This is a genomic window from Oribacterium parvum ACB1 (genome assembly GCF_000238055.2).
Classification (GTDB): Bacteria; Bacillota; Clostridia; order Lachnospirales; family Lachnospiraceae; genus Oribacterium; species Oribacterium parvum.
Genome location: NZ_KE148312.1, coordinates 379,201 through 494,543, shown reverse-complemented (window position 1 = coordinate 494,543; position 115,343 = coordinate 379,201). Strand labels below are relative to the sequence as shown.

Below are 115,343 nucleotides of genomic sequence, written 5' to 3'. Positions count from 1 at the left end.
TGTAGAAAGGAAAACAAATGGAGTTAAAGAAGGCAAAACAGCCTATAATGGGGGTTGCCGCCCTTTTCATATTTTTATTCCATTTGTTTCCAGTTTCAAGGGGAAGTGAAGCACTAAGCAGTATTGTAAGGTACATAGTTATAACTGGTTACATAGGAGTGGATATATTCTTTTTCCTCTCTGCCTACATGTCGTTTTTTTCAGATACAAGTGATTATTTTGGATATGTGAAAAGAAAGTTTATTCATATATATCCTATATTTATTCTCTCCTGTATCCTTTATATTATAATTGGTAAACTCAGTAAAACCCAAGCATTGCTCACTGTTTTAGGAGTACAATTTATCTTAAATGGTGGAGGTTCAATGATTTGGTTTATTCCTGCTATTATGATATTTTACCTTGCTGTACCGTTTTATCTAAAACTTGTTAGAAAAATGAATAACATAAAACTGCTTCTAATCAGTCTTACTATATGGATAGGAATAATGCTTATACTTGAAAAATTCACTGACAATCATAGCTTAAATATTTTTTTATGCAGGCTTCCTATTATCTTTCTTGGACTTTGCTTAGCAGGATATGAGGGAAAATGGAAACTAAATATAAAAGTTTACGTGGGGATTTTACTCATTGTAATGGGAGCAGTATTGAACTACAACTTTGGATATATGATAAAAGCAAACTTTCCTGTAAGTGATATCTTCTATGTGACAGCAATCCCTTATGTGATTGGGCTTGTACTATGTTCAGATGTGTTATTTGCCCGGATGGAATTCTATGTTTTTGACGCTTTGGGGAAGGTGTCTTTGGAGATATACTGTTTGCAAATGGTATTTGGAAGTCTGATATATGGAAGAGCCATTCACTATGTAAATAACAGCCTTGTGACATTTTGTATTGTATTTGCCATTGTGTACATCTTATCAAGGTCATTGAATATATTTTTCGTTTGGACTTATACAATATATACATTTTATCTGAAAAATTTGTTATAAAAAAGCTATAAATTAGAATTTGAAAGGCGGTTGATGCATATGAACAAGATTACCAAGATTACATTTAAACAACAAGTTTTCATTGGAATTATTCTTATAATTGCTGGGAATGTGCTTGCTTTAATTTTACACAAAGGCTTGTTTGCAAATATCGCATGGATTTTATACGGACTCATTCTCATACTGAACCCTGTTTACCCTGAAAAATACAGTAATGATGAAAAAAGAGCAAAATTGGGTTCAAGGATTGCCGGAATAATTTGTATTTTAACAGGAATACTTACGGGATATATTCCGTAGATCCCAGTTTGTAGAGATATAGCTTATTAGAGGACTATGATAAGAAAAATAGGTTTGACGTAGAGCGTTATATTAAACGAAAGGGGAAAGCAAAATCAGGTGGAGATACAGAGATTATTCGCCTATAATAATTGGAAATGGATATTATAAATAGTCAATAGCAAGGAGAGGCATTATGGAAAATATATTTAAAATGGATGGGGAAGACGAGTATCGTAAAGGACTGGAACAGTTAATCTCGAATGAGCAGTATAATTTAAGAAAGGCACTATGCTATTTTTGTGAAGCTGCAGAAAAACAGCATGTGGAAGCAATGTTCCAAGCAGGTTGTTTATATTTATTTGGTGAGCCTCAAATTGCTCGAAATGTTCTAAAAGCAACTGAATACATAAAAATGTCAGCAGATGCAGGCATATCTATTGCGAAAGACTATATGGCTATATGCTACTTATTGGGAATCGTGGTAGAAAAGAAAGAAGAATTTGCGATTCAATTACTTGAAGAAAACTTTAATTCAGGTGACACACTAGCTTCTTATATACTAAGTGACATTTATCAAAATGGTTGTGGAACTATTAATCAAGACGAGAAAAAATCAGAAATGTATAACTTTATTGCAAGGCAGAACAACATACCAGGGGCAGAGGAGCAGTTCAGAAGCATTTTACTACATAATATAAATCCTACTCTGAAAAAATAATATTTATATCTTCACAAGGCGATAGAAATACCCTATCGCCTTTTTTATGGCCTAAAAAGGAGGAAAAATGACAAGGAATAGAAGCCCTACCTAAAAAACGAAATACTAAGTTAGTGAGCGATTGGAAAGAAACACTTCCAGTCGCTTTTTTTATTTCAAGTAAATATCGCTTGCAAAACGTGCGGTATCTCATGGAAAAGGAGAATTTATAAATGAAGGAAGAAATGATTAACATCAATGCCAATCTGCTCGATGAGCCAAACTTTACAAGTTTTGAAAGAGATAGCGAGAGAGTGGAAGCTGTCAATTTCACGCTTGTAAAAAAGTATGGGAAGGGTAAGGAATACATCAATTGCTCAGCCTACGGTGACAAGGTGGAGAAAGCAAGAGATTTTCAGAAAGGTGATCTGATTCATGTCTTTGGCTATTTTAAGGAGCGTGAAAAGGAAGGAAAGAAGTACAAGAATTTTCTTGTAAAGTCTTACAACAAGATTGAAAAGAAGAAAGAAAACGAGGAGGAATAAATATGGATTTTTTTGTTCAAGCAGTCAATACATTACAGATTTTGGTTATGGCAGTAGGTGCCGGACTTGGAGCATGGGGAGTCATTAACCTTATGGAGGGGTATGGAAATGATAATCCCGGAGCAAAATCCCAAGGCATTAAGCAGCTTATGGCAGGGGGCGGTATTGCCCTTATCGGATTAAAGCTAATTCCGCTCCTTGCAAACGTGATTAAGTAAAAGGGAGAGAGTATGTTTGAGATATTAGACAAGATAGAAGAGTTTTTCAGAGAGCTTCTACTGGGCAGTATCCAAGCAAACTTAGAGTCTATGTTCCTTGATCTTAACGATAAGGTGGGGTCAGTGGCAACAGATGTAGGACAAACGCCAATGGGCTGGAATAGTGATGTGTTTCAATTCATTAAAAGCATTAACGATACCGTCATTATTCCAATAGCCGGGCTAATTATAACAGCAATCCTATGTATTGAACTTATCAACATGGTTATGCAGAAAAATAATATGCAGGATACCGATACCTTTGAGTTTTTCAAATACATTATCAAGATGTGGATTGCTGTTTGGTTAGTATCTCATTCCTTTGAGTTTTCCATGGCGGTTTTTGATGTAGCTCAAAACATGGTCAATAAGGCAGCGGGAGTCATCAATACTTCTGCTGTTGTTTCAGGAGATGAAATCGTAGCTATGGTGGATTCCATAAAGGGCAAAGCATTAGGGGAGCTTATAACAATTCTTTTTGAACTCTCTTTAATCAAAGTCGCTATGCAGGCGATTTCTATCCTAGTCATGGTCATTGTCTACGGAAGAATGTTTGAAATCTATGTTTATGCTTCTGTTTCTGCAATTCCCTTTGCCACTATGGGAAATAAAGAATGGGGTCAGATTGGAACGAACTACATTAAAGGCTTGTTTGCCTTGGGACTACAAGGACTCTTTATTATGGTTTGCCTTGGAATATACGCAGTACTGGTAAAAACGATAGAAATCACGGATATGCACAAAAGCACGATGATGATTCTTTGCTATGCCGTTTTACTCGGGCTCATGATGCTAAAGAGCGGAACATTAGCAAAGAGTGTATTAAATGCACATTAGGGAAAGGGAGAAAAGAAGATGAATAAAAGAAAAACAGGATTTTTAGTAGGAACAATAGCTTTGACAAGTCTGGCAATGATCAAATGGATTAGCTTGAATCAAAGGTTGAAAGATTTGGAGGAGGCTAAGGAGAGTCTATCCGCTTCTCAAACTAATCTTCACCTCATGCAGGAAAGACAGAATAGAAGGACGGAAGGAGATATTGCAAGAATCCAGGAAGAAATTGGAGCAGTATATGAGCATATGGAAGAATTATCCAAGGAAAGAGAAGAGAGGATCTAAGCCATGGCGTATGTACCGATTCCAAAGGATTTAAAGAGAGTGAAAACAAAAGTTGCCTTTAATCTTACGAAAAGACAGCTTATCGGCTTTTCCATTGCAGGATTGTTGGGCTTTTCAGCTTATATCTTTGTACGGAAACTGGTTCCAAACGATATTGCCGTCCTGTTTTTGATTACCGCTACCCTTCCGGTATTTTTTATTACGCTTTTTGAAAAAGATGGACTGGTCTTTGAACAGTATTTTAAGCTCATATATCTTCATAAGTTTTATCAGCCGGGGAAAAGAGTGAGAAAGGAGGTTTACCTTGCAGAACAAAAGAAGATTGCAAACAATCATTTTAAAGAAAAACAAAAAGGCATTAAAAAGAAGGCTACAAGAGAAAGACTATAGTAAGGTAAGAGTTCCTAAAGAAAGTAAGGGATTTTTAAAGTGTGTTTTAGGGAAAGAGCCAAAGCGTTACACTGTAGAAGATACATTGCCCTACATTAGGCTTCTAAAAAATGGCATATGCCAGCTTGATGAAAGGCATTTTAGTAAGACTATTTCCTTTCAGGATATTAACTACCAGCTTGCTTTAGATGAGGATAGAGACCTGATTTTTAATCAGTTTGCCAATTTCCTGAATTCCTTTGATCCAAGTGTTGCCATAGAGTTTTCCTATATCAACCAGATTGGAAGAAATGAGGAAGTTCAAGCGTCTATGCAGATACCGGATCAGCATGATGGTTTTGATGCCTTAAGACTGGAGTTTCGGGAAATGCTAAATAGCCAGATTGTAAAAGGAAATAATGGGCTGAAAAAGGCAAAGTACATCAGCTTTACCGTAGAAGCCGATAATTTGGAACAGGCAAGTGCCATGTTGGAAAGACTGGAAATTGACATTTTATCAGGTTTTAAAAATATGGGGGTTCGGGCAGAAAGCCTAAATGGAGAAGAAAGACTTAAGATTTTACATGATATGCTAAATCCGGATAAGAGTTTTACCTTTTCCTACAAGGATTTAAAGGGAAAAGAAAGCACGAAGACCTATATTACTCCCGATATGTTTAACTTTACACCGAACAGGTATTTCAAGTTTGGAAAGTTTATCGGGGCAACAAGCCATTTTCAAATCCTTGCCAGTGAGCTTTCAGACCGTATGCTTTCTGAATTTTTGGATATTGATGACAATATCAGTATCTCCTTCCACATTCAGGCGATTGACCAGTCGGAAGCAATCAAGATGGTAAAAAGAAAGAATACCGACCTTGATAAAATGCGAATTGAAGAAAATAAAAAGGCAGTAAGAAGTGGTTACGATATGGATATTTTGCCTTCCGACCTAGTCGCTTATGGGGAAGATGTAAAGAGCCTTTTAAAAGATTTGCAGACGAGAGATGAGAGAATGTTTGTGGTAAGCATTGTCTTTTTTAATTTTGCAAAAACAGTGCAGAAGCTGGAGAATACGATTGCAAAGATTAGTTCCATTGCCAACAAACATAACTGCAAGATTAAGAGACTGGATCACGCTCAAGAACAGGGCTTAGTGAGTGTCCTTCCCCTTGGACTAAATCAGATGGAAATCAATAGGAGCTTAACTTCTTCTTCCACGGCAGTATTTATTCCTTTTACAACGGAGGAGCTTTTTATCAATTCTGAAAATAGCCTTTACTATGGGCTGAATGCCCTTAGCCATAACCTGATTATGGCAGACAGAAAAAAGCTGAAGAACCCTAATGGGCTTATCTTAGGAACACCGGGTAGCGGTAAATCCTTCAGTGCCAAAAGAGAAATGGCAAATGCCATTTTGATTACCAATGATGATGTGATTATTTGTGATCCTGAGGGAGAGTACGGAAATCTCGTGAAGCAGTTTCATGGGGAAGTGATTAAGGTAAGCAGTAAGTCCAAGGATTATCTGAATCCATTAGATATCAATATGAACTATGGAGACGGAGATGCACCATTAAAGGATAAGGCAAACTTCATTATGTCTATGTTGGAGCTTGTGGTAGGAGGGAGCGGGCTTACGGCAGAGGAAAAGTCGGTTATTGACCGTTGTCTTCCCAAAATCTATGAGAGATATTTTGAAAATCCTTGTGCAGAGAATATGCCGATTTTGCAAGACCTTTACGATATGCTGAAAGGGCAGGAAGAAAAAGTTGGGAAGAAATTGGCAACGGAAATGGAAATCTATGTATCAGGAAGCTTGAATGTCTTTAACCATAGATCCAATGTAGACTTAAACAAAAAGCTTCTTTGCTTTGATATTAAAGAGCTTGGCAGCCAATTAAAGAAAATCGGTATGCTGGTTATTCAGGATCAGGTTTGGAACAAAGTTTCTTTGAACAGAGGAAATAAGGCAACAAGATATTATATTGATGAGTTTCATTTACTGCTAAAAGAAGAGCAGACTGCTTCCTATTCTGTGGAGATTTGGAAGAGGTTTCGTAAGTGGGGCGGTATTCCTACAGGCATTACGCAGAATGTGAAAGACCTACTGATGAGTAAGGAAATAGAGAATATTTTCGATAATACAGATTTTGTTCTTATGCTTAATCAGGCTTCGGGAGATCGAGAGATTTTAGCAAAGAAACTGAAAATCTCTGTACCGCAACTTCGTTATGTCACAAATTCCAATGAAGGAGAGGGGCTTCTTTTCTTTGGAAATACCATTGTGCCGTTTCTGGATAAGTTTCCAAAAGATACGATTCTTTATCAGAAGATGACCACTAAGCCGGAAGAGCAGGGGTAGCCTATGAGAAAAAGAGCCGACAAGGATTTTCGGGAGAAGATTCGTCATAATCATGAACGCTTTCAGGATAAAGTACGGAGCAAAGACAGTAAGTTGGTTTTAGGAAAGGATATTTCTAAAAAAGATAATCCAAAAGCTGAGAGAAGTCCAAATCAAAAGATTTCTCCTAAAACTATTGGGAAAGAAAGACAAAAAAGAGCTGAGCATAAGAGGCGGAACTTTAGCGAGAATCTCTATACAAGAAATACGGAAGTGACTTCCGGAGAAAAGCTTCCTTCTAAAGAAGATTCTAAGACAGTAGAGGAAGTTAAAGAAAAGCTTACGAAGACAGGGAAAAAACAAGCTTCGAAAAAGCTAAAGACAGCCACAAAGAAAAAGAACTTATCATATCTTAGAAGTTTTTCCAAAGGAAGTGAGGTGGTAAGAGACTACTTATCCCAGGGGAGTGAGGACAATCAAGGCGTTGAAGCAGGAGAAAAGACAGCTGATTTTAGTGCAAAGCTCATTCGGGGGACAAGGCGATATGCAGAGAAGAAAAGAGATAGGAAAGGCTTTCGACTTGAAAAGTACAATAGGAAGACCAAAGAACGGAAGTCTAAGCTTATTTTTGAAGAAAGTGAAGGGGTAAGAAAAGCTTCAGATGATTCTCAAAGGATAAATGCTTATAAGCGTTTTCAAAAGAAAAGGCAAATGAAAGAAAGCATACAGAGTAAATATAAGACAAGACTTAGGGATAGGCTGAAAGACGGACTGCTTGGAGCGATTAAAAGCTCCAAAGAAGTCATGATAAGAAATGCCAAGGGCTTCATGCTTATCTTTTTAAGTCTTATTATTTTGGGAACTTTCCTTATGAATTTTTCCGTAATGTCCTTATCCGGCATGATGAATTCTTCCAGTGGAGTACTTAGCACAAGTTATCTGTCGGATCCCAATGTCCTTACGGAAGTCAATCAGCAATTTGAAAGCATGGAAGAAGGATTGCATGACGAGATGAATTCCGTGCAGAAGAATCACCCAGGCTACGATGAGTATATTATTCAGAAGGATAAAGAAATCGGACACAATGTACATGAGCTTTTATCCTATGTTACTTCACGGTATGGAGAGGTAAAAAAGGCAAGAGATGTTGAGGATATCCTAAAGGATCTTTTTCAAAGAATATACAGCCTATCGTATCGGGAAAAGATAGAAATCAGATACAAAACAGTTAAAGAGAATTATGTAGACAGGGAAGGAAAAATACGAAGTAGAAGCAGGTTAGTGCCTTATGAGTATAAAAAGCTGTTTATAAGCTTAAAGAAAAAAGAGATGGATACTGTCATTAGGGAGATATTTGAAATGCATCCGAATAATGTAAGCCACTATGAAGCCTTACTTTCTGCAAAAGGAAATATGGAATCCTTTTTTGGCAGTGGAAATGCAAATACTTCCGAGTTGATTTTAAATCCTGATTTTGAAAATCCGGGAATTGCCTTTAATGAGGAATCTGTTAAAGCCTTGTTTAATGAAGCAGAGAAACATATCGGAAAGAAATATGTCTTTGGAGCAAATGGGCCGAACAACTTTGACTGTTCGTCCTTTGTGTGCTGGAGCTTTACCCATTCCGGGGTTAAAAATATGCCTAGGACAACGGCTTACGATATTTACAAATCCTACTGTAAGCCTATTTCCAAAAGTGAAGCAAAGGCCGGAGATATCATTTTCTTTAAAAATACCTATAAAAGTGGAACTCCCATTTCTCATGTCGGTATCTATGCAGGAGACGGCATGATGATTCATGCCGGAAATCCGATACGCTTTGTTAGTATCGATACACCATACTGGAAGGAGCATTTTTATGGTTTTGGAAGAGTTCGTTAAGTGGAGAAAGGACGGATAAAGTGAATAAGGAACTTATTTTAGTGAAAAATAAAATACAAAGATTAAAGGATAAAAGGGCTCTGATTGATGAAAAATTAGAGCCTTTATTTATTCGAGAAGAGGAGCTTGAAAATGAAGAAATTATTACGATATGCAGAAGCAATAAGATTACGATTGCTGACTTAATGGAAAAGCTAAGAAAAGAAAGAAGTGACGGGAAAATGCAAAGTGAAGAAAAAATGCAAAGAGAGATGATTGAGGAAAAAATAAAGGAGAATGGCGATGAAAACTAAAAAGTGGAGAAGACTTATTGTGGCTACTGTACTTTCTTCCATGCTAACCATGCATGGATATCCAATACTGTCTTATGCCCAGGTTAATGAGCAGGAAGCTGCAGAGGAAAGTGTAACTAAAGAGGAAGAAAATGCAGAAACTACAGTCACGCAGGAAGTAAAGGAAGAGATAGAGAGAGAAGTACGCTTTCCCAACAAACTGGAGGCAAAAGATCCTGAAAACGGAAAGCAGGGGAGCAACGAAGAAAAAAACACCAATAAAGGAATTGCCACCTTACCGGGAGAGGCTAGGGCAACTGTTACGGAAGATGTTGATAATGCTAACAATGCCTATCCGATTCATCATGGAAACGAAACAGAAGCGAATGACCAATTTTCTGCTGATGCCAGACAGTTTATTAGCTTTAAAACCAAGAGCGGAAAAGTATTTCATCTGATTATTAACCATGATGAGCAGGATCAAAACGTAATGCTTCTTACGGAAGTTTCGGAAGATGATTTGTTAAATATGGTAGAACAGAAAGAAAGCAAGCCGGAGATTACAAAAGAGGAACCGGAAAAAGAGGAAAGTAAGAAAGAGCAAAAGCCAAAGACAATGGAAGAAAACGGGAGCATGGGAAGCTATGTTTTACTGATTTTTGTAGTGGTTTTGGTTATGGCAGTTGCCTATTACTTTAAGGTAGTAAAAAAGAAAGAAGCAGAGGCGGTAGAAAGCCTTGAGGAAGAGGATAATTTCTTCTCAGAAGCTGACAGTAGTGAAGAGGCTGGGGGGAATTTGGAAGCAGAAGACATGGACATGGTAGAAGCAGAAACGGAAGCAGAAACGGAAGCAGAAGACATGGAAGACGATGAGGAAGAGGAGTAAAGCTTGGGACTTTAGTCTATGTGTTTAAAAAGAATGTTTTATGGATTACAGGGTGGAAGATAATCATACTTCCACCCTATTTTTTTTGAAAAAAGGAGTAAGAAAAGATATGAAATTAGTGATTGCAGAGAAACCTTCGGTTGCCTTGTCTATTGCCAAAGTCTTAGGAGCGAATGCTAAAAAAGATGGTTATGTGGAGGGGAATGGATATAAAGTTTCCTGGTGTGTTGGGCATCTAATTCAGATGGCAAATCCTGATGCCTATGATAGTAGGTATACAAAATGGAATATGGAAGATTTACCGATTTTTCCAAAAGAGTATAAATACGAGGTCACAAAGGCAACGAAGAAACAGTTTTCCATTTTAAAAAAGCTGATGAATGAAAGCAGTATTGACACGATTATCAATGCCTGCGATGCAGGACGAGAGGGAGAAGCAATTTTCAGACTGGTCTATACTGAAGCTTCTTGCAAAAAGAAGGTGGAAAGACTTTGGATTTCTTCCATGGAAGACAGTGCCATTAAAGAGGGATTTTCTCATTTAAGAGATGGCTCGGAGTATAATTCCCTTTTTGCTTCAGCTCAGGCAAGAGCCATTGCAGACTGGCTGGTGGGTATGAATATCAGTAGACTTTATTCCTGCCTTTATCAGCAAAACTATTCCGTAGGACGTGTTCAGACACCAACCCTTGCCATGATTGTAAAAAGAGACGATGAAATCGCTCATTTCAAAAAAGAAAAGTACTATACGGTAGAGCTTTTAACCGATGGCTTTTCTTTGTCCAGCGAAAGAATAGATGATATAGAGACTGCAAAGAGACTAAAAAACAAGGTCGGAAATACAATTCAAGTGAGTGATGTTACGCAGAAAGAAAAAATCACCAATCCGGAATTGCCATTTGATCTTACGACTTTGCAAAGAGAGTGTAACAAGTTCTTTGGATATAGTGCCAAGCAAACCCTTGACTATGCACAAAGCCTTTATGAAAAGAAGCTTATCACTTATCCAAGAACAGACAGTAGATGCCTTACCGAAGATATGATTACAAATACCGTCAATAACATTTTGGGCAAAAACGATTTTGATACAGGTCGTATTAAGACGGTATTTAACTCTAAAAAGGTTACGGATCACCACGCTATCATTCCAACCATTAGTTCCCTACAAGAGGATTTATCGAAACTTCCTGAAAGTGAAGCGAAGGTATACCGGCTTATCCTAAACAAGCTTCATGCCAGCTTAGGATATCCCCTTAAAGAAAGTCTTACTAAAGTAATAGCAGAAGTTGAAGGATTTTCCTTTAGCTGTACAGGTAAGGTAATTATAGAAGAAGGCTTTACGAAGTACCTGAAAGCATATAAGACGAAGAAGAGCGAGGAACTTGTCTTACCAAGTGTTTCGAGTGGAGACATTTTACATCTTGAAAGTTCAGAGCTTAGAGAAAAATATACTGCAGCACCGAAGCATTATACGGAAGATACCCTTTTAAAGGCAATGGAACTTGCAGGAGCGGAAATGATAGACAAGGCAGTAGAAGTAGAACGAAGAGGCTTAGGAACTCCGGCAACAAGAGCAGGAGTCATTGAAAATCTTATTTATAAAGGTTTTATAGAAAGAGATAAAAAGAACTTACTGGCCACACATAAAGGGATTAACCTAATCACAATTGTAGCGGAAAAGTTCAAGTCGGCTGAAACCACTGCGAAGTGGGAATTGGAGCTTTCAGATATTGCTTCTGGGAAAGAGAATAAGGAAGCGTTTCTTCGAAGAATTGAAAAAGAGATTCAAAGTCTGGTGGAACAATATAGAAACAGCATTTAGGGGAACGAGAGAAAATCTTGTTCCCTTTTTTTATTGGAGGTGGTGAAGATAGAAACATTGAATGTATTGGAACTATTTGGAGGCATCGGAGCGATTCGAAAGGCATTGATTCGGCAAAAAATACCGCATAAAGTTATAGACTATGTTGAAATCGATAAGAATTGTGTGAAGAGCTATAACGCCTTGTATAATGCGAATTTTAAACCAAAGAGCATTATTGACTACAATCCCCCGGAGAAGAGAATTGATTTACTCATGCATGGAAGTCCTTGCCAGGACTTTAGCAGAGCCGGTTTAAAACAAGGAGGGAAAAAAGGGAGTGGCACAAGAAGCAGTCTTTTGTTTGAGACAATACGGATTATTGAAGAAATGGCCATGCGACCGAAGATAGTCATCTGGGAAAATGTAAAGGGAGTTCTCGATAAGAATTTGAGAGCTTCCTTTTTTCATTATTTAACAGAAATGGAAAGGCTGGGCTATAAAAATAAATATGCAATCCTAAATGCTATGGATTTTGGGATACCTCAGAAAAGGGAGCGAATCTTTGTGGTGAGTATGGTAGGAAAAAATGATTTTGACTTTTCTAAACTGAAGCCTGTTCCCACAAGAGATATCTCTGAATTTTTAGAAAAAAATGTCTCGGAACTTTATGAAGTAAGACAAGAGTCCATGCTTTGCTACCTAAGAGGACAGCCTAAGAATAAAAACTTCAAAGGTAAGCTTAATGTGATAGACAAATATGCTTATACCATCACTACAAAGCAGGTAAGAATCCCTAATTCCGGGATTGTGGACTTAAAGAATGGAAAGTATCGCTATCTTACGGAAAAGGAATGCTTCAGACTTATGGGCTTTGATGAAGAAGACTTTGAAAAGCTTAGGACGGTATTTCCGGAGAGAAAAGGTATGACTTCATCTATCCTATACAAACAGGCTGGGAATAGTATTGTGGTGAATGTCTTGGAAAGCATTATAGGTGTTGCTTTGAATGAGGGGGTATGATATAAGAGAATTGGTAGGAAAATAGCTGAAAAGAGGGGAGCTTAAAGCATAAAATCATGGAAAGTTCTAAAAAGTGTGAATTAGAAATTACTGAAGATGAGTTAGATGAAATACAAGTAACAATTAATGATATTCAAGAAAATCTGGACAGTGCAATAAAAGATATTAATGATACAAAATCTGCACTTGAAAAAGAAAAAAACGATTTTGAGAAAACTTTGGGGTTAGTGACACATGTAAAGGATCAATTAGAGAAATGGTTACAAGCCTCTATGGAAGCTCAAAAAAGTAAAGCTGAGAAATGCACGTTGACGCCTCAAAAGATTTTTTATGGAGTTTAGTGAAAAATATGAAGATAAAAAAACCGTTATAAATTGGCTACAGGGGATAGGAAAAGGATTTTTTTCCCCAATGCCATTCTTAATGTGCTTCTATTTAGTTGTTTTTGACTTCTTTTATTGTGACCTTCACATCCCTTATATATTAAAAATAAATAAGAATATACAAATTATTGCTTTCTTTATTATTTTATTTATTCTTGGTATATTGATAGTAAAAAAAATACAAAGTCACACTGCAGAAGAGAAGAAAAAACCTAGCCGTACCTTAAATTTTATGTATATTATTTTTTTCCTATTAATTTCATATGAACTCGCACTTATATTTCAAATTGATTTTTCGGACATAAGAGATAAGATAACGGAAAGGTTTAATTGTATATCTGTAATATATCTTAATATTATAACTATTATGATGATGATTTTTGATTCTATAAGGGAAATAAATAATTTTTTTACGGAAGATGAAGAGAAAAAAGCAGAAGAAGTTATAAACGAAGTATTGAAAAATAATAGTAAAAGTATAGATGTTCTTACTATGATTATAGACTCTATGGGGGAATCAAATAGTGATTTAATAAAAATATTTGCAAACTCGTCATTGTCTGCCATTATTTCTGTGCTTGGCAGCTATACAATTTTGAAGATAATTATTAAACTGTTTGAAGTGGATACCATCGAACAAAAGTTATACTTTTTTTTGTTGATTTTATTTGGAGTGGATATTATCTGTTTTTCAAGTAAAAGAAATAATCGTAAAGAAGAATTATTTATTAGTGTATTAAAGAAAATGAGATTTAATCAAGCATTAGAATAAAAAATGAGTGCTAAGTAAAAAAAGGCGATAATCTATCGCCTTTTTTTATTGCAACAAAAAGGAGGTCAAATGAGGACAAACGATTTTTATACTCTGATTGAGCTTGTAAAAAGAGAAGTTTTGGATTCTGAAAGAGAGTATCTAAAACTCCTGAAAGTTATCGGCAACAATCAGAGATATGATTTTTTAAGTCAGTTAAGTATTTACGATAGAAATCCCAAAGCAGTAGCTTGTGCAAGCTTTGATATGTGGCGAGATAGGTTTCATCGAACGGTTATGCGTGGTGAAAAGGGGATTCCGATTCTCTACGAAAGTGAAGGGAAACAAAAAATAGCTTATGTTTTTGATATCAGCCAGACTGTCTCTATAGACCGAAACGTCAACGAAGTAGAACTATGGTCGTTTGATAAAGAGAAAGATACGGATACATTGAAAGAAATGATTAGGCTTGAGGGCTATACACCTCATGACAGTTTATTAGAAAATATCTACTTTCTTAGCAGAATATATGCAGATCAGGATATTTATGAACTTGTCAATAATCTGCGAGTTCCGGCTGAGGATAGGAATGCTTTTGTGCATTTTATGAGAGAGTCTATTAGCTATGCCTTATCTGACCGATTTCATGTGGAATATCCTATAGATATAGAAAAGGGCAAAGAAAACTTTCTTTATTTAGATAGTGTTTCTTTAATGTTTGCAGGAAATTGCATTTCCAATGCTTGTAATAGGATTTTAGAGGCAACTATTGAACGCACAAAGAAATTATCCCTAAGTCATGGGCTGACAAAAAATAGGAGTGAAGAATATAATAAGAGCAATCCTGAAGAAGTAAGATTAGAGACTGAAAGAAATGGTGAAGCAGAACAAGGAGGTATGGGAGATGCTGTTCGATCAAATGATGAAAGAGATGATGATAGAGGAGAACGAGTTTTCTCAGATGGAGAATACGGACGAAATAGTGAAGATAATCAAGAAGAAAACTTTAGACAGCCTGGAAGAGGATACGAGATTTATGGAGGAATTTCCGAATCCGACTTACGCCGTAATGAGACTGGAGTACCTGGCAGAGAGTCAGAACGAAATGAATTATCAAATGCTGCTCGAGCTATACAAGGAGAAGAAGCTGGTCAGTCACTTAATGGAAGTGCAGAAGAGAGCAATTCAATTTATGAGGGAAGTGAAACCTCAAATGATGAAGGAGCTGAATACAGCGGGCGAGGAAGATCCGAAGTACCAGACCATGCTTTCAGCATTGAAAGAGATGGTGATAAAGGAAGTAGTCGAAGTTTAGCACCGGCTTCCAATTTCAAAATACGGCAAGAGATTTTCCCTGAGAAACTCACCCCAAGTGAAAGACTAAACTATAACATGGAAGCAATTTCCATGCTAAACAGAGTGGAAAAGGGGGAAAGAGTGCTCGATGAATCAGCCCAAGAAGTATTGGCAAGATATGTCGGTTGGGGAGGGCTTTCCGAAGTATTTGATGAAGAACGGACCGGGCAGTGGTCGGAAGCCAGAAATTTCCTAAAAGAAAACCTAAGTTTAGAAGAATATGAAGCAGCTAAGGAATCTACCTTAACTGCTTTTTTTACGCCCAAAACGGTGATTGACAGCGTATATAAGACAGTTCTGGATATGGGATTTAAACAGGGAAATATCTTAGAGCCTAGTATGGGAATTGGGCATTTTATCGGAAGTATTCCGGAGCAAATGAGTCAGTCCAAGTTTTATGGAGTGGAGCTTGATAGGGTAAGTGGCCGTATTGGAAGGCTACTTTATCATAATAGTGATATTCAGATAAAGGGTTTTGAGGAAACAGCCTTTTCCAACAATTTCTTTGATCTTGTCCTTGGAAATGTTCCTTTTGGGGATTTCAAGGTAAATGATAGAGAGTATAACCGAAACAATTTTTTGATTCATGATTATTTCTTTGCCAAGTCCATAGATAAGGTTAGGAATGGTGGCGTGATTGCCTTTATCACCTCTTCCGGCACAATGGATAAGAAAGATGAAAGTATCAGGAAGTATATCAATGCCAGGGCTGAGTTTTTAGGAGCGATAAGGCTTCCCAATGATACTTTTAAGGGTGTTGCCGGTACAGAAGTAACAAGTGATATTATTTTCTTAAAGAAGAGAGACAGCGTTCTGGAGCGAGATGATAGCTGGGTACATTTGGAAGAGGATGAAAACGGACTTACTTACAATAAATACTTTGTGGATCACCCGGAAATGGTACTTGGCAAGATGGAAGAAATTTCAGGGCGATTTGGAAATACTCTCGCTTGCTTATCAAAGGAAAATGCAGATTTAAAAGAAATGTTGGAAAGTGCCGGGAAGCATATATCTGCAAGTACAAGATATGAAGAGATAGAACTTCTTGATGATGAGATTAGCTTTATTCCGGCAACAGATGATGTAAAGAACTTTTCCTATACAATTCTTAACAATGAGGTGTATTACAGGGAAAACTCCCTTTTCATCAAGAAAGAGATTCCGGATAAAAATAAGGAAAAAATTAGGGATTATCTCAAATTAAAGGAAGCGTTAAAAGATGTTATTTACAAACAAAAGGAAAACTTTAGTGATGTAGAGATCAAGGCTTCTCAAGAAATTTTAAATGAGGTCTATGACGGATTCTCTAAAAAGCATGGCTTTGTCAATAATCTTTCGAATACAAGAGCTTTACGGGAAGATAGCAACTTCCCATTGGTATCTTCTATCGAAGTTCTTGATGAAGAGGAAAATTTTAAGGCGAAGGGAGATATTTTTTCGAAACGCACGATTAGTAAGGCAAAGGTGATAAATCATGTGGATACTTCTCTGGAAGCCCTAGTACTTTCCATTTCCCAAAAAGGCTATGTGGATTTTGACTATATGCAGGGGCTTACAGATAAGGATAGAAGTACCATTATTGCGGAGCTAAAAGGAGAGATATTCCTAAATATCCGTGAAGAAAACGTAAAGACCAATCAAAATCTTTCTTTTAATCTTGAAGACGGAGATCTGCCCTTTAGTTGTAGTGATGATAGGAACACCTTTAAGTATACTTATGTAACGAAAGACGAATACCTGAGCGGAAATATTAGAGAAAAGATAGGAGTAATCGATCGCTATATCTTTCGAATCAGCCAGGCTAAAAGAATCTTGTCTGATGATAAGGAAACAGAAAAAGAGCTACTGGAAATGGAACTAAACCGCTTGGAGTATCAAAAGGCAGAGCTTCAAAAAGTAATGCCAAAAGAGCTTGAAGCCAGTGAAATTAACATTCGGTTAGGGGCTACATGGATTCCCACAAAGGATATAGAACGCTTTATCTTTGAAACTTTAAAGACACCGGGCTATGCCAGGTGGAACATTCATGTGAAATTCTCCGGTCTTACCAGTGAATGGAATATTGAAGGAAAGAGTCAAGACAGGGGGAATGATTTAGCGGAAATGACCTACGGTACTTCCAGAGTAAGTGCCTATAAGCTTATTGAAGATGCCCTAAATCTAAAAGAAACCAAGGTATTTGACCAAATAGAAAATTCTGATGGCTCCAAAACTTCTGTACTGAATAAGAAAGAAACCATGCTTGCCGGACAGAAACAGGAACTTCTTAAAGAAGAGTTTCAGAACTGGATTTTTGCCGATCAGGAGCGGAGAAACAGACTGGTAAAGACCTATAACGAAAAGTTCAATTCCATTCGAAATCGTGAATATGATGGCAGTAACCTAAGCTTTGAGAGCATGGGAGAAGGAATTGCACTTTATGAACATCAAAAAAATGCTATTGCAAGAATTCTCTATGGAGGAAATTCGCTTCTTGCTCATGTGGTAGGTGCGGGTAAGACTTTTGAAATGGTAGCAAGTTCTATGGAAGCAAAAAGACTTGTAATGTGTACAAAATCCCTTTTTGTTGTACCAAACCATTTGACCGGGCAAATCGGGAGAGAGTTTATGCAGCTCTATCCTTCAGCCAATATTATGGTGGCAGACAAAAAAGATTTTGAACCAAAAAACAGAAAACGCTTTATCGGAAAGATTGCAACAGGTGAGTACGATGCAGTCATTATCGGTCATAGCCAGTTTGAGAAAATTCCGATGAGTAAAGAGTATCAAGAGAAGCATATTCAAGACCAGATTGACGAGATTATCAATTATGTGGAGGAATATAAGCATGACAGAAATCAGAACTTTACCGTGAAGGAGTTGCAAAAGACAAGAAAAAAACTGGAAACAAGGCTGGAAAAACTAAATGATGATTTCAAGAAAGATGATGTTATTACCTTTGAAGAACTTGGCGTGGATAAACTGATTGTAGATGAAGCCCATAATTACAAAAACCTGTACCTTTACACGAAGATGAGGAATGTAGCAGGCATTGGACAGACGGAAGCATTTAAGTCTTCAGATATGTTCATGAAGTGTCGCTATATGGACGAAAAGACCAATGGAAAGGGTATTGTCTTTGCTACGGGAACGCCTGTAAGCAATTCCATGACGGAACTTTATACCATGCAGAGGTATTTGCAGTATCAAGAATTAAAGAAAAATGGTTTGGAGCATTTTGACTCCTGGGCTTCCACTTTTGGAGAGACTCAATCTGCCTTTGAATTATCACCTGAAGGAACAGGCTATAGAGTAAAGACGAGATTTTCTAAATTTTATAATCTTCCTGAACTTATGAGTCTGTTTAAAGAAGTGGCAGATATTCAGACAGCAGATATGTTAAAACTTCCAGTTCCGAAAGCTCACTTTGAAGTGATTAAGACCATGCCCAGTGATGAACAGAAAGAAATTTTAAAAGGCTTATCGGAACGGGCAGATAAGGTGCGGAACAGAGCGGTAGAGCCGGACGAAGACAATATGCTAAAAATCACCAATGATGGAAAAAAGCTTGCTTTAGATCAGCGTTTAATCAATCCATTATTGCCTGATAATCCGGACAGTAAGGTAAATGTGTGTGTAAAGAATGTATTTTCCATCTGGGATAAAACAAAAGAAGACAAGTCTACGCAACTAATCTTCTCCGATATGTCAACACCAAAGGGAGATGACAGCTTTAATATCTATGATGATATCCGGGAAAAGCTTGTGGAAATGGGAATCCCTAAAGAAGAGATTGCCTTTATACACGAGGCAAATTCCGATAAGCAAAAGGACGAGATGTTTGCTAAGGTGCGAAATGGGGAAATCCGAATTTTAATGGGATCCACACAAAAAATGGGAGCCGGCACAAATGTGCAAAAGAAACTAATTGCCTTGCATGACTTAGATGTGCCTTGGAGACCTGCGGACCTGGAGCAAAGGGCAGGAAGAATTATCCGACAGGGAAATGAAAATAAGGACAAAGGCGGTGTATATATTTACCGTTATATTACAGAAAATACCTTTGATGCCTACCTTTGGCAAACTATTGAAAACAAGCAAAAGTTTATTTCCCAGATAATGACCAGTAAGACTCCGGTTAGAGTTGCGGAAGATGTAGACGAAAGTTCTTTGAACTATGCTGAAATCAAGGCTTTGGCTACAGGAGATCCAAAAATCAAAGAGAAAATGGACTTGGACAATGAAGTTACTAAGCTGAAAATGTTAGAAGCAAACTATAAGTCCAATCGTTACAGGTTAGAGGACAAAGTGGCGAAAACTTACCCTGAAGAAATCGCTAGGATAGAAAAGCTTATTGAAGCAGTTAAGAAGGACATTTCCTTAGTAGAACCGCAAGGAGAAGGAGAGAACAGATTTACTTCCTTAACCATACATGGTGAAAAAATCATGGATAAAAAAGAAGCCGGAGAGAGACTGCTGGAAGCAATCAAGAATGTCAAAGTAAATGAAAGTAAAGTTATTGGCCAGTATCGAAATTTAGACTTGGAGGTGAGTTACAATATCTTTACGAATGAGCGAGCTTTCAGTCTGAATGGGGCATCTAAAACCGTTGGGGAGCTAGGGGTAAGTGCAGATGGCAATATCACAAGATTAGATAATGCTATCGATAAATTACCCGAAAAGTTAAGTTACCTGGAGGAAAAGCTTGTAAGTACCAAAGAACAGCTACAAAATGCCCTGGAAGAACTTGAAAAGCCTTTTGAGAAGGCAGAAGAGTTAAAGACGAAAGTACTAAGACTTGCTGAACTGAATAAGCTTTTAGATATGGGAGAGGTCGAGGAACAAGAAAACACCAATCCTTTACTGGAAGATGTGAAAAAAGCAATTATTGACTTTGTGAATAGGGAATATGGTGAAGAACATGAATACGAGGAATTTGCTTCTTTATACCCGGATTTAAAGCATGTCGGTATTGCCTATACAGAAACACCGGACGAAAGGCATGCAATACAATTTGAGCTTAACCTTGAGGACTATACATCTTCTCTCCTGGTAGACGGCAAAGAAATAAGCCATAACGACTATCTGCAAGAAATGGGAAGTGAAGAAAAGGCTCTACAGGTATTGAGGCTAGAAATGGAGAATGCTGAATTTGAGAACTTGGTTTCTGTTACAGAAGAAGAACTAAAAAGAGTTATGGGACTGGAAATCGATGATGAGGGGAATTTTTATGATCCTTCTTTAAAAGATCTGGATAATGATGGAGTGCTTGATAAGTATGACTATGATATTACAGATAGCGATTATCAGGAATCCACTTATGATGTAGAGGATAACTCGCAAGCAAAGGAAGAAAAAAGCTCGATTTTAGAGCAGATTAAATCCTTTCAGTCTGAACAAAAGAGAGAGGACTCAAGAGATACGCAATCCAAAGTACACGATGGAAGATAGGGGCTTGATAAAAGCTCCTTTTTTCCTTTTTATAAGGAAGTTGTAAGAACCTGGACAATTGGAATAATTTTTAAAACAGAAGTAATGGAGGTATGTATGATGAACTATAAGGAAATCAGAACTATGATTGAGGAAATGGCTAAGGAAAACCATGAGGACTTTGTAAAGGCATTAATTAGCTTCGAGAAAGGGATCCATGATAAAGAAGCCCTTGGCATGCTTTATGAGCGGTACATGGAGAATGACTCTATGAGCCTACTGCATGAAGAATTTGACTATATGATTGATGAACTTCGTGAGAGTGGGCAAATCCGGGACAATGTAAGTTTTGAGAAAGAAGAGAATGATCTTGTGAATATTGTCGGAAATATTGTCGGCAAAATGGAAGTTATCGAAAGGGTAAGTAAGACAGGAGAAGCCTTTGAGGTTGTCAACTTTTCTGTTGTATCAAAGGATACAGAGGGGAATAAACACTATACCAATTGCTCGGCTTATGGAGAAAAAGCGGATATTCTGAAAGGCTTTAAGCCCGGAGATTTTGTAAAGCTATTTGGGCAGGAGAGGAAATTTATTGACGAGAATGGAAAAGAGCATAGAAATGTGAAAATACTATCCTCGAAGCTCCTAAAGGAAAAAGAAAAAACAAAAGAAAAAATAGATAAGAACGAGTCTGTTCTGGAGACTATCAAGAAGTTTAAGATTGAAGAAAAGGCTAAGCTATATGAAAAGATGGGATTTTCCAAAGGTGTAGAAAGATAAGAATTTTTCGGTGCGAGTCTTCGGGCTGCACCGATTTTTAAATTATCAAAGTGATTACTTCTGTTCATGTCTCCCTTAGGACAATAAAAAGGTCTTCTATGATTTGTTTTTATCATAGAAGACCTTTAATTTTAATTTATTGAATATTTCTTTGGACTACTTCTGGTCTTTGTTTACAACATTTTTGACGCCTTCAATGGTTCCGTCAATGGCATCTTTAACATCTTCAGCAACTTCTTTTACTTTAGAGGTGACCTTTTCAGCAGCACCTTCTTTTTCTGTTTTTTTGTCGCCGGTTACTTTGCCTAGACCTTCTTTTAATGCACCTTTAGCTTGATCAATTTTATCTTCTAATGACATAGTTATTTCTCCTTTCGAATCATTTATTCAAAGTCATCGTCTACATTGTTTTTAACACCGTCAACTGCTCCGTCTATAGCGTGTTTAACATTTCTAGCAACGCCACGTACTTTTGCAAATACTTTTTTAGTAGCTCCTCTTGTTTGGAGTCTTTTGTTACCGATACCTTTTCCAATACCTTCTTCTAGCGTTCCTACAGCCTGGTCAATTTTTAATTCCACTTTATGAAAAAAAACAAAGAAGACTGAAACAACAACTAGTGCAGATATAATAGAAGATATCAATGAAATTACAGCTATATTCTTGCTACTAATTCCTTTATTTACACCCTCTTTTAATGTTGTTATAGCTTGGTCGATTTTTTCTTCTATTGACATATGCGCCTCCTTCTTTTGTGTAAATTTCATCAAAAAAGATAAAATCTCAGGTATGATTAGCTGCGTTTACTAGTATAACATACAAAAAACATCTATTTTCTGAAAATATTATGAATATTTTTTACTAAAGAAAAATGATACAACAGCAATAACACATACAGCTCCAATAATTGAGGGTACTAATGACATTCCGGCTAGGGTTGGACCCCATGTGCCAAACAGTGTTTGACCAACGGATGAACCTATCAAACCTGCAATGATCTTGGCAATTAGCCCCATTGCTCCACCTCTTCCTGTAATAATTCCTGCAATAAAACCTATAAAGCCTCCTGCAATAATTGACCAAATCATATTTTGTCCTTTCTAGTTGTCCTATACATTTGTTATTAAATTCAAAGTATAAGACTCTTGTATTGTAGTTATTTTATCATACAGTATTTACAGGAATAATAATAATAAATTTATTTAATAGTATATAAAAATTATTTATGGATAAAACCATAAAGGGTTTAAGCAAACAATTATCTCTCCCTCTCCTTCCCCATATACTCCTCATAGTTTTTCCTAATCTGATACAGCTCATTCATTTCAGATTTTGCAGAAGAATACTCTTGTATAAGGGTATTCTTTTTTATCTGCCATTTCTCAAGTTTCTCAAAAATCTGCTTGGAATTTGGCATTTTAGAGTACGACTTTTTTAAGGCTTCAAGAGCGTTTTCATAGAGCGATGGAGAAGATTTTAAAAGATAGTAAAAGCTTATCCAAGATGCAGGGTTAAGAAATGGAAAAAATATGCTAATTTCTATATTTTATGGTGTGAATATTTGATTGAATGAGTGAATTATTACTAACTAAAATATGGAAATTTGCTTTTTATTAAAAAATATGGTAAGATATAGATAATCGATCGGGAAATTAAGAAAGTGGATAGCTATAGATGTGCCACTCTATAAATCTAACATTCTATAAATCAGAAAAATGGAACTTTCAAGAATGAGAGCAAATTAAGAGAGATAGAAAAGTCCATTTCCATATTGCAAACTGTAAGTAATATAGCTATTACTTAGGAGTTTTTCTTTATCAAGCCTTTGCTTTTCTTGTAGAAGTAAAAATCAATACCAAGATTATTATCAACAGCTGAGTATTAGATTAATTAACATAGGAAAAAAGATGATATTCCGTGAATTATGGAAATGCTAAGGGAAAGGAAAATAGATAGAGTATTAGCCGTTGGAGCAGCGGATATAGCTGGAATAGAAACAGGAAAAACAATGCCGAGTCTAAAAACTGCAAATGATATTGCTAACGCTTTAGGAGTTTGTATGTATCAGATTCTCGATTTGGACGGGGAAGAAACGTATAAATGTCATAGCTGTAATTGTTGTTAACAGTTATATGACTATATTTAGTAAAAGCGAGGTGGTGTTAATGAACTACAAAAATCCTCAGAGGTATAAAAACGGAGATTAAGTTATTTTGTCGGAGATTTTTTAATGATAGTAATAGTAAAACAGGAGGAGGAAGAAAATGTTAAGAAAGAGATTATTTGCTACAGGGATAGCTACTATAATGATGGCAGCATTAATGATTGTACCAACCAACAATGTATTTGCACAGGAAAATAAAAATATTGATTTGACCAATAGAGAAAATATTTATTATGATGAATCATTGGGAGCAAATGTCATAGCATTTACTCTAAATGAAGATGGTAGTGTTAATTATCTTACTAAAACAGAAGTAGATAGTATTACAAAGAATGCTGGAAGTGAAGATATAAATCTTAAAGAAGCAAATAGTGATAAAGTCATGTTAAGAGATTATAGAAACTGGTATGTATTTAGACAAACGAGCGGACCTACTCTATATACCGGTTCACTGAAAAAAGTTTCAGCAGATTTGGTTGCACCTAGAGGTGGGGGTTCAATTACTAAAAATGTAGGATACACATCAACACATTTTTTCTCAGCATCAATTGGTTCTCAAGATAAAAAGGCTGCAATACAAGCAGGAGCTACTATAGGTTGGCAATCTTCTGCAAGCACATCGACATCATATACTGTGAACTTAAGAGCAGGAGAAAAAGGATATATAGGATTTTACCCATACTATAATAAGGTAGTAGGAAATTTAGAACTTTATGGTAATTGGGGTGATGGATTGATTAGTACTGAAAGAGGGGTAGCAGGTTATTCAGTAAGATTAACTAGTGATGGGGAAGCTGATGGTTTATATATATTTATATATAAATAATAGCAGGTAAAATCGAAATGAAAAAAATAGTTCTTGGAATTCTTTTAATCAGCTCGCTTTTTGCTTTAACGGCTTGCTCACAAAAGGAAGAAAAATTAGTATATATAGGGATTGATGCCGAAATTCTATCAGTAAATTATAACGATAAAACGATGACAATAGTTGGAGTTGAAAGTGATAGAAAAGTTTTACAAACTGAAGCAGAATTAAACTGTAAAGATTTAGAACTTGACAACAAAATATTTAAAATGAAGAATTCGAAAGAAATAGAATATTTAAAAATTAATGATTTAAAAGTAGCTGATAGGATTAAAGTAAATGTTAGTGAAAAGGAATTAAATAAAGAAAATGGGGAATTTCTAAAAGTTGAACAAGTAGAGTTGATAGAAAAGAATTAGTTTAAAAGGATGTTCATGTATGAATAGTAAATTCAATATAAGTCTAGCAATACTTCAAATAATTGCTGGTATTCTTGGCTCTGTAGTTTTCTTTAAAAGTATACTAAACCCTGGAGAACTAACAATAACTATGACCATTCTATCATTCTTTTGGATGGTTTTTGGGTTGCTTCTTGGATTTAAAGGGCTATATAAAATTAAAAAGCGTTAAATCGAGTAGGAGAAGGGCATATCTGCCCTTCGACCTCTTACACCACCGTGCATACGTTCGGTACACGGTGGTTTTTTAGTTTTCCCTTACTTGCACGGCAAGTTTGCGATGGTATTGTAGGTTATGTGGTAAATGGTAAATAACCTGTCATCTTTTTTCTCTCCACAAAAATTGAGATAATCGTACAAAGTGTGAAAAGTTGAACGCACTTTTTCTACTTTACACACTTTTCCCACTTTTTGCAGTCGTTAATGCCGTTTTAAACTTGATTCCAGGGAATCAGGCTCTATCTTTTTGTTTTGTGGTCGCATCGGTGATCGCATAAAAGCTCTCCTGTATGAGGGAGACGGTTGGCTTCTTTGCTATAAACGATTTACAGATGGAAAGTTAGTAAATGGTAAATAACCTACCTCTCCCTCTCCTTCCCTATATATTGCTCATAATTTTTCCTCATCTGGTACAATTCACTCATTTCAGTTTTTGCGGAAGAATACTCTTGCATAAGGGTATTCTTTTTTTTGTTCATTTTTTCAAGTTCCTCAAAAATCTGCTTGGAATTAGGCATTTTAGAGTACGCTTTTTTTAGGGCTTCTAAAGCATTTTCATAGAGCAAGATTTCGGACTTATGTTCTCTGGCAAAGTTTTTGTCACCGGGATTTTTCTTGTATTCCTGATAAATCTGGCGATATTTATTCACGGTATGGACTTGTTCCATAGACAGGAAAAGCGTTTCGATTTTTTCCTCCAGCTTCTTGATTTTTTCCTGAAGGCTTTGTCTTTTATCTGCACTTTTTTTAATGTAATTATCAAGTTGAGCAAGGCTTTGAAAGCCCTTTTCACGCATGGAAAGGACAGTGTCGGAAGCGACCTTTAAATTATGTTTGGTTGCCCAGTATTCATATCCTTTGCTTTGCTGAATCTTCGGATTATTTGCAATATCAATGATATTTCCGACACGCTTTTTAACGGTGAATGTCTTTTGATTAGCGTTTTCTAAAATTCTTTCTTTGAGCCTTTCTTCCGTATAATCTTCTCCGATAGTCTTTGCTCTTGTAAATCTTGCCTTATCGTGATGCTTAAAGGCAATATGTTTTCCATATTTGATTTCATGGCCAAGTTCTGTCATCTTTTGGGTAAATTCTGCCCAATCGTTAGACTGTGCAATCATCCTATCTATGTCAAACTGGAGCTTACTTTTCCAGGAACTACCGTTCTTAGCTTGTTCATTTTCATACCAGGATTTTCCATTTGTTTTGTACTTTTTCTTGAATCTTTCATAGTACTCGTCAATGACTGATAGATTATACTCTTTACAGAGTTTGTCGCTTTGATAGCGGATTTGATGGTAGCTTCTTTTGTTGGATTGATAACATTTTCCTGTTGCCATATTTACATTGTTGAAAATGATGTGGTTATGAATATGCCCTTTGTCAATGTGGGTACTTAGGATAAATTCGTATTCCCCTTTAAGTATCTTCTCGCATAGTTCCAGACCAATCTGGTGAGCCATTTCAGGAGTAGTTTCGCCCGGTAGGAAAGACTGAATGAGATGTCTTGCCAGAACATTTCCCTTTATGTTTTGCTCCTCCCTTCTCTTTAAGAACTGCGTGTGTGCAGATACCGGGTGACACTTATTTGTGCTGACTAGGATTTGCTCATCTGTCTTTTTGGTATCAGTAATATATTCAATAGCCAAGTTGAGCGTTGCTTTTATCGGGTGTATTTTTGTGATTGCCATTATATTTTTTCTCCGTTTTCATTGCTTCGCCTAAGTAATAAGGAATGAATCTGCCATATTTCTTTAGAAAGATGATCCACTTGCTTTTTTATGTCTTTTATATCATTGCTATAGATTACTCCTGTAGAATTCACACGCTTTGCAATCTGATTTAGATTGTTGGTGGCGTTGTATAGCAATCCCTGCAAGTCGGCAAATGGCTGTAGATCTACTTGATAGATTTCTTTCTCGAGAACACATTTCCGTAGGAAATGGCTCATTGTCTTGCACTTTGCTAGTTTCATCTTCTTTTTGAAAATTTCCTTTTCTTCTTCATTCAAGCAAATTTTTAATTGAACGTTCCTTGTTCTGTTTGCCATATTTTTTATAGCTCCTTTCCATTACTTCGGGGTCTTAGGGTCTCCCTAACAAGCTTAAAATTGATAAAAAAAGAAGCAGTTCCCTAAAGGGGCTGCTTCATCAATTTTCCGTAAGTGTGTACACACTTACTGTGCTTGCTACATAAGAATGATTTGTAGAATAAGCATTAAGCGAATATTTATTTTGTAATAGTTATATCCTGAAGGATAGAGTTTGTCAGCTTCTTATTGGACTTCACTACAATTTATAGGATTATAGTTCTTTAAGAAATCAGCCTTTGGTCTTTCAATGGTACAGGGAGAGGAGCTGAGCTTTCCCATTTTGTATAGTTCTGATATTTTAAGATTCACAAGATTGATTTCCACACCTAATTCATCGGCAAGAGAACGGTCTGAAACAAATCCATTTTCTAAAAGTCGGATAATCTCCTTATCGTCAATCAGAAGATGGGCTGCAAAGATATTTGCTTCAATTTCATAGTGGTTTAATTCTCTAAATACTGAAACTTCGTGAAAGGCATTTTTCTTAGCATATTTTCTATGAAGCTGGTCATGACCAATCTCGTGAGCCAAAACAACTTTTCTGATATTGGGGTGCAAATTTGAAGAAAGAAAGATAAAACGATTCCTTTGAATAATCTGATACATACCAAGTAGAACAGTTGTATCACTCATTTCTTCAAGATGTATATTTAAAATTTGAGTAAGCTCCAAAGGATCACGAGTAAAATATTTTTTTACTAAAGCATTTGCTTTTTCGTATATCCAATCGTTTGCCATTATTCTCCTTTATCATTCTTTCTTTTTCCAAATTTCTTATTCATATCTTTTGCTTTCCAATAAGCCTGGGTAATTGCTTGAAAGGCTGATTCGATGTCTTCTTCCGGAAGAGTTCCACCGGCAAACATACTGCTTACTCCTTCTGCCAAGGCTCTGACCTTAGCGACCTCCCCGGTGCCATATCTATTGGAAACTTCTTCTAAAAACAGGTCTTCTTCGCCCATTAGAAAATTATAGTCGCAGTTCATAAGCTCTGCAATTTTCTCATAAACTTCCTTTTGCTTAGGAAATCTTTTTCCTTGCTCGTACAGAAGAAGAGTTCTTTTGCTTACTCCGATAAGCTTGGCAAACTCATCTTGCGTATAGTCATTCTCCATTCTATAGTTCTTTATTTTCTCTCCAAAGTTCATTTCAACCTCCATGTAGTACTAAAGTTTACTTTTAAAAAATGATATGAATTTTAGTACTTGTAATTTTTGAGTTCCTTTTATATAATTTAATAGAACTTAAGTGCACTTATTATACCACCTAAGAAACTTAAATTCAATGTTAAATCTGCGAGTTGATTAAAGGAAATAGCTAAAAAAGGGGTGATGTTAAATTGGCAAAAGGAAAAATGTTAAGGGAGTTAGAAAAGATGTATGAGAACCATGAGCTTCCCTTTTTACCCACTATGATGAAAGCAAAAGCAGTACTTTCCATATACAGAAATGTTGTTTGGGCGGTAAAGAATACGGCACAATGTCTTGTTTGTGAGCAGGAAGTAACTTATGGCAGTGATTTGGGAACAGCACTTTCTTACCTTGAAAACTTTGCTCCGGATAGAGTCTTGGAAGATTTTGAGTCTAGGGTTAGAAATATTTTCGAAACAAAGTGGTTAATTGAAATTATTGACAATGCCTTAGCGAGAATAAAGGAATACCCTGTATATGGAAAATGCTACTACACTATACTTCATTATTCCTATTTAAGTTGCGACAAACATTCTAATGAAGAGATTATGAGAAAAGTTGCATTGGAAAAGACAGCATTTTACCAGAGAAAAAATGAGGCTATTGCGATTATGGGAATAGCACTTTGGGGCTATGCCCTTCCAACACTTTTAAAAGAACTTAGTGACGAAAAGAAAAAAGAGTTTTGCTATAGAGAACATATTTACGCATAGATAAGGAGGGAAAATTTTGGAAACAAAGGAATCATTGCGAACTGATTGCGGAGTATTATCGGACATATTGTGGATAAAGAGAGGACAGTGTATGAACTAACTTTATAGTAAGGTAGATATGCTGGAGAAAAACTGAATATTCATTTTGGGGCAAAGACCGTAGGAACAACCTATGGTCTTTTTTTATGCCCATTTTTGGGAGGACTATGAAAAGAATTAGAAGCCCTCCGAAGTCTTTTGGATTTTTGAGCAACACATTTCAAAAGATGACGGAGGAAAATATGAGCAAGAAATATTACATTTTTATTGGAAACGAGAAGATAGAAGTAGATCAGAAGATTTATCAAAACTATTGGCAAATTACAAACAGAGAAAAATATTTGGAGCGACTTGACCGAAAAAGCAAGTTGCTCTTTTTTTCTGATTTAAGTAGCGAGTATCCATGCGAGGAGAGTTTAGCGGACGAGACTGTCAATGTAGAAAAAATTGTTGAAACCAAGATGATGTTAGAGGCAGTAAGAGAGGCGATTTCTGAACTGAATGATGAGGAAAGGGAAATTATTTTCCGGCTATTCTATAATGAAGAATCGCTTCGCTCGATTGCCAAAGATAAGGAAATATCCGCACCGGCTCTTCTAAAGAGAAGGAATAAGATATTCGAAAAGCTAAAGAAATTATTGAAAGATATTATCTAGGATTTGCAGGAGCAGGCAGAAGAATTTCTGTCTGCTCTATTTTTAACTAATTTTAATAGGCGAATGTTTTGGCTTTCTAAAGGCAGGGTATGTAGAACCTCGTTTTTGGGTGATTCTACTTACGGCTTGAAAAATTTTGAAAAAAATTCCGCATTTGGTTAACAGAGAGTTTGAATTTTCACTTTGTATATTGAAGGGCATTTACACCTTATATATAGGAAAGAATTTTCTATGTGAAGATGCAAGCAAAGCCCTTTATAGCGAAAGCGATTTGTTCTTTGACAACTGAATAGACCAAGGTAGGACTTTATTCACTTATTGAGAGTTATGACCTACGCCAAGATCTTTCTGCTGGATTCTATCTATTTAATGATGGAATTAGTTCCAATGGACACCGGTATAAACCGGAAACATAAGAAAGGGAGCGACTAATAGGATTACATAAAGATAAGAGTGGCATCTTATTTCCATGACATAAGTGATGATAATGATACTTCAATAGTTTAAGCCGGCTCGTCTAAATAAGAGGCGGAGGTGAGATTCCTATGTTGCTGCCAAGCACCTACTAATGTCAAAAAACTTTAAATTTAATTAGGGAGATAGATTTTAAATATGAATAATAAGTTAGTCCCTATATGGGAAAAAGTAAATCTTACACTTGAGGAAGCTGCCATTTATTTTGGAATTGGACAGAATAAGCTTAGAGAATTAACCAACAGTGATAACTGTCCTTATGTAATTTGGTGTGGGAATAAACGATTAATAAAGAGAAGATTGTTTACAGAATACTTAGAGAAGATGTATTCAATATAAAAAATTGAGATATCTTTCGTTAGACAAAGAGATGTGAGTATCGGTATAATATAGATGGTTATAATCTCTTTGTTGTTATGGAAGGAGCACAAAACATGGCAGTAGAGAGACGCAAGGATAATAAAAGAAGAGTTTTGAAAGAAGGTGAGTATCAAAGAAGTAGTGGAACGTATGAATTCAAATGGAGAGATAAAAGAGGTAACAGGCATTCGATTAGTGCTGTAACACTAGAAGAATTGAGAGAGAAGGAGTTGGATGTTCTTCGAGATGTATTGGACGGTGTAAAAGTTGATAAAAACAATCTTACAGTTAATGATATGTATAATAGTTGGATTCAACTAAAAAGGGGATTGAAAGAAAATACTTTCTCCAATTACAAGTACATGTATAAGATGTTTGTCGAACCAGATTTTGGAAAAAATCGGATTACAGACTTAAAGCGTTCTGATGTGAGAGGATTTTATAACTTTTTAGCTGAAGAAAAACATGTTCAGATTAATACAATTGATAGTATTCATACAGTTCTTCATCAAGTCTTAGAAATTGCTGTTGAAGATGACTACCTTAGATATAACCCTTCTGATAATGCACTTAAAGAACTCAAAAAAGCTGTTAACTTTGAAGTAGAAAAGAGGCGTGCATTAACAGTTTCAGAGCAGGAAATATTCGAAGCATTTCTGCGCAAGAAGGGACAATATCATAGGTGGTATCCAGTATTTACTGTAATGTTATGGACAGGAATGCGTGTAGGAGAAATTACAGGTCTTAGATGGTGCGATATTGATCTAGAAGAAGGAAGTATCAATGTTAATCATACTTTAGTGTATTTTGACAAAAGAGCAGAAGAGCGTTGCACTTTTGCGATTAATACGACAAAGACTAAGGCCGGTGAGAGAAGTATACCAATGCTACCAAAAGTAAAGGAAGCATTTCTCATGGAAAAAGAATATCAAAGAGAATGTGGCGTTAAGAGTGAATCTGTTGTTGATGGTTATCGCGATTTCATTTTTGTAAACCGTTTTGGTAATGTTCAACATCAGGGGACACTAAACAAAGCCCTTAGGAGAATAATCAGAGATTGTAATTTTGAGATACTTGATAAGAACAAACAGAATGATGTGATTATCCTTCCGAAGTTTAGTAACCATTCTTTGAGACATACTTTTACCACTAGAATGTGCGAAGCAGGAGTAAACATAAAAGCAATGCAAGAGATTTTAGGGCATGCAGATGCTGAAACCACCATGGATATATATGCCGAAGCAACAAAGGAATTAAAAAAATCTGAGTTGATCAATTTCGAAGAGTTTTTTGCAAGACATAGTAAAGAAAAACTAATAGTTTAATATAATATGTCTTGCGACTAGTATGCGACTGATTTGCGACTACTTATGTAGATAAGTGTAGAATAATAAAATTAGAGACATAAATAGATTGTTTGAAAATATAGATATAATCACTTATAAAGATTTAGACTGCCTTAGTTTTTGTGTTCCCCACAATGAAGCCCCTCGAGAAGAAAGAGGGTGAAGGAAAGAAGAGCGTTGAAGACGAATCCGGAAGCATCGGAAATGCGAACAACGGTTTCTTTACGCCGAATAACAAGATTGATTTTTCAAACGTGAAGATAGAACCTCTCTTCGAAGAACAGGTTGACTTTGAGACCTTTAGTAAGTCCGACTTCCGTGCGGTAAAGGTAAAGGACTGCGTTCCGGTAGCAAAGTCCAAGAAGCTCTTGCAGTTTACCTTGGACGACGGAACCGGTACGGACAGAACGATTCTCTCCGGTATTCATGCATACTATGAGCCGGAGGAGTTGATCGGGAAGACCTTGATTGCGATTACAAATCTACCTCCAAGAGCCATGATGGGAGTAGAGTCTTGCGGTATGCTACTTTCCGCAATTAACAATAAGAAGGACAGCGACGAAGAAGAATTGCATCTTCTTATGGTAGATAACCATATCCCGGCAGGAGCGAAGTTATATTAGTATTTTGTTTGTTGTTGAACTATTTTGAAGACAAAGAGATTATGCCTTATGGCGGATGAAGTGAACTTCATCCGCTATTTTATATAAAAGAAGAACTTATGGGGCTTATGGGAGAGCTAAACTTCACTAGTGCATGTCTGAAAAAAATAATAGTAGATTGCTATAATGGGTTATGTAGAGGAGAGCACTCTAAAGGTATTAAGAATGCCCATATATAATGAATTTGGTTACATAACTATTGACGATGCTCGTATTGATGAAACATGCAACACTTATTTTAAGTGGAAAGACCTAAATACATATATTTTCAATAACAGTTGCAGAGGTATAAATATGCCGGATGCGATAAGTGAATCCTTAGGGTACTATTGTTTAGGGTTGCTGAGGAACAGAGGTGATGAAGCTGGTGATGCTATACCGATTCTAAAACGGGTAATAAAATTGATTTTAAAACAACATCACGTTTTGAAGGAGATTTGTCATCATTTGCGTACGAGTATTTTTTCTTGTATTTCTAATAAAACTGGTGTTTTATGTTTCTTAGAACGAATCCATTATATTAATATTGTCTTTTTGTAATGATTTTACGTAATTTTTAGGAGTTACACCACAATATTTCTTGAAAATCTGCGAGAAATATTGTGGGTTGTTCCCACAACCTACTTTTTCTGCAATTGTTGATATGTTATAAGATGGAAACTCAGATAATAGTTCTTTGGACTTTTCAATGCGAATGCGCGTTAAATATTGGGAAAAATGTTCTCCGGTTTCTGTAGTGAATTTTCTACTTAAATAATCAATATTCATGAACATGACTTTTTCTCCTATCCATTTGAGAGAAAGCTCAGACATTTCAATATGACTCTCTACATATTCTTTAATTTTGTCACTTATGTTCATTTGTGCATTTTCATTTTGATTAGAATAATATAATTTGTTTATCTGTTCTAAAATCAATTGTTTTAGAACAGATAGGTCCTGTATTTTATCTAATTCTGATAGAAGTTTGGTGCCTGAAATAGCGTTAATGACTGTGGTTTTGGATAATGATGACGTGATAATTGCAGATGCAAACTGATGAAGGTAGTTAGCATCTGTTCCATGCGAAAGGGTATCCTTTAATTCGTTAAAACTTTTTTGAGATAATTCTGGATCAGCAGAGTACATGTTTTTAGTAATCTGAAAAATGTTTCGCAAAATATTGCTACTGTTAGAGAGTTCTACAGAGCGCTCATGCGAGGTTATGGAGATGGTATTATATCGTCTAATTTGTTTAGTAACCTTTTCTGCCAATACAGTAATTGATGGAAAATGAATATGTTGATATTCTGTACCAAACTGCAAACAGAGTCCGGAAAGCACGTCTTCAATAAGGGGATATTTTTCGGCAAAGGTTTCAAAGAAAAAGATAATGGTATGCTGTACTTCAATAAAGATAAGCTGAATGTTAGGATATAAATTGGCTATTTTCCTGCTTATAGATTCAATTAAAAGCTTTTGTTGGGGGATTTGGGCATAGTAAATATAATATGCATCATATGGTACATTCATATCTCCAATGTATTTCCTAAAATCAGAATAAAAAGGATATATATCTTTATCGGATAATTGTATATCTGGGGCGACAGATAAGTAGCAATTAATTAAGTTAGCAAAAAGCGAGCTGCCATAAAAGCTTGAGATTTGTTTGAGTTCATTAGCTTTGTTCTCTTTTGAAAGATTATTTAGATGTGTATCTCGAGCTTTTACCACACTATCAATGATTTGTTCCGTTGTACATGGCTTTAATAAATAATGTTGAACACCATATTGCATGGCTTCTTTTGCAAATTCAAATTCACCATAGCCTGATAAAATGATAAATTCGGTTTGAGGAGCAATTTCATGAATTTTTCTAATAAGTTCCAAACCAGTAAGACCGGGCATTTTTATATCGGTTAAGATAATATCAGGATATTGGTCTAGTATTATATTATAGGCATCGATACCATTTTTTGCGGTTCCAATTAATTTGATTTCTAAAGAATTCCAATCAATGAGAGTACTAATAGAATCTCTTATAGCTTTTTCATCATCTGCAATGAGTAATTTTAGCATTCTGTTCTCCTGGGGAATATAAGTTCTGCAGTCGCATGATCATCATCTGGATTATATAAGCTCAGCCCAAAGTCATTACCGAAAATAAGTTTGATTCGCTGGTCAATATTGAGTAGGCCAATTCCAATGCCATGTGCTTTAACTGTACCATTACGAAGCTTATCCAGTAAATCATCTTCAAACTGGGAACCATTGTTTGTAATTAAAATATGGATGATATCATTTTTAATGTATCCGGAAACCTCGATTACGCATTGGTCTATGATATATTCCATTGCATAATTAATGGCGTTATCAACAAGTGGTTGAATACTCATTTTGGGAATTGAAGCAATGAAAATATCTTCTGGTAAACTTTCTTTATAACATAGTCGCTCTTCATCAAAACGAATTTTCTGAATTGTAATATAACTATGTACAACATCTAAGTCTTCTTTTATGGAAATCAGGTTTTTTTGTTGACTCATTGAAGCTCTTAAAAGAATGCCTAGAGCTTCAATCATGGATGATATTACATTTGCACCAATGGCTTTTGCTCTCCAATTAATAGAATCCAAAGCATTATATAAAAAATGTGGATTCACTTGACTTTGTAAAGATCTTAACTGTGCGTCTTTCTTTAAAAGTTCATTTAAATAATTTTCTCTTATTAAATTATTGATTTGAATAGTCATATCATCAAAGTGATGATGGAGGATGGCTATCTCGTCTTTTCTTGTTGAATAATCAAAATTGACGTTTTCTTCATTATAATTTCCTGATCCAAAAGATTTCATTTTATCCATAAGGACATTAAAGTCTTCAGTGATTCTCTTTACATACTTTGAAGCTAAGTACAAAGATAGAAAGACAGAAAATAATATAAATAAAAAAGCTGTAAATACTGCAAGTGTTAGCTGCTGAGATATTTCTGTATAAGGGACAAGACAGATATAATTCCATCCAGTACTCTTAATTTGACCTTTTACACAAAAAAAATCGCTGTGCTTAAGTCGGATAATTTTATAGTCTGCATCTAATTTTTTTTGAAGGAAAAGGGTCTCATCGTTGGATAGATTTTTTGTGTGATAAAGTAGTTGATTATCCTGATAAACAATATATCTTACATTCTCGTTATATAATATCGAATCTGTAGAATTCTGGATTAGCTTATCCATATTTACGTTAATAATGAGAGTTCCAAGATTCTCCTGATTCAAGGTTTGAATCCTTATACAATTGCGAACCAGGAAAAGACCATCTGTGTTGCAATAATCAGTTACCCAGCTGGGATATCCTGCATTTTTTTCGGATTTTTCGATTACGCTGTTTGTAATTTCATAATTTATTCTTGAACTTGCTGGCTCATAACTAGTTGAAACAGTATAAGGGTTTTTTAATGTGATATAGTTAATTTCAGCTATACTTTTATGAGCTTCAGTCAGTTGCTGGTTAATTGTGTTCGTGACATTTTTTACATGTATGGGAGAATAAGCTTCATCGACTAGTGATATAAGTCCACTCCGTATAGATTTATTTGAGGTGATTGTTTTAGATAAGGCCTCAAGGTTTTTTAATGTATCGGAAATATTTTCCGCACTACTATTTAATGACCCTGCAAGAGATTTATAAAGTAATCTACTGTTAGCCTTTTGAACTACGGAAAAGGAAAGTAAAGATGCAGTTAAAGTTAAAAAAGCGACAAAAATAGTTATGCTAATAATTTTCTTTTGGAGATTGAAATTAAGGAAGGAATTATATAATTTGAGGTATAGCTTATTCATCTAAATGTAGCCTTTCATTTTTGAAATATTATCCAATGGGATTTTTCTGGAATTGTTGCTTATTACTAGATTTATTATATTAAAAAGAAAAAACCATAACAATCTGTATAGTAAGAAAAGTGGACAATGAAGTCGGTTTTTTAAATTGGCTTTAAATAGTGCACAAAATATACTGATTGCAGTTGGATTCGTATTTTTATCTAAGGAGGTACAGATTATGAAGAAAAAGCTATTTGCATTTGCTCTTTCAGCAGTGGTAGCAATGTCAGCGCTTGTGGGTTGTGGGTCATCCTCTACAACACCGGCTACTTCCACTAAGGCGGAAACGGAATCGGTGAAAACCAATAAGGGTTCAGATCCGGCTGACTATAAGGTTGTGATGATTGTGAAGCAGTCAGATTCTTGGTTTGACGATATGGCTTCGGGAATTGACCAGCTTAAAAAAGATACAGGCTTGAATGTTTCTGTACAAGTACCGGAAAAAGGAGATGCTGCAAGCCAAATTTCCATCATGGAAGATTTAATTGCTCAGGGAGTTGATGCTATCTGTGTTGTTCCGAATGATCCCGCTGCATTAGCTCCGACTATTCAGAAAGCTCGCAAGGCAGGGATTACAGTTGTTACACATGAGGCAACAAGTACTGCAAAAGAAGTAGATTTAGATATTGAGGCATTTGAGTCCCAGACCTTTGGAGAACTTTTTGGCGAAAAGCTTGCTAAGGCTATGGATGGAAAAGGAAAGTATGCAGGATTCGTAGGTGGTTTGACTATGGATACACATATGGCTTGGTATAATGCTGCAACAGAGTATTTGAAAAAGAATTATCCTGATATGCAAAATATTTCCAATGAACCATACGAAGACGGAAACTCTGTTGAGGGGGCTCATGATAAAGCATTAGAGGTACTTAAAGCTTATCCGGATATAGCAGGTTTCTTTGATTGCTCAGCCCAGGGTGGTGGAATATGCGAAGCGCTTGCGGAAAATAGCCTTGAAGGAAAAGTGAAAGTGGTTTCCCTTGCTTTACCATCTATGTCTGCAACGTACCTTAAGGACGGTTCCATGGCAGAGGGACTTTGCTGGAGACCGGCAGATGCAGGCTATGCAACATGCTATGCAGCTTATCTCATCGCTTCTGGTCAAGGGGTAACAGATGGTACTGACCTTAAAGTGACAGGATATGAAAGCATGAAGCTTAAGGATGGTATTGCTTATGGCAATGCACCACTTGAGTTTACTGCAGACAATATCGACAATTACGATTTCTAAAGGAGTAACGGGCGGCCTTAAGGCTGCCCGTTTCCATAAAATAGGAGATAATAATGGGAGCAATTCTAATAGCTAAAAATATCAGTAAATCTTTTGTTGGTGTTCAAGCCTTAGAAAGTGTAAATATTCAAATTAATGCTGGTGAGATACATTGCCTCGCAGGAGAGAACGGATGTGGAAAATCAACATTAGTGAAATGTATTTCTGGGGTATATAAACCTGATCAGGGAGAAATCATCATTAATGGGAATAGTTTTACAGAACTGTCTACTGTTGAAGCCATGAAGCAGGGTATTCAAGTTATATATCAAGACTTGTCACTTTTTCCTTATATGACGGTAGCTGAAAATATCGCTATAAGTAAGCTGAAATTTGAAAATAAAAAATTCATAGACTGGAAAAAGATTCATTATATCGCAAAAGAACAGTTAGATAAGATTGGGGTAAAAATGGATCTGGATGAGAAAGTTGGTGAGATTTCTATGGCCAACAAGCAGATAGTGGCTATTTGCAGAGCTCTTGCCCAGGACACAAAAATTTTATTTATGGATGAGCCAACTACCGCATTAACCAATTCCGAAGTAGAGCGTTTACTGAAAATAATGATAGAACTGAAGAACAAGGGTCTTGCTATAGTGTTTATCAGTCACAAATTGGATGAAGTCTTTAAAGTGTCGGATACTATCACTATTTTTAGAAATGGAAGTAAAGTAGCAGATTTTAAAAGCACGGAATTAGATGAAAAATCCTTAGCGTACTATATGACGGGAAGAGCTGTAGAATATCCGCATTTTGAGCGGAAGTGTGAGACGAATGAAACTATTCTCGAAGTACAAAATCTTACGAGAAAAGGTCATTATGAGGATATAAGCTTTGCAATTCGCCCGGGAGATATATTCGGTATTACGGGTCTTTTAGGATCTGGAAGAACAGAGCTTGCAATGTCTTTATTTGGTTTAAATAAGCCGGACTCAGGGAAAATGGTGGTTAAGGGAAAAGGTGTTTCTATAACTTCTCCAATGTTGGCTAAAAAGCTGGGGATTGCCTTGCTTCCGGAAGACCGATTTACTCAAGGTTTGTTTATGAATCGTAGTATTAAGGAAAATACCTCTGCATCGGTCATCTCTAAAATTAGTCAAAGTGGAATCCTTGATAATAAAGCTGAGATGGATTTGGCTGAGAAGTATGTTCAACAGATGAAGGTAAGGACTCCATCTATAGAAACAAAGGCAGGAACTCTATCAGGAGGAAACCAGCAGAAGGTTGTTATAGGAAAATGGATCGCTATGAATCCAAAAGTTTTTATTATGGATAATCCTACAGTTGGAATTGATATTGGTTCCAAGGCAGAGATTTATGAGCAGATTCATCAATTTGCAGAACAGGGGATGGCTATTATTCTGATTTCAGATGAAATCCCCGAATTAATGGCCAATTGTAATCGTGTGATGGTTATGGCAAATGGTAGAATATTAAAATTCTACGATGAAAAGGAACTGAAGCGAAATGGAGTAGGAAGGGAAATCAGTGATTTGATTGGAAGCCAAGCTGTAGTGGTTGAGAAAGAGGTGATATAAATGGCCACGAAAAAAAAATCAGATTCCTATCAGAGAATTCTTTTGATTATTGTAGTTCTTTACAGTGTATTTGTAGGAATAAAAAATGCGCAGTTTTTACAACTTCAGACCATTTTTGACATAACAAAGACTTCTTCCACAACTATGATTGTAGCTATTGGACTTTTAGTGGTTATGATTTCAGGGGGAATTGATGTTTCCTTTATGTCTATTGCGTTATTTGGCAGTTACACTTCCATATTTATTATGATTCAAGCAGGGATTAATAATTTATTTTTTGCTTTTATTGTCTCAATGTTTATAGGAATAGTGCTTGGCATAATCAATTCACTTTTAATTAATTGGTTAAAACTACCTCCCTTTATTATTACATTGGGAACGCAGAATTTATTTCACGGAATTATGACAACCTTTATTAGCGATCAATCATTTGGATCAGGAGTTCTTCCTTCATGTTTATCGAAATTTGGACGTGGAACGATTTTTAAGGTTAGTAATCAAATTGGAACAAGTGGATTAACGTTATCCTTTATTCCGGTTCTTCTGGTAGCGATACTTACTTACTTTATTTTAAATAAAACAATGATAGGAAGAGGAATTGTTGCGGTTGGAAATAATGAGGAATCAGCTCGAAGGGCTGGTTTTAATCCTTTTCTAATAAGATTATTTGTTTATGCATATTCCGGTGCTTTAGCTGGTATCATGGGGATAGTGTATGCCGCTCAGGTAAATGCTCTTTATCCAAATAAAATGGTGGGTGAAGAATTAATGGTTGTTGCTGCTGTGGTGATTGGTGGAACAAGAATCACGGGGGGAGAAGGAAAAATCTTTGGAGTAGTTCTAGGAGTATTAATCATTTATCTTTTAAATTCTACACTTATATTAATTGGTCTCTCTTCCTCATGGAATAATTTGTTTGTAGGCGTAATATTAGTGATAGCAGTGGCAATCACCTCCTATCAGGCGAGACAAAAAAATAGAAGTCATTTGATTTTTATGGATTAAAGGAGAATGGAAATGAGACCTATGAAAAAAATGCTAAGGGGTGAGTTGGATTTCTACATCCTTGTAGGAATTGTATTAACGGTTTTATTGACATCGGCATTTATGTTTGGCGGCTCTATGTATTCGGTGAGAAATATTCAGTCTATGGCATTTCAGATACCTGAATTTGGTTTTCTAGCACTTGCGATGATGTTATCCAATATGATTGGTGGAATAGATCTTTCGATTATTGCCAATGCAAATACGGTTGCGATTTTTGCTGCAAATGTGATGAATGGAACATGGTCAATGGGGCTAGTGGGACCGTCACGAATTATTTTGGCATTATTTGTTGCTGTTTTAACAGCTCTCATGTTTGGGCTTTTGAATGGAATTATTGTGGCAAAGACTTCTGCAACATCTTTAATTGCAACATTGGGAACTATGACTTTGATTCAGGGTATAGGAATGGCGGTTACGGGTGGAAGTAGCGTGGGGGAAATCGATCCCCTGTTTGCTGAGTTTGGAAAATCCATATTTTTAGGTCTTCCGCTTATTTTTTGGTGTTTCCTAATGGCATCGCTTTTGTTGGCAGTAGTGATTGGATTCACATCATTTGGAAGAAGACTGTATCTTTTTGGGGGCAATCCTGTTGTGGCAAGGTTTTCTGGCATTAATAATGAAAAGATGACAATTACGGTTTTTTTACTTACGGCATTATTGTCTGGAATGGCAGGCCTAATTATTCTTAGTAGAGTTAATTCTGCAAAAGTGGGTTATGGAGATACCTATCTCTTACAAACGATGATAGTTTGTGTAATTGGTGGTATCAGTCCCAATGGTGGAAAGGGAAAAGTAATGGGGTTGGTCATCGCTATTATATTAATGCAGGTAATGTCCAGCGCTTTTACCATATTATCCTTATCACCATATACAAAAAAATTAATCTGGGGGATTATGCTTATTCTTGTATTAGGCTTAAATAAAGAACTTGATAATTACTCTTCTCGAAGAGCTCTTAAGACAAGCATGAAAAAATCTTTATAGTTAAAAACCAAGAAAATTAGAAAGGGAAGGTAAAACTATGACTTGTAAGGATGAGTACCAAGATTTATTCAAAACAGTAATGAAAGAACATCTTTCAGTGTTTGAGGCGCAGGATGTGATAGAGTTGGAACAGTTTATGGATTTGATTGTCCAAGCAGATAGAATTTTTTGCATGGGTGTGGGGCGAGAAGGAATATCTACAAGAGGATTCGCTATGAGACTTATGCATTTAGGAAAAGAAGTGCACTGGATTTGGGATGATACTACTCCGGGAATGCATAAAGGCGATCTTTTTATCGCTACGAACGGGTCAGGAAAGATTGGACATATACAGTATGTAACTGAACAGGCCAAGAAATCCGGCGCTACTGTAGCAATAGTTACAGGTTCTGCGAATCAAGTTAATCGTGAATTTGCAGATTTTGTTCTTTTTGTACCTGCCTCAGTATTTAATGGAACGGATTCCAGGGCTGTAAAATCTATTCAACCTATGGGAAATCTCTTTGAACAGCATTTATATATGTTATTTGATATTATCGTCATTATGCTGGAAAGGCGTTTAAAACTGTCCCATGAAGCAATGGAAGCACGGCATAGGAATGTAGAATAAAAAGGAAATCTTTGACAATAATTTAAGAAATATTGAAAGATGGAGTAATTATGTATTTCATTGGTATTGATTTAGGTACTTCAGCTGTAAAGATGCTCTTAATGAGAGATGATGGAAAGATTGTTAATAGTGTTACAAAAAGTTATCCTATTTCGTTTCCTTACACGGGATGGTCAGAACAGAATCCGGAAGACTGGCTCAGAGAGACTAAGAGGGGTCTTATTGAATTGATGGCCGAATACCCAAAGGAAGAACTTGTGGGAATTAGTTTCGGCGGACAAATGCATGGCCTTGTAGTCTTAGATGAAAATGATAGGGTTATTCGGCCTGCCATTTTATGGAACGATGGAAGAAGTAGCGAAGAGACAGAATTTCTAAACACAAGTGTGGGAAGAAATGTTTTATCGGAAAGGACAGCAAATATCGCATTTGCCGGTTTTACTTTGCCTAAAATTCTGTGGATGAAAAAGCATGAGCCGGATTTGTTTTCTAAAATTAGACGTATTATGTTGCCCAAAGATTACTTAATCTATATGTTATCCGGTGAGTTTTGTACAGACTTTTCGGATGCCTCGGGAACATTGCTTTTAGATGTGAAGAATCGCTCTTGGTCGAAGGAAATGCTAGAATTATGTAATCTTAATATAAATCAGCTTCCCAAATTATGTGAAAGTTATGAACAAGTAGGTACCCTTAGGAAAGAAGTGGCTGAAGAACTCGACTTTAAGCCTACTGTTAAGATTATTGCCGGTGCAGGAGATAATGCTGCAGCAGCAATAGGAACTGGAACCATAGGGGAGGGACGGTGTAATATTTCTTTGGGAACTTCCGGAACCATTTTTATTTCAAGCACACATTTCAAAGTTGATTCATTTAACGCATTGCATTCTTTTGCTCATGCTGATGGAAATTTTCACTTGATGGGGTGTATGCTGAGTGCGGCTTCAGCTAATCAATGGTGGTGTAAGAATATTTTGGGTACAACGCATTATGATGAAGAGCAGGCAAATATTCAGAAATTAGGTGAAAATAATGTTTATTTTCTTCCGTACCTTATGGGAGAAAGAAGCCCACACAATAATCCTTTTGCTAGAGCAATGTTTGTAGGTATGTCCTTAGATACCAATAGAGAAGATATGGTGCAGGCTGTTTTAGAGGGAGTGGCTTTTGGACTGCGCGATTCTTTTGAGATTGCAAGAGAGCTTGGAATCAAGGTAAATAGAACGAAGATTTGTGGAGGGGGAGCGAAAAGTCTGCTGTGGTGTAAGATAATAGCAAATGTTATGAATGTTACAGTAGAGATTCCAGAGCAAGATGAAGGACCTGCTTTAGGAGCAGCGATTCTTGCTGCGGTAGGATCAGGATTTTACCAAGATCTGGAATCAGCAGTATCTCGGATTGTAAGAGTAAAGGATTCCATTGAGCCAGAAGAAATACTGGTAAAAAAATATGAACAAGCATATTGGAATTTTAGAAAACTGTATCCAGCAATAAAAGATTGGTATGGCAAATAATATTGCAGCTTGATATTTTATACAGCGTTCCCAAATCATCATATACTAAAGAGTCAATCAATTTGTTTGTAATTTTATGGTTCAATTTCATGATGGTTTTGCTCTACTTGATTATCGGGATTATATTTATGGGATTCCTTGTGAGGTATTTAGAAAATGATAATGCATGATTGGAATAACGAAAAAGAGGACGTGATTCTTCTGATCCATCCGATGCTTTCGTCAGCAAACGGCATGAAGACATTTATCGCTGACATCATTGGAGAGGAATACCGTTATCTCGCACCGGATCTCTCAGCGCACGGCGATGCAGATAAGGATACTTATAAGAGTGCTGCTGACGAGGCAAATCAGATCCATGAGTATTTGGCTGAAAAAAATATCACGGAGCTCTCACTCGGATATGGGGCTTCACTGGGCGGAGTGGTTCTTCTACAGCTTCTCAAATATAATGATATTGCATTCAACCATCTGTTTTTTGAGGGAAGCAGTTTCTACACTAACGCAAAGATGATGGAGTGGATTCTCCGCATGGTGTTTCTGCATAAACATAATAAAGCTGTTGCAGATCCGGAGCTTAGTGTGAAGAAGATGTCCTCCATGTTTGGAGAAGAGGCCGCCCCGCTTCTGGCAAAACATTTTATCGCAATGAATGAGGAGAGCATCCGAAACATCGTTCACGACTGTGCATTCGTGGAACTGCCGACGCTTTCCGATGATGTTCAGAGGAAATGCGCCTTTGCATACGGAGATAAGGATTTCGATTATAAGAAAGCAAAGAAGATGATTCCCAAGACCTATCCGCTCGCCCAAATAAAGGTATGGGAAGGCTACGACCATTGCCGGATGATGACGAAAGATAAGAACAATTACTGCCGGGAACTTGAGAAATGTATTCATGAATAATAAGCAACAAAACGCCTGACCATCACCTCGATGATCAGGCGTTAATCTTTTCCGGCGAAAAACCTTCCCGAGAGCAGCCGGAACATCCAGAGGAGTCACCGCAGGAGCGTGACAAGCTAAGAGGTATATGCTTGACACCAACATCTGTATTTATGTAATTAAGTCTAAGCCGGAAAAGGTATTTAAAAATTTACAGACTATTCATCCGGAGGATGTGTGTATATCATCGGTCACTTATGCCGAATTGGTGCATGGCGTAGAAAAGAGTGCATGCTTTGAGAATGGAGGATTGGGCAGAATAATTTATTTCAGTCACAGTATAAAGAAGAGATTATGTTCTTACCTGTTTTCGTTATCCCTTTGATCGTAATTTTGATAAGGCAAAAGAAGTCTTTACTGCTGCAAACATTGAGGTGGAACTGCTGTAATGGACAGAAATTTTCAATGAATATAGAGTATAATTATAGAGGTGATTGCAATGAGGTGCGGCACCTTTTTTATGGGAGAAAATAAAAGTATTCTTACTGAATTTTTTAGCCTTTTTAGGCTACGATTTTCAGATGAAACTTGAAAACTTAACAGAAAACAGATAAAATTGTGATTGCAAAAGCCTAAGTAGGCATGAATTTTCAATGAAATGGAGCGGTTTTATGGAAATTAAGCGTGATAGCTACCTTAAGCAGTTGATTTCCTATCGTTTTGACGGATTAGTGAAAGTCATTACCGGAATCAGAAGATGCGGTAAATCCTATCTTCTTAAAAATATTTACCGAGATTATTTAATTGAGAATGGTGTAAAAGAAGAACAGATTATTACGATTGAGCTTGACCTTGCGAAAGATATTCAATATCGCAATCCGCTTATTCTTTCTTCCTTCGTAAGAGAGAAAGTGGAAAAGAGCAAAGAGGAGTATTATCTTTTTGTTGATGAAATTCAAATGTCTGATGAGGTAGCTAATCCATATAATCCGGATGGTAAGAAAATTACTTTTTACGATGCTCTTAACGATTTGAGAGCTTTATCGAATTTAGATGTTTATGTGACAGGAAGCAATTCAAAAATGCTTTCCAGTGACATTCTTACTGAATTTAGAGGACGAAGTGATGAAATAAGAGTACACCCGCTTAGCTTTGCGGAATATTATTCTGCTGTTGGCGGGGACAAAAACGAAGCGTTTGACGAATATGCATTTTATGGCGGTATGCCACTAATCCTGTCAAGACCTAATGATACGGCTAAGATGAATTATCTGAAATCCCTTTTCTCAGAAGTGTATATTAAAGACATTGTTGAACGGAAAAAAATTGAAAGACAAGATGTACTGGAACAGATATTGGATTTGCTTTGTTCTTCGGTTGGTTCATTAACAAATCCGACTAAAATTGCCAATACTTTGAAGTCAAAGCAAGGGGGGAGTATATCTGCTAATACAATTAGGGCATATATCGGACATTTGGAAGATGCGTTCCTTTTTTCAGAAAGTAAGCGATATGACGTAAAAGGAAAATCCTATTTTGACTCGCCAAATAAATATTACTGTGAGGATATTGGACTTAGAAATGCAAGAATAGGATTCCGCCAGCAGGAAATGACACATATCATGGAGAATATCATATATAATGAGTTGCATATCCGGCAGTTTTCTGTCGATGTTGGTGTTGTTTATGCAAGGACACTAAGCGAAAAGGGGAATTCCATTCGTACTCCAGGGGAAATTGACTTTGTCGTAAATACAGGAGGAAAACGAATCTATATCCAGTCGGCGTATGTGATGCCTACGGATGAAAAAGCGGAAGCAGAACTTAGACCATTTTCGCTTACGGGAGATTCCTTCCCTAAAATTGTGGTAAGGAAAGATATTGGGAAACGCTGGTATGATGATAAGGGTATTTTGAATATCAATGTAATTGATTTTCTTTTAGATAAGGAATTGATTTAAAGAAGTATATTGTGCATACGTAATAAATGATTCGCTCATGAAATGTGAATTATGAATTGAAAAACGCTCATGTTTTGTGAATAATAAGAAAAAGTTTTACAAAGAAATTATGCTTTATAGCGGAGGAAGTTCACTTCATCCGCTATTTTTTTATCCCCCCAAATTATAAATATGCAATTTTTTCTCACAGGTTATTTTAAGCGTCAAGAAATTAAATGTCCTAAAAAAATTAAATGTCCTAAAAAAATTGAAAGTACCAAGAAAATTGAAAGTACCAAGAAAATTGAAAGTTACGAGAAAAATAGTTGACATTCAAACTAAGCGGTATTATAAACATAACTGATAACTTAATTATCGATAATATGATTACCAAACTAAGTTCATCTGCTAAACAGCAAATATGAAGGAGAAAGTATATGTCAAACCGCGATACCAGTATTGATCCGAGGCTTTTGGAAAGTGCTCGTAAAGAGTTCATGGAAAAAGGATTTATCAAAGCAGAACTGAAAACAATCTGTGAGAATGCAAAGATTACAACAGGAGCGGTTTATAAAAGATATAAAGGGAAGGAAGAGCTGTTTAGCGCTGTTGTCGAAGAAGCGGTAAGCACTTTAGACCGTTTTGTTTCGGAACGAACGGATGTGGACTTTTCCTCTATGAGCGACGAAGAAGTGAGAAATACATGGATTATGAATGAGAAATACATCTTAGATATGTTCCGAATCCTATGGGATATTCGAGAAGAATTTGTATTACTTTTAGAAAAATCTGCCGGGACAGTGCATGAGAACTTCGGACATGACTTTGCTTTTCGCATGACCCATGCCTATACGCAATATTATGAAGAGGCAAAAAAGAGAAATATTGCGAAAGCTAAGATTACGGATCAGGAAATGCATGTTCTCTGTACGATATTCTGGACCGCTGTTTATGAACCTTTCATTCATAAGATGTCTTGGAGAGAAATTGAAGAGCATTGCAAAGTGCTATGCAGATTCCTTGATTGGAAAAAGGCAGTAGGAATCATGGATTAGTCTATTTTGGTCGTCGAGAGACGGCTTAAAATCAATAGAATAGTTAGTGATAACTAATCAATTCGGATTTTATAACAAAAAAATATGAATATGAATTGAATAAACTAACTTATGCGAATCGCAATAAGGCAATATTTCTGTCGGTATTCATGAATTAGAAAGGAGAGCGGAATGTTTAAAAAAGTAGCTCCCTATATGGGAAAATACAAGAAATACACGATCCGAGCGGTCATCATGATGTGTATCGGGATTGTGGCAAAAACGATGCCCTATTTTTTCCTGTATCAGATGATTTCCCCTTTAACAAAAGGGCAATCAATCAGTTTGGGATATCTGATGCTCAGGGTACTCGGGGTACTTTTATCGGAGATCATTTATTCTTTCGCCTATGTGAAAGGACTGATATTTTCCCATATCAGTGCATACAATACCCTGAAAAATTTAAGAATATCTCTACAGGGGAAACTGGAAAAGCAGTCTCTCGGAAATATAGAGAGCCTTGGAACAGGTCGTATAAAAAAGGTATTTACAGAAGATATTGATATGATCGAGCTTTTACTTGCTCATGCAATTCCGGAAGGGATTGCCAATATTTCGATTCCCTTTGCCATTCTCGTTCTGATGTTTGTAGTGGATTACCGCTTAGCTTTGCTTTCCCTTGTTCCCATCCTTGTAGGAATCTTTGCCATGGGCATGATGATGAAGCAGGGCAGCTCCAAAATGGATGCCTACTATGAATCTGCCGCCGTGATGAATAACACCATTATTGAATATGTAAATGGAATGGAAGTGGTGAAGGTATTCAATAAGGACGGCGATTCTTATAAAAGATTCGGAGAAGTCGTAAAAAACTACAGAGATTTTACCCTTTTATGGTACAAAGCTTGTTGGCCGTGGATGGCGATGTATTCTAGTGTTTTACCGTGTCTCGCCCTTCTCATCCTTCCGGTAGGGTCATTTTGGGTTATCAGCGGAAGTCTTGCTTTAGACAAACTGATTTTAGTGCTTTGTATGTCTTTCGCAGTTGGTCCGTCTTTTATGAAGGCGATGCATTTTGCAGGAAATTTTCCGCAGCTGAATTATAAAATCGCAGAGCTGGAAAAGCTTATGGATAAACCGGCGCTTCAAGAGGGAAGTGCAAAGTTTAGCGGGGAGAATAGGGATGTTCAGTTTGAAAATGTCAGATTCGCTTATGGAGAGAAAGAGATTCTGCATGGGGTAAGTCTTGAACTTACGCAGGGAACGACAACAGCTCTTGTGGGAGAATCGGGGAGCGGAAAATCCACACTGGCTAAGCTTTTAGTGCATTATTATGACTTAAGTGAAGGGAAAATTCGGATTGGCGGACAGGATATCACAGATCTGTCTCTGGAAGCACTGAATAATGAGGTCTCTTATGTTTCGCAGGAGCAATTTTTATTTAATACAACGCTTTATGAAAATATTCTTATCGGAAAACCCGAGGCGAAAAGAGAAGAGGTACTGGAAGCGGCAAGTAGAGCCCAGTGTGATGAATTTCTGAGGAGACTTCCTGAGGGAATAGAGACCATGGCGGGAGACGGCGGAAAGCAACTGTCAGGTGGGGAGCGCCAGAGAATTTCCTTGGCACGTGCGATTTTGAAGGATGCGCCGATTGTGGTTTTGGACGAGGCTACCGCCTTTATGGATCCTGAAAATGAAGAAAAATTAAATGCTGCTCTTGATGAAATAACAAAGAATAAGACGGTGCTTGTGATTGCGCACAGACTTTCCACGGTAAAAAATGCGGATAAGATTTGTGTGATAAAGGAGGGAAGCTGTATCGCAGCCGATAAGCATGAGAAACTCCTGGAAGAATGTCCGGAGTATAAGAAATTCTGGGATGCCTCTGTAAGTGCAAGCACATGGAAGATTAAGGGAGGAGAAAAAGCATGCTAAAGATACTGCATAGAATCGTTTGTATGACAGGAAAATACAGTTCCCGAATCAGAGCTTCATATATTACTTCTTTCATCAAGGGGATTATGATGAAGGCACCGTTAATCTTCAGTTTTATGGCGATCAGTCTGTTTATGAAGGGGCAAATGCAGGAAAAGATATGCCTTTATCTTGGAATCGGTCTTGTTCTTTGCATAGCAGTGGAAGCGGTTTTTGAGCACATCACGAATGTTCTTCAATCCGCAACAGGATATGAGGTGTTTGCGGATATGCGAATGAGACTGGGAGATCATCTCCGGAAACTTCCGATGGGATACTTTACAGAAGGAAATATGGGAAAAATAAGCACAGTTCTGTGTACTGACATGGTGTTTATTGAAGAGTGCTGTATGAGTGTTTTATCGGAACTTGTGACTTTTATGATTTCCCAGGGCCTTATGACGCTCATGATGTTTGTCATGGATATACGATTAGGGATATCTGCACTCGCAGTCGTTCTCGCCTTTGTTATCGTTGGAAATTGCATGATGAAAACGACCCTTGCGCATTCCAAGACGAAGCAGGAGGGAAGTGAATCGCTTACGGAAGAAGTTTTGGATTTTGCCGAAGGAATAGGGATTATCAAGTCCTTTAATATGCTTGGAGAAAAATCTAAAAGTCTTTCCGCTGAATTTGAGAAAAGTTGTAGGGAAAGTATTGATTTTGAGAAAAGCTATGGGCCCTGGGCGAGAGCTTTATACCTTACCTACGGGATTGGCACATCCTTCATGCTTGCTGTAGCGGGCCTCTTGTATGCGAAGGGAGAAATGTCACCGGATTATATGGTGGGAATGATATTGTTCTTATTTGATCTATTTATTTCCATAGAGAGCTATTATGGTCAAATTACAAGACTTACGGTAACGGCGGCATCTTTAGACAGAATAGAAGAGGTCTTTGAAGCGGAAGAACTTCATGATTCTAAGGACACTGCATTGTCTACAGATGGGAAAGAAACAAGGAAGGATTCCGGTGATATGGCAATGTCTGAAAGTGCAAAGGAGAAAGAGAAGGATTCTGTTGATATTACCATGTCTGAAAATGCAAGGAAAACACTAAATGATTCCGCTGATATTGCATTGTCTAAAGATGTAAATATAACATGGGATGATTCCGCTGATACTGTGTTTTTTGAAAATACGAAAGAAGCACAAAAGAATTCTGTTGTAGAGTACAGCGATGTAAGTTTTGGCTATACAGGAAAGAATGTGCTGAATCATATCTCCTTTAGTATGAAAAAGGGGGAAATGACTGCTCTTGTAGGACCGTCAGGCAGTGGAAAATCTACCATTGCCTCTCTTCTTGCCAGATTTTGGGACATCCGGGAGGGGACGATTAAGCTTAACGGAAAAGACATCAAAAATATTTCCTTGGGTAGCCTGATGGATCAAATCAGCATGGTGTTCCAGAGGGTTTATCTTTTTAAGGACACAATCTATAACAATATTGCAATGGGAAGACCGAGTGCCACAAGGGAAGAAGTAATAGAGGCGGCAAAGAAGGCAAGATGCTATGATCTTATCCGCTCGCTTCCGGAGGGCTTTGATACGGTAATAGGGGAAGGGGGAGCATCCCTTTCCGGCGGAGAAAAGCAAAGAATTTCCATTGCCAGATGTATCCTGAAGGATTCGCCCATCGTTATTTTAGATGAAGCAACAGCAAGTGTGGATGCGGATAATGAACGGGCTATACAAGAGGCGATTTCGGAACTCTGCAAAAATAAGACGCTTCTGGTCATTGCCCACAGATTAAAGACCATAAAGGACGCGGATCAGATTCTTGTTGTATCGGACGGAAAGATTATAGAGCGCGGAAATCACGATAAACTCATGAAAGAAGACGGCATTTACGCACGGATGGTCTCCGTACAGGCATCTTAAAAAAGAAAAAGCAGCCTCTTTCCAATATTCGACTTGCCACCTCATTCCATCACCACATCCCCTGCGGCAGCAAGATCCGCTTCGCTGATACCAAGCTCAGACATCACATCTTCACGGGAAGACGTGGAAGAAGAGTCTTCTTTCAGGCGTCTTGTTGCCTCAAGGAGCAAAGTATAGTCTTCTTCGATCTCGCTGAGACGTTGAAATTCAGAAGGAGACAGGATAATAGCCGCCGGCTGGTTGTTTTTTAAAACAATGAGCCGGCTTTCGCTATGTAGGCGATCAAAGATCTTGGAAGCCTGACCGCGGTTAAACTGCGTAATCGGAACAAGACTGTCGAGAATATCTGCTGTATATGCCATAGTAATTACCTCCATTTGTCTCTATTATAGGCATGTTAAAGACGAGAATCAAGATAAACATTATTAAATAACGACAAAAAGTAATTATAATAAATCAATATCGTATGTATTGTCGGAAGAGAGGCGCTTGCTTTTTCTTCCATCATTATCCGGATATCAGATATGGAATGAAGTTTTCACAAAACAATATTGAATAGGAAGACCGGGACTCCCGGAAAGGGAGTTCTTTCTTCCGATTTATGGATATCGAATGGGGATTTGCGTAGAAAATACACTTTTACGAATGGGGATTTGCGCTGAATTTAGCTTTCTTTAAGTGGGGATATGCGTAAAAACGCGGTTTTCCTCTATGTTTAAAGAATCAGGAAAATAAAAAACAGAAAGCAGGAATACGTGTCATTGCATGGTCGATTGTTTTGTAATTTTTCTGGATGAAAAAAATGCAGATTGGAACAATAAAATCATACAAATATCTTGATTAAAGCCCAATTTAGAATATAATCTGTTTTATATAGATGAAAAAAATGTTCCATTCTGCAAAAAAATCATGGAGATAGATATGCTGCCAAGAAAACAATATGTTAATGAGTTGATGAGATTAAAAGAGAACGGAAGAGTTAAGATTATTACCGGTCTTAGACGAAGTGGCAAGTCAGTCCTTCTTTTTGACTTGTTTCGCCGGCAACTCTTAGACGAAGGAGTTGTTCAGGAACAGATTATAGGGATACAGTTGGATGATTTGCGAAATATGAAATATCGCGATCCACTTCATTTGGATGAATATATTAGAAGTCAAATTACAGATGCAAAAAAGGTTTTTTATGTATTTATAGATGAGATACAGCTGGTTTCCGAAGTAAAGAACCCCTATGTGGATAATCAGGAAGCTAAGATTAGTTTTGTAGATGTGATTCTAGGGCTTTTGAAGATAAAAAATGTGGATGTCTATGTGACCGGCAGTAACTCTAAAATGCTTTCGTCAGATGTGCTTACACAGTTTAGAGATAGAGGGGATGAGATTAGAGTGTTTCCTCTTTCTTTTGCTGAGTTTTATGATGCTTATGAAGGAGATAAGCGGGAGGCCTGGCAAGAGTATTACACCTATGGCGGAATGCCGATGATTTTGGAAATGGATACGCATGAACGGAAAAGTAAATATCTTCGATACCTATTTGAAAGAACTTATCTTAAGGACATCATGGAGAGAAATAAGATCAAGAACGACGAAGAGGTACTGGCTATACTTCTTGATATCCTGGCATCCGGGATTGGTTCATTGACAAATCCCGGTAAACTGTCCAATACCTTTAAGAGTGAAAGAAATATATCCCTTGCACCGGATACCATTGATAGATATTTGCATTACTTTGAGGATTCCTATCTGCTTCAAAAGGCAAAGCGTTATGATGTTAAGGGAAAAAAATATATTAAGACACCGTCCAAATATTACTATACCGACTTAGGATTAAGGAATGCCAGACTTGGATTTAGACAAATCGAGGAAACGCATTTGATGGAGAATGTACTCTATAACGATTTGATACGGCGAGGCTTTGATGTAGACGTCGGAGTCGTAGAGATTGCAACTATGGAAGAGGGCAAAAAAGTGCGGAAACAATTAGAAGTGGATTTCGTGCTTAATAGGGGAAATGACAGGTACTACATTCAGTCGGCACTAAGCATTGCAGATCCGGAGAAGAAAAAGCAGGAAATCGCATCTCTCCTCAGAATACCGGATTCTTTTAAAAAGATGGTCGTGGTCAAAGACTATTTAAAACCTTGGAAAGATGATAATGGAATCCAGTATGTGGGGATAGAACATTTTCTCAGGGATGAAAATATCCTTGTGGGATAAAATGACTAGACAGCCCCCCTTTGTCTGATAGGAGCATCGTATGAGAGAATTTAAAAGCATATCCGGCCTGTATGACGGCAATTTAGCCTTATCCATAGCACCGGCCCTCACCCCCAAAGGGATAGAGGAAAATCCATTGTTTTTTCAGGGAGAAATCGTCAGCGAGTTTAGAAACGCGAGGCGGATGCTGTGCTTCAGTTTGCAGACGTAAGCCCTTGCAATTCCTTATATGTCGAAGAAATCTGACGAAAATATACAGTAAGTGAATTTATATCTATTTATTGGAATTTCCATAAAAAGGAATATTCATGCAAAGGAATATTCGTGTAAAAGAATATTAAGAAAGAGATATTCATGCGAAGGAAGATTCATGTAAAAGCATATTCATGCGAAGGAAGATTCATGTAAAAGACAAAGAATTATTTCAAGAGTCTATCGGACAGGGAGGTTTTGCATAGATGAAAGAGCGTGTATACGGAGAAAAAGTCAGCATCGACACAGAAAATACAGTTTCCTTTTATGATCAAAGAGCGAAGACAATCAAAAACAGAAAGCAAGAATATACGACGGTTTTACTGGGCGATCAGGACCCGGATTTTTCCGTTAAGTGGGATGCGTATGAAAAGCAATTTATCCTTCCCAAGTTAAAGCTCAATCAAGACAAGGTGATTCTGGATATCGGCTGCGGGATAGGAAGATGGGCAGAGGCTGTTGCGGATCAATGTAAGGAATATTACGGTGTGGATTTTTCTTCGGAAATGATTGCCGTGGCAAAGGAGAATATCAAGAATGAGAACTGCCACTTTTATGCCATGTCCGCTGTCGATGCAGTATTCAATCCGAAAATCACAGATCGGAAATATGACATTGTGATAGATGTCGGCGTTTCCATGTATATCAACGAAGAGGAATTGGAGGAATGTTACCAGGGACTTAAAAAACTAGCGGATCGGGATACCCTGTTCTATTTTGAAGAGAGTGTCGGAAAAAAGGAAAGAATTACTTTAAACCATATATGGTCAGACAATTTAAATGCCTATTATGGCGCAATCTATAGAACAAGAGAAGAATACAAAAGGCTTATAGAGGAGTGCATGAATGGCGTGGAGTTTATCGAGGAAGGATATCTCCAATGCCTTGATAAGGAAGAACATGCGGAAACAAGCCATTGGTATGCGCTGTTTAAGCTGAAAAAGTAGGAAATTACGTCGATTCTCGCAATACCTTATGTGTAAATGTAAAAAAATAATTTACAAATTTGTTGATAGTCTATTTTTTTTGGCATATAATAATACTTTATAAAAGAAGGAAGGGTATCAAGATGAGATTTGATGAATTATTTGAACAAAGGAGTCTGGTGGCTTCAAAGCTAAAGGATTGCTTACGTGATAAAGGCTATACAAAGGTGTCTTTTGCAAAAAAGGCAGAAATTTCGCGTCCTACACTCGATAAGTTGTTAAGCGGCAACATAGATAGTAAAACAACGTTTGACCGGCATATTCATAAAATTTTGAAGATGATGAATATGACGGTTGATGAGCTTATGTTCTATTCTGCGCAACGGAGCAGATCGGTAGTGGCTGTATATTCACAGAATGCACCTGAAAATCACGAGATGAGTGATGCTGCAAGAAAACAATATGATCTGCTGTTGGATATCATTGATCTGTGTGCTGTTTACTACTAAAAAGAGGAACATAGATATGAGCGAGATTATAACTGCGGAGAATATTGATACTGTTGTACAAAGGAATAAAGGAATAGTTGATGAAGTTTCTGCGCAAGCATTGAAGTTACAAAAGAATCCCTCTATAAAGAATCCCTCTATAATGCGAGTTCCCTCGATGTCACAGCTTGCACTACTGATACTTCAAGGCTTTGGACTGGTTCAGATGCCGATAGAGGACAAGTATTGGAGCGGTGCAATCTACGTAAAGGAAGGTAAGATTGTTCCTGTCATAAATACTGCACTACCGCGTGTAAACCAGTATTTTGCCGCGTGGCATGAAATATATCATTTGCTGTTTGACAAGGTATCCTTCGATCATATCATTGAGAACGATAATATGATGGAGGAAAGAAAAGCTGAGTACTTTGCAGCATGTATGCTTCTTCAAGATGTTGATAAATACTTTGCGAACCTCACGACTATGGATACTGTATCAAAGGTTATGTACTGTATGTCGGCCTTTGAAGCTCCTTACAAGGCTGTGTTGATATCGCTTTATGAAGATGCTGTACAAAGAAAAAATGAGAATCTTAAAAGTCAGATAAAGGAAATTCTAGACTTAAAGATTGATGATATGCCAAATCGGTTCCGAAGACTTGGGCTTGATGATAGCTTAGTCATGCCATCATACGTTGTTAATACCTCATACCTTCATGAACAAATAAAAAAATGTGAAGAGGCGAATCCTGAACTAAAGTATCATGAGGACAATGAGTCTTTCCTCGAGAATATTATGAAAGAGATTCGGGTGGTTACGAGGCCAGATAGATGATAGGCATAGAAAAAATAACGAAGATAGACAAGAAGCGTATAGCGCTTATGGATACATCTTCTATCTCATTTATACAAAGCTTGCAGAATAAGGGAATTAAGATTGATAGCATCTTGAAAGATTATGAGTTGATTTTGATCCCCGGATGGGTACTTGCGGAAATTGAAGATGCTCCGGGAAGGGCGGAATTTATTCGGAATCTAGTGGATGGCGGTTATCCAATCTACTATATTGCTGAGGAAAGCTATTCTGAACTTACGGGATATGAAGAAGGTAATCTTTATGAAATAGTATTGGCTTCGGTTTCTTTGATAGGGCAAATAAAATCGTACCTGCGAAAGCTCAGCGAAGGTAGAGACCTGTTAGATATGGAGGAATATAAAGAATGGATAAACAAACTCTATGATGAATGGCCACTACCGAAAGAAGTGCTTGCAAATGGTAGAATTAAAAAGAAAAATGCAGGAGAGGTATCTATCACGATTTTGGTAGAAATCGTTTCATGGTATTATCCGAAAACAGAAACTCTTACAGTTTATTCTCAGGATAGCGACACTTATAAGTTTTACCTTGAAGCGGAGGCTAGAATAAGAAAACAGTTTGCTTCGAAAATACCGGAACCGGTATCATATAAGAGTAATGACTGCATACTTTGTCAGCTGTTCCGAGAGGGGGAGATTAAAAAGGAGGATATTCGGGAATGTAGAAAGGACGAACGCAAAATCACATATAGTAAAGAACAGTCAGATCATTCTACAGTCTTAGTGACGGAGATGCTGGATAACGACAAATTTATAGATTTGATAAAGAATGAATCAGTACATATCATTTTTTAATTAAATAGCATGTAGTTCTGTTTTTAAAGGATCTCTTAAGAGGTCCTTTTTTGCTTTTTATTATTTGTAAGAGATGAGTGCAATTTTGTAAGAGATAGGAAGATTTTCTTGTCTCGAAAATGAGATTTATATGCTATACTGGGAAAGTTAAAGAAATTTTCAAAATAGTAAATTACAGGGAGACAGACATGCGAAGAATGACTTTTTGGAAAAAATGGATAATCAGGCTTTCCGCTTTGATGGGAATTGCTTTTGTTCTGCTCTCTATTCATGCAAAAATCAAGAAAAAAGATACAGTGTATACTCATCTTCCGGAGGAGAAAAATCCAATGGAGGGGAAAACAGTTGTTTTCATAGAAGAGGAAAGTGACCCCGTGAATGCAGATGGAGTAAGAGGACATCTGGAAGCGATAGGGGAAAGCAGCTTTAGAGAGTCATTTTATACACGTAGAGTAAAGAGAGCTGTTGATTTGTTTGTTTCTTTTTTTGCTCTTATTTTCCTGTCTCCCCTGTTTTTGGCATTATCCCTCGCTATTGTAATTGATGATCCGGGTCCTGTCTTCTTTACGCAGAAAAGAGTAGGAAAAAATAAGCAGTATTTCCAATTACATAAGTTCCGCAGTATGAAGATGTCCACTCCTCACGATACGCCGACCCACATGCTGAAAAACCCGGAGCAATATATTACCCGGGTCGGAAAGTTTATTCGTGCTCATTCTTTAGATGAGCTTCCGCAGATTTGGGATATTTTTGTGGGAAATATGTCTTTTATCGGACCGAGACCGGGACTTTGGAATCAGGATTGCTTAATTGCCGAACGGGATAAATACCATGCCAATGATGTTATGCCCGGCTTAAGCGGTCTTGCGCAAATCAGCGGAAGAGATGAATTGGAAATTTCGGAAAAGGCAAAGATAGACGGAGAATACGTAGAGAAGATTGGATTTCTTATGGATATGCGTTGTCTTTTTGGGACTGTTTTTGCTGTGCTAGGAAAACAAGGTGTAGTAGAGGGAGGGACCGGGAATAAGAAAGGAAAACAAGAAAAACAACAAACTCTTAGAGAATATAAAGGGACTGCACTCCCTCTTGAAGGAACGCAAGTCTCTGGTATTCCGGAGTTGATTATGAAAGAGAATAACAAAGTATTTAAAATTTTAATCACCGGCGCTCATTCCTATGTGGGGGAGCAGGTAGAGAAATATCTAGAAGAATATAATAAAAAAATCTTTGAATTTAGCCCTGAAAAAAAACGGTATATCATAGAAACAATAAGCCTATATGGAGAAGAATGGAAAAAGAAGGATTTTTCTTGCTATGATGTAGTCTTCCATGTGGCGGGAATTGCGCATGGCAGAATAAAAGAAAATACAGAAGAAGAAATAAACCAGTACTTTGCAGTTAACCGAGACTTGGCTAAAAACGTAGCTGTAAAGGCAAAAAATGAAGGAATATCCCAGTTTATCTTTATGAGCACTATGGCGGTATACGGAGGAATTAAGGATGCAGTTATTACTAAAGAAACTATCCCTTCACCTATATCGGCCTATGGTGAGTCCAAACTACAAGCAGAATGGCTACTGGAAGAACTGGAGGATGAGAAATTTACAGTGGCAATTTTGCGTCCGCCTATGATTTATGGGCATGGATGTAAAGGAAATTATACTAAGATGGTCAAGCTTGCAAGACTACTTCCTGTATTTCCTGAGGTGGGAAATAGCCGTTCAATGATTTATATTGAAAATTTGGCAGAATTTATAAGGCTGTTGATAGAAAATCGAGAAGGAGGAGTTTTTTTTCCGCAAAATGATGAATATATCGATACTGGAAAGATGATTCGGCTAATTGCAAAGTCCCACCATTGGACATGCATATTATTGCCGGGATTTAAGACAATATTAAAATTTATGCAAAAACTTCCGGGGAAAGTTGGTAGGATTAGCAAAAAAGCATTTTCTTCTTTGTATTACCAACAAGAATATTCTGATTACAGAGAAAATTATCGTATTTTCTCTCTGGAAGATTCAATAAAAAGAATTGAAGAGATAAGAAAGAAGGGATAAATAAAGATATGTTTGAGGGAACAACATCAAATATACTGGTTTCTATAGTGACAGTTTCTTTCAATAGTGAAAAAACGATTAGAAAGACCATCGAATCAGTTTTGAATCAAACCTATCAAAATATCGAATATAGAATTGTAGATGGATTATCCTCAGACAATACGGTTTCAATATGTCAAGAATATGAGGATGCTTTCCGGAAAAAAGGAATAAAGTTTGTTATAAGTTCTGAAAAAGATAACGGTATTTATGATGCAATGAATAAAGGCATATTTGCTGCAACAGGAGAAATCATTGGAATCATTAATTCCGATGATTGGTATGAGTTGGATGCGGTTGAATGTGTAGTAGAAAACTATAAGAATACCCATTTTGATTATCTTTATGCAAACATAAATATAGTAACGGGAGATGGAAGTATTCTCGTTAAGCGCTCAAAAAAGGATTTTTTTCCTACTAGCAGGCACTGGAATCATCCCAGCTGTTTTGTGACAAAAGCATTATATGAAGAAACGGGAGGATATAAATGTAAGGGAATATATGATGATTTTGAATTTTTTCTTCAAGCCAGAAAAAATGGAAAAAAAATCTCAATTTTAGATAAAGTTCTTGCGAACTTCAGAACCGGTGGAGTCAGTACACAAAAGAGTTGGAAAGAATGTAAAGAAAGAATACGAGAAAGATATCGATGCTATATTCAAAATCATTATAGTCCTTTGTACATCCTAGAATGTGTAGGTACAGAGTTAGTGAAGATGATAATGGTGTAGACGGCTAATGCCTACATTGAAATGATTTTTGTAGTAGAAAGGAAAGATTGCGTGAAGATTTTAGCATTATATTTACCTCAATTTCATTCCATACCTGAAAACGATAAGTGGTGGGGAAAAGGATACACTGAGTGGACAGCAGTTAAGAATGCAAAACCCCTATTTGCAAACCATTATCAGCCTAGAATTCCACTGGATAATAATTACTATGACTTATCTAATAATTCTGGGAAAACTTGGTTCTGGCAAGCTGAACTTGCTAGAAAATTTGGAATATACGGATTTTGTATTTATCACTATTGGTTTGAAGGAAAACAACTTCTGGAAAGACCAATGGAAATTTTACGTGACCATAAAGAAATTGATATTAATTATTGTATTTGTTGGGCTAATGAGACTTGGAGCAGAAATTGGTATGCACAAGAACGCACGATTCTGTTGGAACAAAGATATGGCGATGAATCTGCATGGATAAAACATTTTGAATATTTAAATACTTTTTTTCGGGATAAAAGGTATATAAAAATAGACAATAAACCTGTAATTAATATATATCATAGCCAAGAGATTACATGTCTTAAGGAGATGTTGGAATGTTGGAATAGATTAGCTATTCAGGAAGGATATGCGGGGGTGTATATTGTTTCTGGGGCTACGTCTAAAGGTACTGATATAAGAGAGGAGCTTATAGATGCAATATATGAGTTTGAACCCGGATATGTCTTGAAGAATTTATTAAATGGCAAAGATAAATATCAATACTTATTTAGGACAGGAATTAGTAGACTTTTAAATAGAGTAAGAAAAAACAAGCTGTTAGAACATAAAATTGATATTGGAATGATCTATAAATACATCGAAAACACTGTATTGTCGGAAAATGTATTTCCTGGAACATTTCCTCAGTGGGATAATACACCTAGAACTGGAAGCTCTGGATTATGCTATATAAACTCTTCACCGGAATTATTTAGGGAACATTTACAAGCCTTAAGGACAAAGTATGGAAATCGAAAATTTCTTTATATTAATGCGTGGAATGAGTGGGGAGAAGGAGCCTACTTGGAGCCGGATGAAAGATACAAATATGAATACTTACAAGCTATTAGTGACGTTTTTGGGGGAGAGAGTTAAAAAGACTTAGTTTTCAATATCTATATTACAGGACTAAAAACTGTTTAGCAGTAATTGGAGATTCTAAATGATAAAAAAGTTCAATCCTCAAAAAACAAAGATTTTAAAATTCTTAAATTTTGTTTTAAGTATATTTTTTCATAAGAAAAAATCGGATTCAATTATAGACATAAAGAAATGTAAGAAGATATTGATTATTGACCCGACACTTATCGGGGATATAGTAATGTTAATTCCTTTTTTGCGGATTATTAGAAAAAACACAAAGGACGCAAAAATTACATTGGTATGTAACAAATGGGCAAAGGATATTTTGCATAATCAAGGTCTTATTGATGGTTTTATTTTTGTAGATAGTAAAATCCTAAATAGTCCATGGGCTTTCATTCGAAATATCAGGTATTTAAAAACAGTATATAGAGAGATTAATAGGGAAGAGTATGATGTGTCAATTGAACCGAGAGGTGATTTAAGATATATCTTGTTTATGCATTATTGTCGTGCAAAAAGAAAGGTTAGCTATAACTATACAGGGGGAGAGAGATTACTTACAGATATAATTATTCCTTCAAATACTGTGAAACATTTGGTTGAGGATAAACTTTTTTTTGCTCAAAAGATAGGATGTGATTATGAAGAGAGCGATAAGTATCCTAAATTATATCTTGATGATGATGAAATAGAAGAAAATGATAGATATAAATTAGAACATCAATTAATTGGTAAAACAATTATTGGCATACATCCGGGAGCTAGTTTAGAAATAAAACAATGGAAACATTTTGACCGTTTGCTGGAAAGGTTAAATAATGAGAATACAGTTTTTATTATTTTTGAAGGACCAAAGGAAGAGGAGGCTGTCGCTCGCGTCAGAAATAGTGCGATATCTGTAAAAGCACAATTTATTACCAGTAAAACGGACATCCGAACTTATGTAAGAAGATTGGCAATATGCAATCTGCTGATATGTAATGATAGTGGTGCAGGACATATAGCGACTGCCTTGGGGGTTCCGACTTGCGTGATTTTTGGACCCATTGATCCGGAGTTGGCAAAACCATATGTAGAAAATGAGTTTGAAAAACTTAGAATCATCTCCAAAGAGTTAGAGTGCAAGCCATGTCTATCTACTAGCTGCAAACATAATAAAGAGTGTATTGATGGAGTCACTACAGAGGAAGTTTTTACAAAAGTTATGTCATTACTGGATTGAAACAAGCGAATAGTTGGAATGAGCAGGTGAGAAATGTATGATTTTCAGAAAGTGAATAAGAAAAAAATATTGGTTGTAGGCGATATCATGATTGATACCTATTACACAGGAGATGTAAGCAGGATTTCACCTGAGGCACCGGTGCCGGTATTTCGTAAAGATAATGAGCGAAGTGTTCTTGGGGGAGCGGCTAACGTGGCTGCAAACCTGATAGCTGCTAAACAAGATGTTACAATGATGTCCATTGTTGGAAAGGATGAGAACGGAGTAAAGTTATTATCTCTATTACAAGAATCAGGCATTAGCACAGAGTTAATAATAGAATCAGAGAGGAAAACAACAGAAAAGATAAGATTTTTGGCTATAAATAATCAACAGGTACTAAGACTGGATATAGAAGATTGCATTCAGATATCTGAAAAAGAATGCAAATGGTTATTGAGTAAGCTCGAAGATAATTTAAAATCTTTTGATTTAATATTGATTTCCGACTATTTGAAAGGTTTACTGACTTATGAGCTAACCCAGGGGATTATTTTACTTGCGAAGAAAAATAAGATTCCGGTCATAATTGATGTTAAAGATAGAAATATTGAAAAGTATAAAGGCGCTACACTTATAAAGCCGAATAGAAAAGAACTCGGACTACTTACAGGAATGCCGGTTGCAACAAAAGAGGAATTGATTGAAGCATCAGAGGTGCTGCGAGTAAAATGTGATAGTGATTATATACTGACAACTTGTGGAGCGAAAGGGATGGTTTTAATTGGTCAAGATCAGCCATATTTCATTGAGTCAGTAGGTAGAGAAGTCTTTGACGTTTCCGGAGCGGGAGATACGACGATTGCCTATTTGTCTACTTGCATGGTCAATGGATTTTCGGTTTTTCAATCTGTTGAGATTGCAAATTATGCCGCAGGTATTCAAGTATCAAAGGTAGGGACGTCTTCAGTGTACTGGAAGGAGATAGAGGATTATCTGGCAAATGAAAAAGATCTGTTTTCTCACAAGCTTCTAATTGGAAATAAAATACAGAACTTTAGGAAAGAGCATGAAAAAGAAAAGATTGTTTTTACTAATGGGTGCTTTGATATTCTCCATGTAGGACATGTCAGATACTTGCAAGAGGCAGCCAAACTGGGAGATCAATTAGTTATTGGTCTAAACAGTGATGATTCAGTTAGAAGACTGAAAGGAGAGGAAAGACCTGTTAATAAACAATTAGATCGAGCTGAAGTTCTTTGCTCACTTGGATTTGTAGATTATGTAGTGATTTTTGAGGAAGACACACCCTATGAGTTAATTAAGGAGATTCAGCCTGATGTTCTTGTTAAAGGTGGAGATTATACAGCGGATGAAGTTGTCGGGAAGGACATCGTGGAAAACAGGGGCGGTCAATTGGTACTTATCCCTTTTGTGGAAGGAAAGTCAACTTCAAAGATAATTGAAAAGATAAAACAATAGGAGAGTAAAAATGATTATTGTAACTGGTGGAGCCGGTTTTATAGGTTCATGTGTCGTTAGGACTCTTAACGATCTCGGAAGATTTGATATTGTCATTGTTGATAATATTGCTTCAACAGAAAAATGGATGAATATCAGAAATAAGAAGTTCATCAAATATGTCCATAAATCCGCTTTTTTGATGGAATTACCTTCTTACAAAAACGTTGAGGCAATTATTCATTTAGGTGCACAGTCCTCTACCACAGAAAAAGATTTTGATTATTTATGGGAGAATAATTTTGAATATACAAAAAGTTTGTGGGACTACTGTGCCGAGAAACAAATTAGTTTTATTTATGCTTCAAGTGCGGCAACATACGGAGATGGAAAACTTGGATTTGATGATAGGATGAATATTGATTCTCTACTACCGTTGAACGGATATGGATATTCCAAGCAGTTGTTTGATTTATGGGTGAAATACCAAGCTGCTCATTTTCCGAAGCAGCATGTGGGGTTAAAATTTTTCAATGTATTTGGTCCTAATGAATACTTTAAGGGCTCAATGGCTAGTATGGTTTTTCATGGTTTCAGACAAATTAAAGAAACCGGAAAAATTAAACTATTTAAATCTTGTAATCCGGAATATAAGGATGGAGAACAACTCAGAGATTTTGTCTATGTAAAGGATATTTGCTCAGTTATTACTTGGTTATTAGACAATGATAACATTTCCGGTTTATTCAATGTGGGAACGGGTAAAGCGGAGAGTTTTAAAGCTTTAGCAGAGGCTACATTTCTTGCTTTAGATATGGAACCGAATATTGAATATATAGAAATGCCGGAACACTTAAAGGAAAAATATCAGTATTATACTAAAGCTGAGATGGATAAATTGAGGTCTTTTGGTTATTCTAAAGATTTTGTACCTATGCACGATGCGGTAACAGAATATGTGGTGGAGTATTTAGCTAGAAATTATGATATTTTTTAGTGGGAGGAATAAAAATATATGGTTATGCCTCTATGCATTCTAATATCAATTCTTATTTGTATTTATACTTTTGTAAAATGTATGTCTCCTGCTGGAATTATAGTAAATCACATTTTACTATTTTCCATTGGGTTTTGGTACTATCTTATATTTCCAATAATTGTGGGTGAAACAATTCCTGAAATTGGTGGTGTTCTATGGGAGAGTTTATATAAAAATATATCGGATTCGAAACTCACATTTTATGTGATTTTACTTTTTGGATTATATTTCGTGTTTATGTTAAGCAATATGCTGCCGATTAGTAGTCAATCAGAAAAATACTATGTTTTTTCCAAGTGGACATTGTATAAATGGCAGATAATTAGTTTTGCTTATTTTTTGTATATGGCATATAAGGCGAAATCAGATTTGTTCAAAGGATATACGGAGAATAATGGAAAAACGAATTATGTGGGAACGATGTCTGCATTGTTATTGATGATTTTTTCGGTTTATTTTATTTATTCTCTTAAATCAAAAAAAAAGAATTTTTACAAAAGTTTTATTAATCCATTATTTGTTGTATATCTTATCTCATCAATAGTGTTGTTGGGTTTTGGGGGAAGATTGTATATTGTTACCTCATTTGTGAGCTTGATTGTTTTTATGTCTACTTTTTATAAACCGCTTCATTATTGGAAAGCAGCGGTTATCACTGCATTGGGATTTTTGGGAATAGGAATAATCGGAATCTGGCGTATTGGTATGAGCTTTTCAATTTTAAATGGATTGCAATTAATATCTCTAGAAAGTGTGTTTACATCTTTTTCTTTAGTGCATTTTTTGGATAATTATCAGATACCAATTATTAAATTTCCATATCCGTTATTATCATCCTTTATAAATCTCATTCCAACAGTGGTTTTACCTAACAAAGCTAGCATGATGATTGGTCTACAGGATGTCGGATATGAGGTATTTAATCCACTCGGAGCTGTTAACGCATTTATGTCCTTTATGTGTAATTTTGGATATATTGGAACTTGTTGTTTTATTGCAATTATGACGGTTCTACTTCGTTATTTAAAGGCTAACAAGAGTGATTTATCTCAAATTATATATTCTTGTATAAGTGCAAACTTAGCATTTACTTTTTTTAGAGATCCATTCTCTGCTTCTCTTATAAAAAATATTTTTGAATTTTCCTTTTTAGTACCATTACTTTTAACCATTATTTGTTCCATTCAAACTAATAAGGGAAAACTTATACGTAGGAAGCTGACAAATTAATTGAAATACTATATAAAAGACTTAACATAATTGTGGTGAAATCAATAAAGACAGTTAATTGAGCTGGAAGAGGAATGAAAATATGAATAGTTGTATTATTTGTCCCATTTATGAGAAAGAAAGAGATTTTAATTATGCTCTAGAGTTTTACCAATCAAAAATACAGTATGGCATCAAGGAGGATATTTATTACATTTTTTCTTATGAAACTCACAAAGAACACTTTGAAGAGAAATTTAAAAAGATGTTTCCTGAAGAAATTCTACTTTCTCTGGTTATTCCTGACAACTTAAACCAGTACAAGAGTCCGGTAACGGTAAAAAAATTATTCGGGGTTTTTAATTTGTATGAAAAGTATGATTATATAGCGGTCGTAGATTGTGAGTGCCTGTTTATTAGATCTGCGAATGTTACGGAAGTATTGTATACAATTTGGAAAAAACAAAGCTTTTTAGTTTGTAATAAGTCCTATTTGTTGCATGATATCTTAAAAACAACAGTATATATGCTTGGACTTGAAAATAATCAGGAATTAAAAAGAGATACAGATAACTATTTATTAAATTGTTGGTTTAGTGATATTCCGGTTTATTGTTCGGAAAATGTTAAAGACTTTCATCAGTGGTTATATTCTCGGCCTAATTTAGATGACTTGTTTAATGAGCGTAAAATAACAGATTATTATCTATATATTTTGTATTTATATTTAGAAAAAGGCTATAGATTTCGTACGCTTAATTACTGGTCTCCATGGGGGATTATGGAAGATGTTAGTTTCACGCATCCTAAATCCTGTAATTCTATTGAGAAGGAAATAGGAACACACTGGAGTTCTAACCCTACATCGAACAATGAAGATGCCATAATACTTTTTCACCGAGATCATCAAGTTTCAATAGAACAATTTAAAAAATTTTTGAGAGAGAGTAAGTTGAAATATATAGGAAGGAGATATGCGCCCTTCTTGATTAAAGTAAAAAACTGGTTAAAAATATGAGCAAAAATTTAATACGCTACAATGCTATAATGAATTTAATATTATCCTTGTCCCAGTATATTTTTCCAATGATTGCCTTTTCTTATGCATCAAGAATTATTGGCGCAGAAGGAATAGGGAAGGTGTCTTTTGCTATATCTTTTGCCTCTTATTTTTCTATGTTTGCAGCACTGGGGATTCCGACATATGGTATAAGAGCTTGTGCGGAGGTTGGGAATGACTATGAAAAACTAAAAAAAGTGACCATGGAGCTTATGACTATAAATTTCGCGACAAGTATTTTCAGTATCTTGGTTTATTTACTTTTTGTTTTTTCAATAGATAAATTAAGGGAAAATAGTCTTTTTCTAGCGATTGCAGGGATTAATATTCTTTCAAATGGGCTTCAAGCGCAATGGTTTTTTCAGGGCATCGAAAAGTATGGATATATAACGAAAAGGACTCTTTTTTTTAGAACTTTATCGTTGGCTGTGATTGTTTTGTTTGTTCGTAAATCAAGTGATGCATTGTTTTACTGTATAGGTCTTATTTTAGTTGAGCTTGGATCGTTTTTGGCAAATAATATATATATTATTAGATTTTTGGGATTTACACATACATGTTATCAGGATATTAAGAGGCACTTTATACCGATACTGTATTTTTTTGCATCTGCTGCAGCTATTAGTATTTATACAAACCTGGATGTCGTAATGTTAGGCTTTTTATCAACGGACACAAATGTAGGACTTTATAGTGCGGCAAATAAAATATACAGGGTATTTAATAGTATCATTGCAGCGGTATTTACAGTCTTTGTTCCCAGAATCATTGCTCTCAGGTCCTCGAATGAGAAGGATGAAGCAGACAGCATGATTAGAAAAGGATTTTATCTGGTGGAGTTGATGGCTTTACCCATAAGTTGTTATCTGATTTTCATGTCCGGATATGTCATTGATATAGTTGTAGGTAGTAATTTTCGTTCCAGTTCAACTGCTCTTTCTGCATTTGGCTTATGTAATATATTTGTCGGTTTTAGTGGAGTGATTATTAATTTGATTATGATTCCATTGAAGCATGAAAAGTTTAGTATGTTTGCAATTTTCTTTGGAGCAATTGAAAATATTGTGTTAAATGTATTTTTTATTACTAGACTCGGAATGATGGGAGCTGTAATAGCAACAGTTGTGACGGAATTGTCAGTTTTAGCTTTTGTTATTATTTTTGAACGAGACATTCTTAGTAAAGATATACCTCGATATTTTTTTTTCAGAGAATGTTTTTTGTTTTTGCTCATTGCTTTTGTGACTTATATCTTGCATATCATTGTAGGAGAAAAAGGAATTCTTTTTCTTATTCTATCCTCTGTTCTTTGGGGATTTAGTATTTTAATAATAATGATATTGGCTAGAAATGAAGTTATGGATTCATTTGTTATCACGTTGATTAAAAAGATACAGAGAAAATAGGAGTAGTATAATGAAAATATTAGCGCACAGAGGTTATTGGAATAAGCAGATAGAAAAGAATTCACCGGTAGCTTTAAGAACTGCTTTAGAAAAAGGTTATGGATTTGAGTCGGATGTTAGGGATTATGCCGGAAAAATGGTAATTTCACATAATATAGCGAATGCTTCTTCTCAAGATGCTGAGGAGCTATTCCAATGGCTTGACGAGTTTCACGACCAGTATTGTTTTGCGATAAATATTAAAGCAGACGGGTTAAAGGATATATTGCAATCATATTTGGAAAAATATCATATATCAAATTATTTTTTGTTTGATATGTCAGTTCCTCAGATGATTGAATTTAGAGAAGAGGGATTAAAATTTTATACACGTCAGAGCGAAGTGGAAGAACCGGTGCTATATAAAGATGCTGAGGGTGTATGGATTGATGGATTCTGGTCTACTGAGTGGATTACGGAAGAATTGTTGGGAAGACATTTGGATAATGGAAAAAAGATTTGTCTTGTATCACCGGATTTACATGGTAACATGGAATATAGAAAATTTTGGGAAAAGATTCGCAGCTATAAACTAGACTTCAATGCAATTAGTTTGTGCACTGATTACCCGGATGAAGCAAAGGAGTTTTTTGATGAGAAATAAAATCAAGGCAGTTCTCTTTGATATGGATGGTGTATTGATAGATGCAAAGGATTGGCATTATGAAGCGTTAAATAAAGCTTTAAAATTATTTGGAATAGAAATAAATCGTTATGATCATTTGACTACATTTGACGGCCTACCAACAAAGGTAAAGTTGGATTTGCTTAGTAAGCGCTTTTATTTACCTGAAGGATTACATTCTTTTATAAATGAAATGAAACAGTCCTATACAGCTGAACTAGTTTATCAGCGTTGTCATCCGATGTTTCATCATGAATATGCATTATCAAGACTAAAAAGGGAAGGCTATAAAATTGCGGTTTGCTCGAATTCTATTCGAAATACAATAGAACTGATGATGGATAGAGCCGGGTTAAGTTCATATATTGATTTAATCATTTCAAATGAAGATGTAAGTAGGGCTAAGCCGGATCCGGAGATGTATAATACAGCAATCCGGAAATTTTCGCTTGAGCCGTGTGAATGTCTTGTGGTAGAAGATAACCCCAACGGTATAAAAGCGGGGAAAGCCAGTGGGGCTTTTGTATTGGAAGTTGCAACAGTATATGATGTTAATTATGAAAATATATCTAAAAAGATAGGAGATTGTGAAAATGATTAATATTCTATTGCCCTCTATGGGGACATCCCTGTTCTTTAAAGATTCATATTTCCCTAAACCCCTAACGGAAATTAATGGCAAAACCATGATGGAATTGGTTGTTGATAATTATAAAAGTCTCGATCCGAAGAACTATGTTTTTGTATTTTCCGAGGAAGATTGTAGAAAATTCCACCTAGACTCATCGGTTAGAATCTTATCGCCTGCATGTAAAGTAATAAAATTAAATAATCAGACCTCGGGTGCACTTTGCACTTGTTTAATGGCTCTTGAATATATTGATAATGATACCTCTTTAATTATTGCCAATAGTGATCAAATCATAGAAACAGACTATACTGAAGTGCTGGGATATTTTCACCGGATGAATGCAGATGCGGGAGTGATTACATTTCCCAATATACATCCTCGATGGAGTTATGCCCGTTGTATGGGAGATGAAGTATTGGAGGTAGCTGAAAAGCGACCTTTATCAAAAGATGCGATTGCAGGATTTTATTATTTTAGGAAAGGTTCGGATTTTGTTGAAGCGGCAAAAAATGCTTTGTTCAAGCAGAACCATCTTGAGGGGAAATATTATATCTCTGCTTCTGTCAATGAGTTGATTCTTTTGGGGAAGAAAGTAGGATGCTTTGAAATAGAAAAGGAACAGTATAGATCCTTTTATTCCCCGGCAAAAATCAAAGAATATGAGGATAGTCTAAAATGAGAGTGGAGCAATTAAAGAATATGAAAGCCGGATGGTTTATTGGGAATTTTGAACCATCTCTATTTAAGACAAATGATTGTGAGGTTGCTGTAAAAACATATAAAAAGGGAGATAAAGAATCTAAACATTATCACAAAATTGCGACAGAATATACTGTGATAATAAAAGGAAAAGTAAGAATGTTTGATCATATCTACGAAGAAGGAGATATTGTAGTTGTTGAACCCGGAGATGCAACAGACTTTGAAGCTCTGGAAGATGCAATGAATGTAGTGGTAAAAATGCCAGGTGCGAATAATGATAAATATCTTGTAGAGGGGGTAGAATTATGTTGAACATTGTCATTCCAATGGCTGGAAGAGGTAGTAGGTTTGCTGAGGCTGGGTATCTTATGCCCAAGCCTTTAATTGATGTCTTTGGGCATCCGATGATTGAATATGTAACAAAAAACATTAGACCCAATTGTGAACATAGATTTATTTATATATGCCAAGAAGAGCACTTAAATAAATATGGATTGGCAGAAGCCTTGGAGAAGATGTCTCCCGGATGTAAAATTATCACTATAGATCATATAACTGAAGGTGCTGCGTGTACTGTACTTTTAGCAGAGAAATACATCGATAATGATGATGCATTAATGATTGCAAATTCCGATCAATTTGTGGATACGGATATTAATGAATACCTTGCTTCTATGAGAGAGAAAGATGGCTTAATCATGACCATGCCGGCTAATGATCCAAAGTGGAGTTTTATCCAGTTTGATGAAAATGCCAATGTAACTATGGTTAGAGAAAAAGAGGTTATTTCTAATGAGGCAACGGTTGGTATATACAATTATAAGCAAGGCAAAGACTTTGTGAAATATGCGCATCAAATGATTGATAAAAACATTAGAGTTAATAATGAGTTTTATGTAGCACCTGTTTATAATGAGATGATTGAAGATGGGCTAAAGATTGGATTTTGTAATGTAGGTGCCGGTATGTACGGGCTTGGAGTTCCTGCTGACCTTGATTTTTTTATGAGCCAGGAAGTAAGTAAGAGAGTATTTTGAGGGAAAAAAGATATAAAGAACGTAGTTGTATGAAAAGGGCAAAATATAAAGGAGATATAAAGTGAGGAGAGCATTAATCACAGGTGTAACAGGGCAGGATGGAAGTTACTTGGCTGAATTTTTGTTAGAGAAAGGTTATGAGGTATATGGTATGATTAGGCGCTCTTCTGTGGACTATAGAGAGCGTATTGCACACTTGGAGGGACAAGCCAACTTTTATCTTAAATTTGGAGATTTGAGTGATTCCATTAGTCTCGTTAAGTTGATTGGAGAAATAAAGCCCGATGAAATATATAATCTTGCGGCTCAAAGTCATGTGCAGGTATCCTTTGACGTACCTGAATATACTGCGGATGTTGTTGCGACCGGAGTCCTCCGAGTTTTGGAAGCGGTTCGAGTTTGTGGATTAGAAAAGACATGCAGGATTTACCAAGCTTCTACTTCGGAACTTTATGGCAAGGTAGAGGAGGTTCCACAGAAAGAAACCACTCCTTTCCACCCTTATAGTCCGTATGCTGTTGCAAAGCAGTATGGATATTGGATTGTAAAGGAATACCGAGAGGCTTATGATATGTTTTGCTGCTCGGGAATCCTTTTCAATCATGAATCTGAAAGACGAGGAGAAACCTTTGTTACCAGAAAAATCACTCTCGCTGCAGCCCGTATTGCACAGGGATTACAGGATAAATTATATCTGGGGAATCTGGATAGTTTAAGAGATTGGGGATATGCCAAGGATTATGTGGAGTGTATGTGGTTGATGCTCCAAAATGATAAACCGGATGATTTTGTGATTGCAACCGGTATACAGCATTCAGTAAGAGAATTTGCAACACTGGCTTTCCACTATGCCGGTATAGAAGTAGAGTGGAGAGGCAATGGGATAAATGAGCAGGGAATAGATAAAAAATCAGGCAAAACGATTGTGGAAGTCAGTGCTGCTTTCTATCGCCCTACAGATGTTGTTAATCTTTTGGGAGATCCGTCTAAAGCGCGAAGCGAACTGGGATGGAATCCAACAAAGACCGGCTTTGAAAGATTGGTTGAACTTATGACTAATCATGATATGAATAAGGTTGCTTCTGAAAAAAGATAAAGAGCTTAGAGTATTTCTTTATAGCGAATATTAAAGTATGAAAGTGATTAAGGTAGAGGAGATGATGGACAAGGGGGCTAAAATATATGTGGCTGGACATAGGGGGATGGTTGGCTCAGCCATTGTCCGAGAATTACGGCGACAGGGATATAACAATATTATTACCAGGACACATCGGGAACTGGATTTGACACGTCAGCAGGAAGTTGAAGACTTCTTTAGTTTGGAAAAACCGGAGTATGTTTTTCTTGCTGCAGCTAAAGTGGGAGGAATTATTGCAAATCAAGACGCTTTAGCTGATTTTATGTGGGAAAATATAACTATGGAAATGAATGTGATTCATTCTGCATGGGAAAATTCTTGTAAAAAGTTGGAGTTTCTTGGCTCATCTTGTATTTATCCTCGGATGGCAACGCAACCGATGAAAGAAAATTGTCTTTTGACATCAGAATTGGAAAAAACGAATGAAGCATATGCTCTGGCAAAAATATCAGGATTAAAGTATTGTGAATACTTAAATCGTCAGTACGGAACGGATTATATTTCCGTGATGCCTACGAATCTTTATGGGCCGAATGACAATTATCATCCTACTCATTCCCATGTTCTTCCGGCCTTGATTAGACGCTTTCATGAGGCTAAACAAGATGGAAAAACAGAAGTTACTTGTTGGGGAGATGGGTCACCGTTACGGGAGTTTTTATATGTAGACGATCTTGCCAATTTATGCGTGTTTTTGATGAATCATTATAGTGGTAATGAAACAGTCAATGCCGGAACCGGAAAAGAATTAAGTATAAAAGAATTAACAGAATTAGTTGCCAAAGTTGTTGGATATACAGGGAAAATACTATGGGACACATCCAAACCGAATGGTACTCCCAGAAAGCTATTAGATGTTTCCAAGGCAGAGAAGTTGGGGTGGCATTATAAGACAGAACTGGATGAAGGAATCAAGCTGGCTTATATGGATTTTTTACAGAATCCGCTACGGGCTGAGAGATAGAGTGAATTATTATTTAAAATTATAAGAGCTCTGTATATTCGTGTTTACAGTAGCTCTTTTGCTTTTTTTGACATAAATAAGTTTTTTTACAGTTGTTATACTATGTATAGAAGTATGGAGTATAAAGAGATATGAATATTATCCTATTATCGGGAGGATCAGGAAAAAGACTTTGGCCTTTATCGAATGATATCCGATCAAAGCAATTCATTAAAATTTTCAAACAAAGTAATGGAACTTATGAATCAATGCTTCAGAGGATGTATCATAACATTAAAGAAATTGACAAAAAGGGTTCTATCACTATTGCAACCAGTAAATCACAAGTATCGGCTATATTTAATCAGCTTGGAGAGAATGTGGGTATTTCTGTTGAACCATGCAGGCGTGATACTTTTCCGGCTATTGCACTTGCTTCGGAGTATCTAAAAGATGTTCGTGGAATAGGCCTCAATGAAGTGGTTATTGTATGCCCGGTAGACCCCTATGTAAAACGAGAATATTTTGAGGCACTTCAAAATTTAGCTGTTCAAGCAGAAAAAAATGAAGCTAATTTGGTTCTTATGGGGATAGAGCCGACGTATCCGAGTGAAAAATATGGATATATTATTCCGAAGAGTAATACAGCTACAGCCATGGTTTCGACATTCAAGGAAAAACCCACAGTAGACTTGGCTCAACAGTATATAGAAGAAGGAGCCCTTTGGAATGGGGGAGTATTCGCATTTAAACTTTCATATTTAATTGATAAAGCTCACGAATTAATTGACTATATCGATTATGAAGATATGTTAAAGCGATATGAAAGTCTGCCTAAGATTTCTTTTGATTATGCAGTAGTAGAAAAAGAGAAGAAGATTCAGGTTCAAAGATTTCAAGGAGAATGGAAAGATCTGGGAACGTGGAATACTCTTACCGAGGCAATGGAAGATGCGGTTTTTGGAAATGGAATCTTGAATGATAAGTGTAAGAATGTCCACATAGTAAATGAAATGGACGTCCCCATTCTTGCTATGGGACTTCATGATGTTGTTATCTCTGCTTCTCCGGAAGGGATTTTGGTATCGGATAAAGAACAAAGTTCTTACATTAAACCTATTGTGGACGGCTTTGAACAGCAAATTATGTTTGCAGAGAAAAGCTGGGGGAGCTTCCGGGTGATAGATGTAGAAAAAGAGTCTCTTACTATCAAAGTGACTTTAAATCCGAAACACTCTATGAATTATCATAGTCATAAAAATCGTGATGAAGCATGGATTGTTATTCAAGGAAGCGGAAAAGCTATTCTGGATGGCGAAGAGAAGGAAATTCAAGTTGGAGATGTTCTTACGATGCATGCAGGCTGTCGCCATACAGTTATGGCGACAACAGAGCTTAAACTGATTGAAGTACAATTAGGAAAGGACATCAGTGTCCAAGATAAAGAAAAGCATTCACTCTAACTAAAAATATTGGCGACTGCTATTACGGGAAGGGAAAAGGATGGATTACAGGTCGGAATATCAAGCATGGTGTAAGTATGCTATGGAAGATGATCTTCAAACGGATTTATTACAATACGGCGAAGAAGAAATTGAAGATGCCTTTTATCGTAATTTGGAATTTGGTACAGGCGGACTAAGAGGAATTCTTGGAGCAGGAACCAATAGAATGAATGTCTATACGGTAGCAAAAGTGACCCAAGGCCTTGCTGATTATTTAATCAAAGAACATGGAAATAAAGCCTCAGTAGTTATAGGCTTTGATAGTCGTTTGAAATCTGAATTATTTGCAAAAACAGCGGCATCTGTTTTTGTGGCAAACGGTATATATGTTCATTTATGGCCTAAACTTAATCCGGTTTCCACAGTTTCATTTGCAACGAGATTTCTTGTTGCTTCTGCGGGAGTGATGATTACAGCCTCTCATAATCCAAGCCAATATAATGGGTATAAGGTATATGGCCAAGATGGTTGTCAAATTACGACAGAAGTCGCAAAAGCTGTACTTTGTGAGATAGAAAAATTAGATATCTTTAAGGATATTAAAAAACTGAATTTTGATTTAATCTTTGATACAGACAAAATTCAGTTCATTAAAGAAGAAGTTCTTACGGCTTTTCTTGAAAAAGTGAAAGGCCAGTCTCAATTATATGGAGAGGAAATAGATAAAAACATATCGATTGTCTATTCACCACTAAATGGAACCGGATATATTCCTGTTACAAGAGTATTAGACGAATCCGGATTCAAAAATGTTACAATAGTAGAAGAACAAAGACTCCCGGACGGAAACTTCCCAACTTGTCCATATCCGAATCCCGAAGAAGCGGAAGCTTTAGCTTTTGGGTTAGCGTATTGTAAGAAAAAGAATGCGGATGTATTGCTGGCCACCGATCCGGACTGTGACAGGGTGGGGATTGCAGTCAAAAATAAGCAAGAAGAATATGTCCTTTTATCCGGAAATGAAACAGGAATACTTCTTTTAGACTATATATGTTCGCAAAGAGAAAAACATAAAAAAATGCCTACAAAGCCTGTAATGTTTAAAACCATTGTCAGTCTAGAAATGGCAGAAGAAATTGCAAAGCATTATGGTGTTGAAAGCGTTGATGTTTTAACAGGATTTAAATTTATAGGGGAACAAATTGGATTATTAGAGAAAAAAAATCAATCCAATAGATTTATTTTTGGTTTCGAGGAAAGTTATGGCTATCTTTCCGGAGACTATGTGAGAGATAAGGACGGTGTCGGAGCAAGCTATCTTATTTGTGAGATGATTGCTTATTATAAGAGTAAAGGTATTGAACTTTGGGATAAGCTACAAGACTTATATAGGATGTATGGATATTATTTGAATACTCTTCATAGCTATCTTTTTACAGGTGCTTTAGGTGCTGATAAAATGAAAGTAACTATGCAGAAAGTGCATGACAATTTGAAAGAGAGCGGAGAATTTGCAGGACTGAAGATTACTAATATTGTGGACTATTCATTAGGTGTTGATGGATTACCAAAATCAAAAGTTCTAAAAATTTGTATGGAAGGAGCTTGCTCCGTAATAATTAGACCGAGTGGTACAGAACCCAAATTAAAGTTGTATATTTCTGTTAAAGCAGAGAATCAGGAGAAGACCAAAGAAAAAGAAGGAGATATTTTAAAGTATATAGATGCATTCTTGTTAATTGATAGTCAAAGAGGAAAAATCTGCTAAGAAGGAGGTTATAGATTTTATGCATACAGAAGAAGTGCAACAGAGTGAAGTTCATGCCCGAGCAGAATTATATGATTGGATAAGATTGTTAGCTACACTATTTGTTGTTTTAGGACATAGTGCATATTTAGAAATTAAAACAACTTATGGTATGGTTGACTATGACTTGCCATTATCATTGGCGCCTGCTTATAATGGTATATTATTATCTTTTTTTAGACTTTTGTCTAGTTGGGTTTATGGTTTTCATATGCCTCTGTTCTTCTTTCTTTCGGGATCTGTTCTAGGTATAAAGCCTTTAAAGTCTTTTGATGATTTTGTATTTTCAAAAATTCACAGGCTGATTATTCCCTATTATTTAGCGGGAATTTTATTTATGTTTCCGGTTAAATTGTTGGGAGGATTTTATTCTTTTGCTTCTGTAAGACAAGCTATAGTGATTTTTTGGAATGGCGGCGATAGTGGACATCTTTGGTTTTTGCCGTCTTTGTTCTGGTGTATGCTTTTGTTTGTCATTATATTTAAAGCTTTGCAAAGATTAAATATTTGTAGCGTTTGGCTTGTATTGATTATTTGTGAAATTATTTCAATTACTTATATGTTTCTTCCATTCGATTTTTTGGGAATGAAACAAGGACTGGCTTATTTATTTTGGTTTGGATTAGGATTTCTCTTTGAAAAGTATAGAAAAAAGTTAACTTTTAAACCATTGCAGAGCCTCTCCCTTTGTATCATGATGGGTATATTTTATGCTATAAATATGAAATATAGTCTATTGGATCAGTTTTTTACGATTTTACTGGGTATAGTTTTCACTATAGAGCTATCAGTAGCAATTTCTCCGTTTCTGCTTTTGATTGAAAGACAATACAATTATATATGGAGAATATTATTAAGAAGACTATTTGATATCTATATTTTTCATGATCCGTTAGAATACCTAGTGCTTAAAATATTTTTTGATAGAAAACTTCTTGAAACTAATTTTGGATGTTATTTATACTTTTTTATGCGAACAATAGGAGTTATCTTAATATCTATTGTTATTGGAAACTTTGTTGAATGTATTAGTGGAAGAATAAAAAAAGTAGCAACGACACAGAATTAAGATGAATTGCGGAATGAACATAATTTTCTATTGATTTTTCCTTGTTATCAGGTAATATGAGCTAGGACTGATAGATGATATAGGCTTGTGACGGATTTTATCAAAACATTTAAAACTTACTTTCTATTATTCTAGCCGAATCGCCCAAGAACAGGAGTTGACAATGGAGAACTATGACAAGATTATTATAGGAGCCGGATTATATGGGCTATATTCCGCTCTACATAGTTGTAAAAAAGGACAAAATGTTTTAGTGCTGGAATACGATAGTACTGCATTTTCTCGAGCAACCTATATTAATCAGGCGAGAGTCCATCAAGGCTATCATTACCCTAGGTCCATTTCTACGGCTCTCAAATCCGCAGGTTATTTTGCTCGTTTTAATAAAGATTACTCTTTTTGTATAAACAAGGATTTTGATCAGATATATGCAACATCAAGTATATATTCTTGGTCGAATGGAAAACAGTTTAAAGATTTCTGCAAGGCGGCAGATATTCCATGCGAAGAAATACATCCCGGAAATTATTTCAAGGAAGGGATGTGTGATGGTGTTTTTAAGACGAGAGAATATACTTATGATGCACATATATTAAAAGAATATTTTTTAGAGGAGTTGTCAAAATTCGGAAAGGCCATAGACATAAAGTATTCGGAAAGAATTTCGGCAATCGAGTGTCACCCCGATACCTATATAATCAGAACGGAGAATGGCAATTGTTATGAATCCCGGTTTGTATTGAATTCAACTTATGCCAGTACAAATCAGATTCTTGATATTCTTGGCTTTGAAAAATTTAGAATCAAGTATGAATTATGTGAGATTATTCTATGCGATGTCAATTCAAAATTATCAGAAATTGGATTTACAATAATGGACGGTCCCTTCTTTTCTATTATGCCTTTTGGAAAGACTGGATATCACTCGCTTACGTCAGTAACATTCACGCCGCATACAACCAGCTACGATTCTGTCCCTACATTTGCATGTCAAAAAAATAGCAATGGATTTTGTACTGCAAACAGATTGGGTAACTGTAATGCCTGTCCCTCAAAACCAAGCACTGCATATCCTTATATGGCTAATTTGGCAAAAAAGTATTTACTAGATGATTATACCTTTGGATACAAGGAATCTCTTTTTTCAATGAAACCTATTTTGATGAGTTCTGAAATCGACGATTCAAGGCCGACGGTAATTAGAACCTACTCAAAAAATCCAACTTTTGTGGGAGTTCTCTCCGGGAAAATCAATACAGTATATGACTTAGATGAGGTGCTAGACAATGGCTAATAAGGAAAAAAATTTTGTATCAGCAATTATATATGTTCATAATTCAGAACAAAGAATAGAGCGGTTTTTAAATTCTATAATAGAAATTATGGAAGCTAATTTTGAACACTCTGAAATCATTTGCGTCGATGACAGCTCCGGTGATAAAAGTGTGAATATCATAAAGAAAACAGCTCAAAAAGCAAATGCAACCAGTATTTCTATTGTTAATATGAGTTTTTTTCATGGTCTTGAGCTTTCGATGAATGCCGGAATGGATTTTGCCATTGGTGATTTTGTTTTTGAATTTGACAATACAATTTTAGATTTTGATTCGGAAATGATAATGAAGGTATATAAGCACTCTCTTTCAGGTTACGATATAGTAAGTGCATCCCCTCAATCGAGAGAAAAATTATCGTCAAAAATATTTTATAAAGTCTTTGCCAAATTCTCAAACCTCCCCTATACCTTGGCGACGGAAAGTTTTAGAGTTTTGAGTAGAAGAGTCATAAATCGGATTAGTTCAATGAACAAAACTATTCCGTATAGAAAAGTTATTTATGCAGGAAGCGGATTAAAATCAGCACACCTCTACTATAAAGTCATTAATGGAGAAAGAGGAAAAGCGGATTCGAAAGAACAAAAATACAGATCTGGTTTAGCGGTAGATACACTGATTCTTTTTACTGATTTTGGCTATAAATTTTCATTTTGGATGGCATCCATCATGATGCTTATCTCTATTTTCATGACTGTATATACGATAGTTGTGTATCTTATCGGGCATCCTCTTGAAGGATGGACAACAACTCTTCTATTTTTATCCATTGCATTCTTGGGTGTTTTTATTATACTGACGGCAATCGTCAAATATCTTCAAATTATTGTGGATATGATTTTCAGGAGAAAACATTATATTTTTGAAAGTATAGAAAAATTGACAAAGTAAAAAAGGATGATTATGACGGCTTTAGTGGGTTATTCAGGATTTGTTGGAAGCAATATATATGCTGCCGGAAAGTTTGATGCGGTTTATAATTCAAAAAATATAAGAGAGGCTTATGGTACAAATCCGGATCTTTTAATCTATGCCGGATTACGGGCTGAGAAGTATCTGGCTAATCATGCGCCTCAAAAGGACATGGAACTGATCTCCCTGGCGAAAGATAATATTTCCAAAATTAATCCGAAAAAATTAGTTCTTATTTCGACAATTGATGTGTTGGGGAATTCTGAAAACATGGATGAAGATTCGATCGTTAAAGCAGAGGATCTAAATCCATATGGATATAATCGTTATCAATTGGAGATTTGGGTTCGAGAACGATATCCGGATTCTTTAATCATACGACTTCCGGGGCTTTTTGGAAGAAATTTAAAAAAGAATTTTATTTATGATTTTATGAATCGAATTCCATTTATGTTAAGCTCTGAAAAATTTGAAGAATTATCTCGAGAAACTTCCAGTCTTAAGCAATTTTATAATCTAAAAGAAAATGGTTTCTATCAAGTAAATGTTAAAGAAAGTGAAAAGGAACATCTTAAGGAAGTCTTTTCTAAACTGGGATTTTCTGCCTTGAATTTCACAGATAGCAGAAGTATGTATCAATATTATAATCTTAAAAGTTTATGGGAGGATATCCAAATTGCGCTAAAAAACAATATTCGGCTTTGGCACCCTGCCACTGAACCTGTAACTGCTGCAGAGCTATACAAGTATCTCACCGGCCAAGAGTTTAAGAATATACTTGATGCCCCACCTGCCAGATATAATTGTAAAAGCATTTATGCCGAAGCATTCGGTGGAAAAAACGGATATATCTGTACTAAAGAGCAAATACTGACAGACATTAAATCTTTTGTAATAGAGGAAAAAACTTATGGCAAAATATAAAAACTCCATCAAAATATTTATGGGTATCTTCACCATTCTTTTAATTGCACTCATCGGCCCGCTTAATTTTTTTTCACACGGATTTTATGTGAATGAACCGGGGGCAGATTATTTGCAAAATCACTACAAAAAAATCGTGAACTTGTCCGAAGATCCATTCACAATAAACTTCTCGCCAAATAAAAAAAATCTTGTAGGCTTGGATATTTATTTTAACGAAGTTCCCGAATCCGGTTCATTAGATATTCAAATCTCTGATGAAGAAAATAAAATAAAGGATAAAACAGAAGTACAGCTCAAGGTCATTCCCAGCAAAGGTTGGTATAAAATCACAACAAAAGCAAAATACATTCCCGGAAAGAAATATAAAATTCAATTATCAGCCAGAAACTATGACTTTGCTCCCAGTTTGGTAAAAACACAAGAACCCTTTTCGGAGGAGAATATTCATTCTAAGGTTTTGATTTGCTATGCATATGCGAAACCAACGTTTAGAGCTGCTGAAAGAGTATTGTTTATACTTTTTATTCTAAGCGCATATTTGTTTTTGAATTGCAAATTATCTTTGGAGAGTAGATTGAATAGAATAAAGAAAAAAATTGCAATATGCCTATTCCTTACAGCATCTTTATCTTGGATTTTTGCATTTAATTCTATTGATTTTCAAAACACAGACAACCTGAACTTTGATGGCAGTTCCGGATTAATTAAAAATGTTTATGAGGCAGAAAAAGATGGTGTAAGACCCAGTACGGATGCTTTCGGAAAATTAGCGAATTTTGGAATGTATTTTTACAAAAAAGATATTTCTAATATTACAGATAATAAGTGGAATGACGGATATTCAAGAAAAAATGCATCCATAATTTTAAAAAACACTGATCACACAAGACGATATTCTGTATCAGGAAATTATATTAAATTCTCCAACGGCAGGAAGTATATGATTGAAGATGTTACTGAAGATGAAGAAAATCTGATCATTTCTCTTGATGCCCCCATGATTTTAACACCCGAGAAAGAAGGGAATCTAAAGGATGCTTTCTATTGCAATGAAGATAATTCCGTCATGGAGCCTTTAGATTATTATGCAGTTATGATATATCCCTCTCAGTATGGCTTACAGGGGAAGGTGTTTAGATTTTTGTCGAAATATCTGAGTTTTGAATCCTTCGGATTTATTTGTGCTTTATCCATGGGGCTTGTATTGTCTATTGTTATATTGTTTATAGAAAAGAAATATAATATGCTCATGGCTTCAATATTTTATGCAAGCTTTGCATTATCGCCTTGGATTGTTAGATTTGCGCACGAACTATACTTTGTTGCATTTACTTGGTTCCTTCCTATAATTGTAGGTCTTTACTGTTCGATCAATGTTTCCAATAAAAACAGCAGGATTTTTTCTTATGTATTGACTGTAATTACAATAACAGTTAAGTGCCTATGCGGTTATGAATTTATCACTTCTATTATGATATGTACTGTTAGTTTTCTAATAGTAGATTTTTTTAAGGCGATATTTGAAAAAGAAAAGGAACGTGCCCTGCTTATTTTTAAGACCATAATTTTTATGGGTATTGCCGCTTTATTGGGCTTTTTTATTGCAATAAGTATGCATGCATACTTAAAGGGAAATGGAAACTACATATTAGGAATACAAAATATTATTGTTCAGGATATATTACGGAGGACAAGTAGTGGAAATCTTAATCATTTAGACATGATCTATTGGGATAGTTTAAACGCCTCCATTTGGGAAGTGCTTTGTATTTATTTCCACTTTAAAACACAGGTTATCGTTGGAATCGATGGTAATTTATTTCCCATCATCTGCATTATTCCAATCTTGATTTTTGTAGTGGATGCAAAACATTTTCGAGAAAACATTGAGTCGATTACTCTATATATTGTTTTCTTCCTTGCCGCCATATCCTGGTATTGCTTAGGAAAGGGACATTCCTATATTCATACGTTTTTTTGTTTTGTTCTTTGGTACTTAGGCTTTATACAAGTATGCTTTTACATTATGATAAAAAAACTTATCAATCTTGTAGTGGGGAAAAAATATGAATCTTTCGATATCAAACATAGCGTGGAGTGAGAAGGATGATGAGCAAATTTTTGCTTCAATGAATAGAATAGGTATCTACGGTTTAGAAATTGCTCCAACGCGTCTTTTTCCGGAAGATCCCTATAGTAAGCTGGCTGAGGCTCGCCTCTGGTCTCGGAACTTGCATCACGAACGAGGATTTGTTATTTCCTCTATGCAATCTATCTGGTATGGAAGGGACGAAAAGCTTTTCGACACCGAGGAGGAACGACATTTATTAACTGAATACACAAAAAAAGCCATTGATTTTGCTGCCGCAATCCACTGTCATAACCTTGTATTTGGATGTCCTCGTAATAGAATCATTCCCGGTGACTTTAACGAAGAAATTGCAATTCGTTTCTTTAAAACAATTGGTGATTATGCCTTTGAACAAGGGACAGCAATAGGAATTGAAGCAAATCCGCCTATTTACAATACTAATTATATTAATGACACAAAATCAGCTATTGAACTTATTTTAAAAGTCAAATCAGAGGGGATTAAACTGAATCTAGATATTGGGACTATGATTGCAAATGGAGAAGAAATATCTATCATTAAAGAATATGTAGATTTAATAAATCATGTCCATGTCAGCGAGCCCGGATTGATGTCCTTAAAGAAAAGGTCCATTCATCGTGAATTAGCAAGCGTATTGAAGGACTTCAAATATGATAGATTTATTTCCATTGAAGTTGGAAAGCAAGAAGATATAAACAAAATAGTCGAAATGATGGAGTATCTTCATAGTGTTTTTGGAGTAGAATGATGGAATATAAAAAACAGTCAGGTGTTCCCGGGTTTAAATGCATAGAGTATTTCAAAAAAGAGAAGGATTACGTTGTCTTAATTCCTATTATTAATGAAGGGAACAGAATTCATGATGAGTTGAAAAGAGCACAGGAGCATGGCATTTCAAATTTTGCAGATATTGTTATCTGTGATGGTGGCTCAAGTGATGGCAGCACGAATGATTCCAAACTAAAAGTACTGGATGTGAATACCCTACTTGTTAAACAAGACTATGGAAAGCAAGGTGCCCAACTTCGAATGGGGATTTGGTGGGCACTAAATAGAGGATACAAAGGGTTTATTACAATTGACGGAAATAACAAAGACAGCATCGAAGATATTCCTAAATTTATCGAACGGCTAAAGCAAGGATATGATTTTGTTCAAGGATCCAGATTCATTCCCGGAGGGCACGCCATTAATACTCCTTTTATCAGAGCTCTTTCCGTAAAATTCATCCATGCTCCAATAATCTCTTTGACAGCGCGTCATAGATTTACAGATACAACAAATGCGTACAGGGCGTACTCTAGACGATACCTTGAAGATTCCAGAGTACAGCCATTACGAGATATTTTTATGACATATGAATTGTTGGCATATTTATCTGTAAGGGCCACTCAAATTGGTTTAAAAGCTTGTGAAGTTCCTGTTACAAGAGCATATCCAAGTAAAGGGAAAGTCCCGACGAAAATCAGTTTTTTAAGAGGTAATGGAAAACTCTTGATAATTCTGATAAAAAATGTATTTGGATTTTATAATCCATAGTGATATAGACACAGAAAACACAATACCTTATGCAAATTCAATATGCAGGGAGTTGTTACTTTGTTACTAAGATATTTCTTGAAATGTCTGAAATGAACTTTACGGGATTAAAATTCATGAGGAAGAAAAAGACAACAAACTATTCACGCTTTACGAAAAGATTATTAGTATTCTCTTAATATTTACCTTAAGAACTTCGTAATAATTTGTTTACGCTTTGTAATAGACAGCAAAAAGAACTTGCGCTATAGTGTTGAAAGTACGATAAAACCCTTGTTTGCAGAAGGATTTATTGCCTTTTGTTTATAAAAAAACTTGAATCGATGAAAAAAAAAGGGTATAATCGTCACGCAACTTGGATTATTCCACAAATTTAAAAGGAGAGTGCATTAATTATGAGAAAGCAAACAAAATTAGTTGCAGCTTTATCTGCAACCGCATTACTTGCTATCGGAGCTTCCGCTGTAACATTTGCTGCAGGCTGGAACAATTCCACAGGTAGCTGGCAGTATTTAGACAACGAAGGTACTCCTGTAACTGACGCTTGGAGAAAGTCCGGAGACTATTGGTTCTATCTTGGCTCTGATGGAAACATGGCTATGAATGAAGTTGTTCAGACCAACAACGATTTCTACTATGTAAACCAGGACGGTGCTATGGTTACCAACCAGTGGGTTGCATTTGACGTAGATTCCGAGAATGGTGATGCAGATCACAGATGGATGTACTTCGGTGCTGATGGTAAGGCTTACAGAGATGGAAATGAGAAGTTAACTATTTCTGATATCAAGAACATCAATGGCAAGAAGTATCTCTTCGACCAGGAAGGCTATATGCTCTATGGCTGGTTGGGTGCTGAATCCAATCTTGTTGCCGGTGATGATGCTTATGTAAATGCTAAGTACTACTACGGCGGATTTGATGATGGTTCTGCTCAGCACGGATGGGTACAGATTCCTGTAATCGGAGATGATGGCGATGAAGTTAACGCTTGGTTCTATTTCAACGATAACGGACAGATTACTAAGAATACAAAGAAGAACATTAACGGTTCTACATATTACTTTGGTCCGGATGGACGCATGATTGAAGATTGGTCCAATCTGAAGAAGACTGCTTCTCCGAGCCTTATGTTACCTGCAACTTCAAGTAGCAGTCAGATTGTTTATGTAAACGGCGATGGTGCTGCAAGAAAGAATCAGTGGGTTTGGGCTGTTCCAAGCGAGGAATTAGATTCTAAGGATTTTGAAGACGAGAAATATAGTTGGTGGTGGGCAGACTCCACAGGTAAGGTTGTAAAGAACACAGCTAAGAGAATCAAGAATAAGGTATATGCATTCGATGCAAAGGGACGTATGCTTTCCGGACTTGTAGATTATGATGGTACTAGAGCTGAGAAGTATCAGGCAATTGATGCAGATGAGCTTGCAGATTATCTTGGAGCAGGAACTCATGAAGTTTACTATTTCTCCGGAGATGGTGCAAAGGATGGTTCCAGAAAGAGCGGATTACAGACTGTATCCTTTGATGATGGGGACTTCATGTTCTACTTCAACAACAATGGTAAGGCGGCATCCGACTATGTTTCTAAGATTAAGAAGTATACACTTAAGGGATTTGTGCTTGCAGCTAATAATGATGACTCCAACTATGGATATGTAGAAGTACAGGCTGCTAACTTCAAGAAGCTTGCTGCTGGTACTACAAAGGTTGAGTATATTACTAGTGATATGGGTGCAATTTCTGGAACTGACATGATTCTTGTAAATACTACAGGTACAGTTCAGAAGAGCAAGTTCAACCTTAAGGATGTAAATGATATGTACTATGTAACAGATAAGAATGGTGCTATTGTTTACGCAAGCTCCAAGAAATTATATACTTCACATTCTAACGGTGACGGAAGAATAAGTGTTAATGTTACCAGAGATAGTAAGACAGCAACGTATTGGATAGAGAACTAATTCTATCTGAGTACTTTAAAAGAACTCCCGATTTCGGGAGTTCTTTTTTTACAACATTATATACGACACGATAATCTGCGGGTTATAGGACAAAACGTGTTGATGAAAACCGGGTTATAGGACAAAACATGTTGATGAAAACCGCTCTACAGCTAGATAAATAAAGACTGTAGGGCGGTTCAATCTTTTTCAAAACGTAAATGGTAAATAACCTGTCATTTTTTTTCTCCCCACAAAAATTGAGATAATCGTGAAAAGTGTGAAAAGTTGAAGCACTTTTTCCACTTTACAAACGTTTTCCACTTTGCACACTATCTCAGGGAGGAATTCAAGATGAATACAAAACTTGCTACAAGCAGGATGCGAACAGGGCAATGGGCTGACATTATTAAAGATTGCAAGGAGAGCGGTCTAAAAGTAGATGACTATTGTACACAGCATGGCCTCTCCAGAAATGCTTACTTCTACTGGCTTCCTTCGCATTTCCTCCGCCTGTACGGCCATGGAAACTGCCATTCCGGGAATCAAGAACCGGTGATTCCGGCTCCGGAAACCGCATTTCGTTATGCATATTGTATTGTTTTAATTTGCTGTAGTTCGAAATCAAGCTTTCTTTTTTGCATTCGAATATCGATGTCATTCTGCATATTGATGAAATATTCATCCGAAACACCGAATAACTTTGCGATTCGGAGGGAGGTATCAATTGTGATTTTTCGTCTATCATGCAGGATATCTTGGATTCTGGAAACCGGAACATGAATGGATTGTGCAATGCTGTATGCGCTTAAGTTCATTGGCTCTCAATTCATCAATGACAGAACATATATTTAGATAGTTCATACTATCTTCAAGATTGTTAATCAAAATATCTTTCCTGTAGTCCATTGGATGTTTTTTATATTCTCCAGCTTCAACATTACACTCAAAATGGCGTTTCTCCAGAACCTCTGTGACTACTGTCATATCGATAATATTTTTCAATAACTTTTCTAAATCTGAATCTTTTGAATAAATAGCTTCGGTAAAATACTTAATACGATTCTGTGTTATCATTGCATAGACCTTAGACTTATCCTGAGTTTCAGGATTAAACACACCTATAGAATGTCCGCCATGTGAATTTACCAGTTTCATGCAAGGAATATCTGTGGCACTATCACCAATATAAACTATGTTTCTAAATGGAACCCTTAATTCTGAGTGCGCAACGTAGTCATTTACTTTCTGATCATTTATATTCAAAATCCCTTTTTCAATTCTAAATAAGAACTGCGTTTTATTTGTATAATTAATAGCTTGCGCGGGCCAAAGTGCCACTCCTGATTCACCATAATAGTAGCAACAAGCATATATTTTTTTAAATTCATTTCTTTACGACATTATATACGTCAAACTGATTGATGATATCCTTGATTTGGATATACTGTGCTCTAGGCTGAATGCTTATTCAGTTAGAGATCTTCTAAAAGAATTATCACATAATGGCGTAATGAACAAAGCAAAAACTTTAGATGAAAAATTGTTGGATCTTTTGATGGAAGATGGTACTCAATCAGCAGCAGGGCTTGCTGAAATTGTAGGTGCATCGCCAAGAACGGTTCAAAGAGCGTTAAAGCGTCTAATGGCTGATGGGAAGATTGAACATGTAGGATCGAATCGATTCGGCCATTATATCGTAAAATAGGATTTGCAACAATGTCGTAATAAATGACGCAATAAATGACGTAATAAATGTCGCAGAAAATGTCGTAATAGAAAAGGACTATTTTTATAGGAGCGCTTGCAGGAGGAATTCGGCCTTTTTTCTAATGATGAAGATTAAATCATAAAAAGGACACTATATAAAAGGTGTCCTTTTAAGTTTCAATAGAATATCAGGAAATAGTGTTGTTTGGAAGTGCTTATCGCTACCCCTTCACCGCTCCCATTGCCAGTCCTTCCACAAACTGCTTCTGGCAAAGGTATACCAGTACCAAAACCGGTAACAAGCTAATCAGAGAAGTTGCCGCCATTGGCCCCCAATCCAGTCCCTTATCGGTAATAAAGCCTGCGATAACTACGGGCAATGTCTTAGACTTATTGATGCTTAAAATAACCGCAAAGAGGAATTCATTCCAAGCTCCCACAAAAGCAAGAATTCCTGCTGCTACAATTCCGGATTTGGTCACAGGGAAAACCACATAGAAGAAGCGACTCAGAAAATGGCAACCGTCAATTCTGGCAGATTCCTCCATCTCAATAGGCACCTGAGCAAAGAAGCCCATCATCAGCCAGATTACCAATGGCAGGTTAAAACTGGTATTCATAATAATTAAAGCCGGCAGGGTATCGATAAGCTGTAGCTTTCGCATCACAAGATAGATGGGAATCGCTGTAGCAATGGCCGGATACATTTTCTGAATCATAAACCATAGACCGAAAATCTGTCTGATAAGCTTTGAGAACTTTCCCCGCACTAAACTGTATGCCGCCATGGATCCAAAAAGCAGGGAAATGGCAGTGGAGCTAAGACTTACAATCATGGAATTCATAAACTGTCGTCCAAGACCGTTCATGGACAACACCGTTTTGATATTTTCCATGGTAAAAACATGGGGAATCAAAAGAGGAGGATTCGCCAAATACTCCGCCCGAATCTTAAAAGCACTGGAAAAAAGCCAGTATAAGGGAAACAAAACCAGCAACATCAGCACAGCGGTAAATACTATACGAAAAGGCCTTCCCCACACATTTCCCAATATTTCATGCACCATGGAATCATTTACATCCATTCTTCGCTTTCTAGCCATAATTTTCTTCCTTTCCAATTCCTCAGATTACAAAACCCGTTCTTCCACATGTCTTCTCCAACGCAGGAAAAGAAAACTGATAATGGTCATAGAGAAAACGAAAGCCATAGCCAGAGCCGCCGTATAGCCGGCATCAAAGAACTTCAGGCCTTGTTTGTAAATGTAGTTTGGCAGCATTTCCGTAGCATTTCCCGGACCGCCGTTCGTCATAGTATAAATGGTATCAAAAACCTTAAAGGCATCTACAAAACGAAGCATTAAAACAATAATCAGTAAGGGGCTAATCATGGGAAGCACGATTTGAAAAAAGATATGGCGATTCTTCGCACCATCCACTCTGGCAGCTTCCAATGCATCTTGAGGAAGGGACTTTAGCCCTGCCATGGTAATGATGCATACCCAGGGGATTAATTGCCAGACATTGACAAAAATCACCGCAGGCATGGCGGTTTTTGGATTACTCAGCCAGTTCATTTGGGGTACACCCACAAAATGTAAGAGATAATTGATGATTCCTGTACTGCCGTCCAGCATCATACGGAATAATGTACCGATGGCCACCGGAGCCATAATCATGGGAATCAAGAGTAAAGAAGTAAAAATGCGATAAATTCTTTTGGTACCGCAAAGCATCATAGCGGCAAAAAGCCCTAAAACCAACTCTAAGGATACGGAAACTACCGCAAAAAGAACGGTATTTCCCACGCTCACACCTAAGTTTTTGTCCTGAAGCATCCGAAGATAATTCCCAATGCCGATGAACTTGGGAACGGCATTGGGAAGATTAATTTTGTATTGAAATAAACTTAGATAGAGGGAATACAGTAGCGGTAACAGGGCTGTAAAGCCTAAGAATAAAATTGTGGGAAGTAGAAAAAGCCAAGACCAAAGCCTTTCTCCTTTTCCTCTATTTCCTTTTCTTACTTCAGTGCCATTCATACTGTATTCCTCTAACTTTCTAGCATATTCTTTTTAAAACTGTCTTATGGGATAAGTAAAATATACTTCTCTATAGAATAGATTAATGATTATAGTTCTTTGTTCCCTCTTCAGGAGGAGCCTGCTGCAAGGCTTCTTCCACAGCAGCCTTCATTTCCTTTACCGTAGTATCCAAATCGCTTTGTCCGGAAAGATAAGCGGAAATCAAAGTGTTAAAGCTGGTGTCCACCTGTGTGGAAGCAGCCACTCTCCACCACATATTCGCGGTATCCAGTGCCTCACGAACAGTATCCATATAGGTTCCCTTGATGCCATCCTCTTCCCAGAAAGCCTTTCTTGGAGAAAGAATAGCGTGATTGGAATAGAATTCCTTCTGCTTGTCTAAGCTGGTATACATCTTGATCCACTCCCAAGCCAAATCCTTTTTCTTGGAGCCTTCCGGAATTGCACAATCCCATGCTGAAAGAAGGGTGATTCCTGTTTTCTCCTTTGGAATTACGGACAATGCCCATTTTCCTACCACCTTGGACTTTTCAGGATTGTCAGCATCCTGTACTAAGCCAAGCGTAGGCCAGGTCTCGCAGACTGCCGCATCTCCGTTTAAAAAAGCCTGAATAGACTGATCTGTTCCCCAGTTTAACCAGTTGGGATCCAAAGATTCCTGTAAGTCATTTAAATGCTCCAAAGCTTTTCTGGTTTCTTCGGAATCAATGGTTACCTTCCAGTTCTCGTCAGCCCAAGCACCGCCCATGGACCAAAGCACATAGTCAAACACGCCGCCAAGCTGTCCGGTAATTCCGGAAATGGAGGCTCCATAGAAGCCCTCATCCTTCTTTGTTACCTTCTTTAGCTCTTCTCTGTACTTTTCCCAAGTATCCGGAAGTCCGTTTGGGAAAATGTCGGTTCGGTAAGCAAAAAGCTGTGGTGTGGATGCATTGGGAATTCCGATATACTTATCTTGCCACTTTCCGGAGTTTGCAATGACATTGTCAATGAAATCCTCCGCCTTTACATCGTCCTTCTCCATATACGGCTGCAGATCAGTAAGGTAAGGAGCAAATTCTCCATCCCACTGGCTGGCTACATCAATCACATCATAGGTTCCTGCTCCGCTTGTGAAGTCCAAAAGCATCTTCTGATGAAGCTCGGTGTATGGCATATCAATGACTTCTACCTTTGCACCGGTTTTCTCCTCAAACTCATCTACCATGGACTTTGCTGCATCTGCATAAACGCCGGACATGTAGAGTACTGTCAGGGTTTCTCCACTTCCCTTGGTCTTGTTTTCGGCCTTCTCATCAGTAGCTGCATCGGATTTTCCTTCCTCTGCTTTGACGGAAGTGTCTCCTCCTGCATTACCTTCGCTCTTTGCTCCGCAAGCAAGTAAAGATGCTCCTAAAGTAAGAGCCAATGCTGCGGATAAAACTTGTTTTTTCATAGCTTTTCTCCTATTTTATTGTGTGTTCTGAACAAAATATCTATTTGCATTATACTTTCTTTGTGCATCTTATCAATATTCAAAAAGACAAAATTTTGCACTATGTTTTAGGAGAAGTGCACAAAGGAAATTCATTCTATTGCGTGGAGGAAAGAGGATATTCGCTTCATAATAATAAGATAAAACATACCAAATCAGGCCTATGAGACACCTCAAGAGATTGAGGTGTCTTTCTCCTATCCCTAAACCGTAAGAACTTGTAAGATTATTCCGCTAGCAATCCTTTCCTAAAAATCGTAGTATGAAGAGGCTTTGATTTATGGAGAATGCTGTCTTTCGTACCGGATAGCGGGTATAGACTTTTTCGATTTATACCGGCTGTTTTGGGAGATTTTGCATTCGGAAGGAAAGGATAGTCGAGGAAAGAAATATGGGATTATTGGGAAAGAAGAGTATCGGACTTTTTTGTGCTCTGGCGATGTCAACACTGTTTTCGTTTGGGGCTTTTGCACATTCCATCAGCGGAAAGGTTCGGGATGTGGGAATCAACCAAGAGAAGGATAAGATTTCGGTTACGGTAGACAGTTCCGGAGATAGCAGCGGTACAGATGGTTCAATTTATATTTTTGAAATTAAACCCTATCAAAATGACCTGTCCGGAAGAACGGATTATCTTGCGAAGGGAAGTATCGGAGCGAACCAGACGTTCAGCTTCCCGCTCCATGCAGGTCCCGGAGAGCTTCGTCTCTACAGTGCATTCGTGCCGGCTGTCAAGGTTGGCGGTCGATATGAGATGATTGCGAACAGACGCTATATCGAAAACCCGGAAATTGTGGCGGAGAATCAGGATCCGGCTTTGAACCCCGGAAAGAAGGGACTTCGTGTGGATCCGAATATTTTGGATGATGCACTGAGCTTAAATATCAAGCATGCCGGTGTGGACATTCCGACACAACGTTTCTTTGGAAATGGAATCGACTACACCTATGAGAGCAAGACCTATAAGATCAATAAAGAGTTGATTGACCAGTTGGATGCGGAGGTTAAGAGACTCAGCGATTCCGGTGTGGCTGTAACCGCTATTCTTTTAAATGCTTGGAATCAGACGGTTCCGGAGCTGAACCCTCTTGGGGTTACCGAGCTGCCGAAAGAACAGGCTGTATACTATGGATTTAACGTAGAATCCGAGGCAGGCTTCCGCGCGGTGAAGGCAATGGCTTCTTTCCTTGCAAAGCGTTATAACGGAAAGAACGGTCATGGTAAGATTACCAACTGGGTTGTGGGAAATGAAATTAACAACCAGTACTGGAACTATATGGGAGATTTTGACGTTTCCGCCTATACTTCCAAGTTCCAGAGAGCCTTCCGTGTATTCTATACGGCGATGAAGTCTGTGTCGGCAAATGACAACATTATGTTCTCTATCGACCATTACTGGAATATGCTTCCGGAAGCGGCTCCGGTAGGAAAGTATAAGGGGAAAGATATCCTCCTTGCCTTCCATAACTATGAAGAGGCGGAAGGATATATGGACTACGGTCTTGCGTTACATCCCTATCCGTATCCGATTTATTCTCCGAATTTCTGGGATGATGATAAAACAGGACGTGTCAATGACACCGTAGATTCCCCGATAGTCAACTTTAAGAACCTTCATGTCATTACTGATTTTATGAGCATGGATAGCATGAAAAACCGTAAGGGAGAGGTTCGTAAGATTTTCCTGACGGAGGAAGGTTTTAGTAGTATCGCGAAAGGTGTGGACAAATCTACAGAGCAGGCAGCTGCTGTAGCATACTCCTACTTCATTGTAGATAACAATCCGTATATTTCTGCTTACCTTATGAGTAGACAGGAAGACAATGATGATGAAACAAAGCACGGACTTGCCTTTGGACTTTCCAGCATAGTAAACCATCAGCTCGTACCAAAGCCTGCCCATGAAGTCTTTAAGTGGATTGATAATCCCAGTGCAACAGAGGGAATAGCGGACTTTGCAAGAGCAGTTATCGGTATTGACTCTTGGGATCAACTTATCCCGAACTTCCGTTTTCCGGGAAGATAAACAATAGAAGAAAGATTGAAATAACATAAGGAAGTGTATTCTCCGGAAATAACCACTGTACCCTTCTGAGAAAGCCGTTTGTAGACCTCGGCACTTGCGAAAAACGAGTGAAACGAAGTTTGATGCTTAGTGCCGCAAGGTCTGAACCGAGCGCGAGCGTGCTTTCAAAGGAGGGTACAGTGGCTTTTTTGCAATCAAAAATGCTTCCGGGCGGACTCGAACCGCCACTACCGGCGTCGGAGGCCGGGGCTCTATCCCTTAAGCTACGGAAGCATAGAAAAAAGTATAGAACAAAATCCTCCCATTTGCAAGTTTCGCTATGAAAAGAGCTAATATTCGATGAGGAGTAAAATCCTAATCGAGAGTTAATTTTTACAGGAAGTTGAGATACCCTATTTTTTTGAGAGCAGCTTATGCTTAGTATCATTCGAAAATATTCTTATATTTATACAAAATTTCTTGAAAATTAAGAAAAATTACTTTCCAAGCCGGAGAAATAGGAGTAGTATGAAAAAGTTAAATAAATGTTATTTCGGAAAGGAGAGTAGGATGAAGGAGCTTGAGGGAAAGAAAATGGGAAGTTTTGGACGAACACTTGTGCTGGGAACGGTTTTACTGACCGTGGCTAGCCCCATGACTTCTTTGGCGAAAACCAATAGAGTGAACACGCCGGGAACTTGGCGTAAGCAAGGGGAGAAGTGGCAATTTCTTAGAGAGTATGGCACTCCGGAGAAGGGCTGGCTGGTCTATGAAAAGGATTGGTATTACCAAAGTCCTGTGGAGGAATTCATGGAAACCGGCTGGTTGAATTTACAGGGCAAGACCTATTTTCTCAGTACGGAGAATGACTCTACCCTTGGGCATGTGCTTACAGGTTGGCAATGGATTGATGGCTATTGCTATTATTTTGAAGAGGCGGATCAGGCAGACTACGGTGTTTTGTTTACCGGTGGAAGAACCGGGGACGGCTACTATGTGGATGCCAATGGCCGTTGGCTCAATGAGGCCGGTGGGGAACCGGTGTATATTAGCGGCAAGGGACTCAGTGCATCTTTATCAGAGCGACAGGTGGCAGGTGTAAGCCGTAGTATTCCCTCCGGAAATGTAGGGCAGGTAGCGGGAGTAAGTCGTTCCGGCGGTAGCTCTACAAGCGGAAGCACCTCCACCGGAAATTCAGAAAACACAGCTGCTAATGCCGGCAATAATACCGGAACCACTACAGACAATACGGGCAATACCGGGAATACAGCAAATCATTCAGCGAATACCGGAAATACAGCGGAGAATGCAGGAAATACCGAGAACAATGGGAAATCCGAAACCCCGGCTTCTTCCTCTAATCTTTCAAAGGAAGAGGAGGGAAAGCCTGAAGAGAAGCCGGGCAGCGGAGAAAATGGCAATAGTGAAGAAAAGCCCGGCAGCGGAGAGAGCGGAAAGTCTGAAGAAAAGCCAAGTCCTGAGACACCGGAGGAAAAGAATGTTATTAAGCTGGTGGGAGAAGCCAAGCTTAATCAGGATGTGAAGCTTTATCTGCCTAAGGACATTATGGATAAGATCGAAAATGTTTTCGTCGGTTCTTGGCCGGTTTTATCGGAGTCTCATCGAGAGAACGAACCAAGCTACTCCTTGGATCGGGAAAAGCAGATTCTGACTCTTCCTAAGAGTCTATTCAAGGAAAGTAAATCCTATAATATCACTATTCAGGTAGAGGGCAGACAGCCATTCCATGACATTACGATAGAGCTATGATCAGTATTTAAGTCTGATTCAAAGGCTTTCTTCTTATAGAAATTACCCCAAGGACAGTATCGATTTTTTGCAGCAGCCGGATATCATCACCCTGTCTACCTGTTCCGGACCCTCCGGAGGAAACCGGCGCTTTATTGTGCAGGCGGCTTTGGAAGAGGTTTATCAGAACGGATAAAGAGCATTCGTTTCAGTGTAGAACAAAGAATGAAGAAGAAACAGTCTTGCCTGTGTTTTTCCATTTTAAGCTTTCGTAAAGTGAAGAATGGGAAATGCCACAGAGCAGGGCTGTTTTTTGATTTTTGAGTGGAATAAATCGGTAACTCATAAGAACAGGATTTACATCTCCTATGACTCCACCAATAAGAACTGTCAGGCGGGAGATATCGATCTCGCAGAATTCGGACATGCAAAGGTTGATAAGAGTAAGCCGATTATCAACTATAGCGTGGGCTATGACAGAACAAACCGGATTCCCTTGTGGTATGAGGCATATCCTGGAAGTATTGTAGTACAGAAGAAATCATCGCCTTCTTGGAAGGCAAGAATGTGGGTGACGATGAGGAGTAAAATCCTAATCGAGAGTTAATTTTTACAGGAAGTTGAGATTGAATGAGCTCATAGTCTTGGCAGATTATATTATTGTATTAAAAAATACAAAAAAATCAGGAGGAAAAGATATTGCTTTAAAACCTTCTTTTCGGGTACTATAGGACTAATTGAAAAAAGTTTCGCTGATGCGTTGTTGAAGGGCAAAGTGGAGGTAGAGATGAAAAGAGGTCTTTTGGGTTCTGCGGTAGTATCTTTTGTACTGGCGATGGCTTTGGCTTCTTGCGGAGCTTCCGGAGTTAAAGAGGAGGAAACAAAGGGGACGACCGCTGTAACGGAAGCGGTACAGGAAGTGAAGAAAGAGAAGGAAGAAGTTAAGGAAGAAACTGGTTCCTCTGAGAAAGAAGAGGCTTTTCAAGAAGATGCGGCGAAGAGACGGGGAGAAGCGGAATTTAAGGATTCTGCTGAGAAGACAGCAAGCTATTTAAACCATTACTTTAAGATTGATCTTAAAGCCGAAACGGACGCCAAAGCTTTTTCTGAAGCTTTGAAAGCGATTACGGAGAAAGATATAGCGGTAGAAGGGGAACTTGACCGAAGCACAGCGGTATCTGCGGCAATAAAGGCTGCAGGATACGAAGAGCTTGCTTTAACCTATACTACGGAGAAAGCGAAAGAAAGACTGAAACAATACGGATTGGAAGGGGAAGGGGATCATCTTTCTCTTATTGCTTGTGCTTTGGATGTGGATTTAATTAGTCCGGAGGAAGCTATGCTGCTTTTAAAGAATGAGAAGCCGGATAAAGCTTCTTTCGATACACTTCTTATGAAGGTCGCAGACGCAGTAGGAAAAGGAAGAAACTATCTGGGGCTTGCCAGTGATCCGGACATTTTCGGAAAGCTCGAGAAAGAGTGGAATTCTTTCCAGCTTTTTGATGACGAGACGCTTTCAGAGGTGGGAAGACAGGCGGTGGAGCAGAAGATTACAACCGGTTATGGTTTAAAGTCTGCCGCTTATGATGCAAGATTTTTGCCGGAGCTTACCTTGCAATATGGGCACTCGGATATACTTCATGCTCAGCAGTTAATCGGACTTTTAGACAGTGAAAATATCAATGCCAGAATCCAGCTGGAACCGAAAATCAGCATTTATCAGTATTTACTGGATTGGGGCCCTGTTCCGGATCCGACTCCGACCTATGAGGTTAAGAAATTCAGCGATGACTTATATTTGGTTTATGCTGTGGAATACGACTTGAAGTTGGAATTTGCTGATACGGAAGACCTTATGGCGTTTGATAAGCTTATCAAGACATTTGCCAAGAAGAATTCGGAAAATGCCGACCTAAAGGGCTTAATCTACGGTTCCTGGTGGCAACCGCTTTACAGTACGGTGAGAGAGGATATGCCGAAAGAGGATTATCACAAGATTTATGACTGCGTAGTGACAAACGGCAACTATTCCATTCATCCCTTTACCACGGAAGAGAAAAAGGATGAGGTGCTTAAGCGCCTTTCCGCGCTTTCTGAAGGCCTTTCCGTGGAACCGGAGAAACGCTATGTAAATACGGCATTTTACAATTATTTGACCGGAGAAGATTATCAATAAATAAGAAAGATTCCCTGCGTACCGTGCTGTCATGTTTGGAGATTCATTCTCGGAAATGACGGTGCGGGGAGCAGGAAATTGTTTTTAAGAGGGGAGTAAGAGATGACAAAGCTTTATGAAAGACTGGAGAGATGTTATAAGAGTATAGAGGATAAGATTCCTTTTCGCCCTCGTCTTGCCCTGGTTCTGGGATCGGGGCTGGGAGACTTTGCGGAGAGAATCGAGATTGAGGCAAGTATCGACTACCATGATATTGCCGATTTTCCGGTTTCTACCGTAAGCGGCCATAAAGGAAGATTTGTCTTTGGGCATATCGGATTGGTTCCGGTAGTGATCATGCAGGGAAGAGTGCATTACTATGAGGGATACTCCATGGAAGATGTGGTGCTTCCTGCTCGTCTTATGCATCTTATGGGAGCGGAGATCCTTTTCTTAACCAATGCCTGCGGCTCTGCAAATCCTGCTTATCAGGCAGGGGACTTTATGCTCCTTACCGACCACATTTTATATTCCGTTCCGAATCCTTTGATCGGGGCAAATGCGGAGGAACTTGGTGTGCGCTTCCCGGATATGTCGGAGGTCTATGACAAGGAGCTTCGAAAGGAGATTCTGACTGTTGCACAGGAGCAGGGGCTTTCTCTTCGAGAGGGTGTGTATATGCAGTTTAGCGGTCCGAGCTTTGAAACACCGGCAGAGGTTCGCATGGCCCATATTTTAGGGGCTGATGCGGTAGGAATGAGTACAGCCTGTGAGGCAATTGCAGGACGTCACTGCGGTATGCGTATCTGCGGTATTTCCTGCATATCGAACCTTGGGGCAGGACTATCCAAAGAGCCTTTAAGCGATGAGGATGTGAAGATTGTTGCGGATCAGGCGGCACCTCGCTTTAGAAAACTCGTTACAGAAGCGATTCAGCGTATGGCAAAAGCATAAGAAGAGCGTTTATGGAATAGGAAGACGGACACAGCAATAAATATATAGAATAGGGATATATGGGAGCCGGTTTTCTTGATAAAAAAGCCGCTCTATGATACTTGTATAGGAAATGCAGGAGGGAAAAAGAAATGGGGCAGGACAGTTTAAAAGAGGAAGAAATTGTAGAATTACTCTCCGGAATTGAGAATGTTCGTTTAAACGAGGATGAGTCTGCAGTTGTGATTGTGGACCAGACTGTGCTTCCCGGAAAAAAAGAGCTCTTGGAACTGGGAGATGCAAAGGCGCTTTATGATGCGATTTTTGAATTAAAGGTGCGTGGAGCCCCTGCTATCGGAATCTGTGCATCTTACGGCATCTTTATTTTGGCAAAGCAGATTCAGGCGGATTCGGGAGAGACTTTTTACAAGAAGTTTAAGGAAGCTGCGGAGTATTTGAACTCTTCCCGCCCGACAGCCGTGAACTTAAGCTGGGCACTTCGGCGAATGGAAGATGTGGTGAAGGCAAATATTTCCAAAAGCCCTAAGGAAATAGTTTCCTTATTAAGAGAGGAGTGCAGACTGATTCAGGCTGAAGATGCCGCCATGTGTAAGGCCATCTCCGAGTACGGACTTTCGCTGTTGAAGGACGGTGACGGGATTTTAACGCATTGCAATGCAGGTCCCTTGGCTACTTCCAAGTACGGAACGGCTCTCGGTCCGCTCTTCCTTGGAAAGGAAAGAGGAATGAATTTTCATGTCTTTTCCGATGAGACAAGACCGCTTTTACAAGGAGCAAGGCTTACTTCTTATGAACTCGATCAGGGAGGGATAGATGTGACCTTAATATGTGACAATATGGCAAGTATTGTCATGAAAAACGGTTGGGTGCAGGCTTGTCTTGTGGGCTGTGACCGTGTTGCGGCAAATGGAGACGCTGCCAATAAAATCGGAACAAGCGGAGTGGCTATACTGGCAAAGTATTACGGCATTCCCTTCTATGTTTTAGGCCCGAGTTCCACGATTGACTTTCACTGTAAAACAGGAGAAGATATCGTGATAGAGGAGCGGAATCCGGAAGAAATCAAGTGTAAGTTCTATGAAAAGCCCATGGCACTTTCTTCGGTAAAATGTTACAACCCTGCATTTGATGTGACTGACCACAATCTGATCACTGCAATTATTACGGAGAGAGGAATCTTAAGAGCACCTTACACGGAATCCTTGAAAAAGGCTTTTCCGGAACGGGTTATAGAGTAAAGCTATCGTAGATACAGTGCAAAATAGCATAGATACTGCATAAAGAAGTCATAGAGTTGGCACGGAGATAGCGTAGGGAAAAGAGCCCTGCGATACTCAATATAAGGCAAAGCTGTACGAGAGGGGATTTCAATAAGAAAAGAGAAAGAAGCTCTTCGTACGCACACTTTTTAAAAAGGAGAGGAACGCATTATGAAAAAAACTTGGAAAGTTCTGACAGGTGCTGTACTTGTAGCTTCCCTGTTGGCAGGCTGCGGTGCATCCGGTGCGGCAAAGTCCACAACGGCTGCTGCCGGAGAGAACACAACAACTGCTGCGGCAGCGGAGGGAGAGACAAAGGCGGCGAAGGACGGTGAGGAGAAAAAAGGCTTAAAGATTGCCATTGTTTCCAGCCCCTCCGGTGTAGATGACGGAAGCTTTAACCAGGATAACTACAATGGTATCTTAAGCTTTATCGAGAAGCATCCGGATGCAAGCGTAACCCCTGTTCGTGAGGAGACAGGAGATACTGCAGCTGTTATGCAGGCTGTAAACGATATCGTGGCGGACTATGATGTTTTGGTTTGTTGCGGCTTCCAGTTTGCAGGAATCGGAACCATCGCAAAAGACAATCCCGATACAAAGTTTATCTTAGTGGACTCTTATCCTGTTGATGCAGACGGACAGGAAGTTTCCCTTGACAATGTTTACGCTATGCAGTTTAAGGAGCAGGAGAGTGGCTTCTTCGCAGGAATTGCAGCTGCTTTAGAGACAAAGAGCGGAAAGGTTGCCGTAGTGAACGGTATCGCTTATCCGTCCAACGTAAACTATCAGTATGGCTTTATGTCCGGCGTAAACTATGCTAAGGCAAAGTATGATGCAAAGGCAGAGTATGTAGAGATTCCTTCTTATGCAGGAACCGATGTGACCAATAAAAATGTTGGCGGAAACTATATCGGAAACTTCTCTGACGAAGCAACCGGTAAGGTAGTCGGTAAGGCACTCCTTGATAAGGGTGTTGACATCATGCTTGTTGCAGCAGGCGGATCCGGAAACGGTGTATTTACTGCTGTAAAGGAAGCCGGCAATGCTCAGGTTATCGGATGTGACGTGGACCAGTATGATGACGGTGCAAACGGAGACAAGAACATTATCTTAACTTCTGTTTTGAAAGTGATGCACTCTAATGTAGAGAAGCAGCTCGAGAAAGTTTTGGACGGAAGCTTCAAGGGCGAAAATGCGCTTCTTGGTGCAGATACTGATTCTACCGGCTATGTAAGTGCTGACGGAAGACAGCAGCTTTCCGCTGAGACTCTGGAAAAGCTGGAGGACGCGTACAAGAAGGTGCAGAGCGGAGAAATTGTTCCTGCTGCGAACTTTAACAACATGACACCGGATGATTTTACAGGCTTAAAGTAAAAGAATAAGCTGTAGGGGCGGCTGCCCGGTAAGAAGGATATTCCTGCCGGACAGCTGTCTTATTATAACGAGTATTGTACATAAAGCGTGTCGATCTCGTCCATCGAAATAGAGAGGAAACAGCATGTCCGAATATATAGTTGAGATGAAGCACATTACAAAGCGCTTTCCGGGAATTGTGGCAAATGATGATGTCTCCTTAGGGATAAAAAAAGGAGAGATATTTGCTCTTTTGGGAGAAAACGGTGCCGGAAAATCCACCCTTATGAGCATGCTCTTCGGTATGTATGAGCCGGATGAGGGCGAGATTTGGATTCGGGGGAAAAAGGAAGACATTCACTCTCCAAGCTATGCGACCAAATTGAATATCGGTATGGTTCACCAGCACTTTAAGCTGATACAGAACTATAGCATTACGGAAAATATCATCCTGGGCTTGCCTTCAAGGGATAAAAGGCTGGGCTTTTTGCCGTATGTGGATTTAAAGAAAGCGGAGGCAAAGGTTGCTGCGCTTTCTGAAAAATACGGACTGGAAGTCAATCCCAAGGATATCATTGAAAATGTAGGTATTTCCGTGCAGCAGCGTGTAGAGATCCTGAAAATGCTTTATCGTGAGGCGGAGATTCTGATTTTTGATGAGCCGACCGCGGTACTGACACCCCAGGAAATCACCTTCCTGTTGGAGATTATCCGGGGACTTCGGGATAAGGGAAAGACCATTATTTTGATTACGCATAAGCTCGCGGAAATCAAGCAGGTGGCGGATCGCTGTGCGATTTTAAATAGGGGAAAACTCATCGATATATTGGATGTTAAAGAGACTTCGGCAAAGACCATGGCGAATCTTATGGTTGGCCGTGAGGTGAACTTTACGGTGGAAAAGCCGGATCCAAAATACGGAAAGACTGTTCTTGAAGTACAGAATCTTACGGTAAAGAACCGGGACGGCTTCTCCGTTGTGAAAAATGTCAGCTTCTCCATTCGAAGCGGAGAAATCTTTGCGATTGCCGGGGTTGCCGGAAACGGACAGATTGAAATTGCGGATGCGATAGCAGGGCTTGTAAAGATTTCCGAAGGAAAGGTCATTCTAAACGGGAAGGACATCAGCGTAGAAAGTATTAGGAGGAGGATTCTGGAAGGAATCTCCTATATTCCGGAGGATAGACAGGATGTAGGGCTTGTGATGGATTTCTCTTTGGAAGACAACCTCGTTTTAAAGACCTATAGGAATGAGCGCTTTTCCAAGAAAGGGATATTATCTCACAAGGCAATTCGGGAAAATGGAGAAGAACTTATCGCAAAGTATGATATTCGTTCCGGGCAGGGGTGTCAGACGATTGTGCGCTCCATGAGCGGAGGAAACCAGCAGAAAGCGATTATCGGAAGAGAGATAGAGCTCGATTCCGAGCTGATGATTTTTGTGCAGCCTACGAGAGGCCTCGACATCGGTGCTATCGAGAACATCCATAAGCAGATTATTGCGGAGAGAAATGCCGGAAAGGCGATTCTCCTGATTTCTCTGGAGCTTGATGAAATCATGAACTGTGCAGATACAATCGGGGTTATTTATAATGGAGAAATGCAAAAGATTGCCGATGCAAAGGAGCTTAGCACGAATCAGGTAGGGGAGTTTATGATGGGGGTAAAGCATGAAAGACAATAAAACGAAGGAAAAGAGTCTGCTGTTTAAGCTTCTTGGGCAGGAAAAAACGCAGAATATCACGATTCCTGTATTTGCTATTGTTTTAAGCCTTTTTGCCGGTGCGGTAATCATTCTTTTACAGGGAAAGAACCCCTTGATTGCGTATATGAATTTACTCCAGGGTTCCGGTATTTTGCCGAAGGAAAGCTACGCAGGTTATAAGAACATCCTGACGGATTTTTGCAGTTTCTTAAACGCCTGGACACCGATGATTTTTGCTTCTCTCGCCGTTGCCGTTGCGCTTCGTGCGGGGCTTTTCAATATCGGGGTAGCAGGACAAATGCTCACTGCGGGCTTTGTAAGTTCGGTTTTTATCGGCTACAGCAATCTCCCTGCATTTCTTGCAAAACCCTTGGTTATCCTAATCGGTATTGGCGTAGGCATGGCTCTCGGGGCTTTTATCGGAGTATTAAAGCATCGCTTTAATATTAATGAGGTAGTTTCTACCATTATGGTGAACTATATTGCGCAGTATGTTATCGCATTTTTTATCAATACCTATTATGTAAATCCGACCTCCAGACAGTCCAAGCCGGTTTCTGTGGCGTCTCGTCTTACCTTGATGGATACTTTGGTGGGAAATCTGAAAATAGATATACCGCTTGCAATTGTTTTGGCACTATTGGTAGCGGTACTGATTCAGTTTGTACTGGACAGAACCTGCTTCGGCTTTGAGATTAAGAGTGTGGGCTTCAGCAAGAAGGCCTCCCGCTACGCCGGTATTCCGGTAGGAAAGAATCTGGTGCTGACCATGGCGCTTTCCGGTGCTCTCGCAGGCCTTGCCGGTGTCAGCTATTACCTTGGCTATTTCGGCTCTATCCAGCCAAGAGTTCTACCGAGTATGGGATTTGACTCTATTGCGGTAGCCCTTCTTGGAAACAGTAACCCCATCGGAATTGTGTTCTTCTCTTTCTTCATTACCATATTGAGCAAGGGAAGCACCTATATGAACTCCGCATCAGGCCTTGAGTCCGAGATTGCGTCCGTAATCACCGGTATCATTCTTCTTTTCTCTGCTTGCAACGCCTATATTCGTTACCTTGTGAATAAGGAAAAGCTGGAAAGGGAAGAGCAAAATAAGAGGCAGGATAAGAGCAGAGCAGAAGGGACGGAGGGGGAAAGAAAAGAAAAAGTAGGAGAAATTAAAAATAAAGAAGAAAATAAAGAAGAAAAAAGAGCAGTAGAGGAAGATAAGGGAGAAACAAATGTGATGGAAGGAGGGGAAGCATAATGGAAAGAATCATTATCGACGGTCTGTCCTTTTCTTTGCCGCTTTTTATCATGGCTGTAGGAGGAATCTACAGTGAGAAAAGTGGAATCACAAACCTCGCTTTGGAAGGTTTCCAGGGGATGGGGGCTTTTACCGGAGCCCTAGCAGCAGTCATTATGATGAATATGGGCATTGGAAATGCAACAATGCAGTTTTATGCGGCGATTTTCTTTGCAGTGCTTGGCGGAGCCTTATATTCCCTGCTTCACGCCGTGCTATGCATTCGGATGAAGGCAAATCAGGTCATTAGCGGCGTGGTGCTGAATATTTTGGCCATGTCCTTAACCGCTTATCTTTGTAAGGCTCTTAACAAGGGACTTTTCCATGCGGCATCCGATAAGTTTGTGCTGAGCGTTTCGGATAAATTTACAGTGCCCGGACTTTCCGCAATTCCTGTTTTGGGCGCGTTTTTTAAGGATATTTATCCTTTTGAAGTTTTGATTATTTTAGCTGCGATTGTATGCTGGTACATCCTTTACCAGACTCGTTACGGTATGAATCTTCGCGCCTGTGGAGACAATCCTCATGCAGTGGATGCGGCAGGAGAGAGTGTAAGCAAAACCCGTACGATTGCGGTGTTGTTTTCCGGAGCCCTTTCGGGACTTGCGGGCATCTGCTTTGCTTATTCCATTTCCGGAAACTTTTCTTCCGCAATTTTTGTGGGTTACGGCTATCTTTCCATTGCGGCCATGATTTTCGGAAACTGGACCATCCTTCCAACCTTGGCTTCCTGTCTGCTCTTCGGCTTTGCCCGTTCCGGCGGATATTTTCTTGTGCAGAAGATGCAGATGCCGAGTAGCTACTCGGATCTGGCTATGACACTGCCCTATATCTTGACCTTGCTGCTTTTGATTTTCTTCTCGAAGTTTAACAGAGCACCGAGGGCTTTAGGGGAGACTTACGATAAGGGTAAGCGGTAAAACTTCGAAGAGATAAAGAGAAGAGAAAAACAAAAGAGGCGAATAACAAAGACGAATAAAAGAGACGAATAAAAGAGAACACTTGGAAGAGATAAATATGGCGAAATAATGAAAAGGCTAAAAACTGAAAAGCATAGAAGATAAGGAAGGAGTGGCTGTGGGAATTCGTTTTTATAATGCAAGAATCCTGACTATGCAGGACAATATGGAAATCATAGAGGGAGAGCTCTGGACGGAAAAGGAGCGAATCAGCTATATCGGGCCTAAGAGAAAAGAGATACAGCAGGGCTTCGAACGGGAAATCGACCTAAAAGGGAATCTCATTCTTCCCGGTTTTAAGGATGCGCATACCCACTCTGCCATGACTTTCCTTCGCTCCTATGCGGATGACCTCCCCCTATGGGATTGGCTTTCGAAACAGGTCTTTCCCATGGAGGCGAAGCTTAGAGGAGAGGACATTTATTCCTTTTCGAAGCTTGCGATTCTTGAATATTTAAGCTCAGGTATCACAGCTTGCTTTGATATGTATTTTCATCCGGAGGAAATGGCGCGCCTTGCGGTAGATACGGGCTTCCGTACCGTTTTAGTTCCGGGTTTAAATGATTTTAACTTCTCATTGGAAGAAATGCGGGACTGTTATCAAAAGTACAATGCCTTTCATACCCTCGTTTCGTATCAGCTCGGATTCCATGCGGAGTACACGACTTCGAAAGCGTTGATGGAAGGATTAGCCAAAATCTCGGAAGAGTTTAAGGCGCCGGTATTTACTCATAATTCTGAGACAAAAGGGGAGGTGGCAGGTTGTCTTGAACGATACGGCATGACTCCGACTGCACTTATGGACGCTCTCGGTATGCTGAACTATGGCGGAGGAGGGTACCACTGCGTTTATTTAAGCGATGAAGATATGGACATTTTCAAAAAGAGAGGCATGACGGTTGTTTCGAATCCCGGCTCCAATATGAAGCTGGCAAGCGGTGTACCAAGAACGGCCGAACTCCTTAAAAGAGGGATTCCCATGGCAATCGGTACAGATGGTGCGGCGAGCAATAACTGCCTTGATATGTTCCGGGAAATGTTCTTGGTTACCGGGCTTGCCAAGCTGCGGGAAGAGGATGCGAGTGTGGTTTCCGCGGAAGAGGTTCTGAAAATGGCCTGTGTGAACGGGGCACATTGTATGGGACTTAAAGACGCGGACTGTCTTTCCGAAGGGAAGCTTGCGGATCTTTGTGTTCTGGATCTTCATCAGCCGAATATGCAGCCCGTGAATTCCATTGTGAAAAATATCGTCTACAGCGGCAGTAAGCAAAATGTAGAACTCACCATGGTGAACGGAAAGATTCTCTATGAAAAAGGGAAATTCTTTATCGGAGAGGATCCCGAAGAAATCTATGTGAAGGCCAATCGTCGTATGCAGGAATTAAAGGGGTAAAGATGAGAGTAGGAATAATCGGAACAGGATTTATTGCGGATGTCCATGCTGCAGCATTGCGAGCGGCAGGACAGGATATCGTGGCGATTTGCGGAAATGAGGAGGCGGTTCTCGCCTCCTTTTCCAAGAAATGGAGTATTGCAAAAACTTATACGGATTATCGGGATATTCCTTTGGAAATTCTTGACGCCGTGCATATCTGTACACCGCCGAATACACACTATGCCATAGCGAAGTATTTTCTGGAAAAGAATCTGTGCTTAGAAAAGAATGTGTGCTTAGAAAAGAATCTGTGCTTAGAAAAGAATCTGTGCTTAGAAAAGAATCCGGAGCCGGAAAAGAACCTGGATTTAGAAAAGAATCAGGAATTGGGAAAAAACCGGATTTTAGAGAAACATATAGATATAGGAAAAAATCTTGAAAAAAAGCTTGGAAAAAATAAAGGAAAGCTGGCCATTATCTGTGAAAAGCCTCTCTGCCTCAATATAGAAGAGGGAAAGGAACTTTTGGAGCTTGTGAAACAGTCTGAAACTCCTTTTGGAGTCTGCTTCCATAACCGTTTTTATCCGGCTATTCGGAAAATGCGCGAGCTTCTTCAGAGTGGAGAGCTCGGAAGACCGATTCTTCTCTACGGAGCATATGAGCAGGAGTTTCATATTCCGCCCGTTCCCTATTCCTGGCGTTTTGATGTAAAGGATGGCAACCATCTTCGCGCCGTTTCGGAAATCGGCTCTCATGTCTTAGACCTAACGCATTTTTTGCTGGAAAAGCCGGTAATCACTCTACAGGCTGCTTTTCAGAATCGAAACCATGTCTTATTTAAAGATCAGGCAGGTATGCTGTGGGATAAAGAGGACGCGGGAAAACTTCCTGTTCCGATTGAAAATGAGGATACTGCAGTTCTGAATATGCAGCTTCAGGGAGGATGCCGGGTGGCTCTTGCGCTTTCAGAAGTGAGTCACGGGAAAAAGAACCGCATTTTCCTGAATCTGATTTGTGAAAAGGGAAGACTCGGCTGGGATAATGACAGGGCGGATCTGCTTTCTTTCTCTTCAGAAAAAGGAAGCTCAAAAGAACTGAGCCTCGGTATGCAAACTGGTTACAAAGACTGCTTCCGGGAGATGTTTTCCGACTTTTATAATGCTTTAGCGGAAGGGCGGACTTCAGTTATGGCAACGCCTTCTGAAGCTTTACAAAATGAAGAGCTCTGCGAGGCATTTTATAGAAGTGCTAAAGCGGAAAAGGAATTTATATTCAGTGATGCCTTGGAACAGGAGAAGGCTAAGCCGGATTCATTGGAAGAAGCCGATTTAAAAGAAGAGGTAGAGAATTTTGGAAAAGAGAAGTGTGAAAAAAAGAAGCGAAAGGATTTTTTGATTCAGCACTATTCCATGGAGCTCTTGGAAGGGGAGCATACCTTCTTTTCGGAGTGCTACCATTCTCCCAATCGCAATACGGAGGGAAAACTTCTGGCGTCGACCATGTACGGCTTGTATTGTAAGGAACCGAAGAGCTATTCCGACTTCCATAAACTAAGTCATGAAGAAATCTGGACTTTTTTAGAAGGAGACCCTTTTACTCTTTATCTCTTATATGAAGACGGTTCAGTGGATACGGTTACCCTTGGTTCGGATCTGGCTTCCGGGCAGCTCCTGCAATATACGGTTCCGGTCGGTGTAATGCAAGCCGGATGCTTAAAACCCGGCGGGGAGTATGCTTTGTATAGCTGCACCGTAGTACCGGCTTTTGATTGGCAATGCTTTACTATGGTAAGCACAGAAGAGATTATGCAAAAATATGGAGAAAAGCAGGAAATCAAAGACTTCTATAAAAGATTTATATAAAAGAATAGAGAAGTAGAACTGTAAATAACTATATTATTGGACATAGCCCTATAGGATAATAAAGGAAAGAGTCATACAGAATGGAATAAGTATTGACAGAGCTCTTTTCCAATGCTAAGGTGCTTAAGTTGTTATCGAAAGGGGACTCTTTAGAGACTTACAAGAGAAATACCCTTATGACTTTTAGGAGGAAAATATGGGCGAGCAGTTTGGCAATCTTTTCAGACAGTATCCATGGCAGATACTCTGCGCTATTTCATTTTTATTTATTGTAGGACAGGTTGTACTACTTTACATTGCAAAGCAGCGCGGTTGGTCAATGCGAGTTAGACCGTTACGCATTCTTGTATTTGTGGCTTTGTTTATCTTTTCTATATATGCGATGATTACAGGACAGACTTTCTAGGCTTAGATAGAAGAAAAGTACCGATTGCTCTTTTTGGAGTATCGGTACTTTTTGTTTTTGGGCATATACAACCCTATAATTGGGGAAAACTTTGTACTTTAGAATCACGCTATTATTTCTGTTTTTAATTGAACTTTTCAAGAGTATTTAGAAAAATTCCTTTAAAATGTCTTTAGGAGAGCTGATATTCCTCAAGTAGAGACTTCCTAAAGCTTTCGCTTTCTGAGGCTTTTGCAATATCGTCAATGCGTCCATCTTTTACTAGCAGTCCCATTAATTTTGCCATTTTTGTTTCGGATTCAGCTCTACCCTCGGCTCTTCCCTCTAAAACTGCTTCTTTTTTCCACTGTTGTTTTAGTCGTTCAAAATAGCTGGTCATAATTCCTTCCTCTCCTTTCTCAACGGCGTTATTTTCTTTTAACTCGAAAACTCTTCTAGCAAGAACTTTAGAATGCATCTTTTTAGGATCTGTTATATAAAAATCCTCAATCAATTTACCTAATTCTGTGTTATCACGGATGTTCGTATTGAGATAAACAATATGAGTTTTATCCTGGAACGGCTCTCCGGTTTCCTCTATCACTCTGGAAATATGATAGATTTGTTTATTTCTTTTTAAAGCATCCTTTCCACAAATAAATATAACATAGCTTTCGGGTAAATGCTCGAAATTCTGTCCGCTATGCAGGATGTTCATATCAATCATTCCGGAATGATAGCGTGCGCGTAAGGGGCTTGCCCCCTGTGCCCCGTTTTGTATTTCAATGTTATAGACAGTGCCGGTTTTATCGGTACAATAACAATCTAGTATAAGGGATCTTCCTTGGAGATTTTTTAGATCCATCTGCAAGTTTTGTGATTTAACCCGTAAGTCGGGTTTATTCAAAACAACTTGTAAAATATATTCGGTGCATTTCATATCTTTTAAGACGACACGCATGAAAGCATCATCCATTAAAATGAGCTTGGGAATGGTTTCTTGCACCCAATTCTGAGGAGGAAAACTGTTAGAATAAGACACGGATTTCTTCATAAATAATCTCCTTGGAGAATGGAAAAAGAGAAGAATAAAGATTAGAAATAAATTAGATTAGAAAATACGATTATAAAAAGCTAGACTTGGAAATCAATTGAGTCCTGAAAAACAGAACAAGAAATCATAAGAATCATAACAGGGATAGTGTAACAAAGAAAATATAAAATGCCTATACTTCATATTTGGATAAGGTTTAAAGGATTTCTCAGGAATAAATTATAGGAAATACTTTTGAAATCAACAAAATACAAACTTCAAAAATAAAACTGTAAAATTTCCGACAAAAAAACATCCGATAAAAAATTCCGAAAAAAATAAAAAAATTGCTTGACAGCAAATCTCACCGGTGCTAAGATACACAGGCTGTCGCTCCAGACGAGCTACAGAGGGAAGGACTTTTCATCAGAAAAGTCGTCCCGTACCGACCACAGCCCGAAGGGGTGTGCTTTGCAGAGCAAAGTTTGTTTCAGTCATCCAATACTGAAACAAAGTCCAACAGTACCTTGAAAATCAAAGATCGAATAATACACAGACCCTGAAGATTCTAAAGAATTTTCAGTAATGTTTCAAACGAAACTTACACGAACGGTTTAATAAACCAAAAGTAAAAAAGGAAAAACTAAAGCTAAGCTAAGTTTTGACTAGAGAAAGAACTTAAAGAGAGCAATCTCTTAACTTATTATGAGAGTTCGATCCTGGCTCAGGATGAACGCTGGCGGCGTGCCTAACACATGCAAGTCGAACGAGATGCGTATTGGAAAGCTTCGGCCGGAAGATATGTTATCTAGTGGCGGACGGGTGAGTAACACGTGGGTAACCTGCCTTATGGAGGGGGATAACAGAGAGAAATCACTGCTAATACCGCATAAGCACACATTGCCGCATGGCAGAGTGTGAAAAGATTTATCGCCATAAGATGGACCCGCGTCTGATTAGCCAGTTGGCAGGGTAAAAGCCTACCAAAGCAACGATCAGTAGCCGATCTGAGAGGATGACCGGCCACATTGGGACTGAGACACGGCCCAAACTCCTACGGGAGGCAGCAGTGGGGAATATTGCACAATGGGGGAAACCCTGATGCAGCGACGCCGCGTGAGTGAAGAAGTATTTCGGTATGTAAAGCTCTATCAGCAGGGAAGATAATGACAGTACCTGACTAAGAAGCCCCGGCTAACTACGTGCCAGCAGCCGCGGTAATACGTAGGGGGCAAGCGTTATCCGGATTTACTGGGTGTAAAGGGAGCGTAGACGGAATGGCAAGTCTGAAGTGAAAACCCCGGGCTCAACCTGGGGACTGCTTTGGAAACTGTTGTTCTAGAGTGTTGGAGAGGTAAGTGGAATTCCTGGTGTAGCGGTGAAATGCGTAGATATCAGGAAGAACACCGGAGGCGAAGGCGGCTTACTGGACAATAACTGACGTTGAGGCTCGAAAGCGTGGGGATCAAACAGGATTAGATACCCTGGTAGTCCACGCTGTAAACGATGAATACTAGGTGTCGGGGTGCAAAGCATCTCGGTGCCGTCGCTAACGCAATAAGTATTCCACCTGGGGAGTACGTTCGCAAGAATGAAACTCAAAGGAATTGACGGGGACCCGCACAAGCGGTGGAGCATGTGGTTTAATTCGAAGCAACGCGAAGAACCTTACCAAGTCTTGAGATCCCATTGACAGAGTATGTAATGTACTTTCCCTTCGGGGCAATGGTGACAGGTGGTGCATGGTTGTCGTCAGCTCGTGTCGTGAGATGTTGGGTTAAGTCCCGCAACGAGCGCAACCCCTATAGTTAGTAGCCAGCAGTAAGATGGGCACTCTAACTAGACTGCCAGGGATAACCTGGAGGAAGGCGGGGATGACGTCAAATCATCATGCCCCTTATGACTTGGGCTACACACGTGCTACAATGGCGTAAACAAAGGGAAGCAAGAGGGTGACCTTAAGCAAATCTCAAAAATAACGTCTCAGTTCGGACTGTAGTCTGCAACCCGACTACACGAAGCTGGAATCGCTAGTAATCGCAGATCAGCATGCTGCGGTGAATACGTTCCCGGGTCTTGTACACACCGCCCGTCACACCATGGGAGTTGGTAATGCCCGAAGTCAGTGTTCCAAAAGAGGAAGCTGCCGAAGGCAGGACTGATGACTGGGGTGAAGTCGTAACAAGGTAGCCGTATCGGAAGGTGCGGCTGGATCACCTCCTTTCTAAGGATAAAGTAGGGGTTTGTGTGTTATTCGATTTTTGATTATAAAGGTAGAATCGAAGAGTTTACTTTTCGAAGAAAAGTTTTCGACGGCAATCCGATGCCGGAGAAAACCCTTATAGAGGAACAATTCGAAAAAGTATCTTTGATAAAAACAATAAATAGTTCATTCTTGTTTGGTGCTGATGCGTTTAGGGGAAACACCCGTTCCCATCCCGAACACGACGGTTAAGACTTAAACGGCCGAAAATACTTTGCTGGTAACGGCACGGGAAGATAGGTGGGTGCCAAACATTTTTTTAAAAATAAAAAAGAATGAAATACAATGCTGCGAGGAGCACAGGAGGTTCATGACTTCCCATTGTACTGCTTACGAAAGTAAGCATCGTACCTTGAAAACTACATATCAAGAAAGAAATAATTATTCTAGTAAATAGAGTAAGACATCCGAGGGTACAAGGTAAAACTTGTACAAACAATCGAGAGTAAGAAGAGAAATCTTCTTCACAATCAGAAAAGAGATACACGCTAGTATCTCAAACACTTGAGCGATCAAGTGGAGAATTGGTTAAGCAATAAGAGCATAGGGTGAATGCCTAGGCACTGAGAGCCGAAGAAAGACGTGATAAGCTGCGAAAAGCTGCGGGGATTGGCAAATACGAGTTGATCCGCAGATATCTGAATGGGGAAACCCACTAGAGAAGACCTCTAGTACTGTACAGCCAATACATAACTGTACGGAGGGAACCCGCTGAACTGAAACATCTAAGTAGGCGGAGGAAGAGAAAACAACCGTGATTCCGAAAGTAGTGGCGAGCGAAATCGGAAGAGCCCAAACCGAGGTGCGTGCACCTCGGGGTTCGGACTGCATAAAGATCTGTAAGTGAGTGGAAGCCGATGGAAATAGGCGCCATAGAGGGTGAAAGCCCCTTACACGAAGCATAAAGGATTAAGCAGTATCCAGAGTACTGTCAGACACGTGGAACCTGGCAGGAAGACGGGGGGACCACCCCCCAAGGCTAAATACTACTCAGTGACCGATAGCGATTAGTACTGTGAAGGAAAGGTGAAAAGGACCCCGGGAGGGGAGTGAAAGAGAACCTGAAACCCTGTGTTTACAAACTGTGGAACAGCGCAAGCTGAACCGCGTACTTTTTGTAGAACGGTCCGGCGAGTTATAGTTACTGGCAAGGTTAAGGACTTTAGGTCCGGAGCCGAAGCGAGAGCAAGTCTAAATAGGGCGTTAAGTCAGTAAATATAGACCCGAAACCGGGTGACCTATCCATGTCCAGGATGAAGCTAAAGTAAAATTTGGTGGAGGTCCGAACGCACATCCGTTGAAAAGGGTGGCGATGAGGTGTGGATAGCGGAGAAATTCCAATCGAACCCGGAGATAGCTGGTTCTCCTCGAAATAGCTTTAGGGCTAGCCTCGCTGATAAGTCTTTCGCAGGTAGAGCACTGAATTCTTGAGGGGGCGTCAAAGTCTACCAAGAGATATCAAACTCCGAATGGCGGTAAGATATAAGCGGGAGTCAGACTGCGGGATATAAATTCCGTAGTCAAAAGGGAAACAGCCCAGATCTACAGCTAAGGTCCCAAAGTACATGTTAAGTGGTAAAGGATGTGGGATTTCATAGACAACTAGGATGTTGGCTTAGAAGCAGCCACACATTCAAAGAGTGCGTAATAGCTCACTAGTCGAGAGGTCCTGCGCCGAAAATTAACGGGGCTAAAACATGACACCGAAGCTTAGGGATGGTGTAAACCATCGGTAGAGGAGCATTGAAAACGAGATGAAGCGGTACCGAAAGGATCCGTGGATTGTTTTGAAGAGAGAATGCCGGAATGAGTAGCGAGATGGAGGTGAGAATCCTCCAGGCCGAATATCTAAGGTTTCCAGGGTAAAGCTGATCTGCCCTGGGTAAGTCGGGGCCTAAGGCGAGGCGGAGACGCGTAGTCGATGGACAACTGGTGTAGATTCCAGTACCTTACTAAATCAGAAATGTGGGGACACATGGAGAAAGAGAGAGCCGGGAATGAGAAGACCGGTGCAAGGGAGGTAGGAGTGTAGTAGGAAAATCCGCTACATAATCTGAAGACCTGATGCGGATCGAAATAAAGTAGAGAAGCTCTTTAACTCTGTGGCGAGAAAAGCCGCTATAGTGTTTAGTAAGCCCGTACCGCAAACCGACACAGGTAGATGAGGAGAGAATCCTAAGGCCGGCGGGAGAAGCATTGTTAAGGAACTCGGCAAAATGACCCCGTAACTTCGGGAGAAGGGGTGCCCAGGCAACTGGGCCGCAGAGAAAAGGCTCAAGCAACTGTTTAGCAAAAACACAGGTCTATGCGAAACCGTAAGGTAAAGTATATGGGCTGACGCCTGCCCGGTGCTGGAAGGTTAAGAGGAGAGGTTAGAGCAATCGAAGCTTTGAATTGAAGCCCCAGTAAACGGCGGCCGTAACTATAACGGTCCTAAGGTAGCGAAATTCCTTGTCGGGTAAGTTCCGACCCGCACGAAAGGCGTAATGATTTGAGCGCTGTCTCAACAATGCACCCGGTGAAATTGAAGTGCCAGTGAAGATGCTGGTTACCCGCGCCAGGACGGAAAGACCCCATGGAGCTTTACTCCAGCTTGATACTGGGATTCGGTAATGTATGCACAGGATAGGTGGGAGACTGAGAAGATAGTACTTCGGTATTATCAGAGTCGCTGTTGGGATACCACCCTTATGTTATTGGATTTCTAACCTTAGGCCGTAAACCGGTCAAGGGACAATGTCAGGTGGGGAGTTTGACTGGGGCGGTCGCCTCCGAAAGAGTATCGGAGGCGCTCAAAGGTTCCCTCAGGATGGTTGGAAACCATCCAAAGAGTGTAAAGGCATAAGGGAGCCTGACTGCGAGGTTGACGGACCAAGCAGAGTAGAAATACGGACTTAGTGATCCGGTGGTATGAAAGTGGGATTGCCATCGCTCAACGGATAAAAGCTACCCTGGGGATAACAGGCTGATCTCCCCCAAGAGTTCACATCGACGGGGAGGTTTGGCACCTCGATGTCGGCTCATCGCATCCTGGGGCTGAAGTCGGTCCCAAGGGTTGGGCTGTTCGCCCATTAAAGCGGTACGCGAGCTGGGTTCAGAACGTCGTGAGACAGTTCGGTCCCTATCCGGCGCGGGCGTAGGATATTTGAGAGGATCTGTCCTTAGTACGAGAGGACCGGGATGGACTGACCTCTGCTGAACCTGTTGGGAATCAATCCCATCGCAGGGTAGGCAAGTTGGGAATGGATAAACGCTGAAGGCATCTAAGCGTGAAGCCAACCTCAAGATGAGATATCCCATCGTAAGAGTAAGACCCCTTGAAGAGAACGAGGTAGATAGGACTGAGGTGTAAGTGTAGCAATACATTCAGCTGACAGTTACTAATAGGTCGAGGGCTTATCCAATGCGTCTGATTGATTTGTTTTACTGCTAGAGTTAGCAATGTTCTTCGGGACAAAGCGGATTTATCTTGACAGGGTTTATCCTATTCGATATAATCCTTTTCTGACGGATATTTATTTATGCCTCTATAGCTCAGTCGGTAGAGCACGCGGCTGTTAACCGCGGTGTCGTTGGTTCGAGTCCATCTGGAGGCGTTTCACTATTCTCTCACCGAGAAAAGTGTGGCGAAGTAGCCAAGTGGTAAGGCGTGGGTCTGCAACACCCTGATCACCGGTTCAAATCCGGTCTTCGCCTTTCACTCTGCTAAAGAGTTTGGCGCCATGGTCAAGCGGTTAAGACACCACCCTTTCACGGTGGTATCACGAGTTCGAGTCTCGTTGGCGTCATTTATTTATCTCA

General features: G+C 38.2%; 99 protein-coding genes, 4 tRNA genes, 3 rRNA genes and 4 pseudogenes. 92 read left to right on the top strand and 18 right to left on the bottom strand.

Annotated features, from left to right (window positions below):
• The first annotated feature begins 17 nt into the window (after positions 1-17).
• The 18 genes from HMPREF9625_RS02410 to HMPREF9625_RS02325 all read left to right on the top strand — a co-directional run bounded on the left by HMPREF9625_RS02410 (position 18) and on the right by HMPREF9625_RS02325 (position 21,153).
• Complete coding sequence (locus HMPREF9625_RS02410; protein WP_009535419.1) at positions 18-998, top strand: acyltransferase family protein; 981 nt, start codon at positions 18-20, stop codon at positions 996-998.
• 39 nt (positions 999-1,037) lie between these two features.
• Positions 1,038-1,298, top strand: a complete 261-nt coding sequence (locus HMPREF9625_RS02405) for a hypothetical protein (RefSeq protein WP_009535418.1) — start codon at positions 1,038-1,040, stop codon at positions 1,296-1,298.
• A 175-nt stretch (positions 1,299-1,473) separates the two neighbouring features.
• Entirely contained in the window at positions 1,474-1,998 is a 525-nt protein-coding gene (locus HMPREF9625_RS02400) for a tetratricopeptide repeat protein (RefSeq protein ID WP_009535417.1), read from the top strand.
• A gap of 212 nt (positions 1,999-2,210) precedes the next feature.
• Entirely contained in the window at positions 2,211-2,522 is a 312-nt protein-coding gene (locus tag HMPREF9625_RS02395; RefSeq protein ID WP_009535416.1) for a single-stranded DNA-binding protein, read from the top strand.
• Between the two features lie 2 nt (positions 2,523-2,524).
• Positions 2,525-2,740 carry a Maff2 family mobile element protein gene (locus HMPREF9625_RS02390; RefSeq protein WP_009535415.1) on the top strand — a complete coding sequence of 72 codons (216 nt, stop codon included), beginning with the start codon at positions 2,525-2,527 and terminating at the stop codon, positions 2,738-2,740.
• 12 nt (positions 2,741-2,752) lie between these two features.
• Positions 2,753-3,616: a VirB6/TrbL-like conjugal transfer protein, CD1112 family gene (locus HMPREF9625_RS02385; protein ID WP_009535414.1), complete on the top strand. Its 864-nt coding sequence runs from the start codon at positions 2,753-2,755 to the stop codon at positions 3,614-3,616.
• A gap of 18 nt (positions 3,617-3,634) precedes the next feature.
• Complete coding sequence (locus HMPREF9625_RS02380; RefSeq protein WP_009535413.1) at positions 3,635-3,898, top strand: hypothetical protein; 264 nt, start codon at positions 3,635-3,637, stop codon at positions 3,896-3,898.
• A 3-nt stretch (positions 3,899-3,901) separates the two neighbouring features.
• A complete protein-coding gene (locus HMPREF9625_RS02375) occupies positions 3,902-4,288 on the top strand; it encodes a PrgI family protein (RefSeq protein ID WP_009535412.1) in 387 nt (128 codons plus the stop codon).
• Complete coding sequence (locus HMPREF9625_RS02370) at positions 4,203-6,632, top strand: VirB4-like conjugal transfer ATPase, CD1110 family (RefSeq protein WP_036569720.1); 2,430 nt, start codon at positions 4,203-4,205, stop codon at positions 6,630-6,632. The genes HMPREF9625_RS02375 and HMPREF9625_RS02370 overlap by 86 nt, the downstream gene beginning before the upstream one ends.
• Before the next feature lie 3 nt (positions 6,633-6,635).
• The gene (locus HMPREF9625_RS02365; RefSeq protein ID WP_009535410.1) at positions 6,636-8,492 is read left to right on the top strand and encodes a C40 family peptidase; all 1,857 of its coding nucleotides are present in this window, start codon (positions 6,636-6,638) and stop codon (positions 8,490-8,492) included.
• Between the two features lie 20 nt (positions 8,493-8,512).
• A complete protein-coding gene (locus tag HMPREF9625_RS02360; protein ID WP_009535409.1) occupies positions 8,513-8,785 on the top strand; it encodes a DUF4315 family protein in 273 nt (90 codons plus the stop codon).
• The gene (locus tag HMPREF9625_RS02355) at positions 8,775-9,650 is read left to right on the top strand and encodes a CD1107 family mobile element protein (protein ID WP_009535408.1); all 876 of its coding nucleotides are present in this window, start codon (positions 8,775-8,777) and stop codon (positions 9,648-9,650) included. Before HMPREF9625_RS02360 ends, HMPREF9625_RS02355 begins: the two co-directional genes overlap by 11 nt.
• 109 nt (positions 9,651-9,759) lie before the next feature.
• On the top strand, positions 9,760-11,472 hold the full coding sequence (locus HMPREF9625_RS02350) for a DNA topoisomerase 3 (RefSeq protein ID WP_009535407.1): 1,713 nt from the start codon (positions 9,760-9,762) through the stop codon (positions 11,470-11,472).
• A gap of 42 nt (positions 11,473-11,514) precedes the next feature.
• A complete protein-coding gene (locus HMPREF9625_RS02345; RefSeq protein WP_009535406.1) occupies positions 11,515-12,474 on the top strand; it encodes a DNA cytosine methyltransferase in 960 nt (319 codons plus the stop codon).
• 56 nt (positions 12,475-12,530) lie between these two features.
• A complete protein-coding gene (locus tag HMPREF9625_RS02340) occupies positions 12,531-12,815 on the top strand; it encodes a hypothetical protein (protein WP_016361585.1) in 285 nt (94 codons plus the stop codon).
• Complete coding sequence (locus tag HMPREF9625_RS02335) at positions 12,805-13,629, top strand: hypothetical protein (protein WP_036596602.1); 825 nt, start codon at positions 12,805-12,807, stop codon at positions 13,627-13,629. Before HMPREF9625_RS02340 ends, HMPREF9625_RS02335 begins: the two co-directional genes overlap by 11 nt.
• Positions 13,630-13,698: 69 nt before the next feature.
• Positions 13,699-20,394 carry a helicase-like domain-containing protein gene (locus tag HMPREF9625_RS02330; protein ID WP_009535404.1) on the top strand — a complete coding sequence of 2,232 codons (6,696 nt, stop codon included), beginning with the start codon at positions 13,699-13,701 and terminating at the stop codon, positions 20,392-20,394.
• A gap of 99 nt (positions 20,395-20,493) precedes the next feature.
• Positions 20,494-21,153, top strand: coding sequence for a DNA-binding protein (locus tag HMPREF9625_RS02325; RefSeq protein ID WP_036569756.1), 660 nt, complete (start codon positions 20,494-20,496; stop codon positions 21,151-21,153).
• Between the two features lie 156 nt (positions 21,154-21,309).
• Here the strand turns inward: HMPREF9625_RS02325 and HMPREF9625_RS02320 are convergent, their stop codons facing one another.
• The 4 genes and pseudogenes from HMPREF9625_RS02320 to HMPREF9625_RS11460 form a co-directional block, all read right to left on the bottom strand.
• The gene (locus tag HMPREF9625_RS02320) at positions 21,310-21,513 is read right to left on the bottom strand and encodes a CsbD family protein (protein WP_009535402.1); all 204 of its coding nucleotides are present in this window, start codon (positions 21,511-21,513) and stop codon (positions 21,310-21,312) included.
• Between the two features lie 23 nt (positions 21,514-21,536).
• Positions 21,537-21,890 (bottom strand): hypothetical protein, encoded by a 354-nt coding sequence (locus HMPREF9625_RS11110; RefSeq protein ID WP_009535401.1) that lies wholly within the window; start codon positions 21,888-21,890, stop codon positions 21,537-21,539.
• Between the two features lie 108 nt (positions 21,891-21,998).
• Positions 21,999-22,241, bottom strand: a complete 243-nt coding sequence (locus HMPREF9625_RS02310; protein ID WP_009535400.1) for a GlsB/YeaQ/YmgE family stress response membrane protein — start codon at positions 22,239-22,241, stop codon at positions 21,999-22,001.
• A 170-nt stretch (positions 22,242-22,411) separates the two neighbouring features.
• Positions 22,412-22,621, bottom strand: a pseudogene (locus tag HMPREF9625_RS11460) (relaxase/mobilization nuclease domain-containing protein); the annotation flags it as partial.
• A gap of 796 nt (positions 22,622-23,417) precedes the next feature.
• Between HMPREF9625_RS11460 and HMPREF9625_RS02300 the strand changes: the two are divergent.
• The 4 genes from HMPREF9625_RS02300 (at position 23,418) to tnpB (ending at position 25,157) form a co-directional block, all read left to right on the top strand.
• Entirely contained in the window at positions 23,418-24,143 is a 726-nt protein-coding gene (locus tag HMPREF9625_RS02300; protein ID WP_009535399.1) for a hypothetical protein, read from the top strand.
• 17 nt (positions 24,144-24,160) lie between these two features.
• The gene (locus HMPREF9625_RS02295; RefSeq protein ID WP_009535398.1) at positions 24,161-24,541 is read left to right on the top strand and encodes an LptM family lipoprotein; all 381 of its coding nucleotides are present in this window, start codon (positions 24,161-24,163) and stop codon (positions 24,539-24,541) included.
• A gap of 19 nt (positions 24,542-24,560) precedes the next feature.
• A complete protein-coding gene (locus HMPREF9625_RS02290) occupies positions 24,561-24,752 on the top strand; it encodes a hypothetical protein (protein ID WP_009535397.1) in 192 nt (63 codons plus the stop codon).
• 288 nt (positions 24,753-25,040) lie between these two features.
• Entirely contained in the window at positions 25,041-25,157 is a 117-nt protein-coding gene (tnpB, locus tag HMPREF9625_RS11705; RefSeq protein WP_081485013.1) for an IS66 family insertion sequence element accessory protein TnpB, read from the top strand.
• A 1-nt stretch (position 25,158) separates the two neighbouring features.
• On the opposite strand, the gene HMPREF9625_RS02285 is transcribed toward tnpB, so the two are convergent.
• The 4 genes from HMPREF9625_RS02285 to HMPREF9625_RS02270 all read right to left on the bottom strand — a co-directional run bounded on the left by HMPREF9625_RS02285 (position 25,159) and on the right by HMPREF9625_RS02270 (position 28,039).
• The gene (locus HMPREF9625_RS02285; protein ID WP_009535396.1) at positions 25,159-26,490 is read right to left on the bottom strand and encodes a relaxase/mobilization nuclease domain-containing protein; all 1,332 of its coding nucleotides are present in this window, start codon (positions 26,488-26,490) and stop codon (positions 25,159-25,161) included.
• Positions 26,490-26,849, bottom strand: coding sequence for a plasmid mobilization protein (locus HMPREF9625_RS02280; RefSeq protein ID WP_009535395.1), 360 nt, complete (start codon positions 26,847-26,849; stop codon positions 26,490-26,492). The genes HMPREF9625_RS02285 and HMPREF9625_RS02280 overlap by 1 nt, the downstream gene beginning before the upstream one ends.
• A 225-nt stretch (positions 26,850-27,074) precedes the next feature.
• Complete coding sequence (locus HMPREF9625_RS02275) at positions 27,075-27,629, bottom strand: ImmA/IrrE family metallo-endopeptidase (RefSeq protein ID WP_009535394.1); 555 nt, start codon at positions 27,627-27,629, stop codon at positions 27,075-27,077.
• Positions 27,629-28,039: a helix-turn-helix transcriptional regulator gene (locus HMPREF9625_RS02270; RefSeq protein WP_009535393.1), complete on the bottom strand. Its 411-nt coding sequence runs from the start codon at positions 28,037-28,039 to the stop codon at positions 27,629-27,631. Before HMPREF9625_RS02270 ends, HMPREF9625_RS02275 begins: the two co-directional genes overlap by 1 nt.
• Before the next feature lie 227 nt (positions 28,040-28,266).
• Here HMPREF9625_RS02270 and HMPREF9625_RS02265 point away from each other — a divergent pair, with 227 nt between their 5' ends.
• The 5 genes and pseudogenes from HMPREF9625_RS02265 to HMPREF9625_RS02245 form a co-directional block, all read left to right on the top strand.
• On the top strand, positions 28,267-28,794 hold the full coding sequence (locus tag HMPREF9625_RS02265; protein WP_009535392.1) for an ArpU family phage packaging/lysis transcriptional regulator: 528 nt from the start codon (positions 28,267-28,269) through the stop codon (positions 28,792-28,794).
• A 281-nt stretch (positions 28,795-29,075) separates the two neighbouring features.
• Positions 29,076-29,489, top strand: a complete 414-nt coding sequence (locus tag HMPREF9625_RS02260; protein WP_009535391.1) for an RNA polymerase sigma factor — start codon at positions 29,076-29,078, stop codon at positions 29,487-29,489.
• A 612-nt stretch (positions 29,490-30,101) separates the two neighbouring features.
• Positions 30,102-30,302: an excisionase gene (locus HMPREF9625_RS02255; RefSeq protein WP_007593981.1), complete on the top strand. Its 201-nt coding sequence runs from the start codon at positions 30,102-30,104 to the stop codon at positions 30,300-30,302.
• 95 nt (positions 30,303-30,397) lie between these two features.
• Positions 30,398-31,648 (top strand): site-specific integrase, encoded by a 1,251-nt coding sequence (locus HMPREF9625_RS02250; RefSeq protein WP_009535390.1) that lies wholly within the window; start codon positions 30,398-30,400, stop codon positions 31,646-31,648.
• Positions 31,649-31,785: 137 nt separating this feature from the next.
• Positions 31,786-32,292, top strand: a pseudogene (locus HMPREF9625_RS02245) (lysine--tRNA ligase); the annotation flags it as partial.
• A gap of 540 nt (positions 32,293-32,832) precedes the next feature.
• On the opposite strand, the gene HMPREF9625_RS02240 reads toward HMPREF9625_RS02245, so the two are convergent.
• Entirely contained in the window at positions 32,833-34,389 is a 1,557-nt protein-coding gene (locus tag HMPREF9625_RS02240) for a response regulator transcription factor (protein WP_009535387.1), read from the bottom strand.
• The gene (locus tag HMPREF9625_RS02235; RefSeq protein WP_009538382.1) at positions 34,383-36,152 is read right to left on the bottom strand and encodes a cache domain-containing sensor histidine kinase; all 1,770 of its coding nucleotides are present in this window, start codon (positions 36,150-36,152) and stop codon (positions 34,383-34,385) included. The genes HMPREF9625_RS02240 and HMPREF9625_RS02235 overlap by 7 nt, the downstream gene beginning before the upstream one ends.
• A 217-nt stretch (positions 36,153-36,369) precedes the next feature.
• Here HMPREF9625_RS02235 and HMPREF9625_RS02230 point away from each other — a divergent pair, with 217 nt between their 5' ends.
• The 12 genes from HMPREF9625_RS02230 (at position 36,370) to HMPREF9625_RS02175 (ending at position 50,870) form a co-directional block, all read left to right on the top strand.
• Complete coding sequence (locus HMPREF9625_RS02230; RefSeq protein WP_009535384.1) at positions 36,370-37,422, top strand: substrate-binding domain-containing protein; 1,053 nt, start codon at positions 36,370-36,372, stop codon at positions 37,420-37,422.
• A 53-nt stretch (positions 37,423-37,475) separates the two neighbouring features.
• Positions 37,476-38,999 (top strand): sugar ABC transporter ATP-binding protein, encoded by a 1,524-nt coding sequence (locus HMPREF9625_RS02225; protein WP_009535383.1) that lies wholly within the window; start codon positions 37,476-37,478, stop codon positions 38,997-38,999.
• A complete protein-coding gene (locus HMPREF9625_RS02220) occupies positions 39,000-40,004 on the top strand; it encodes an ABC transporter permease (protein WP_009535382.1) in 1,005 nt (334 codons plus the stop codon).
• A gap of 12 nt (positions 40,005-40,016) precedes the next feature.
• A complete protein-coding gene (locus HMPREF9625_RS02215; protein WP_009535381.1) occupies positions 40,017-41,030 on the top strand; it encodes an ABC transporter permease in 1,014 nt (337 codons plus the stop codon).
• A gap of 37 nt (positions 41,031-41,067) precedes the next feature.
• Entirely contained in the window at positions 41,068-41,640 is a 573-nt protein-coding gene (locus tag HMPREF9625_RS02210; RefSeq protein WP_009535380.1) for an SIS domain-containing protein, read from the top strand.
• A gap of 50 nt (positions 41,641-41,690) precedes the next feature.
• Positions 41,691-43,154 (top strand): xylulokinase, encoded by a 1,464-nt coding sequence (gene xylB / locus HMPREF9625_RS02205; protein ID WP_009535379.1) that lies wholly within the window; start codon positions 41,691-41,693, stop codon positions 43,152-43,154.
• Between the two features lie 162 nt (positions 43,155-43,316).
• On the top strand, positions 43,317-44,060 hold the full coding sequence (locus tag HMPREF9625_RS02200; RefSeq protein ID WP_242822699.1) for an alpha/beta fold hydrolase: 744 nt from the start codon (positions 43,317-43,319) through the stop codon (positions 44,058-44,060).
• Between the two features lie 127 nt (positions 44,061-44,187).
• Complete coding sequence (locus HMPREF9625_RS11700; RefSeq protein ID WP_408634635.1) at positions 44,188-44,424, top strand: PIN domain-containing protein; 237 nt, start codon at positions 44,188-44,190, stop codon at positions 44,422-44,424.
• Positions 44,425-44,710: 286 nt separating this feature from the next.
• Positions 44,711-46,000 (top strand): ATP-binding protein, encoded by a 1,290-nt coding sequence (locus HMPREF9625_RS02190; protein ID WP_009535377.1) that lies wholly within the window; start codon positions 44,711-44,713, stop codon positions 45,998-46,000.
• A 416-nt stretch (positions 46,001-46,416) separates the two neighbouring features.
• Positions 46,417-47,034, top strand: coding sequence for a TetR/AcrR family transcriptional regulator (locus HMPREF9625_RS02185; protein ID WP_009535376.1), 618 nt, complete (start codon positions 46,417-46,419; stop codon positions 47,032-47,034).
• 171 nt (positions 47,035-47,205) lie between these two features.
• Positions 47,206-48,951, top strand: coding sequence for an ABC transporter ATP-binding protein (locus HMPREF9625_RS02180; protein WP_009535375.1), 1,746 nt, complete (start codon positions 47,206-47,208; stop codon positions 48,949-48,951).
• Positions 48,945-50,870 (top strand): ABC transporter ATP-binding protein, encoded by a 1,926-nt coding sequence (locus tag HMPREF9625_RS02175; protein WP_009535374.1) that lies wholly within the window; start codon positions 48,945-48,947, stop codon positions 50,868-50,870. The genes HMPREF9625_RS02180 and HMPREF9625_RS02175 overlap by 7 nt, the downstream gene beginning before the upstream one ends.
• A 41-nt stretch (positions 50,871-50,911) precedes the next feature.
• Here the strand turns inward: HMPREF9625_RS02175 and HMPREF9625_RS02170 are convergent, their stop codons facing one another.
• Complete coding sequence (locus tag HMPREF9625_RS02170) at positions 50,912-51,232, bottom strand: type II toxin-antitoxin system Phd/YefM family antitoxin (RefSeq protein WP_009535373.1); 321 nt, start codon at positions 51,230-51,232, stop codon at positions 50,912-50,914.
• A gap of 547 nt (positions 51,233-51,779) precedes the next feature.
• Here HMPREF9625_RS02170 and HMPREF9625_RS02165 point away from each other — a divergent pair.
• The 33 genes and pseudogenes from HMPREF9625_RS02165 to HMPREF9625_RS11695 all read left to right on the top strand — a co-directional run.
• Entirely contained in the window at positions 51,780-53,087 is a 1,308-nt protein-coding gene (locus tag HMPREF9625_RS02165; protein ID WP_036596599.1) for an ATP-binding protein, read from the top strand.
• A gap of 40 nt (positions 53,088-53,127) precedes the next feature.
• Entirely contained in the window at positions 53,128-53,298 is a 171-nt protein-coding gene (locus tag HMPREF9625_RS11285) for a hypothetical protein (protein WP_154650193.1), read from the top strand.
• Between the two features lie 247 nt (positions 53,299-53,545).
• Positions 53,546-54,286 (top strand): class I SAM-dependent methyltransferase, encoded by a 741-nt coding sequence (locus tag HMPREF9625_RS02160; RefSeq protein ID WP_009535371.1) that lies wholly within the window; start codon positions 53,546-53,548, stop codon positions 54,284-54,286.
• Between the two features lie 122 nt (positions 54,287-54,408).
• Positions 54,409-54,774 carry a helix-turn-helix domain-containing protein gene (locus HMPREF9625_RS02155; protein WP_009535370.1) on the top strand — a complete coding sequence of 122 codons (366 nt, stop codon included), beginning with the start codon at positions 54,409-54,411 and terminating at the stop codon, positions 54,772-54,774.
• Between the two features lie 16 nt (positions 54,775-54,790).
• Entirely contained in the window at positions 54,791-55,588 is a 798-nt protein-coding gene (locus HMPREF9625_RS02150) for an ImmA/IrrE family metallo-endopeptidase (protein ID WP_009535369.1), read from the top strand.
• Positions 55,585-56,424, top strand: coding sequence for a hypothetical protein (locus HMPREF9625_RS02145; RefSeq protein ID WP_009535368.1), 840 nt, complete (start codon positions 55,585-55,587; stop codon positions 56,422-56,424). The genes HMPREF9625_RS02150 and HMPREF9625_RS02145 overlap by 4 nt, the downstream gene beginning before the upstream one ends.
• Positions 56,425-56,612: 188 nt before the next feature.
• On the top strand, positions 56,613-58,487 hold the full coding sequence (locus HMPREF9625_RS10990) for a sugar transferase (protein WP_009535367.1): 1,875 nt from the start codon (positions 56,613-56,615) through the stop codon (positions 58,485-58,487).
• A gap of 8 nt (positions 58,488-58,495) precedes the next feature.
• Positions 58,496-59,257: a glycosyltransferase family 2 protein gene (locus HMPREF9625_RS02130; protein WP_009535366.1), complete on the top strand. Its 762-nt coding sequence runs from the start codon at positions 58,496-58,498 to the stop codon at positions 59,255-59,257.
• Positions 59,258-59,308: 51 nt separating this feature from the next.
• Complete coding sequence (locus HMPREF9625_RS02125) at positions 59,309-60,391, top strand: glycosyltransferase WbsX family protein (protein WP_009535365.1); 1,083 nt, start codon at positions 59,309-59,311, stop codon at positions 60,389-60,391.
• Positions 60,392-60,458: 67 nt separating this feature from the next.
• Entirely contained in the window at positions 60,459-61,604 is a 1,146-nt protein-coding gene (locus HMPREF9625_RS02120; RefSeq protein WP_009535364.1) for a glycosyltransferase family 9 protein, read from the top strand.
• Positions 61,605-61,637: 33 nt separating this feature from the next.
• Positions 61,638-63,068 (top strand): D-glycero-beta-D-manno-heptose 1-phosphate adenylyltransferase, encoded by a 1,431-nt coding sequence (gene rfaE2 / locus HMPREF9625_RS02115; RefSeq protein ID WP_009535363.1) that lies wholly within the window; start codon positions 61,638-61,640, stop codon positions 63,066-63,068.
• Positions 63,069-63,078: 10 nt separating this feature from the next.
• Entirely contained in the window at positions 63,079-64,044 is a 966-nt protein-coding gene (rfaD, locus tag HMPREF9625_RS02110; protein ID WP_009535362.1) for an ADP-glyceromanno-heptose 6-epimerase, read from the top strand.
• A gap of 18 nt (positions 64,045-64,062) precedes the next feature.
• Positions 64,063-65,316: an oligosaccharide repeat unit polymerase gene (locus HMPREF9625_RS02105; protein ID WP_009535361.1), complete on the top strand. Its 1,254-nt coding sequence runs from the start codon at positions 64,063-64,065 to the stop codon at positions 65,314-65,316.
• Positions 65,317-65,398: 82 nt separating this feature from the next.
• Complete coding sequence (locus HMPREF9625_RS02100) at positions 65,399-66,313, top strand: hypothetical protein (protein WP_009535360.1); 915 nt, start codon at positions 65,399-65,401, stop codon at positions 66,311-66,313.
• Entirely contained in the window at positions 66,310-67,761 is a 1,452-nt protein-coding gene (locus HMPREF9625_RS02095) for a flippase (protein WP_016361583.1), read from the top strand. Before HMPREF9625_RS02100 ends, HMPREF9625_RS02095 begins: the two co-directional genes overlap by 4 nt.
• 10 nt (positions 67,762-67,771) lie before the next feature.
• Complete coding sequence (locus HMPREF9625_RS02090; protein ID WP_009535358.1) at positions 67,772-68,404, top strand: PI-PLC domain-containing protein; 633 nt, start codon at positions 67,772-67,774, stop codon at positions 68,402-68,404.
• Positions 68,394-69,026 (top strand): HAD family hydrolase, encoded by a 633-nt coding sequence (locus HMPREF9625_RS02085; RefSeq protein WP_009535357.1) that lies wholly within the window; start codon positions 68,394-68,396, stop codon positions 69,024-69,026. The genes HMPREF9625_RS02090 and HMPREF9625_RS02085 overlap by 11 nt, the downstream gene beginning before the upstream one ends.
• Entirely contained in the window at positions 69,019-69,735 is a 717-nt protein-coding gene (locus HMPREF9625_RS02080; protein WP_009535356.1) for a glycosyltransferase family 2 protein, read from the top strand. Before HMPREF9625_RS02085 ends, HMPREF9625_RS02080 begins: the two co-directional genes overlap by 8 nt.
• Positions 69,732-70,070, top strand: coding sequence for a hypothetical protein (locus HMPREF9625_RS02075; protein WP_009535355.1), 339 nt, complete (start codon positions 69,732-69,734; stop codon positions 70,068-70,070). Before HMPREF9625_RS02080 ends, HMPREF9625_RS02075 begins: the two co-directional genes overlap by 4 nt.
• Positions 70,064-70,795 (top strand): glycosyltransferase family 2 protein, encoded by a 732-nt coding sequence (locus HMPREF9625_RS02070; protein ID WP_009535354.1) that lies wholly within the window; start codon positions 70,064-70,066, stop codon positions 70,793-70,795. Before HMPREF9625_RS02075 ends, HMPREF9625_RS02070 begins: the two co-directional genes overlap by 7 nt.
• Positions 70,796-70,856: 61 nt before the next feature.
• Complete coding sequence (gene gmd, locus HMPREF9625_RS02065; protein ID WP_009535353.1) at positions 70,857-71,891, top strand: GDP-mannose 4,6-dehydratase; 1,035 nt, start codon at positions 70,857-70,859, stop codon at positions 71,889-71,891.
• 64 nt (positions 71,892-71,955) lie between these two features.
• Positions 71,956-72,897, top strand: coding sequence for a GDP-L-fucose synthase family protein (locus tag HMPREF9625_RS02060; protein WP_009535352.1), 942 nt, complete (start codon positions 71,956-71,958; stop codon positions 72,895-72,897).
• 131 nt (positions 72,898-73,028) lie between these two features.
• Complete coding sequence (locus HMPREF9625_RS02055; RefSeq protein ID WP_009535351.1) at positions 73,029-74,339, top strand: sugar phosphate nucleotidyltransferase; 1,311 nt, start codon at positions 73,029-73,031, stop codon at positions 74,337-74,339.
• Between the two features lie 40 nt (positions 74,340-74,379).
• Positions 74,380-76,089, top strand: a complete 1,710-nt coding sequence (locus HMPREF9625_RS02050) for a phospho-sugar mutase (protein ID WP_009535350.1) — start codon at positions 74,380-74,382, stop codon at positions 76,087-76,089.
• Between the two features lie 19 nt (positions 76,090-76,108).
• Entirely contained in the window at positions 76,109-77,197 is a 1,089-nt protein-coding gene (locus tag HMPREF9625_RS02045; RefSeq protein ID WP_009535349.1) for an acyltransferase family protein, read from the top strand.
• 163 nt (positions 77,198-77,360) lie between these two features.
• Positions 77,361-78,491, top strand: coding sequence for an FAD-dependent oxidoreductase (locus HMPREF9625_RS02040; protein WP_009535348.1), 1,131 nt, complete (start codon positions 77,361-77,363; stop codon positions 78,489-78,491).
• Positions 78,484-79,422 carry a glycosyltransferase gene (locus tag HMPREF9625_RS02035; RefSeq protein ID WP_009535347.1) on the top strand — a complete coding sequence of 313 codons (939 nt, stop codon included), beginning with the start codon at positions 78,484-78,486 and terminating at the stop codon, positions 79,420-79,422. The genes HMPREF9625_RS02040 and HMPREF9625_RS02035 overlap by 8 nt, the downstream gene beginning before the upstream one ends.
• Positions 79,423-79,434: 12 nt before the next feature.
• Positions 79,435-80,367: an NAD-dependent epimerase/dehydratase family protein gene (locus HMPREF9625_RS02030; protein ID WP_009535346.1), complete on the top strand. Its 933-nt coding sequence runs from the start codon at positions 79,435-79,437 to the stop codon at positions 80,365-80,367.
• On the top strand, positions 80,354-82,471 hold the full coding sequence (locus HMPREF9625_RS02025; protein WP_009535345.1) for a hypothetical protein: 2,118 nt from the start codon (positions 80,354-80,356) through the stop codon (positions 82,469-82,471). Before HMPREF9625_RS02030 ends, HMPREF9625_RS02025 begins: the two co-directional genes overlap by 14 nt.
• Positions 82,437-83,231, top strand: a complete 795-nt coding sequence (locus HMPREF9625_RS02020; protein WP_009535344.1) for a sugar phosphate isomerase/epimerase family protein — start codon at positions 82,437-82,439, stop codon at positions 83,229-83,231. The genes HMPREF9625_RS02025 and HMPREF9625_RS02020 overlap by 35 nt, the downstream gene beginning before the upstream one ends.
• Entirely contained in the window at positions 83,228-84,022 is a 795-nt protein-coding gene (locus HMPREF9625_RS02015; RefSeq protein WP_330361190.1) for a glycosyltransferase family 2 protein, read from the top strand. Before HMPREF9625_RS02020 ends, HMPREF9625_RS02015 begins: the two co-directional genes overlap by 4 nt.
• Positions 84,023-84,417: 395 nt before the next feature.
• Positions 84,418-85,986, top strand: a complete 1,569-nt coding sequence (locus tag HMPREF9625_RS02010; RefSeq protein ID WP_009535342.1) for a PspC-like choline-binding domain-containing protein — start codon at positions 84,418-84,420, stop codon at positions 85,984-85,986.
• Positions 85,987-86,319: 333 nt separating this feature from the next.
• Positions 86,320-86,448 (top strand): annotated as a pseudogene (locus HMPREF9625_RS11695) (IS66 family insertion sequence element accessory protein TnpA); the annotation flags it as partial.
• Positions 86,449-86,549: 101 nt separating this feature from the next.
• Here the strand turns inward: HMPREF9625_RS11695 and HMPREF9625_RS11630 are convergent.
• Both HMPREF9625_RS11630 and HMPREF9625_RS11280 read right to left on the bottom strand, forming a co-directional pair.
• The gene (locus HMPREF9625_RS11630) at positions 86,550-86,783 is read right to left on the bottom strand and encodes a HigA family addiction module antitoxin (RefSeq protein WP_081637153.1); all 234 of its coding nucleotides are present in this window, start codon (positions 86,781-86,783) and stop codon (positions 86,550-86,552) included.
• The gene (locus HMPREF9625_RS11280) at positions 86,710-87,306 is read right to left on the bottom strand and encodes an HAD family hydrolase (protein ID WP_009535341.1); all 597 of its coding nucleotides are present in this window, start codon (positions 87,304-87,306) and stop codon (positions 86,710-86,712) included. The genes HMPREF9625_RS11630 and HMPREF9625_RS11280 overlap by 74 nt, the downstream gene beginning before the upstream one ends.
• Before the next feature lie 172 nt (positions 87,307-87,478).
• On the opposite strand from HMPREF9625_RS11280, the gene HMPREF9625_RS02000 reads away from it, so the two are divergent.
• Positions 87,479-87,673, top strand: a complete 195-nt coding sequence (locus HMPREF9625_RS02000) for a winged helix-turn-helix domain-containing protein (protein WP_036596594.1) — start codon at positions 87,479-87,481, stop codon at positions 87,671-87,673.
• Between the two features lie 223 nt (positions 87,674-87,896).
• On the opposite strand, the gene HMPREF9625_RS01995 is transcribed toward HMPREF9625_RS02000, so the two are convergent.
• From HMPREF9625_RS01995 to HMPREF9625_RS01985, 3 genes are all read right to left on the bottom strand, one after another.
• Positions 87,897-88,778: a carbohydrate ABC transporter permease gene (locus tag HMPREF9625_RS01995; protein WP_009535340.1), complete on the bottom strand. Its 882-nt coding sequence runs from the start codon at positions 88,776-88,778 to the stop codon at positions 87,897-87,899.
• 27 nt (positions 88,779-88,805) lie between these two features.
• Positions 88,806-89,717, bottom strand: a complete 912-nt coding sequence (locus HMPREF9625_RS01990) for a carbohydrate ABC transporter permease (protein ID WP_009535339.1) — start codon at positions 89,715-89,717, stop codon at positions 88,806-88,808.
• A gap of 82 nt (positions 89,718-89,799) precedes the next feature.
• The gene (locus tag HMPREF9625_RS01985; RefSeq protein ID WP_009535338.1) at positions 89,800-91,155 is read right to left on the bottom strand and encodes an ABC transporter substrate-binding protein; all 1,356 of its coding nucleotides are present in this window, start codon (positions 91,153-91,155) and stop codon (positions 89,800-89,802) included.
• Between the two features lie 430 nt (positions 91,156-91,585).
• On the opposite strand from HMPREF9625_RS01985, the gene HMPREF9625_RS01980 reads away from it, so the two are divergent.
• On the top strand, positions 91,586-93,220 hold the full coding sequence (locus tag HMPREF9625_RS01980) for a DUF5722 domain-containing protein (RefSeq protein ID WP_009535337.1): 1,635 nt from the start codon (positions 91,586-91,588) through the stop codon (positions 93,218-93,220).
• A gap of 201 nt (positions 93,221-93,421) precedes the next feature.
• On the opposite strand, the gene HMPREF9625_RS01975 is transcribed toward HMPREF9625_RS01980, so the two are convergent.
• A tRNA-Arg gene (locus HMPREF9625_RS01975) sits at positions 93,422-93,493 on the bottom strand.
• Positions 93,494-93,727: 234 nt separating this feature from the next.
• On the opposite strand from HMPREF9625_RS01975, the gene HMPREF9625_RS01970 reads away from it, so the two are divergent.
• The 12 genes and pseudogenes from HMPREF9625_RS01970 (at position 93,728) to HMPREF9625_RS01915 (ending at position 108,267) form a co-directional block, all read left to right on the top strand.
• Positions 93,728-94,969: a hypothetical protein gene (locus HMPREF9625_RS01970; RefSeq protein WP_009535336.1), complete on the top strand. Its 1,242-nt coding sequence runs from the start codon at positions 93,728-93,730 to the stop codon at positions 94,967-94,969.
• Between the two features lie 301 nt (positions 94,970-95,270).
• Positions 95,271-95,477 (top strand): annotated as a pseudogene (locus HMPREF9625_RS11745) (IS1634 family transposase); the annotation flags it as partial.
• Between the two features lie 258 nt (positions 95,478-95,735).
• Positions 95,736-97,124 (top strand): hypothetical protein, encoded by a 1,389-nt coding sequence (locus HMPREF9625_RS01960; RefSeq protein ID WP_009535334.1) that lies wholly within the window; start codon positions 95,736-95,738, stop codon positions 97,122-97,124.
• A 102-nt stretch (positions 97,125-97,226) separates the two neighbouring features.
• The gene (locus tag HMPREF9625_RS01955; RefSeq protein WP_009535333.1) at positions 97,227-98,057 is read left to right on the top strand and encodes a purine-nucleoside phosphorylase; all 831 of its coding nucleotides are present in this window, start codon (positions 97,227-97,229) and stop codon (positions 98,055-98,057) included.
• Between the two features lie 131 nt (positions 98,058-98,188).
• Positions 98,189-99,295, top strand: a complete 1,107-nt coding sequence (mtnA, locus tag HMPREF9625_RS01950; protein WP_009535332.1) for an S-methyl-5-thioribose-1-phosphate isomerase — start codon at positions 98,189-98,191, stop codon at positions 99,293-99,295.
• Between the two features lie 192 nt (positions 99,296-99,487).
• Entirely contained in the window at positions 99,488-100,693 is a 1,206-nt protein-coding gene (locus HMPREF9625_RS01945; RefSeq protein ID WP_009535331.1) for a BMP family lipoprotein, read from the top strand.
• A 124-nt stretch (positions 100,694-100,817) separates the two neighbouring features.
• Positions 100,818-102,356: an ABC transporter ATP-binding protein gene (locus HMPREF9625_RS01940; RefSeq protein ID WP_009535330.1), complete on the top strand. Its 1,539-nt coding sequence runs from the start codon at positions 100,818-100,820 to the stop codon at positions 102,354-102,356.
• The gene (locus HMPREF9625_RS01935) at positions 102,343-103,626 is read left to right on the top strand and encodes an ABC transporter permease (protein WP_009535329.1); all 1,284 of its coding nucleotides are present in this window, start codon (positions 102,343-102,345) and stop codon (positions 103,624-103,626) included. The genes HMPREF9625_RS01940 and HMPREF9625_RS01935 overlap by 14 nt, the downstream gene beginning before the upstream one ends.
• The gene (locus HMPREF9625_RS01930) at positions 103,626-104,585 is read left to right on the top strand and encodes an ABC transporter permease (protein ID WP_009535328.1); all 960 of its coding nucleotides are present in this window, start codon (positions 103,626-103,628) and stop codon (positions 104,583-104,585) included. The genes HMPREF9625_RS01935 and HMPREF9625_RS01930 overlap by 1 nt, the downstream gene beginning before the upstream one ends.
• 157 nt (positions 104,586-104,742) lie before the next feature.
• Complete coding sequence (locus HMPREF9625_RS01925) at positions 104,743-106,017, top strand: amidohydrolase family protein (protein ID WP_009535327.1); 1,275 nt, start codon at positions 104,743-104,745, stop codon at positions 106,015-106,017.
• 2 nt (positions 106,018-106,019) lie between these two features.
• Positions 106,020-107,861 (top strand): cupin domain-containing protein, encoded by a 1,842-nt coding sequence (locus tag HMPREF9625_RS01920; RefSeq protein WP_009535326.1) that lies wholly within the window; start codon positions 106,020-106,022, stop codon positions 107,859-107,861.
• Between the two features lie 196 nt (positions 107,862-108,057).
• The gene (locus tag HMPREF9625_RS01915; RefSeq protein ID WP_009535325.1) at positions 108,058-108,267 is read left to right on the top strand and encodes a hypothetical protein; all 210 of its coding nucleotides are present in this window, start codon (positions 108,058-108,060) and stop codon (positions 108,265-108,267) included.
• Positions 108,268-108,439: 172 nt separating this feature from the next.
• On the opposite strand, the gene HMPREF9625_RS01910 is transcribed toward HMPREF9625_RS01915, so the two are convergent.
• Positions 108,440-109,300, bottom strand: a complete 861-nt coding sequence (locus HMPREF9625_RS01910) for a PD-(D/E)XK nuclease family transposase (protein ID WP_009535324.1) — start codon at positions 109,298-109,300, stop codon at positions 108,440-108,442.
• 680 nt (positions 109,301-109,980) lie between these two features.
• Here HMPREF9625_RS01910 and HMPREF9625_RS01905 point away from each other — a divergent pair.
• The 6 genes from HMPREF9625_RS01905 to HMPREF9625_RS01880 all read left to right on the top strand — a co-directional run bounded on the left by HMPREF9625_RS01905 (position 109,981) and on the right by HMPREF9625_RS01880 (position 115,330).
• A 16S ribosomal RNA gene (locus HMPREF9625_RS01905) occupies positions 109,981-111,503 on the top strand.
• A 174-nt stretch (positions 111,504-111,677) separates the two neighbouring features.
• A 5S ribosomal RNA gene (gene rrf, locus HMPREF9625_RS01900) occupies positions 111,678-111,795 on the top strand.
• A gap of 272 nt (positions 111,796-112,067) precedes the next feature.
• Positions 112,068-114,947, top strand: a 23S ribosomal RNA gene (locus tag HMPREF9625_RS01895).
• The 16S, 23S and 5S rRNA genes sit together here with 3 tRNA genes alongside, the layout of an rRNA operon.
• 118 nt (positions 114,948-115,065) lie before the next feature.
• A tRNA-Asn gene (locus HMPREF9625_RS01890) sits at positions 115,066-115,138 on the top strand.
• 29 nt (positions 115,139-115,167) lie between these two features.
• Positions 115,168-115,238: transfer RNA gene (locus HMPREF9625_RS01885), tRNA-Cys, on the top strand.
• A 20-nt stretch (positions 115,239-115,258) separates the two neighbouring features.
• Positions 115,259-115,330, top strand: a tRNA-Glu gene (locus HMPREF9625_RS01880).
• Positions 115,331-115,343 lie beyond the last annotated feature (13 nt).

Coding starts and splice junctions, on each gene's coding strand:
- HMPREF9625_RS02300 (WP_009535399.1), top strand. CDS start 23,418: ATGTTAAGAAAGAGATTATTTGCTACAGGGATAGCTACTATAATGATG.
- HMPREF9625_RS10990 (WP_009535367.1), top strand. CDS start 56,613: ATGCGAAGAATGACTTTTTGGAAAAAATGGATAATCAGGCTTTCCGCT.
- HMPREF9625_RS02185 (WP_009535376.1), top strand. CDS start 46,417: ATGTCAAACCGCGATACCAGTATTGATCCGAGGCTTTTGGAAAGTGCT.
- HMPREF9625_RS02200 (WP_242822699.1), top strand. CDS start 43,317: ATGCATGATTGGAATAACGAAAAAGAGGACGTGATTCTTCTGATCCAT.
- HMPREF9625_RS01945 (WP_009535331.1), top strand. CDS start 99,488: ATGAAAAAAACTTGGAAAGTTCTGACAGGTGCTGTACTTGTAGCTTCC.
- HMPREF9625_RS02015 (WP_330361190.1), top strand. CDS start 83,228: ATGATGGAATATAAAAAACAGTCAGGTGTTCCCGGGTTTAAATGCATA.
- HMPREF9625_RS02085 (WP_009535357.1), top strand. CDS start 68,394: ATGAGAAATAAAATCAAGGCAGTTCTCTTTGATATGGATGGTGTATTG.
- HMPREF9625_RS02355 (WP_009535408.1), top strand. CDS start 8,775: ATGAAAACTAAAAAGTGGAGAAGACTTATTGTGGCTACTGTACTTTCT.
- HMPREF9625_RS02325 (WP_036569756.1), top strand. CDS start 20,494: ATGAACTATAAGGAAATCAGAACTATGATTGAGGAAATGGCTAAGGAA.
- HMPREF9625_RS02335 (WP_036596602.1), top strand. CDS start 12,805: ATGGAGTTTAGTGAAAAATATGAAGATAAAAAAACCGTTATAAATTGG.
- HMPREF9625_RS02390 (WP_009535415.1), top strand. CDS start 2,525: ATGGATTTTTTTGTTCAAGCAGTCAATACATTACAGATTTTGGTTATG.
- HMPREF9625_RS01995 (WP_009535340.1), bottom strand. CDS start 88,778: ATGGCTAGAAAGCGAAGAATGGATGTAAATGATTCCATGGTGCATGAA.
- HMPREF9625_RS02385 (WP_009535414.1), top strand. CDS start 2,753: ATGTTTGAGATATTAGACAAGATAGAAGAGTTTTTCAGAGAGCTTCTA.
- HMPREF9625_RS02070 (WP_009535354.1), top strand. CDS start 70,064: ATGTTGAACATTGTCATTCCAATGGCTGGAAGAGGTAGTAGGTTTGCT.
- HMPREF9625_RS02225 (WP_009535383.1), top strand. CDS start 37,476: ATGGGAGCAATTCTAATAGCTAAAAATATCAGTAAATCTTTTGTTGGT.
- HMPREF9625_RS02190 (WP_009535377.1), top strand. CDS start 44,711: ATGGAAATTAAGCGTGATAGCTACCTTAAGCAGTTGATTTCCTATCGT.
- HMPREF9625_RS02180 (WP_009535375.1), top strand. CDS start 47,206: ATGTTTAAAAAAGTAGCTCCCTATATGGGAAAATACAAGAAATACACG.
- HMPREF9625_RS02170 (WP_009535373.1), bottom strand. CDS start 51,232: ATGGCATATACAGCAGATATTCTCGACAGTCTTGTTCCGATTACGCAG.
- HMPREF9625_RS02310 (WP_009535400.1), bottom strand. CDS start 22,241: ATGATTTGGTCAATTATTGCAGGAGGCTTTATAGGTTTTATTGCAGGA.
- HMPREF9625_RS01910 (WP_009535324.1), bottom strand. CDS start 109,300: ATGAAGAAATCCGTGTCTTATTCTAACAGTTTTCCTCCTCAGAATTGG.
- HMPREF9625_RS02235 (WP_009538382.1), bottom strand. CDS start 36,152: ATGAATAAGCTATACCTCAAATTATATAATTCCTTCCTTAATTTCAAT.
- rfaE2 (WP_009535363.1), top strand. CDS start 61,638: ATGTATGATTTTCAGAAAGTGAATAAGAAAAAAATATTGGTTGTAGGC.
- HMPREF9625_RS11285 (WP_154650193.1), top strand. CDS start 53,128: ATGAGAGAATTTAAAAGCATATCCGGCCTGTATGACGGCAATTTAGCC.
- HMPREF9625_RS02155 (WP_009535370.1), top strand. CDS start 54,409: ATGAGATTTGATGAATTATTTGAACAAAGGAGTCTGGTGGCTTCAAAG.
- HMPREF9625_RS02060 (WP_009535352.1), top strand. CDS start 71,956: ATGGACAAGGGGGCTAAAATATATGTGGCTGGACATAGGGGGATGGTT.
- HMPREF9625_RS02055 (WP_009535351.1), top strand. CDS start 73,029: ATGAATATTATCCTATTATCGGGAGGATCAGGAAAAAGACTTTGGCCT.
- HMPREF9625_RS01970 (WP_009535336.1), top strand. CDS start 93,728: ATGAAAAAGTTAAATAAATGTTATTTCGGAAAGGAGAGTAGGATGAAG.
- HMPREF9625_RS02280 (WP_009535395.1), bottom strand. CDS start 26,849: ATGGCAAACAGAACAAGGAACGTTCAATTAAAAATTTGCTTGAATGAA.
- HMPREF9625_RS01915 (WP_009535325.1), top strand. CDS start 108,058: ATGGGCGAGCAGTTTGGCAATCTTTTCAGACAGTATCCATGGCAGATA.
- HMPREF9625_RS02050 (WP_009535350.1), top strand. CDS start 74,380: ATGGATTACAGGTCGGAATATCAAGCATGGTGTAAGTATGCTATGGAA.
- HMPREF9625_RS02380 (WP_009535413.1), top strand. CDS start 3,635: ATGAATAAAAGAAAAACAGGATTTTTAGTAGGAACAATAGCTTTGACA.
- HMPREF9625_RS02255 (WP_007593981.1), top strand. CDS start 30,102: ATGAATAATAAGTTAGTCCCTATATGGGAAAAAGTAAATCTTACACTT.
- HMPREF9625_RS02130 (WP_009535366.1), top strand. CDS start 58,496: ATGTTTGAGGGAACAACATCAAATATACTGGTTTCTATAGTGACAGTT.
- HMPREF9625_RS11110 (WP_009535401.1), bottom strand. CDS start 21,890: ATGTCAATAGAAGAAAAAATCGACCAAGCTATAACAACATTAAAAGAG.
- mtnA (WP_009535332.1), top strand. CDS start 98,189: ATGGGGCAGGACAGTTTAAAAGAGGAAGAAATTGTAGAATTACTCTCC.
- HMPREF9625_RS02320 (WP_009535402.1), bottom strand. CDS start 21,513: ATGTCATTAGAAGATAAAATTGATCAAGCTAAAGGTGCATTAAAAGAA.
- HMPREF9625_RS02095 (WP_016361583.1), top strand. CDS start 66,310: ATGAGCAAAAATTTAATACGCTACAATGCTATAATGAATTTAATATTA.
- HMPREF9625_RS02040 (WP_009535348.1), top strand. CDS start 77,361: ATGGAGAACTATGACAAGATTATTATAGGAGCCGGATTATATGGGCTA.
- HMPREF9625_RS02090 (WP_009535358.1), top strand. CDS start 67,772: ATGAAAATATTAGCGCACAGAGGTTATTGGAATAAGCAGATAGAAAAG.
- HMPREF9625_RS02145 (WP_009535368.1), top strand. CDS start 55,585: ATGATAGGCATAGAAAAAATAACGAAGATAGACAAGAAGCGTATAGCG.
- HMPREF9625_RS02025 (WP_009535345.1), top strand. CDS start 80,354: ATGGCAAAATATAAAAACTCCATCAAAATATTTATGGGTATCTTCACC.
- HMPREF9625_RS02375 (WP_009535412.1), top strand. CDS start 3,902: ATGGCGTATGTACCGATTCCAAAGGATTTAAAGAGAGTGAAAACAAAA.
- HMPREF9625_RS02285 (WP_009535396.1), bottom strand. CDS start 26,490: ATGGCAATCACAAAAATACACCCGATAAAAGCAACGCTCAACTTGGCT.
- HMPREF9625_RS02410 (WP_009535419.1), top strand. CDS start 18: ATGGAGTTAAAGAAGGCAAAACAGCCTATAATGGGGGTTGCCGCCCTT.
- HMPREF9625_RS02030 (WP_009535346.1), top strand. CDS start 79,435: ATGACGGCTTTAGTGGGTTATTCAGGATTTGTTGGAAGCAATATATAT.
- HMPREF9625_RS02220 (WP_009535382.1), top strand. CDS start 39,000: ATGGCCACGAAAAAAAAATCAGATTCCTATCAGAGAATTCTTTTGATT.
- HMPREF9625_RS02175 (WP_009535374.1), top strand. CDS start 48,945: ATGCTAAAGATACTGCATAGAATCGTTTGTATGACAGGAAAATACAGT.
- HMPREF9625_RS02340 (WP_016361585.1), top strand. CDS start 12,531: ATGGAAAGTTCTAAAAAGTGTGAATTAGAAATTACTGAAGATGAGTTA.
- HMPREF9625_RS02120 (WP_009535364.1), top strand. CDS start 60,459: ATGATAAAAAAGTTCAATCCTCAAAAAACAAAGATTTTAAAATTCTTA.
- HMPREF9625_RS02020 (WP_009535344.1), top strand. CDS start 82,437: ATGAATCTTTCGATATCAAACATAGCGTGGAGTGAGAAGGATGATGAG.
- HMPREF9625_RS02165 (WP_036596599.1), top strand. CDS start 51,780: ATGGAGATAGATATGCTGCCAAGAAAACAATATGTTAATGAGTTGATG.
- HMPREF9625_RS02365 (WP_009535410.1), top strand. CDS start 6,636: ATGAGAAAAAGAGCCGACAAGGATTTTCGGGAGAAGATTCGTCATAAT.
- HMPREF9625_RS02350 (WP_009535407.1), top strand. CDS start 9,760: ATGAAATTAGTGATTGCAGAGAAACCTTCGGTTGCCTTGTCTATTGCC.
- HMPREF9625_RS02080 (WP_009535356.1), top strand. CDS start 69,019: ATGATTAATATTCTATTGCCCTCTATGGGGACATCCCTGTTCTTTAAA.
- HMPREF9625_RS02100 (WP_009535360.1), top strand. CDS start 65,399: ATGAATAGTTGTATTATTTGTCCCATTTATGAGAAAGAAAGAGATTTT.
- HMPREF9625_RS02000 (WP_036596594.1), top strand. CDS start 87,479: ATGAACAAAGCAAAAACTTTAGATGAAAAATTGTTGGATCTTTTGATG.
- xylB (WP_009535379.1), top strand. CDS start 41,691: ATGTATTTCATTGGTATTGATTTAGGTACTTCAGCTGTAAAGATGCTC.
- HMPREF9625_RS02330 (WP_009535404.1), top strand. CDS start 13,699: ATGAGGACAAACGATTTTTATACTCTGATTGAGCTTGTAAAAAGAGAA.
- HMPREF9625_RS01980 (WP_009535337.1), top strand. CDS start 91,586: ATGGGATTATTGGGAAAGAAGAGTATCGGACTTTTTTGTGCTCTGGCG.
- HMPREF9625_RS02400 (WP_009535417.1), top strand. CDS start 1,474: ATGGAAAATATATTTAAAATGGATGGGGAAGACGAGTATCGTAAAGGA.
- HMPREF9625_RS02270 (WP_009535393.1), bottom strand. CDS start 28,039: ATGAACTTTGGAGAGAAAATAAAGAACTATAGAATGGAGAATGACTAT.
- HMPREF9625_RS01930 (WP_009535328.1), top strand. CDS start 103,626: ATGGAAAGAATCATTATCGACGGTCTGTCCTTTTCTTTGCCGCTTTTT.
- HMPREF9625_RS02075 (WP_009535355.1), top strand. CDS start 69,732: ATGAGAGTGGAGCAATTAAAGAATATGAAAGCCGGATGGTTTATTGGG.
- HMPREF9625_RS02240 (WP_009535387.1), bottom strand. CDS start 34,389: ATGCTAAAATTACTCATTGCAGATGATGAAAAAGCTATAAGAGATTCT.
- HMPREF9625_RS02160 (WP_009535371.1), top strand. CDS start 53,546: ATGAAAGAGCGTGTATACGGAGAAAAAGTCAGCATCGACACAGAAAAT.
- HMPREF9625_RS02150 (WP_009535369.1), top strand. CDS start 54,791: ATGAGCGAGATTATAACTGCGGAGAATATTGATACTGTTGTACAAAGG.
- HMPREF9625_RS02275 (WP_009535394.1), bottom strand. CDS start 27,629: ATGGCAAACGATTGGATATACGAAAAAGCAAATGCTTTAGTAAAAAAA.
- HMPREF9625_RS01935 (WP_009535329.1), top strand. CDS start 102,343: ATGAAAGACAATAAAACGAAGGAAAAGAGTCTGCTGTTTAAGCTTCTT.
- HMPREF9625_RS02215 (WP_009535381.1), top strand. CDS start 40,017: ATGAGACCTATGAAAAAAATGCTAAGGGGTGAGTTGGATTTCTACATC.
- HMPREF9625_RS11700 (WP_408634635.1), top strand. CDS start 44,188: ATGCTTGACACCAACATCTGTATTTATGTAATTAAGTCTAAGCCGGAA.
- HMPREF9625_RS02290 (WP_009535397.1), top strand. CDS start 24,561: ATGAATAGTAAATTCAATATAAGTCTAGCAATACTTCAAATAATTGCT.
- HMPREF9625_RS02405 (WP_009535418.1), top strand. CDS start 1,038: ATGAACAAGATTACCAAGATTACATTTAAACAACAAGTTTTCATTGGA.
- HMPREF9625_RS02035 (WP_009535347.1), top strand. CDS start 78,484: ATGGCTAATAAGGAAAAAAATTTTGTATCAGCAATTATATATGTTCAT.
- rfaD (WP_009535362.1), top strand. CDS start 63,079: ATGATTATTGTAACTGGTGGAGCCGGTTTTATAGGTTCATGTGTCGTT.
- HMPREF9625_RS02230 (WP_009535384.1), top strand. CDS start 36,370: ATGAAGAAAAAGCTATTTGCATTTGCTCTTTCAGCAGTGGTAGCAATG.
- HMPREF9625_RS01955 (WP_009535333.1), top strand. CDS start 97,227: ATGACAAAGCTTTATGAAAGACTGGAGAGATGTTATAAGAGTATAGAG.
- HMPREF9625_RS01990 (WP_009535339.1), bottom strand. CDS start 89,717: ATGAATGGCACTGAAGTAAGAAAAGGAAATAGAGGAAAAGGAGAAAGG.
- HMPREF9625_RS02250 (WP_009535390.1), top strand. CDS start 30,398: ATGGCAGTAGAGAGACGCAAGGATAATAAAAGAAGAGTTTTGAAAGAA.
- HMPREF9625_RS02265 (WP_009535392.1), top strand. CDS start 28,267: ATGTATGAGAACCATGAGCTTCCCTTTTTACCCACTATGATGAAAGCA.
- HMPREF9625_RS02045 (WP_009535349.1), top strand. CDS start 76,109: ATGCATACAGAAGAAGTGCAACAGAGTGAAGTTCATGCCCGAGCAGAA.
- HMPREF9625_RS02260 (WP_009535391.1), top strand. CDS start 29,076: ATGAGCAAGAAATATTACATTTTTATTGGAAACGAGAAGATAGAAGTA.
- HMPREF9625_RS02105 (WP_009535361.1), top strand. CDS start 64,063: ATGGTTATGCCTCTATGCATTCTAATATCAATTCTTATTTGTATTTAT.
- HMPREF9625_RS02395 (WP_009535416.1), top strand. CDS start 2,211: ATGAAGGAAGAAATGATTAACATCAATGCCAATCTGCTCGATGAGCCA.
- HMPREF9625_RS02010 (WP_009535342.1), top strand. CDS start 84,418: ATGAGAAAGCAAACAAAATTAGTTGCAGCTTTATCTGCAACCGCATTA.
- HMPREF9625_RS01940 (WP_009535330.1), top strand. CDS start 100,818: ATGTCCGAATATATAGTTGAGATGAAGCACATTACAAAGCGCTTTCCG.
- HMPREF9625_RS02210 (WP_009535380.1), top strand. CDS start 41,068: ATGACTTGTAAGGATGAGTACCAAGATTTATTCAAAACAGTAATGAAA.
- HMPREF9625_RS02295 (WP_009535398.1), top strand. CDS start 24,161: ATGAAAAAAATAGTTCTTGGAATTCTTTTAATCAGCTCGCTTTTTGCT.
- HMPREF9625_RS01920 (WP_009535326.1), top strand. CDS start 106,020: ATGAGAGTAGGAATAATCGGAACAGGATTTATTGCGGATGTCCATGCT.
- HMPREF9625_RS11630 (WP_081637153.1), bottom strand. CDS start 86,783: ATGAACTTAAGCGCATACAGCATTGCACAATCCATTCATGTTCCGGTT.
- HMPREF9625_RS01960 (WP_009535334.1), top strand. CDS start 95,736: ATGAAAAGAGGTCTTTTGGGTTCTGCGGTAGTATCTTTTGTACTGGCG.
- HMPREF9625_RS01985 (WP_009535338.1), bottom strand. CDS start 91,155: ATGAAAAAACAAGTTTTATCCGCAGCATTGGCTCTTACTTTAGGAGCA.